We start from the raw sequence: 115,343 nt of genomic DNA, 5'->3' as shown, positions 1-115,343 counted from the left end.
GAGACAGACAGGTTTAAAATCGCTGTGTTGGAGTTTGACGAATAGCAATTGCCGTTGATTATACCGACCATTTGTGCTAAACTACAATCAGCCAGAACATTATAGGAGGTTGACAGAAAATATGGCAAAGGAAGCGAAAACAAATGCGATGCGGATGCTGGACCGTCAGAAGGTGAAATACGAGACACTTGTCTACGAATGTGATGAATTTGTTGATGGAATTCATAGTGCTGATCTCACTGGGGCGCCGTACGAACAGTCTTTTAAAACCCTTGTGATGGAAGGCAAAAGCGGCGGCTTTTACGTATTTGTAGTTCCGATTGAAAAAGAGGTAGACCGTAAGGCTGCGGCAAAGGCAGTGGGGGAAAAGGCTGTTGATATGATCCATGTAAAAGACATTACCAGGATTACCGGATACGTTCGGGGAGGGTGCAGTCCCATTGGCATGAAAAAAGCGTTTCCTACTGTTTTTGATGCGACTGCCGGGGATTTCCAGGAGATATACGTAAGCGGGGGACGAATTGGACTGACGCTTAAGGTTCCGGTACAGGACCTGCTTGCTGTGACGAAGGGCAAGCTTGCGGACATTACTGTAAATGAGAATTAAGGAGGCTGAGGAATATGAAAGAGAAGAAAAGATTAAGAAGGCTGGTCATGGTAATGCTGACAGCAGTCATGCTGCTGGCAAGTGCTGTGACAGTATTCGGCGCTACGACCCGTACAAAAAGGATAACAGCAAAGCTGAATGCAGGAAGCTGCTATCATCTGGTAAATACGAATACGAATGTAAATAAAATTACCCAGTATACATACCGCATTGTTCCTCAGACAAAGAATACCAGATATGATATCGTATTTTCTTATGATGGAGCAGCGCTTGCAACAGCGGATTGCCGTGAAGATTCCGGAAATGTAAAAAGCTCTACTTACTTAAAAACCTCGCAAAGCTCAAAATCCGGGCTTGTTGCCTGCATTTATGTAAAATCCGGAAGCATCAAGATGAATGTGAACTATAAAACAACGTCATCAGCGGCAAAACAGCTTACCTTCCAGAAGCAGTCAGCAAGCCATAAGCCTTTGAAAACCGTAAATATTACAAAAGGCAAAACCGTTTACTTTAATCGCACCCGGGGCAATGTATCCTATACGCCTGTGATTTTTGCTGCAAGAAAAGGAACTGTTGTAAAGAGAACCCTGAACAAAACATCCTATGAGACTTATAACTTCCGTGCAAATGACCTGGCCTTCAAGAGCCTGACAAATAAGAAGGTAACCAAGTCTCAGAGGTTGGATTATGATTCTGCAAACGGCAAGACAAAATATACATTAATGCTTCTTCCGGGAACCTATTCCGGTGTCATGACCCCTACCAAAGGAAGCTACGCATCTTTCCTGTATCCCACAGACTGTCTGAGTATCAAGGCAGTAGTAAAATAGCTAAGCAAAAAATAACAAAAGCTCCGGGCCGTATTGGTTCGGAGCTTTTTGCCGGAAAATTTTAACTTTTATCAGTTATCCTGTGCATCTGCCTCATTTACCTGGTAAACATGGCGTTTCTTTGCCATTTCATCGCTTGCCAGATATTCATCATAAGTAGTGATCTTGTCAACCAGCGTGCCGTTAGGAAGAATCTCCATAATACGGTTTGCAGTGGTCTGCACAAACTGATGGTCATGGCAGGTGAAAAGAATGACACCCGGAAATTTGATCAGTCCGTTGTTTAATGCTGTGATGGATTCCATGTCAAGATGGTTGGTAGGCTCATCCAGAAGAAGGATATTGGCGCCGGAGATCATCATCTTAGAAAGAAGACAACGCACCTTTTCACCTCCGGAGAGGACACGGACACGTTTTACGCCATCCTCGCCAGGGAACAGCATACGGCCCAAGAAACCTCGCACATAGGTGGCATCCTTAATCTCAGAATACTGGGTCAGCCAGTCGGTGATGGTCAGGTCATTGTCAAACTCCTGGGTACTGTCCTTAGGGAAATATGCCTGGGAGGTCGTGACACCCCATTTATAATTTCCTTCGTCCGGCTCCATCTCTCCCATAAGGATCCGGAACAGGGCAGTGGTAGCCTGCTCATTGGCACCGACAAAAGCAACCTTGTCGTTGTGACCAAGGGTGAAGGAAATATTGTCAAGTACCTTAACACCGTCAATGGTCTTGGAAAGATTTTCAACCATCAATACCTCATTGCCGATCTCGCGGTTCGGACGGAAATCAATGTAGGGATATTTACGGCTGGAGGGACGCATCTCATCCAACTGGATTTTTTCCAGAGCTCTTTTACGGGAGGTTGCCTGCTTGGATTTGGAAGCATTGGCGCTGAAACGGGAAATAAATTCCTGCAGCTCTTTGATCTTTTCTTCTTTTTTCTTATTGGCTTCCTTCATCTGTTTGATCAGGAGCTGGCTGGACTCATACCAGAAATCATAGTTGCCGGCATAGAGCTGGATCTTGCCGTAATCGATATCAGCGGTATGCGTACATACCTTATTTAAAAAGTAACGGTCATGGGAAACCACGATCACCGTATTGTCAAAGTTGATCAGGAACTCCTCCAGCCATTCAATAGCAGGAAGGTCAAGATGGTTAGTAGGCTCGTCAAGGAGAAGAATATCCGGATTTCCGAACAATGCCTGGGCAAGAAGAACCTTTACCTTCAGGCTTCCGGTCAGGTCTGCCATCTGTGTATAATGGAATTCCGTATCCACGCCAAGACCATTCAACAGGGTGGCAGCATCGGATTCTGCTTCCCATCCGTTCATCTCTGCAAATTCACCCTCCAGCTCGCTGGCGCGGATGCCGTCTTCGTCGGTGAAGTCCTCTTTTGCATAAATGGCCTCTTTTTCTTTCATTATTTCATACAGTCTGACATTTCCCATGATAACGGTATCCAGAACAGGGTAAGCGTCGTACTTGAAATGGTCCTGCTGCAGAAAGGAAAGACGCTGCCCAGGGGTGATCACAACATCGCCCTTTGTTGGCTCCAACTGACCGGAAAGAATTTTAAGGAATGTGGATTTTCCGGCGCCGTTGGCTCCGATAAGACCGTAGCAGTTGCCTTCTGTAAACTTAATGTTTACATCCTCAAAAAGCGCTTTTTTTCCAACGCGCAAAGTAATATTGTTTGCTGAAATCATAATTTACCTCTTCTTAGCTTTTCTGTAAAAAATCACTTCAATTATTTCTTTGTTTAGTATAGCCGATTTCCATTCTAACGTAAACTGGGAAATTTGCAAGAATTATTTTCATTTTCCCTTACTTTTTATGGCAGAAAGCTGCTATTTGCAGCTATTTCCGCCTGTTTGACTTGTTCTTTACAAAATAAATAAGAGCGTGTTATAATACGCGGAAGGATAGAGCCGGAGGGTTTTGTCCATAAAAGGGATTTAGTGTCAAGTACAGAAAAAGATTGGAAGAGGAAAATGAAGAACAGACAGATTTATCTTACAGGATTTATGGGAACAGGAAAAAGCACGGTTTCCCATTGTCTCCATGAAGCTTACGGGCTGGAGCAGATAGAAATGGACGAGGAGATCGTCAGGGAGGAAGGAATGAGCATTCCTGATATTTTCCGCGAAAAAGGGGAAGCGTATTTCAGAGAACTGGAAACAGCTTTTCTGGGACGGCTTTCCGGAAGGGCAAATATCGTGATCTCCTGCGGAGGAGGAACGGTGATGCGGCAGTGCAATGTGAATCTTATGAAAAAACACGGTAGGATCGTCCTTCTGACGGCTGCGCCGGAGACGGTATACGAGAGAATACGGGACTGCCATGACCGTCCGCTTTTGGAAGGGAATATGAATGTGGAATACATCCGGGAACTGATGGAAGTGCGGAGACCGAAATATGAGGCTGCGGCAGATTTCTCGGTGAAAACTGATGGACGCAGTGCGGATGCTATCTGCCGGGAAATCATGGAGAAAGCAGGAGAGTAGAACGATATTGTTATAGTTTGGAAAGAAAGAAGAGATTTTATGAGCGCAATACTGGACACATTAACAAAAATCATGTCTGAAAATCTGTGGGCGGCGCCGCTTTTAAGCCTGGCAGCAGGATTGATCACTTCCTTTACGCCGTGCTCACTGGCTACGGTGCCTATGGTTCTCACCTGTGTGGGCGCTACCGGGGCAAAGCCGGCAAAAGCTTTCAGACTCTCACTAACAATGGCACTTGGAATGGCTGTGACCTTCGGCGTCTTTGGTTCTGTGGCATCCGCCATCGGTCATTTCATGCACGAGGCCGGACATTGGTGGGCGATCCTGATGGGTATCCTGATGATTCTGATGGCGCTTCAGGTTTTCGGTGTCATAAACGTTATTCCGCATATCCATGTTTCCGAAAAGAACACCAAAAAAGGTTATGCCGGAGCTTTCCTCACAGGAGCGCTGGGAGGGGTATTCGCATCCCATTGTGCTATCCCTGTCATGGTTGCTTTGCTGGCGCTGGTGGCACAGCTTGGAAGAAACGCGTGGTGGGGTATTCTTCTTATGGTTCTTTATGCCCTGGGACACAGCATCCTTTTGCTGGCAGCGGGAACCGGATACAGCTATGTAAATAAAGCAATTGAGAATCCGCGTTTTGGAGCGGTGAGCAAATGGCTGCGGTATATTCTGGGGATTGTCATCCTGCTCGTAGGGCTTGTTCTGATATTTGGTGAGAAATAAAATAGTGGAACAGTCGTGGTTAAATATATTTGACCATTTAGTTGAAATTTATGTATAAAATTGATATAATTTCTGTAGTTGGGAGAGGAAATACAGTACACTAGAAGTTCTTAGACATTAGAAGAAAGGTACGGAATTATGTTTATTACGAGAGAGTGTGACTATGCGGTGAGGGTGCTTCGCGCCCTGGCTGGAGAGGCGAGGCTCAGTGTAAGCGAAATCTGTGAAAAGGAAGCCATAACAGCTCCTTTTGCATACAAGATTTTAAAGAAGCTGCAGAAATCGGGAATCGTAAAAGGATTTCGAGGGGTTCACGGCGGTTATGCACTGAACAGAGGATTGGATGAGATGACCCTGTATGATGTTTATTCTGCAATTGATCCGGAATTATTTATCATTGAGTGTATGGATCCGGGGATGGTGTGCGTCAGAGATGGGCAGGACGGATTGCCCTGTCTGGTACATAGGGAGCTGGCAGAGATCCAGAGAGAGCTTTGGTCAATGCTGCGAAGAAAATCCCTGCAGGATATTTTGGAAAGAAAAGAATAAAGGCTTTCAGAAAAGGCAGGAGCTTTCGGAGTTTCTGCTTTTTTGTATGTGATAATATACAAAAAAAAGGCAAACAAAATAGACATCTTTTAAAATATATGCTATAATTAAAACCGGAATTTTAGACACATTGTGGTCTAGAAATAATTTTTCATCATACCTTTAAGGAGGAATAACAAACTATGGCAAGAAAGATGAAAACCATGGATGGTAATCATGCAGCCGCTCATGCATCATATGCTTTTTCTGATGTAGCTGCTATTTACCCGATCACCCCTTCATCTGTTATGGCTGAGGCAACAGACGAGTGGGCTACCCAGGGAAGAAAGAACATCTTTGGACAGGAAGTTCAGGTTACAGAGATGCAGTCCGAGGCTGGTGCAGCAGGTGCAGTACACGGCTCTCTGGCAGCAGGTGCCCTGACCACTACCTACACAGCATCCCAGGGTCTGTTACTTATGATTCCGAACCTCTACAAAATCGCTGGTGAGCAGTTACCGGGCGTTATCAACGTATCCGCTCGTGCTCTTGCTTCCCATGCACTTTCTATCTTTGGTGATCATTCTGACGTTATGGCATGTCGTCAGACAGGATGCGCTATGCTGTGTGAGTCTTCCGTACAGGAAGTTATGGACTTAACTCCGGTTGCACATCTGGCAGCGATCAAAGGTAAAGTTCCTTTTATCAACTTCTTCGACGGATTCCGTACATCCCACGAGATCCAGAAAATCGAAACATGGGATTATGAAGACCTGAAGGATATGGCTGATATGGATGCCATCCAGGAGTTCCGCAACCATGCGCTGAACCCGAATCATCCGTGCCAGAGAGGTTCCGCTCAGAACCCGGATATCTTCTTCCAGGCAAGAGAAGCATGTAATCCATACTACGATGCTCTTCCGGCAATCGTACAGGAATACATGGACAAAGTAAATGAAAAGATCGGTACCGATTACAAACTGTTCAACTACTATGGTGCAGAAGATGCAGAGCATGTAGTAGTAGCTATGGGTTCCGTAAACGATACCATCGAGGAGACCATTGACTACTTAATGGCAGCAGGCAAAAAGGTTGGTGTTGTTAAGGTTCGTCTGTACAGACCATTCTGTGCACAGGCCCTGATCGACGCAATCCCTGCATCTGTAAAACAGATCACTGTTATGGACAGAACAAAAGAGCCAGGCGCACTTGGCGAGCCTCTGTACCTTGACGTTGTAGCTGCTCTGAAAGACAGCCAGTTCAAGGATGTACCGGTATTTACCGGACGTTACGGTTTAGGTTCCAAGGATACGACTCCGGCACAGATCGTAGCAGTATTCGAGAACACAACAAAAGCTAAATTCACTCTTGGTATTGTGGATGACGTTACAAACCTTTCTCTTGAGACAGGCGCAGCTCTCGTAACCACACCAGAAGGAACAACCAACTGTAAGTTCTGGGGTCTTGGCGCTGACGGAACTGTAGGTGCTAACAAGAACTCCATCAAGATCATTGGTGATAACACAGACATGTACGCTCAGGCTTACTTTGATTATGACTCCAAGAAGTCCGGCGGTGTTACCATGTCTCACTTACGTTTTGGTAAGAAACCGATCAAATCCACATATCTGATCCACAAAGCAGACTTCGTTGCCTGCCACAACCCGTCCTATGTAAACAAATACAACATGGTACAGGAGCTGGTAGACGGCGGTACATTCCTTCTGAACTGTGCATGGGATATGGAAGGTCTTGAGAAACACTTACCAGGACAGGTAAAAGCATTTATCGCAAACCACGGTATCAAATTCTACACCATCGATGGTGTTAAGATCGGTATCGAGACCGGCATGGGACCAACACGTATCAACACGATCCTTCAGTCCGCATTCTTCAAACTGACCGGTATCATTCCGGAAGAGCAGGCTATCGACCTGATGAAGGCTGCTGCAAAGGCTACTTACGGACGTAAAGGTGATGACGTTGTTCAGAAGAACTGGGCTGCAATCGACGCTGGTGCAAAACAGGTTGTTGAGGTTCAGGTTCCGGAAAGCTGGAAAGATGCTGCTGACGAAGGTCTGCACATGACCAATGCTACCGAGGGACGTCAGGAAGTTATCGACTTCGTTAATAACATCCAGGCAAAAGTAAATGCTCAGGAAGGAAACAGCCTGCCTGTATCTGCATTCAAGGATTACGTAGATGGTACCACACCGTCCGGCTCTGCTGCATACGAGAAACGTGGTATCGCTGTTAATATTCCTGTATGGAATCCGGAAAACTGTATCCAGTGTAACAGATGTGCTTATGTCTGCCCGCACGCAGTTATCCGTCCGGTAGCTCTTACAGAGGAAGAGGCTGCTGCAGCTCCGGAAGGAATCAAGACATTACCGATGACCGGTATGAAAGAATACAAGTTCACCATGACTGTTTCCGCACTTGACTGTACAGGATGTGGTTCCTGTGCAAATGTCTGCCCAGGCAAGAAAGGTGCAAAAGCCCTTGCTATGGAAAACCTGGAAGCAAATCTTGGCGAGCAGAAATACTTTGATTACGGCGTAAAACTTCCGGTTAAGGAAGATGTTATCGCTAAATTTAAAGAGACAACCGTTAAGGGAAGCCAGTTCAAACAGCCTCTGCTTGAGTTCTCCGGAGCTTGTGCAGGTTGTGGCGAGACACCTTACGCAAAACTGATCACCCAGTTGTTCGGCGACAGAATGTACATTGCAAATGCTACAGGCTGCTCCTCTATCTGGGGTAACTCTTCACCGTCCACACCATACACCGTAAATGCTAAGGGTCAGGGTCCTGCATGGGGCAACTCCTTATTCGAGGATAACGCTGAGTTCGGTTATGGTATGCTTCTCGCTCAGAAAGCAATCCGTGACGGTCTGAAAGCTAAGGTTGAAGATGTAGTAGCAAACGGTACAAACGAGGACGTAAAGGCTGCTGGTCAGGAATGGCTGGATACCTTTGCATGCGGAGCAACAAACGGCGCAGCTACCGATAAATTAGTAGCAGCTCTGGAAGCTTGCGGATGTGACAAGGCAAAAGAGATTCTTGCTCAGAAAGACTTCCTGGCTAAGAAATCCCAGTGGATCTTCGGTGGTGACGGATGGGCATACGATATCGGATTCGGCGGTGTTGACCATGTTCTCGCAAGCGGACGTGACATCAACGTTATGGTATTCGATACTGAGGTTTACTCCAACACAGGCGGACAGGCTTCCAAGTCTACACCTACCGGTGCAATCGCTCAGTTCGCAGCAGGCGGTAAAGAAGTGAAGAAGAAAGATATGGCTTCTATCGCTATGAGCTATGGTTATGTATATGTTGCTCAGATTTCCATGGGTGCTGACTTCAACCAGGCAATCAAAGCAATCGCAGAGGCAGAGGCTTATCCGGGACCATCCCTGATCATCGCTTATGCTCCATGTATCAACCATGGTATCAAGAAAGGTATGTCCAAGGCTCAGACCGAGGAAGAACTGGCTGTTAAGTGCGGATACTGGCACAACTTCAGATTCAATCCTGCAGCAGAAGGAAGCAAGTTCACACTTGATTCCAAGGCTCCGGATATGACCGATTACCGTGAGTTCTTAAACGGCGAGGTTCGTTATAACTCCTTACAGCGTCAGAATCCTGAGAAGGCTGAAAGACTGTTCACTAAGAACCAGGCTGAGGCTAAGGCAAGATTTGAATATCTGCAGAAGCTGGTTACTCTTCACACAGAAACAGAAGAATAATCATATAAAGACAGCTCTGATATCATAGAGCTTATGGCCTGCGGTGCATAGAAATATGTACCGCAGGTTTTTTACTTCGCTTCGCTTAAGAATCCTTAAGAACTTGTTTTTCGGTTGAATCGGATAGAAAATTGTAATATAATGTTAATGTTCGGCGGACAAATATAAAAAGATAAAAGGATGAGAATATGAGCAGATTATCAGTGGTTCTGCCAGCATATAACGAGGAATTGATGGTGGAAAAGGCATGCAGCGTGCTGAAGGAAACCTTAAGCGCTGCGGGCATTTCCTATGAGTTGGTAGTTGTGGACGATGGGTCCGCAGACAGCACATGGGACAGGATCGTAAAAGCAGGAGAGAGAGACAGCAATGTTCTGGGAGTCCATTTTTCCAGGAATTTTGGAAAGGAAGCGGCTGTTTACGCAGGGCTGGCGCAGGCGTCGGGAGATGTGGTGGCTGTGATGGACTGTGATCTGCAGCACCCACCGGAAACTTTGATAGAAATGTTCCATTTGTGGGAACAGGGCTATGAGGTCATCGAAGGAGTAAAATCCAGCAGAGGAAAAGAAAGCATCCTTCATAAAAAAAGCGCCGGACTGTTTTATGGAATTATGACCAAGGCAACAAAAGTGGATATGCAGAACGCATCCGATTTCAAAATGATGGACAGAAAGGCCGTAGACAGTATACTGTCTATGCCGGAGCGAAACATGTTTTTCCGTGCAACATCATCGTGGGTTGGATTTCGCAGTACCGCTGTGGAGTTTGAAGTGCGGGAGCGCGAGGCAGGGGAGTCGAAGTGGTCCGGTTGGTCACTGATCAAATATGCCTTTACCAATATCGTGGCATTTACCACAGTTCCGCTGCAGTTTGTGACCATTATCGGAGGAACCTGTTTTGGCTGTTCCCTGATACTGATCATCTATTCCCTGCTCCAGTTTTTTCGCGGGCACGCAGTGGAAGGCTATACCACCACACTGATCGTACTTTTGCTGATCGGAAGTGCCATTATGGTGAGTCTGGGGATTATCGGCTATTATATAGCGAAAATTTATGAGGAAGTGAAACGGCGTCCGCGGTACATTGTTTCAAAGATTGTCCGCGGCAATAAGGATGTGTACGATGAGGCGCATCAGGATAAAGTCTGACAGGAGATGACTATGGAAAAAAGGATCAGAGCACTATACGAAAATGACATGGTGCGCTATGTATTTTTTGGCGGCTGTACCACGCTGGTAAATCTGGTAAGCTTTTTTATTCTGCGCCATGCAGGCGTTGGGCTTACCATTGCCAACATTATTTCTGTAATATTAGCGATTATTTTCGCTTATTTGGTAAATTCTAAATATGTATTTCAGGATAAATGCGAAACCCTGAGAGATCATATCAGACCCTTCTGCAAATTTATAAGTGCGCGGCTGGTCACGATGGTGATAGAGGTGGGCGGCGTATGGCTCCTCGTGGAAGCGGCAGGTATGATGGATATGGCAGGGAAATTTATCATTCAATTTATCGTATTGATCCTGAATTACATATTCAGCAAATTTTTTGTATTTACAACCGGAAGGAAAAATTAACGAAGCTGAAAAAATGGAGGAAAGAACTATGACACTGGAAGAAGCAATCTCACAGGTAAAACCCTTGGATGAGGAGAAAATGAAAATTGCCAAAAAGCGCTGGGACAACATTGCCAAGCCGCTTCATTCACTTGGAAAAATGGAGGACATTATTACGCAGATCGTGGGAATTACAGGGCAGGAAAAAGCAGATATCAGCAAAAAAGTCCTGGTAGCCATGTGCGCAGATAATGGCGTGGTTGAGGAAGGCGTTACCCAGACCGGGCAGGAAGTTACCGCAATCGTGGCGGATAATTTTGTTAATGAGACGACAACAGCCTGTGTGATGTGCCATCAGTGCGGTGTGGATATTATGCCTGTAGATGTGGGAATGGTGACGGATACCACCGCCCGCAGGGATTTTAAGGTGGCCTATGGTACAAAAAACATGACCAAGGGTCCTGCCATGACAAGAGAAGAAGCAGTAAAAGCAATCGAGGCGGGAATTAATGTGGTCAAGGAGTTAAAAGAAAAAGGATACCAGATGCTTGCCACAGGTGAAATGGGAATTGGAAACACCACCACAAGCAGCGCCGTTGCTTCCGTTCTTTTAAAGCAGCCGGTGGAAGCCATGACAGGCAGAGGCGCAGGGCTTACGAGTGAGGGCCTGGTGCGCAAAATAAATGCCATCAAGAAGGCAATCGAGTTAAACCAGCCGGATCCCCAGGATGCCATCGATGTGCTGGCTAAGGTTGGCGGCTTTGATATTGGAGGAATGGCAGGTGTCTTTTTAGGAGGAGCGGCGTTTGGAATGCCGGTTCTTATGGATGGTTTCATTTCCTGTGTATCTGCCCTGATCGCAAAAATGATCTGCCCGATGGCGGGTGACTATATGATCGCAAGCCATGTGTCAAAGGAACCGGCAGCGCATCTGATCCTGGAACATATGGGCAAAGATCCGGTGCTTCATGCAGACATGTGTCTGGGAGAGGGTACGGGAGCTATCGCGCTTTGTCCGTTCATTGATATGGGAGCGACCCTCTACAATACATTAAGTACCTTTGAGGATATTAACGTAGACCAGTATGAGGAGTTAAAATAATATGATGATTTTGGTGACAGGCGGAAGCGGAAGCGGGAAATCTGCGTACGCGGAAGACCGGGTTGTTTCTCTGGGGGACGGACGCAGGATCTATATTGCCACCATGCACCCCTATGATGAAGAAAGCATGAGAAGGGTGAAACGTCACAGACTGCTGCGCTCAGGAAAGGGTTTTGAGACGGTGGAGCGTTATACGAATCTGGGAGGACTTCTCCTTCCGCAGGACAGTATTGTGCTTTTGGAGTGTATGTCAAATCTTGTTGCAAACGAAATGTATCAGGAGGATGGTGCCCATGAAAAAACTGTGAGCGAAGTTTTCCGTGGTGTGCGGGAGCTTTCGGAACAGGTCCGCCATCTGGTGATCGTGACGAATGAAATCTTTTCCGAGGCTGCCTGCTATCAGGGTGATACGGTCCGTTACCAGGAATATTTGGGAAAGATCAACCAGCTTTTGGCGCTTTTTGCGGATGAAGTGGTGGAAGTGGTTTATGGAATTCCTGTCTGGCATAAAGGAGGGCGGATATCATGAAAAGCCTTTGGAACAATTTCAAGGTAGCATTTGCCATGTATTCCAAGATTCCCATGCCAAGAGCCGACTGGACAAAGGAAAACATGAAGTATACCTTCTGCTTTTTCCCGTTTATCGGCACTGTCATCGGAGCGTTGACCCTTCTTGCAGGTTATGCGGGAATGCGCTTTTCTCTGGATCACAGCTTTGTGGCAGTGATTTTGGTGGTGATTCCTGTTTTTATCACAGGGGGAATCCATGTGGATGGGCTTCTGGACACCTCTGATGCCATGAGTTCCTGGCAGGAAAGGAGCAGGCGACTGGAGATCCTGAAGGATTCCAATGCAGGCGCCTTTGCTGTGATCACATCCTGCGTTTACTTTTTGTGCTGGTACGGCGCTTACAGCCAGATGTGGGAGAATAAAACGGCACTTTCTTTGATGGCCGTGGGATTTATGGTTTCCCGGTGCTTTTCCGGAATCAGTGTAGTGACCTTTCCAAAAGCGAGAAAGGATGGTACGGTAGCAGAGTTTTCCAAAAAGGCCCAGGATGTCATAGTGCGTAATGTTTTGATCATTTATCTGGTGCTGCTTTTGGCACTTATGATATGGATTCAGCCCTTGATGGGCATTCTCGCCTTTGGGGGAGCTGTGCTGGTATTTGTTTATTATCATCATATGGCAATGAAATATTTTGGCGGGATAACAGGGGATCTGGCTGGCTTTTTCCTTTGCTTATGCGAGGTTGGCATGGCGCTGATCCTGGCTGTTGCATCCGCGTTTATAGGAGTATAGTATGGAAATGATCATCGGAGGAGCCTTTCAGGGAAAAGGCGATTATGCAAAAACAGAACATCCGGATATTACCTGGCAGCAGGGAGAAGATCTGGACGAGGCAGGAGTTCTTCAGGCAGAGGGGATCATGAATTTCCAGGAGTTTATCCGCAGGGAATTAAAAGCCGGTCACGATATTACGGGGCTGGCAGAAAAAATCATGAAAGACAATCCGGAAGTAATTCTGGTATGCCAGGAGGTTGGATACGGTGTGGTACCTGTGGATGCTTTTGACAGGGCTTTTCGTGAAGCTGTGGGGCGTATCTGCACAAAGCTGGCAGCCGGCAGCAGGAAAGTGACCCGTGTTGTCTGCGGAATCGGGACGGTGATCAAGGGTGCTTAAGGTATGGCTGATCCGCCACGGACAGACGGAGGGAAATAAGGTATCACGTTACATAGGAAGGACAGACGAGCCTTTGTGCAGGGAAGGCAGGGAGGCATTGAAAAAGCTTTCCTATCCCGAACCGGAGGCTGTTTATGTAAGTCCACTCGTCCGGTGTACAGAGACGGCTCAGATCCTGTTTCCGGGTAAACGGCTCAATATTGTTGAGGAACTGTCGGAATGTGATTTCGGGGATTTTGAGAACAAAAATTATATGGAGCTTTCCGATAATCCGGATTATCAGGAATGGGTGGACTCCGGGGGAACACTGCCCTTTCCGGGAGGAGAGAGCAGGGAAGGGTTTAAAAAGCGCAGTCTTATGGGCTTTCAGAAGGCAGTATCGGGGTGCATAAGAAAAAGCAATTCCCGGGCAGCGCTTGTTGTCCATGGAGGAACGATCATGAACATTATGGAGGAGTATGCGGACACAAAACGCACCTTTTATGAATGGCATGTAAAAAACGGAGAGGGCTTTGAGGTGGAGATAGACGAGTATCTCTGGCAAAAAGGAAAGTGCGGATTTCGGGTAATCAGTACCCTGCCGGCAAAATAAGATATACTACAGGCTTTTGATCAAAGAAAGAAACTGAGAAAAGGAACGAAGCAGTTCATGGATACACAGACTGCGGCGTTCCTTTTTGGTTGCTTGCGTTTTCCAGGCAGAAACTTTTTTCAGTAATATACGACAAATACAGGAAGCCTTTTTTGTTAGGAATTTCAGGCAAAAAAAACTTGACTACAAAAATTTTGTAAATACCAAAATATTTTTTAGTTTTCTATTGAAATTACTTAGGACTTATGATACATTGATAGTATAAAATATCTAAAGGCGGGCTAGGTTTTTGCCCGAGATTCAGTTATTTTTAACAGGCAAAAGGAGGGAAACCATATGCTGATTATTGGAAACGGAAGAATGATTACAAGGGACGCATCCAACGCATTTCTGGAGAACGGAGCAGTTGCAATGGATGGTAACACCATAGTGATGGTGGGGGTAACTGATGAAATAAAGAAAGCATATCCGGATGCAGAGTTTGTGGATGCCAGGGGCGGGCTGATCATGCCTGCGTTTATCAACACCCATGAGCATATCTACAGCTCCTTTGCCAGAGGTTTAAGCATCAAAGGTTATAATCCTCAGGGCTTCCTGGATATCCTGGACGGACAGTGGTGGACTATTGACCGCCATCTGACACTGGAGCAGACAAAGCTTTCTGCATACGCAACCTACATTGATTCCATCCGCAACGGTGTAACTACTGTATTTGATCACCATGCAAGCTTTGGACATATCACAGGCTCCTTAAGCGCTATTGAAGAGGCTGCAAAGGACCTGGGAATCCGTACCTGCCTCTGCTATGAGATCTCTGACCGTGACGGAATGGATAAATCCAGGGAATCCGTAATGGAAAATGTGAACTTTATCAAACATGCCCTGGCAGATGACACCGGTATGATCGCGGCAATGATGGGTATGCACGCTTCCTTTACTATCTCAGATGAGACAATGGAGCTGTGCAATGAGTTAAAACCGGAGGGAGTAGGATATCATATTCATGTAGCGGAAGGAATTTATGACCTTCACCAGTGCCTAAAGGAGCATCATAAGCGCATTGTAGACCGTCTCTATGACTGGAATATCCTGGGACCGAAAACCCTTCTGGGACACTGCATCTATATCAACGAGCATGAGATGGACCTGATCAAAGAAACAGATACCATGGTGGTACATAATCCGGAATCCAATATGGGAAATGCCTGCGGATGTCCTCCAACCATGGCACTTGTCCATAAGGGTATTGTGACCGGACTTGGAACAGACGGCTATACCCACGATATGCTGGAATCCTGGAAGGTGGCAAACATCCTCCACAAGCACCACCTCTGCGATCCTAATGCAGCCTGGGGAGAGGTACCGCAGATGCTCTTTGAGAACAATGCCGTGATCGCAAACCGCTATTTTGACAAGCCGTTGGGCGTATTAAAGCCAGGTGCATCTGCGGATGTGATCGTAATGGACTATAATCCTCTTACACCTATGAGGGCGGACAATGTAAACGGTCATCTCCTGTTTGGCACTACCGGACGGGATGTAGTGACCACGGTGTGCAACGGAAAGGTTCTGATGAAGGACAGAGAGGTTCTTGTATGCGACGTTGACAAGATCATGGCAGACTGCCGTCAGTCCGCAAAAGAGTTGGCAGATGACATTAATCTGGGAAAATAAGAGATTTTGGGAGGTTAGTATTATGAGCGATATTATGACCTGTATGCCATTTGGTCAGTTGATGGATTGGGTCCTGGAGGAAAAAAGGACAAAGGGGACCCTGTTTGGTCTTCACAGAGCCTATGGCGCAGAAAACGACAAAGCGATGGAGATTTTCGGGCGGAAGCTGGAAACTCCTGTGGGACCGGCAGCAGGGCCCCATACGCAGCTTGCACAGAACATTATTGCATCCTACTATGCAGGCGCAAGATTTTTTGAACTGAAGACGGTACAGAAAATGGACGGAGCGGAGCTTTCCGCCTGTGTGAATAAGCCGTGTATTCTGGCAGAAGATGAAGCCTATAACTGCGAATGGTCCACAGAGCTTACGGTGCCGGATGCGATGGGCGAATATATTAAGGCATGGTTTGTGCTTCATGTGATTTCGAAGGAATTCGGTCTTGGCGCTGCTGACGGCTTCCAGTTCAACATTTCCGTGGGATATGATCTGGCGGGAATCAAAGAGGATAAGGTAAATAACTTCATCGACGGTATGATGGAGGCAAAGGATACAGAAGTTTTTAAAGAATGCAGACAGTGGCTGCTGGACAATGCCGATAAATTAGAGAAGGTAACCGCGGAGGATATTATGGCAATCCCGTCTGATATCTGTAATTCAGCGACCATTTCCACCCTGCACGGATGTCCGCCGAATGAGATCGAGAGCATTGCTACGTATCTGTATAAAGAAAAGCACCTGAACACTTTTATCAAGTGCAACCCAACGCTTCTGGGATATGAGTTTGCCAGAAAGACAATGGATGACATGGGATACAGTTATATGGTATTCGGTGATTTCCATTTCCGCGATGACCTGCAGTATGAGGATGCTATTCCCATGTTCCGCCGTCTGATGGCTTTGGCTGATGAGCTGGGCCTTGCCTTTGGTGTAAAGATCACCAATACCTTCCCGGTTGATGTGACGAGAAACGAGCTTCCAAGCGAAGAGATGTATATGTCAGGAAAAGCACTGTTCCCATTGTCCATTTCTATGGCTGCCAAGCTTTCCCGGGAATTTGACGGAAAGCTGCGTATCGCATATTCCGGCGGAGCGGATTATTACAATATTGACAGGATCGTAGGCTGCGGTGTATGGCCTGTGACCGTTGCTACCACGCTGTTAAAACCGGGTGGATACCAGAGATTTACCCAGATGGCAGAACGTGTAATGGCGGATGGTGTAAAGAAATGGGACGGCATTGATGTGGAGGCACTGGAAAAGCTGGCTGCTGATGCAAAAACAGATTCCCATCATGTGAAAAACATCAAACCGCTGCCAAACAGAAAGAGTGAAAAAGAGGTTCCGCTTCTGGACTGTTTCTATGCACCATGTATGGAGGGATGCCCTATTCACCAGGATATTCCCCAGTATGTGGCTTTGGCAGGAGATGGAAAATACGGGGATGCGCTCCGTGTAATCCTGGAAAAGAATGCGCTTCCCTTTATCACAGGAACCCTGTGTGCGCATAACTGTATGACAAAATGTACCCGTAATTTCTATGAGAAGCCTGTAAACATCAGAGGAACGAAATTAACGGCGGCTGAAAATGGTTATGATCAGGTGATCGGGGAAGTAAAGGCCGGTACCCAGATTGGAAAAAAGGTTGCTGTTATAGGCGGCGGCCCGGCAGGAATTGCTTCCGCTTATTTCCTGGCAAGAGCCGGAGCTTCTGTCACGATCTTTGAAAAAGAGGAAAGACTGGGCGGCGTGATCCGGTATGTGATCCCGGGCTTCCGTATTAAAGAGGATTCCATTGACAAAGATATTTCCTTTATTGAAAAAATGGGTGTGGAGATCTGTACCGGAATGGAGATCACCTCAGTTGCAGATGTAAAAGCACAGGGCTATGATGCCGTGATCGTGGCTGTGGGAGCAAACAAACCGGGAACCCTAAAGCTTGAGAAGGGAGAGACAGTCAATGCTCTGAAATTCCTGAGAGATTTCAAGGAGACAGACGGCAAGCTTGATCTTGGAAAGAACGTTGTTGTCATTGGCGGCGGAAACACTGCTATGGATACGGCAAGAGCTGCAAAGCGTACCCAGGGAGTGGAGCATGTATATCTGGTGTACAGAAGAACAAAACGTTACATGCCTGCAGCAGAGGATGAACTTCTGGAGGTTCTGGAGGATGGAGTGGAATTTACGGAGCTTCTTTCCCCGGTAAGCCTGGAAAACGGCAGCCTTCTATGCAGAAAAATGGAGCTTGGAGCGATGGATGCTTCCGGACGCGCAGGTGTTACGGAAACCTCTGAGACCGTGGAGGTTCCGGCAGATACCGTGATCGTAGCAGTAGGAGAAAAGGTTCCAACTGATTTCTATGAGGCAAACGGAATCGCAGTAAATGAGAGAGGCAAGGCAAAGCTCAACGATAAGACACTGGAAACAAGTGTGTCCGGCGTTTACCTGGCAGGAGACGGTGCAAGGGGAGCTGCCACCATTGTGGAAGCGATCCGGGATGCACAGCTTGCGGTAAAGGATATTCTGAAAGCGGAAATCGTAAAGGATCAGGCTGTCAGCGGCTCTGAAGAGGAGTGCTTTGCAAAGAAGGGAATCCTGGCAGAGAGCAGCGAGACTGAAACAGAAGCCGAAAGATGCCTGACCTGTAATGCTGTCTGTGAGAATTGTGTGGATGTCTGTCCGAACCGTGCCAACATTTCCATCAAGGTTCCGGGCATGGCAATGAACCAGATCATTCATGTGGATTATATGTGTAACGAGTGCGGCAACTGCAAGAGCTTCTGCCCATATGCAAGCGCACCTTACAAGGATAAATTCACTCTGTTTGCAAATGAAGCGGATATGGAAAACAGCAGCAATGACGGTTTTGCTGTAGTAAACAGGGAAACAAAGGAATGCAAAGTACGCTTCCTGGGAAAGATTACAGACTGTAAGGCGGATGACCCGGCGGATAAGCTTTATGAGGGACTTCGCCGTCTGATGTGTGCTGTGATCGATGATTACGGATATTTGATTCCTTAAAGCATTTTTGGAATGCCGCCTTGGATTATGGGGCGGCATTCCTGCAATAGACTTTGGAGGTGGCTATGTTCACTTTTTATGTAAATGGTAAAGAATATCAGGAAGAAAAAGACGGAAAGCTTCTGCCCTTTCTCCGTGATGTGTGCGGCCTGAAATCCGTTAAGGACGGCTGCAGCGAGGGAGCCTGCGGTACCTGTCATGTACTGATAGACGGAAAGGCGACCAAAGCCTGTGTACCGAAACTCTCCAAATTGGAGGGAAAGCATATCCTGACGGTGGAAGGACTGGACGAGAAAGAAAAAGAGATCTTTGTCCGTGCCTTCGGGGAGGCAGGAGCCGTACAGTGCGGCTTCTGCATTCCCGGCATGGTGATTTCTGCAAAGGGGCTTCTGGATAAAAATCCGGAGCCCACGAGAGCGGATGCCGCCGATGCCATTAAGAATAATATCTGCCGCTGTACAGGATACAAAAAAATCATAGACGGAATTCTTCTGGCAGCAAAATATAAAAGAGAAGGTCTGCCGGAAGAAAAGGAATACGGCTGGAAGGTGGGAGAGCGTGTCCCCAGAGTAGATGTAAGGGAAAAGGTACTTGGCACAGGGCAGTACCCGGATGACGTGGAAGTGGAGGGTATGATCTACGGAAGCGCATTGAGAGCCCAATATCCCCGCGCCAGGGTAAAAGCCATCCACACAGAAGCTGCAAAGGCACTACCGGGAGTGGTGGCGGTGTTCACGGCTGAGGATATCCCGGGCAGCGTAAAAACAGGTCATTTGAAGCAGGATTGGGATGCACTGGTTCCGGTGGGACACCTGGTACATTATCTGGGAGATTCTGTGGCTCTTGTAGCTGCGGAAACAAAGGAAATCCTGGAGGAGGCAAAGAAGTTGATCCAGGTGGAATACGAGGAGCTTCCCATGGTCCGCGATCCTTATGAAGCAATGGAGGAAAACGCGCCTAAGGTCCACGATTCCGAAAAGGATAACCTGTTGGCACACTGGCATGTACACAGAGGAAATGCAGACGAGGCTATCAAGAATTCGAAATATGTGATCAGCGACAAATTCCACACACCATGGACAGAACATGCCTTTCTGGAGCCGGAGTGCGCAGTTGCCATGCCGGACGGCGAGGACGGCGTGCTGGTGTATTCCACTGACCAGGGCGTGTATGACACCCAGCACGAATGTATGGCGCTTCTGGGGCTTCCTGCTGAGAAGGTAAAGGTGCGGAACAAACTTGTGGGCGGCGGCTTTGGCGGTAAGGAGGACGTGACAGTCCAGCATCATGCGGCCATGATCGCCTATCTGACAAAACGACCTGTAAAGGTAAAGCTTACGCGCGCGGAAAGTCTTCTCATTCATCCCAAACGTCACCCCATGGATATGGAGTTTACCCTGGGATGTGATGAAAACGGAATCATACAGGGCGTAAAAGCAACAGTCATTGCCGACACGGGGGCGTATGCTTCTCTGGGCGGTCCGGTGCTGCAGCGCGCCTGCACCCATGCTTCAGGTCCCTATAATTACCAGAATTTTGATATTGACGGAAAAGCTTATTACACAAATAATCCTCCGGCAGGAGCCTTCCGGGGCTTTGGGGTGACTCAGACCTGCTTTGCCATTGAAATGCTTCTCACGAAAATGGCAGGGATTGTGGGAATATCACCCTGGGAGATCCGTTACCGCAATGCCATCCGTCCCGGACAGGAGCTGCCTAATGGACAGCTTGTGGACGACTCTACAGGTCTTGCGGAAACGCTGGAGGCAGTGAAAGATATTTATGAGAGCAGTCCCTATGCGGGAATCGCCTGTGCCATGAAAAATGCCGGTGTGGGCGTAGGTCTGCCGGACTGGGGTCGCTGCCGCCTGTATGTAAAGGACGGCAGGGTGGAGATCCATTCCGGTGCATCCTGTATCGGGCAGGGGCTTGGCACGGTTCTGGTGCAGACCGTGGCACAGGAGCTTGGGCTTGCCAGAAGCCAGATCTTCTATGATGCCTCAAACACCTGGAACGCACCGGATTCCGGCACAACGTCCGGTTCCAGGCAGACGCTGGTAACAGGAGAAGCCTGCAGGAGAGCCTGTGAAAAGATGAAAGAGGACTTGGAAGGACATACCCTTTCGGAGCTGGAAGGAAGGGAGTACACTGGAGAATATCTGGCAAAGACGGATGCAATGGGATCTGAGGTGAAAAATCCGGTTTCCCATGTGGCTTACGGCTATGCCACCCAGGTGTGCATCCTGAATGAGGACGGCACAGTGGCAAAAATTGCAGCGGCTCACGATGTGGGAAAGGCGGTAAATCCGCTGTCCGTAGAGGGACAGATCGAGGGCGGAGTAGTCATGTCCTACGGTTTTGCCCTGACTGAAAAATATCCAATTAAAGATTGCAAACCAACCGCAAAATATGGTACACTGGGATTACCAAAAGCAAACAAAATTCCTGAAGTAGAGAGCATTATCGTGGAAAAGGAAGGACTGAAGGTAGCAGGCGGAGCCATTGGTATCGGAGAGATCACCTCCATTCCTACCGCACCTGCCATCGCAGGCGCTTATTACAGACTGGATGGAAATTTCCGGACATCACTTCCGCTTGAGAATACTCCCTATGAGAAAAAGAAATAAATTCTGCCCGGTGCCATCGGACAGATAGAAAGTAGCATGGTTCGGAGCCGGACGAAAGTTCTGAGGGGAACACGAGATTCCTTAGGATTCGTCCGGCCCTTTTTTATTATAAGGAATTTGAGGAGTCTTTGCTGTATAAAATATAAAAAATTTAATTAAAAGAAGGTGAAGCAGATGATTGGAAAGAGTGTTCCAAGAGTGGATGCTTATGAGAAGGTGACAGGCAGGGCAAAATTTACGGACGACCTCATTTTGAATAAGTGTCTTGTGGCAAAGGTGTTTCATGCGACCATCGGAAACGGTATCGTAAAATCGATTGACACCAGTGAAGCCGAAGCTTTGGACGGCGTAGTAAAAGTGGTGACTTTTAAGGACGTACCGAATCATTGCTATCCCACACCGGGGCATCCCTGGTCTGTGGAGCAGGCTCATCAGGATGTGGCGGACAGAAATCTCCTGACAGGAAGAGTCCGCTATTATGGAGACGACATTGCGGCAGTGGTAGCGGAGGATGAAGTGACAGCCTCAAGAGCGCTGCGGCTGATTAAGGTGGAATATGAAGAATATCCGGTGGAGATTCATCCCAGGAAATCTATGAGGGGAAGCGAACATCCCATCCATCTGGACAAAAAAGACAATGTGCTGGCGCGGTCCAATTTCTTTATCGGGGATGTTGACAAAGGGCTTGAGGAATCCTCCACTGTGGTAAAAAGAAGCTATAAGACATCCATTGTACAGCACTGCCATATTGAAAACAATATTTCCTATGCCTATATGGAAAAGGGCAGGATCGTGGTGGTATCCTCCACGCAGATTCCCCACATTGTAAGGCGTGTGGTTGGTCAGGCACTGGGAATCCCATGGGGACAGGTGCGGGTGATCAAGCCATACGTGGGTGGCGGCTTCGGAAACAAACAGGAGGTGCTCTATGAGCCTTTAAACGCCTTCCTTACTACTTTAGTAGGCGGGCGGCCTGTAAAGATCGAACTGACCCGCGAGGAAACCTTCTGCAATACGCGAACAAGACATTCCATAGAATATGATCTGACAGCAGGCGTGGATTCGGAAGGCCATCTGCTGGCAAAGGAAATGCGGGCATACTCAAATCAGGGTGCTTATGCCTCCCACGGTCATGCCATTGCTGCAAACGGACTGACCTCCTGGCGGCTGCAGTACGCCTGCCCCAATATCCGCGGGGAAGCATATACGGTGTATACAAACTGCCCCACAGCGGGAGCCATGCGCGCTTACGGCATTCCTCAGGCTGCCTTTGCAGGGGAATGTTTTATGGATGACGTTGCCGTGGAAATCGGCATGGACCCTCTGGAATTCCGCAGAAAAAATCTGATCCGGGGCTATTACCAGGATGCTTATTTAAAGCCTATTGCCGCCAATACAAACGGCATTTTCCAGTGCCTTGACAAAGGCGCGGAATACATTCGCTGGGAGGAAAAGCGAAAAGCCTATCAAAATCAATCAGGATACATCCGCCGCGGCGTGGGAATGGCTCTGTTTTCCTACAAGACAGGTGTCTGGCCCATTTCCCTGGAAATCGCCGGTGCAAGGCTCAGTCTGAATCAGGACGGCAGTGTGCAGCTTCAGGTGGGCGCTACGGAGATCGGTCAGGGGGCTGACACGGTATTTTCACAGATGGCAGCAGAAACGTTACATATGAATATTTCTGATGTTCACATCTGCTCCATGCAGGATACGGATGTTACACCTTTTGATACAGGTGCTTATGCGTCCCGCCAGTCCTTTGTCACCGGGACAGCGGTAAAGGAATGCGCTGAGCTTTTAAGACAAAAGATTCTGGATTACGCCAAAACCTTGATGCCGGAAGAGGAGAGGAAACTGGAGCTTGATCATGGATGGATCACCGCAGAGGGCAGACAGGTTATGTCCCTGGAGCAGCTTGCCATGGAAAGCTATTACAGCTTGAGCAATTCCTCCGTCCTTACGGCAGAGGTGTCAAAACAGGTGAAAAAAAATACCATTGCCACTGGATGCTGTTTCGCAGATGTAGAAGTTGATATGAAGCTTGGAAAGATTAAGGTTCTGGATATCATCAATGTCCACGACAGTGGAACACTTTTGAATCCCCAGCTTGCACAGATGCAGGTTCACGGAGGGATGTCCATGGGTATGGGATACGGGCTTTCGGAACAGCTTCTGCTGGATGAAAAGACAGGACGCCCCTTAAACGGAACCCTTCTGGATTACAAGCTGATGACCACCATGGACACGCCGGACCTGAATACAGATTTTGTGGAGCTGGATGATCCCATGGGACCTTATGGAAATAAGGCACTGGGTGAGCCCCCGGCTATTCCCGGGGCACCGGCAATCCGAAATGCGGTTTTGAATGCTACAGGTATTGCTTTTAGCGAGATTCCGCTGACGCCGCAAAGACTTGTGGCAGCCTTCAGCCAGGCGGGGCTGATTTAGAAAGGGGGGATTTCGTAATGTATGATATTGAAAATTATTATAATGCCGAAAATATTAAGGAAGCAGTCACGCTTTTAAAGGAGCATCCTGATGCAAGGATCATTTCAGGAGGAAGCGATGTGCTGATTAAGATCCGGGAAGGAAAAATGGCGGGAACCTCCCTTGTCTGCATCCGGGATATCAAAGAGATAAAGGGAGTAAATCTTATGGAGTCCGGAGATATTTATATCGGAGCGGGGACGACTTTTTCCAGTATCACAAATGACCCGGTAATAAAGGAGCATATTCCTGTTCTGGGTGAAGCGGTAGATCAGGTTGGCGGCCCCCAGGTTCGCAACATAGGAACCATCGGTGGAAACGTATGTAACGGCGCTGTCAGTGCAGACAGCGCGCCCGCGCTTTTTTCCCTGAATGCCATGCTGCGCATCGCAGACGGAACAGGAGGCAGAATGGTGCCCATCCAGGATTTTTACCTGGGCCCGGGCAGGGTGGACCTCCATCAGGGTGATGTGCTGACCCATATTGTGATTCCGGGAAAGGAGTATCAGGGTTATCAGGGACATTATATTAAATACGCCATGAGAAATGCCATGGATATTGCCACCTTAAGCTGCTGCGCTGTAAGCCGGATCGACAGGGAAAAGATGGTTCTGGAGGATGTGCGGATTACCTTTGGCGTTGCGGCTCCGGTTCCCTGCCGCTGTACGGAAACCGAGCAGGCATTGAAGGGAATGAAGGTAGGAGAAGAGCTGTACAGCAAGGCGGAAGAGCTTGTCCGTCAGGAGATTCATCCAAGAGATTCCTGGAGAGCATCCCGGGACTTCCGTATCCAGATAGGAGGAGAAATTGCAAAGAGGGCGCTGATGCGCAGTATTGAACTTGCAGGAGGTGCCGGAAAATGAAAAAGGACATGAGACTGGTACAATGTACCGTAAACGGGAAAGAAATTGCAGAGTATGTAGATGTGAGGGAATCCCTTCTTGATATGCTGAGAAACCGTCTGGGGCTTACTTCTGTGAAAAAAGGATGTGAGGTGGGAGAGTGCGGCGCCTGTACGGTGATCATAGATGGGGAGACCATTGATTCCTGTATTTACCTTGCGGTATGGGCAGAGGGGAAAAACATCCGGACTCTTGAAGGACTGGAAAAAAACGGAGAGCTTACAAGGATTCAGGAAGCTTTTATTGAGGAAGGAGCCATTCAGTGCGGCTTCTGTACGCCGGGCTTTGTCATGTCAGCTACTGTGCTTTTAGAGCGGGGAGAAAAGCTGACCCGCGATGCCATCCGTAAGCATATGGCAGGAAATCTGTGCCGCTGCACAGGATATGAGAACATAATCAATGCAGTGGAGAAGGTAAATAAGGAAAATGGATTCGGAGAATAACATGAAAGAGAACTTTGTGATCGTCCGGGGCGGCGGAGACCTTGCCAGTGCAGTGATCCACAGGCTGTATCGCTGCGGCTACCGGGTTCTGATCCTGGAGAGCGATGCCCCCAGTGCCATTCGGCGTATGGTTTCCTTCTGTGAGGCGGTGTATGATGGAGAAGCCTTTGTGGAAGGTGTGCTCTGTCAGAGAATCGAAAAGGCAGAAGACTGTGAGCAGGTTTGGAAGGCAAAGGAGATTCCTCTTTTGGTAGACCCGGAGGGCAAATGTCTTTCTGCATTGCGGGAAACAGGGAGGCTTTCTGCTCTTATTGATGCGATTATTGCAAAACGTAACATCGGAACATCGCGGGAGATGGCGCCCCTTACCATTGGACTTGGACCGGGCTTTCAGGCGGGGGAAGATGTAGACTTTGTGGTGGAAACCATGAGGGGACACGATCTTGGCAGGATCATTGAGGAAGGCTTTGCCATACCAAATACCGGAATTCCCGGTGTTGTAGGCGGGGTCAGTAAAGAACGGGTGATCCATTCCCCGGCAGCAGGTATCATCAAAAATAAGGCGAAGATTGCTGATTTGGTGGAGAAGGGACAGATTATAGCCTATGTAGGGGAAACACCTGTAGAAGCCACGATTACGGGCGTTCTGCGAGGGATTATCAGGGATGGATACTCTGTCTGGAAGGGAATGAAAATTGCGGATATCGACCCGCGTAAGGAAGAAAAAAAGAATTGCTTTACCATTTCCGACAAGGCGCGGTGTATTGCCGGAAGCGTAGTGGAAATTCTGATGAATCAGGGTGTCATGCCCTGAGTAAGGATAAAGGAGGGATGCCTTGTGAGACATCCGGAATACTTTTTGGATTTGTTGGAACTGGATATTGAGAAATACCCGGTAATTGCAGTAGTAGGGGGAGGCGGCAAAACAAGCCTGATCTATCGGCTGAATGAGGAACTGCTTTCCATGGGAAAAAGGGTGATCATCACCACTACCACTCATATGGTTTATGAACCGGAGAGGCCTTTTGCAAGAGGCGGAGAGGAAGGGGAAGTGAAGGAGCTTCTGGAGCGCTACGGATACGCTGCAGCAGCGGAGCTTGATGAAGAGCAGGGAAAGATCACATCTCTTTCCCAGGAGAAACTTCTGAGATTGAAAGAGCTTTGTGATGTAATGCTGATTGAGGCTGACGGATCCCGCCAGAAGCCGCTGAAGGTCCCGGCGGAGTGGGAGCCTGTGATTCCGTCCTTTGCCAATGTAGTGATCAGCGTGGTGGGTCTGGATTGTCTGGGAAAGCCTATCTGTGAAACGACACACAGAATGGAGAGAACCTCGGAGTTTTTGAAAAAGAGAATGGATGCGCCTGTGACAGAGGAAGATATTGTCAAGATCGCATCCTCAATCCACGGATTATTTAAAAATGTGGAAGGCAGGGTGTACCGCGTTTATCTGAACAAGTCGGATACTCTGAAAAGCAGGGAACCGGCAGAAAAAATCGTGGAGGAGCTTCTGGAGGAGGGAACTGTAGCTGCCTACGGAAGCCTGATACTTCCGTGATAGAGCAGGTATAGTATATGAAAATAGCAGTGATCATGCTGGCAGCTGGAAGCAGCAGCCGTTTTGGGAGCAACAAATTGTTATACGGAATCCAGGGGCAGCCGATGTATGCCCATACCCTGGAAATGCTGGCCGGACTTGAGGAAACAGAGCTTACCGTGGTTACCAGGCAGGAGTACAGACAGATTGCGGAGGCAGCAGAGAAAGCCGGAGCAAGGGTGTTGTATAATCCAAAGCCGGAAGAGGGAATCGCCTCCTCCATGAAGATTGGTCTGAAGGCCAATCTTCAGGCAGATGCCTGCCTTTTTGCCGTATCAGACCAGCCCTGGATGAAACGGGATACCGTGGAGCAGCTTATCCGGCTTTATCGAAGCTCGGGAAAAGGAATGGCATGTGTTTCCTTTCAGGGAAAGACAGGAAATCCCTGTATATTTTCCGGAAAATACTATGAGGAGCTTCTGGCTCTTGACGGAGACAAAGGTGGAAAGCGTGTGATGGATGCACACAGGGAGGATGCTGCATTTCTCAGTGTGGAAAATGAGCAGGAGCTGACCGATATAGACAGGCGTCAGGACGCTAAGCGACAGTGACATGAAAATATACGATTTTCCTTGTATTTTGGCGGAAAAACAGGTATACTGAAAGAAATAATGGCAGTAATGGTATCGTTACCATACAGGCTGATAAAAGCATGGAGGGTATTTATGGCTGAGAATTATGACGGCATGGCAGTAGGTGTTTTTGAACTGGACAACCTGGTTGCCTGCTTTGTAGCACTTGACGCTGCGTCTAAAGCAGCAAATGTAAAAATCCAGAGCGTAGAGCGTAACCGTCTGAAAAGCGGTGCCTGCGTTAAGATGCGCGGCTCTGTTTCCGATGTGAACGCTGCTATGGAGGTTGCATTGAATGCAGCGAAAACATTGGGCAAGGTCGTGTCCCATACTGTGATTGCGTCTCCGACTGCCGATACGGAAGTCGCATTGAAGATGACGATCAACAAATAGAAGGAGGGTACGGCGATGACATATGGAGCAGTGGGATTAGTAGAAGTTCTGGGAAGCAGCAATGCAGTTACGGTTGTTGATAAAATGCTGAAAACATCAGATGTGGAATTCAACACCTGGAATACAAAATGCGGCGGACATACGACCGTATTTTTAAGCGGGGATGTAGCGGCTGTAACAGCAGCAGTAGAGGCCGTAAAAGAGAATCCGCCATGCGAGGTGATTGCGGCTGCAGTGATTTCCAATCCATCTCAGGAAACAGCACGGCTGATCGAAGAGGATGCGGCAAAACATCATTTTGGTAAATAAAATTTAAAGGGATTTGTACAGGCAACATAGGCGGTCTGTACAAATCCCTTTTATCATAGGAGATATTACAAGTGAATCTTTGTTCCGGTCTTTCCCTGGATTCCATCCTTGGCTTTTTCCAGAAGGGTGATCATGGCAGTGCGCCCTGCACCGGAGCCGGCGAAATCAACGGCTGCCTGAACCTTGGGAAGCATGGAGCCTGGTGCGAACTGTCCTTCGGCAATATATTTCTTTGCATCGGAAACCGTCAGGTCATCCAGCCATTTCTCATTTTCTTTTCCAAAGTTTACCGCAACTTTTTCCACAGCAGTTAGGATGATCAGCATATCCGCGTCAAGCTGTTTTGCCAGCAGGCAGCTTGCAAAATCCTTATCAATGACAGCGGAAGCACCTTTCAGGTGATCGTTATCCAGGATAACGGGAATGCCGCCGCCTCCGCAGCAGATGACGATCTTATTGGCATCTACAAGGCTGTTAATGGCATCCTGCTCCACGATCTCCACGGGCTTGGGAGAAGCAACCACCCGGCGGTAACCGCGTCCTGCATCCTCCTTCATAATATGGCCATAAGCCTGTGCCTGATGGTCAGCCTCTTCTTTGGTGAGAAACTTTCCGATAGGCTTGCTGGGATTGGAAAAAGCCGGGTCGTCCGGGTCCACACGAACCTGAGTGACAACGGTAACAACAGGAGTTCTCATAAAGCCGCGTTTTCTCAGTTCCTCGCGAAGGGCATTCTGAAGGTCGTATCCGATATATGCCTGGCTCATAGCCACACAGACGGAGAGAGGGGTATTGGGCTGATTGGCATCCTCGCGGGAGAGAGCGGACATGGCATTGTTGATCATGCCCACCTGAGGTCCGTTTCCGTGAACGACCACGATCTGATGTCCCTCCTCAATGAGGTCGCAGAGAGCCCTGGCTGTGGTTTTGACGGCTGTCATCTGCTCGGGAAGCGTGTTGCCCAGAGCATTGCCGCCAAGTGCGATTACGATTCTTTTTCTCTTATACATAAAAACCTCCCAATAAACATTGCAGAAAAAGGTCGGGGCCGCATGGTGCAGCCCCGTTTGTTGATATTTTGCCTGAAAGAATCTGCTCCGGATTATGCTAAAATTCTGGGAGCTGCCTTAACCTCAAGCTTTTTCAGGATGTCCTGCGGATTTTCAAATTTGGAAAGCAGGATCATAGCTGCAATTACATATGGCTTGAAGCTGGCTTCTTTGTAAAGCGGGATTCTGTAACGGTCAAATACGCTTGCATCAACTTCACCTGTCTCACAGCTTACGCCGGAGATATCTGCCGGCAGGCAGTGAAGGTAAAGCGCTTTTCCGTCCTTTGTAGTCTTCATAAGCTCCTCAGTGCAAGCCCAGTCCTTGTGCTCTGCGTTCTGTGCGAGCAGCTCTTTTTCCAGTTTGTCGATGCCGTCGAAGTCGCCTTCTCCGTAGAGGTTGGTACGTTTTTCCATAGCAGCAAACGGAGCCCAGCTTTTTGGATAAACGATATCTGCGTCTTTGAAGGCTTCCTCCATGCTGTTTGTTTTTGTAAAGGAACCGCCGGTAGCTTCAGCGTTCTTTTTCGCAATCTCTTCGATCTCAGGCATTACATCGTAGCCTTCCGGATGAGCCAGCACAACGTCCATGCCGAAACGTGTCATCAGACCGATCACACCCTGGGGAACGGAAAGCGGTTTTCCGTAGGAAGGAGAGTATGCCCAGGTCATGGCAAGCTTTTTGCCCTTCAGGTTTTCTACTCCGCCGAATTCGTGGATAATATGCAGCATATCAGCCATACACTGGGTAGGATGATCTACGTCACACTGCAGGTTTACAAGAGTGGGGCGCTGCTCCAGAATGCCGTCTTTATTTCCCTCTGTTACGGCATCCATAAACTCCTTCTGGTAAGCATGGCCTTTGCCGATGTACATGTCATCACGGATACCGATCACGTCTGCCATAAAGGAAACCATGTTTGCAGTCTCACGAACCGTTTCGCCGTGTGCGATCTGGGATTTTTTCTCATCCAGGTCCTGGACCTCAAGACCAAGAAGGTTACAAGCGGAGGCGAAGGAGAAACGGGTACGGGTGGAGTTGTCACGGAAGATGGAAATGCCAAGGCCGCTTTCAAATACCTTTGTGGAGATATTGTTTTCTCTCATAAAGCGCAGTGCGTCTGCAACAGTAAAGACAGCTTCCAGCTCATCATCTGTTTTGTCCCAGGTCCAGAAGAAATCGTTGTTGTACATTTCCTTAAAGTTTAAGCTGTTCAGTTTGTCGATGTAATCCTGTAATGTTTTCATAATATATTCTCCTTATATTTAGTAGATTATTATTTACAGTAAGCAGTAGGAAGGGCTGCATAAACAGCGGCGCATCTTACCAGATCATCCTTCCAGGTCTTTTCATTTGGAGCGTGTGCCTGAGCCTCAGCTCCGGGACCAAAGCCGATGCAGGGGATATTGTTGCGGCCCATGATGGAAACGCCGTTTGTGGAGAAGGTCCACTTGTCGGTGAGCGGACGAGCCTTTCGCATAGCCTCTGTCTCAGCATTACCCATGCGCTCCTCGCCGTACAGTCCTTTGTATGCCTCCTCGAGAGCAGCAGTAACCTTGTGGTCCTTCGGGATTACCCATGTTGGGAAGTAGCACTCGATTGGATAAACCAGCTCAGTCCAGGAAGGACGGGAGTATTCATACATGGAAACCTTAACGTCATCGCCGTATTTCTTTACTGCAGGAAGGGCACGGATCTCGTCCAGGCAGCTTTCCCAGGTCTCACCTGCCGTCATGCGGCGGTCAAGAGATACGGAGCAGGAATCTGCTACAGCGCAGCGGCTCGGTGAGGTAAAGAAGATCTCGGAGGTAGTAACCGTACCGCGTCCAAGGAAGCGTGCCTCTTCCCATTCCGGATTATATTTCTCGTCCAGCATTTTAACAAGACCCTTGATTTCTGTATCATCGGCTGCGTCATTTTCATTTAATGCACGGACATCCTGAAGAATGTCAGCCATTTTATAGATGGCATTGTCACCGCGCTCCGGTGCGGAGCCGTGGCAGGAAACACCCTTTACGTCTATACGGATTTCCATACGTCCGCGCTGTCCGCGGTAGATTCCGCCGTCAGTGGGCTCTGTGGAAACAACGAACTCCGGACGAACCTTATCTTCGTTGATGATATACTGCCAGCACAGACCGTCACAGTCCTCCTCCTGAACGGTACCGGTAACAAGAACCTGATATTTGTCATTTAAAAGACCAAGGTCCTTCATGATCTTTGCACCGTATACAGCAGATACGATACCGCCCATCTGATCAGAGGTTCCGCGGCCGCCGATCTCTGTTTCTGTCTCAAAGCCCTCGTATGGATCAAAATTCCAGTTGTTGATATTGCCGATACCGACGGTATCAATGTGAGCATCAAAGCCGATCAGGGTTTTGCCGCTGCCCATGTAGCCAAGGACATTTCCCATTGGATCAATCTCCACCTTATCAAAGCCGACTTTTTCCATTTCTTCCTTGATGCGCATGATGTGTCCCTTTTCTGTGCAGCTTTCGCCCGGGATGCGTACCAGGTCACGCAGAAAGCTGGTCATAGCTGCTTCATAACCCTTTGCTGCCTCGTTGATTTTGTTATAATCCATAATAACTGTCCTCCTATATCATCATTGATCATGTATTATTTACTTGCTTAAAGATTCATTTGTTCCGTAAAGGCCATCCCAAAGAATTTCGCGGTAGCGTACCGGATCCGTATCTCCCTCAGTGGAGATCACAAGGATGGTAGAATTCTCATCCAGCTTCAGGGCTTCTTTTAAATCTGCGGCATCCTCATCGTGCAGAGCCGTATATGCGAGGCCAAGAGGTACGGAGCCTGATTCGCCGGATACGATATGCGGGTCGTCGCCAAGAGGATTGGCGTAAATCCTGGTTGCCTTTGCGCTCATCCAGTCGGGGCAGGATGCAAATACGGTTACGTGGTTTTTCAAAATATCCCAGCCAATGGTATTTCCCTCGCCGCAGGCAAGGCCAGCCATAATGGTCTGTAAATCCCCGGCAACATTTACAAGGCTTCCGGTTTTCTCTACAGCAGAGCGGTAGAGGCAGTCAGCAGCGCTTGCTTCGCAGACAACCATGACCGGAGGATTATCCTTATATTTATCAGCGAAATATCCCACAACAGCACCTGCCAGGGAGCCTACGCCTGCCTGAACAAATACATGGGTAGGACGGTCTACGCCGTCTTCCTTTAACTGCTTGTCAGCTTCCAGAACCAGAGTTCCGTAACCCTGCATGATCCAGGATGGAATCTCCTCATATCCGTCCCATGCAGTATCCTGTACGATAATGCCGTGTTCAGTCTGGGCGGCTTCTGCGGCAGCCATTCTCACACAATCATCGTAATTTACTTCTTCAATGGTAACCGTGGCGCCTTCTTTTGCAATATTGTCGAAGCGTGTTTTCGTAGTGCCCTTTGGCATTCTTACAACAGCCTTCTGTCCAAGACGGTTTGCAGCCCAGGCTACACCGCGTCCGTGGTTTCCGTCCGTTGCGGTAAAGAATGTTGCCTGACCGAATTCTTCTCTTAATTGCTCAGAGGAGAGAACATTATAAGGCAGCTCGCTTATATCACGGCCCAGCTCCTTGGCAATATAGCGTCCCATTGCATAGGAACCACCCAGAACCTTAAATGCGTTCAGACCGAAGCGGTAGGATTCATCCTTGCAGTAAATGTTTTTTACGCCCAGATACTCTGCCAGTGCGGAAAGCTTCTGCAGCGGTGTGATAGTGTACTGGGGGAAACTTTTGTGAAACTCATTTGCTTTTACTACGTTTTCTTCGGACATCAGGTCCAGATAGGCATCATCGGATTTGGGGACCTGGTTTACGGTCCATTTCAGCCCTTCTGTCATAATATAACCTCCCTTAATGCTGTGTTTGCAAGTACTCTTTTCTCTTATATTAGTATCATACCATAAATATACGAATTTGCAATAGAAAAATACAAAAATTTTTAGGTTTTTCAAAAAATATTTAGGCTGGTTGCCAGAGCACAGTTTCTATGATAAGATATAGTTGTTTTTGTGTGTAAAAATGAGAGAGGAGACAGATACCATGGCGGTATTTCGGACATTTAAAGCACTTCGCCCTGCTCCGGAGAAAGCGGCGCGTGTGGCTGCGCTTCCCTACGATGTGGTGAGCAGAGAGGAGGCAAAACTGATCGGAGATGAGAACAGCGATTCCTTTCTGCATGTGGACAGGGCAGAGATGGATCTGCCGCAGGAGACAGACTTATATGACTCAGTTGTCTATGAGAAGGCAAGGGAGAACCTTTTGCGAATGGAAGAGGACGGCACTTTTATCCAGGATAAGAAAAGCTGTTATTACATATATGAGCTGGTGAGAAAGGGAAAAACCCAAACTGGAATCGTGGGCTGTGCATCTATTGATGATTATCTGAACAATGTAGTGAAGAAGCATGAGCTGACACGGGAGGATAAGGAGCTGGACAGGATCCATCACGTGGATGTGTGCGATGCCAATACAGGCCCCATTTATCTGGCGTGCCGCTATACACAGGAGCTTACGGATGTGATCGGGCAGTGGAAAGCAGCTCATGCGCCGGTTTATGATTTTGCCAATGAGGATGAGATTATCCATCGTGTCTGGGTGATTGACGGTGAAGCTGAGATTTTGACCATTGGAGAAGAGTTTAGAAAGATTTCTTCGATATACATTGCAGACGGTCATCACAGAGCAGCTTCTGCGGTGAAGGTAGGCTTAAAGAGGCGACAGGAGAATCCGGGCTACACAGGTGAGGAAGAGTTCAATTATTTTTTATCAGTAGTATTTCCCTGTGAACAGTTGACGATCCTGCCTTACAACCGTGTGGTGCGGGATCTGAACGGTCTTACGGAGAAAGCCTTTTTAGGAAGCCTGAAGTTTAATTTTGAGCTGATGGCAATGCCCGGTTTTCCATGTAAGCCAGTTGAAAAGCATTGTATGGGAATGTATCTGGATGGCTGCTGGTATCATCTGAAAGCATGGCCGGATATTTATCAAAAGAAAGACATTGTGGGGCAGCTTGATGTGGAAATCCTTCAGGATCGGGTGCTGTCTCCGGTGCTTGGCATAAAGGATCCAAGAACCGATGACAGGATCCGGTTTGTAGGCGGCAGCCATAGGCTTTCAGAACTGGCAGATATGGCGGGGGAGGCAGGCGTGGCATTTGCAATGTATCCCACCTCCATGGAGGAGCTGATGGGGATTGCAGACGAGGGCAAGCTGATGCCTCCGAAGTCAACCTGGTTCGAACCGAAGCTGCGAAGCGGGTTATTCATTCATAAGCTTTCGGACTAAAATAAAGCGGCAGATTCCCGGAAAAAGGGGTCTGCCGCAATTTTTTAAAGCTCTACGATATGCCCTGTTTCCTGATCATAACGGCAATATTTACCGTTTCCTGAGATAAAGGGCTGATAGGAATTGTTTTTTACATCTTTGATATATACGATTCCGGTGGCGATCATGCGTACCAGTGAGAAGCGCTCACTTAAAGATGAGATCCACTCATAAGTCTTGTTCCGTGAGGAGTCAGCCATGATCAGATTATAGCCGTCCTCGCAGGCATTCAGAGTAAAATAGACCTTTTCCTTTTTGCCCGGGGCAGCAAATACCTGGCTCTCAATGTAGGAAGAAAAATTTTTCTTTACAAAATCATGAAAGGAAGCGGAGGTGTAAGTGACACCTGATACTTCATCCATGATTTTATCTCCGCGGTCCAGCCGCGTCTTAATGACCTTTAAAACCTCAACGGTCCAGTTAATAAATGAAATGCTGCTGTAGCTCATGCTCTCAAGAAGCTGGTCGATCAATTTCCTGGAAAGTACACTGGAACGTACTGCCTCGTCATATAATTCCTGATTCATAACATCCTCCCATGTTATTCATAAATTTCAGCACCAAACCATACGGATTCTGATATCCTTATTATAAGTCCGCCGGGATGGAAATACAATGAAAAAAATAGGATAAAAAGAAAACAGGGTGGAATATTGAGCTAAAATCCTGTAAAGTAAGGGAGAAAAACATAAATGAGTTAAGAAAACAGAAAGGGGAAGAGTGACATGGAAATCCAGGAGGAATTTATATCCGGTTTTTGCCGGACATGCAACGGAACACAGACCGTGTGCTGCGAATACGAGGAACAGGATGGGAAGAGAGTCCTGTCTTTTATGGACTGTGCACATAGTTCCTGCATTCATCATGGTGCATGCGAAATCTATAAGGAAGCCCATCGCCTTGAAATGCAGGAATAGAGCAGTATTTATCGCAGTCCGGACCAATTGTATAATTTACAGTACAATTCAACAACTGTCTTGTCACTTGTAATCACTTGCTGTATAATATGACAAAATTAAACACCCGCAGTAAATTGGCGGGGAATCAAGTGAATTTTCCAGAAGAATAAGGGAGGAAATACAAGTGAACCAGATTTATGAGGAGATCCAGGAATTGAAGCGTGAGCATAACGCGGTAATCCTGGCTCATTATTATGTACCGGAGGAAGTGCAGAAATGCGCAGATTATATAGGAGATTCTTTTTATTTAAGTAAAATAGCCACAACCCTGGACGCATCCACCATTGTATTTGCTGGTGTGACCTTTATGGGAGAAAGTGCAAAAATCCTCAATCCCGAAAAAAACGTTTTGCTGCCCATGCCGGAGGCCGATTGTTCCATGGCACATATGGCATCTGCTGCCAAAATAAAGGAAATGCGGGAAAAATATGAGGATCTGGCAGTTGTCTGTTATATCAATTCCACAGCAGAGCTGAAATCACTCTCTGATATCTGTGTAACCTCTGCAAATGCTGTGAAAATCGTAAAGAGCCTTCCAAATCATAATATCTATTTCATTCCTGACGGCAATCTGGGTTCCTATGTTGCAGAGCAAGTTCCGGAGAAAAATGTAATACCGGGAGAGGGCTACTGCTATGTACATAAAGAGGTTACAAAGGAGTCCATTGAAGCGGTAAAGAAGCTTCATCCCGAAGCGGAAGTTCTGGTACATCCGGAATGCAGGGCGGAAATCCTGGCAGTTTCCGATTTTATCGGAAGCACCTCTGCGATCATCAATTATGCAACGGAAAGTCCTAAAAAAGAGTTCATTATCGGAACAGAAAACGGCGTGTTCTATAAATTAAAAGAGGCAAACCCGGATAAAAGCTTCTACCCGGTTGCAGGTGGACAGACTTGTGCCAGCATGAAGGAAGTTACCCTGGAGAGAGTACGGGATTGTCTGAAAAATCATACCGGAGAAGTATTTGTGGACAGCAAAGTACAGGAAGCCTGCCTTATTCCGCTGGCAAGGATGCTGGAAGCAGGAAAGTAAAGAGATTGGTGGGCGTAATGAAAAAGATAAAGACGGATATTATGATCGTGGGAACCGGAGTGGCAGGGCTTTTTGCTGCGCTCCATCTGCCGGAAGACAAACAGATTCTCATGATAACAAAAGGAATGCTTACAGAAAGCGATTCCTATCTGGCACAAGGCGGAATCTGTGTCCAGCACGATGAGGAGGATTATGAGGCTTTTATGGAGGACACCATGAAAGCAGGGCATTATGAGAACCGCAGGGAATCCGTAGACATTATGATACGCTCTTCCAGAGCGGTCATAGAAGAGCTGATGGCCTGGGGCGTGGATTTTGCCAGACAGGACGGAGAGCTTTTGTATACCAGAGAAGGCGCTCATTCAAGGGCAAGGATCCTTTACCACGAGGATATTACAGGGGAAGAGATCACCGGCAAGCTTCTGGAACAGGTACAAAAGCTTCCCAATGTAACCCTTATGGAGCAGGAGACAATGGTTGAGATTTTGGAAAAAGAAAACCATTGTTATGGAATTATTATGCGGGATCCGCAGGAAAATCTGACTGCTGTTGAAGCCGCCTATACCATCTGGGCCTGCGGCGGAATCGGCGGACTTTATGAGCATTCCACAAATTTTCCACACCTTACCGGGGATGCCCTTGCCCTTGCTCTGAAGCACGGCGTAGAGCTGGAGCATCCGGAGTATGTGCAGATTCACCCCACAACTCTTTATTCCAAGGTTCCGGGACGGAGATTTTTGATTTCTGAGTCAGTGAGAGGAGAGGGTGCATATCTTTACAATAAAAATATGGAGCGTTTTGCAAGCGAGGTGCTGCCCAGAGACATCCTTTCACAGAAAATCCATGAACAGATGAAAAAAGACGGGATGCCTCACGTATGGCTTGACATGCGTCCGCTTGGCGAGGAAAAAATACGGACTCATTTTCCGCATATCTACCAGCATTGCCTGGAAGAAGGCTTTGATGTGACGAAGGAGTGTATTCCGGTAGTTCCTGCCCAGCATTATTTTATGGGCGGCGTAAAGGTTGACAAAAACAGCCGGACCACTATGGAACATCTCTACGCAGCAGGCGAGACAAGCTGCAACGGCGTTCACGGCGCAAACAGGCTGGCGAGCAATTCCCTGCTGGAAAGTCTGGTGTTTGCCAAGAGAGCTGCATTAGACATTTGCAAAAAATGGGAAAATGAGGTAGACTGGAAGAAAGCTTCGGATATAGCCGGGGTAATCATAGAAAAGCTGGATGAAAAAACATGCAGGCTGTTGGAAAATGAAAAAGAACTGAGAGAATGCTATGCACAGAAGGTGCGTGACGAAATCGAAAGGGCGGAACAAAAAAGATGAATGAGATTACCATGGGGTTAAATGTAGACCATCTGATCATGCAGGCACTGCAGGAGGATATTACAAGCGAGGATATTACCACAAATGCCGTCATGCGGGAAGCAAAGCAGGGTGAAGTGGATCTGATCTGCAAGGAGGACGGCGTGATTGCAGGACTTCCGGTTTTTGAGCGGGTCTTTCTGCTGCTGGATCCGGAAACAAGTGTGGAATTTTTTGTAAAGGATGGCGACAATGTGAAAAAGGGACAGCTTATGGGAAAGGTTTACGGAGATATCCGCGTCCTTCTGTCAGGAGAGCGTGTTGCCCTTAATTATCTGCAGCGAATGAGCGGCATCGCTACCTATACGAGACAGATCGCCTCTCTTTTGGAAGGAAGCAAAACAAAGCTTCTGGATACCAGAAAGACAACACCGAACATGCGTATTTTCGAGAAATATGCTGTCCGCGTAGGCGGCGGCTGCAACCACAGATATAATCTTTCCGATGGAATCCTGCTGAAAGACAACCATATCGGTGCGGCAGGAAGCGTACAGAAAGCCGTGGAAATGGCGAAGGAGTATGCTCCTTTTGTAAGGAAGATTGAAATTGAGGTAGAAAACCTTGAAATGGTGAAGGAAGCAGTGGAGGCTGGGGCAGATATCATTATGCTGGACAATATGTCTCCGGAAATGATGAAGGAGGCAATCGCCCTGATCGATGGCAGAGCGGAAACGGAATGCTCAGGAAATGTTACACGGGAAAATGTGGACAGACTTGTATCCGTAGGTGTTGATTATATCAGCAGCGGCGCGCTGACACATTCCTCACCGATTCTTGACATTTCCATGAAAAACCTTCATCCCATAGAAGCATAAGAAGGTTTAGTGATAGAAAGGATGCAACTGTTTCATGAGCGGAGAGGAACGGCGACAGGAAATTATCAACTATATCAGCAGCAGTAAAACACCGGCATCGGGGACAGCACTGGCGCAGCTTTATCATGTGAGCCGCCAGGTGATCGTGCAGGACATTGCTCTTTTGCGGGCAGAGGGCTATGAAATCCTCTCTACAAACAGGGGATATTTCCTCAATATGCCGAGAACTGTCAATAGAGTGTTTTATGTTTGCCACGAAGACAGCCGGATTCAGGAGGAACTGAACCTGATCGTGGACTGCGGCGGCAAAGTGCTGGATGTGTTTATCAGGCATGAAGTATATGGGGAGTTACGGGCAGATCTGTCCGTGGATTCCCGCAAAAAGGCAGATGCCTTTCTGAAAAACCTGCAGGGAGGTACCTGCAGTCCTTTGAAGAACATTACGTCCGGTTATCATTACCATACGGTATCTGCGGAATCGGAAGAGGTTTTGGACAGCATTGAGGAAGAATTGAAGGAAAAAGGATTTCTGATCAAAGAGGAAAAAGAGGTTCGATAAAATTCAGGGAGCAGTCTTAAGAACTGCTCCCCGCTTTTGGTTTTAAAAGAAAGTACTATTTGTTTACATCAATATAACTGTAAAGCGTGTATTTGGAAATACCAAAATAATTTGCCACCTTATCACCGGATTTTGTAATGAGGAAGGCTCCGGAATCATTTAAGAACTGGATGGCTGTAACCTTATCTTCTTTGTTCATGAGAGCCACAGGCTTTCCAACCAGAGCTACAGACTCTTCGATCAGACGGTTCAAAAGATCATTTACATTGTGAGTGATCTGTTTCGGTTTTTCTTCTTTATTCTGGGGTGTGACAAGGTTGTGAAGCGCGCTTTCGATCATGGTCAGCTTGGTAATATCATAATTGATCCCAAATACATAATGGAGGCTTCCGTCATCATCCCGAATGTAAGAGGTACTGCATTTCAGAATCTTGCCGTCCGAGGTTTTCATCAGATAACCGGGGTGATCTGCAGGTTCCCCGGATTTTTTGTTTTTTTGGCGGATAACATCAAAAACTGCATCGGAGGGGCCGTCACCTATGTTTCGGCCTGTGACATGTCCGTTTACAATATATACGATAGAATGCTCAGGGTCATTGGTCTTCAGATCATGAATGACAACTTCACAGTCCGGACCAAATTCAGAAGCAAGGTCCTGGGCGATTTGTTTTAGAACAGTAAGTCTTCCCATGTTATTTTCCTCCTTTTCTTCAATATAATTAGACCTATTCTGTTAATATCATATCACGGCTGGACAAAAATAGAAAGATGTTTTTACAAAAAAATTGTTCTACTCTTAAAAAAATTGTGAAAAATGCACAGAAATTATTGAAGGGACAAAAGAGATATGATAAAATATGCAAAAAGGAAGGAGGGATATGATGAAGTATCTTTTAAAAAACGGAACCGTTGTATCAGGAACAAAATCCGAAAAGCTTGATGTTTTGACTGAGGGAGAAAAAATTCTTCAGGTGGGAGCAGACCTTGAGGCTCCTGATGCACAGATCATAGATGTATCGGGTAAATTGCTTTTTCCAGGATTCATTGACGGCCATACCCATTTTGACCTGGAAGTGGCAGGAACAGTGACTGCGGATGATTTCGAAACCGGAACAAGAGCTGCCATTGCCGGAGGAACCACACTGGTGATCGATTTTGCATCCCAGGATAAGGGCGGTCATACCCTGAAGGAAGGGCTGGAGAAATGGCACCAAAAGGCAGACGGAAAATGCTCCTGTGATTACTCCTTCCATATGTCTATCGTGGAATGGAATGAGGAAACAGAGCGGGAAATCCAGGATATGATAGAGGCCGGGATTACCAGCTTCAAGCTTTATATGACATATCCGGCTATGATCGTAAACGACGGGGATCTGTACAGAATTATTAAAAAGCTGAATGAATCCGGCTGCTTTGCCGGTGTACACTGTGAGAATGCAGGTGTGATCGACGCATTGATCGCAGAAGCTAAAGCACAGGGACGTCTGGAACCGGAAAATCATCCACTTGTACGTCCGGATACCATGGAAGCAGAGGCTGTCCATAGGCTTCTGGTAATTGCAGAGGAAGCTGGTGCGCCGGTGATGGTGGTGCATCTTACCAACCAAAAGGCTTATGAGGAGATCATGAGTGCCAGGGCAAAAGGACAGACGGTTTATGCGGAGACCTGCCCGCAGTACCTTCTTCTGGAGGACAGTGTGTATTCCCGCCCTGATTTTGAGGGCGCAAAATTCGTCTGCGCGCCTCCTATCCGAAAAAAAGAGGATCAGGAATGTCTTTGGAAGGCTCTTGCAGCGGGTGATATCCAGACAGTGGCAACGGACCAGTGCAGCTTTACCTGGGAGCAGAAAGCACTTGGAAAAGATGACTTTACAAAGATTCCGGGCGGCCTGCCGGGAGTACAGACGAGAGGAACGCTTCTCTATACCTACGGTGTCAGAGAGGGAAAGATCACCCAGGAGCAGATGTGCAGCCTGCTGAGTGAAAATCCTGCGAAGCTCTATGGCGTTTACCCCAGAAAAGGCGTGATCGCAGAGGGAAGCGACGCGGATATTGTAGTATTTGATCCGGAAAAGGAGAGCGTGATCTCTGCAAAGACCCATCTATACAATACGGATAACAATCCCTTTGAGGGATTCGCACTTCACGGAGGAATCGATAAGGTATTTCTTCGGGGAAACCTGGCTGTTGAGGATGGAAATGTAGTGAAAGAGAAGCTTGGTACTTATATTTACAGAGGAAAAAAACAGATTTGATAAAAAGTGTGCACTTCCTTGGCGCACAGAGTAAACGGAGAGCTTTCCCGGAGACAAAAGGGGCGCTGCAGATTTCTGCAGCGCCTAATTTGCATTTGTTTTTATAAATCAATGCTGATATGCTGTTCTTTGATGTTATGCTTCTTTGCATATCCTGTAAGGATCAGAGTCAGGGCACCGTCGCCGGTTACGTTGCAGGCAGTTCCGAAGCTGTCCTGGAGAGCAAAGATGGTAAGCATCAGAGCGGTTCCTGCATCATCAAACTTCAGGACACCTGTGATGATGCCGAGGGAAGCCATAACGGTACCTCCGGGAACACCAGGTGCGCCGATGGCGAAAACGCCAAGGAGTACGCAGTACAGGATCATGGTTCCAAGGGACGGAACTGCGCCGTACAGGATCTTGGAGATTGTCATACAGAAGAATACCTCTGTAAGTACGGAGCCGCAGAGATGGATATTTGCAAAAAGCGGGATTCCGAAATCAACCATATCCTTGCGGAGCGGTTTACACTTGCCTGCACACTGAAGGGCAACTGCCAGGGTAGCTGCGGAGGACATGGTTCCCACTGCTGTCAGGTATGCCGGTCCGTAATGCTTTACGACCTCCATAGGATTCTCTTTGGAATAAGCTCCGGCAAGGCCGTAAAGGAGCGCCATCCAAATAAAGTGTCCGATCAGTACGATGATGATAACCTGTAAAAATACAGGAAGCTGTTTGGTGATAGAGCCTTCGTAAGCAAGGGCACAGAAGGTAAAGCCGATAAATACAGGCAGGATCGGGATGATGATCTTGGAAACCAGAGAAAGCACGATCTTCTGGAATTCATCCAGTACGCCTGTAATAAGCTTTGCCCTGTTCCAGGTAGCAGCAAGACCGATCATAACAGAGAATACAAGTGCGCTCATAACCGGCATGATCTGAGGAATGGCAAGCTCAAATACGATATCCGGCAGGGTCTTCAGACCTTCCACATTAGTTGCGATGGAAAGGTGCGGGATCAGCGCGTAGCCGGCTGCCATGGAAAACAGAGCTGCACCCAGAGAGGATGCGTAGGCGATAGCGATGGCAACGCCAAGCATTCTGGAAGCGCTGCTGCCAAGTTTTGTAATGGATGGCGCAATAAATCCGATGATAATCAGCGGTACGCAGAAGGTGATCACCTGTCCAAGAATATATTTTAAGGTAACGACCAGATTCAGGATCGCAGTGGTAATGCCGGATTCATCTGTGGCATTTAAAATAAGCCCCACCACAATACCAAGTACCACGCCTACCAGCAGTTTAAACGGCAGGCTGGAAAAAAAGCTGTTTTTCTTCATGTTACAAATCCCCCTTCATAAATTATATAAGATCAGCATTCCTGGTTTACATTTACACGGTCGATCATGACATTCAAAATCTCTGTGTCCGTCGCTCTCATGCCTACACGACCGATGTAGCCCATACTCTTGATGGTTTCCTCAACATCTCCCTTGATAAGTCCTTCGCCGGGAAGAAAGCTTTTGTTCTGGATGCTTAGCTGGAATGCGATAAGAGCAGCATCCACAGAAGATGCGATTTTTGCGGCGCAGGACGGCTTTGCGCCATCACATACAATACCGCCCACGTTTCCAAGGGTATTGATAATGGTAAGGGAAACCTGTTCGTAGCTTCCGCCGTACATATAGGTAATACCGGCTCCGGCTCCGCAGGCCGCGCTTACGGCACCGCAATATGCGGAAAGGCTTCCGATGTAATACTTCTGGTGAATTGCCACCAGATTGCTCACAACAAGCGCGCGGAACATTTTTTCGCGGGAAACCTCCCATTCCTGTGCGTAGACTACCACAGGCATACAGACGGTGATTCCCTGGTTGCCGCTGCCCGAATTGATCACAACGGGCATGGAACAGCCGCCCATACGTGCATCGCTTCCGGCTGCAGCTCTGGCACAGGCGCGGGTGGTAGCGCTTTTTCCCCACACGTGCATCAGTGTCTTGCCGATCTGGGCACCGTAATTGTTGTCCAGACCCTCCTGGGAAATGGCGGAATTCAGGCGTACCTGACGGTCAATGATCTCCTCAATATCCTCCATCCTTACCTGATCAGCAAAATCAAGGATATCCTTTACCGTCAAAGTGGCTTTATCCACTCCCGCATCATCGTCCTCTGCCTCCACCGGCTTGTTCAGTAGAACCTCACCGTTTTTCACGATCTTTGTAATATTGGTGTGGTGATTGACGATGGTTACCTGGGCAAAGCTGTCCCCCTTTACCACTTTTGCTGTGATATAAAGATTGGCTACGCCGTCTACAAGAGTACAGGAACAGATGCGCTGCTTAACCAGTTCCTTTGTCCGCTGAATGTGCTCCGGTGTGATCTCTTCCAGCACCTCAAGAGCGCGGTCCGCATTTCCGCCTACAGCACCAAGAACTGCTGCCACATCGATCCCTTTCATGCCGCCGGAATTGGGAACCGTGACGCCCTTTACGTTTTTGATGATGTTTCCGCTGCAGCTCATCTCAATGGAGTCAGGAAAAGCTCCAAGTATCTGGGTGGCCTTTGCGGAAGCATAGGCAATGGCAATCGGTTCCGTACAGCCCAGAGCAGGAACCAATTCGTGTTTTAAGATGTTTAGATAGTTTGCATATAATGCAGAATCCATCTTTTTATCCTCCCTCTTTTCTTTTTATCTGAGGCTGGGCCAGCCGGCAGATAATATAAAGCCATTATAATATAGCTGAGGTAAAAGCTCAATCAATATTTCTTGCTGCACATCAAAAATCATAATTATTTTTAGGGATTTACAAAAAAGTTATTATCTGTTAATCTGTAGGCAGTTAAATACCCCGCAGCATTCGCCAAATATCCGTGCAAGCACGGCTGCCTGGCTCATTGCTTCGCGGGAATAAAAAGGGAGGAGGACCGGAATGTACAGGGGAATTTACGAGGCATTGGAATTACAGGGAAAGGTAAAGTCAGCGGTTTTGCTGGATGGCACACATATGGGCAGCAGGTGCATGGTGAAGAATGGAAAATGTGTGGACCTGACCGGGAATGATACAGACTGGAAGCCCTTTGAAAAAGATATTCTGGAAGCAGAAGAAACAGGCACTTTCAGGGTAGGAGAGACAACGGTTTTCGTGGAGCTGTATCTGAAAAATCCTCACCTTGTGATATTAGGCGGAGGCCATGTGTCCAGACCATGCGCTCATTTGGGGAAAATGCTCGGCTTTCATGTTACCGTAATGGATGACAGAGAAGACTTTGTGACAAAAGAGAAATTTCCGGATGCTGACGAACTGATCACAGGAAGCTTCGAGGATCTGGATAAATTTATACCGCGGTATGAAAACGCTTATTATGTGATCGTAACAAGAGGCCATGCAGGTGATACCATGTGTGTGCGCCAGATTTTTGAAAGGCCGTATTCTTATCTGGGAATGATCGGAAGTAAAAATAAGGTGAGAGTGACAAGAGAAAAGCTTCTTGAAGAGGGATTCGGACAAAAGCTGCTGGATACCCTTCACGCGCCCATCGGACTGCCCATCGGAGGAAAGCTGCCGGAGGAGGTTGCAGTGAGCATTATGGCACAGATCATTCAGGTGAAAAACAGCCATGCCGGGGTATACTGTGATCAGAAGGTGGAGGATGCTGTACTGAGCGGTCGTGAGGGCGTGATGATGACTATTGTAAAACAGTCAGGCTCCTCACCAAGAGGTATAGGAAGTAAGATGTTTGTGGAAGCACCGGACAGAACGGCGGGCAGTATAGGCGGAGGCAGCGTGGAATTCCTTGCAATGCAGCACTGTGCAAATGTCTCCGTTACAGAGACGGCTGTTTATGAGCTTTCCCAGGAGAGCGCGGCGAGTATAGGGATGATCTGCGGCGGCAGAGTGGAAGTGCTCTTTGAGAAAACAGGAAATAGACTCTTGCATAATCTGTAATAATCATGTATATTTATTGTAACTATTTAAAGGAAAAACATGGGATTGCTTTAAATGGGCCAAAATGAATTATGTGAGAATGACATCAGAGCGGAAATGCTTTGAAAAGGAGGAATATTATTATGAAGAAAAAAGCAGGATTACTGATACTTTTGCTGGGAGCAGCTCTCTGTATCCCTGGCTGTGGCTTTGACGAGGGCGCAGGCGCTACTGTCACAGTAATTGAGGCAACTCCTACACCGATTCCTACCCCCACACCGGAGGTTACCCCTACACCGGAAGTAACACCTACACCGGAACCTGTGATCGTACAGACTGCCAGCGGTGTCAATGTGGAGAAAAAGGATGGCGTGTATGTGGCAAATACAGATATCAATCTGCGTGCAGACTGTAATGCAGAGGCTACCTTTATCGCAGGCGTTGCAGGCGGCACTCAGCTTACCAGCACAGGTGTATGCGAGAATGGATGGATTGAGGTCAACTACAACGGACAGACGGTTTACGCATCTGGCGATTATGTAAGTCCGGTTGCGGCAGATCCTGCAGCAGACCCAGCAGCGGCAGCTGATCCGGCAGCAGCAGATCCGGCGGCTGAGCAGCCCGCACAGTAAAATACGAAAAAAAGACCAGCCCGATCATCATGGAAAGGGCTGGTTTTTCATTGCTGGCTTCGCTCTACAGATCAGCTATTATTTAGTCCGGGTAGACAAGTCTGTCCGGGGTGATGTGATAGAGAACCTCATCCAGGTATTTTTTTGCAAGATATTTTGCCATACCCAGGTTCATGTCCAGGTAGTTTCCGCAGTCCTTCGGGGAAGCGCCGGGGACTTCGCCTTCATAGTCGCGGATGAATTCAAAGGTTTCCGTCATAAGGGAAACAATATCCTTTGATTCATAATCACCGATCAAAAGGAGATAGTTTCCTGTCCGGCAGCCCATCGGGCCCCAGTAGAGCATTTTGGGGCCAAATTCTTTGTGATTGCGCAGATAAGTAGCCGCAAGATGCTCGATGGTATGAAGTTCCGCAGTGTTCATCACAGGCTCCTCATTGGGAGAGGTCATGCGGATATCGAAGGTGGTGATCACGCTGTCCCCGGCTTTGTCCTTGCGGGAAACATAAATACCGGGCTGCAGCTTGATATGGTCTATGGTAAAGCTTGTTATTTTTTCCATGGGTTGATCCCTCGCTTTCGTTTTTAAAGGTATTTTAGCAGACAAACATCCCCGTGGCAAGCATGAGGGAGAAACCTGTTAAGTTTATGTGAATTTCCGTTTTTATTTTTGGAAGCATTTGACTTTATTGATATAGAATGCTAAACTGTAGCTTAGTTTATTGACAGGGAAATATTGTGGAGGACGAAATAATGATTGACGGAAAAAAAGTGTTATTCAGCGGTATGCAGGCTACCGGAAACCTGACTCTGGGAAATTATCTTGGCGCCCTGAAAAACTGGGTCAGCTTAAGTGATGAATATGAATGCTTTTACAGTGTGGTTGATATGCACTCCATTACGGTGAGACAGGATCCGGCAGTGCTGAGAAAACGCGCCAGAAACCTGCTTACCTTATATATTGCAGCAGGGATCGATCCTAAGAAAAACTGCATTTACTATCAGTCCCATGTATCGGGACATGCGGAACTGTCATGGATCTTAAGCTGCTTCACCTATATGGGAGAGCTGAACCGTATGACCCAGTTTAAGGATAAGGCAGCAAAACATGCGGATAATATTAATGCAGGACTGTTTACCTATCCGGTTCTGATGGCGGCAGATATCCTTTTGTATCAGGCGGATGTGGTTCCGGTGGGAATCGACCAGATGCAGCATCTGGAGCTGACCAGAAACATTGCGGAACGTTTCAACAACATTTACGGCGATGTATTTACGGTTCCGGAGGCATATATCGGAAAAGTGGGGGCAAAGATCATGAGTCTTCAGGATCCGTCCAAAAAGATGTCAAAATCCGATGAAAATCCCAACGGAAGTATTTATCTGATGGATGATCCGGATACCATTATGCGCAAATGCAAGCGCGCCGTGACTGATTCTGAGGGCTGTATCCAGTATCGTGATGAGCAGCCTGGCATTAAGAATCTCATTGACATTTACAGCGCTTGTACAGGAAAAACACCGGACGAAACAGTACAGGAATTCCAGGGAAAGGGATATGGAGAGTTCAAGCCGGCTGTGGGCGAGGCTGTCATCAGCGTGTTAAAGCCGCTGCAGGATGAGTTTGAGAGACTTTCCAAGGACAAAGCATATATTGACTCTATTATTAAAGAAAACGCAGAAAAGGCAAGCTATTACTCAACCAAAACACTGCGTAAGGTACAGAGAAAGATTGGTTTCCCTGACAGGATCCGTTAGGGAAAAGTTAGGAGGTAATCATGAGACGTAGATTTTTGACAGTACTTGGTGTAGCTGCATTATCCACAGGGCTTCTCCTTGGATGCGGCAGCAAGGAGACAGAGAAGCAGACAGCAGAGGAGACAACCGAAGGTACTGCCGACCAGGAAGTAGAGGATGATGAGGAGGTGGTATCCGGTTTTACAGACGGAGACACCGAGAGCGATGAGGAAGCGGGACCCAGCGCAGCATCTGAGGATGAGGCCGAAGGCGGGGATTCTGCAGCTTCCGAAGGTACAGGAGATGTGACAGAGGGAGAAACCCTGCTGCTCAATACGGACCAGCCTTTAAGCGGAACACATCATGCTGAGATCGAGGTTCAGGACTACGGAACCATTGCAATTGAACTGGATGCAGATACAGCGCCGATCACAGTGACCAACTTTGTCAAGCTGGCACAGGAGGACTTTTACGACGGACTGACCTTCCACCGTATCATGGACGGCTTTATGATACAGGGCGGCGATCCTCTTGGAAACGGACGGGGCGGATCGGATGAGACCATTAAGGGAGAGTTTAAAAACAATGGTGTGGAGAATGACATTTCCCATGTGAGAGGTGTGATCTCCATGGCAAGAAGCTCACAGCCGGACAGTGCAAGCTCCCAGTTCTTTATTGTCCAGACGGACAGCACCTTCCTTGACGGGGATTACGCTGCATTCGGAAAGGTGACAGAGGGAATGGAGATCGTGGATGCCATCTGCAAGGATGCAAAGCCCACCGACAATAACGGTACGATCACTGCAGAGGAGCAGCCTGTCATTACATCCGTTACCATAGTAGATTAAAGACGTTACAGATGAAACCGCAGGAGAAGGGAGAAACAAAGTATGTTAAAAGGAAAAACCATCCTTTTAGGAGTAACCGGGAGCATTGCTGCTTATAAAATTGCATATCTGGCAAGCGCATTGAAAAAGCTTCATGGAGATGTCCACGTTCTCATGACAGAGAACGCTACAAACTTTATCAATCCCATTACCTTTGAAACACTTACAGGAAACAAGTGCCTGGTGGATACCTTTGACCGCAATTTCCAGTTCCAGGTGGAGCATGTTTCCATTGCAAAACAGGCAGACGTGGTTATGATCGCTCCTGCCAGTGCCAATGTGATCGGGAAGCTGGCTCATGGTATTGCGGACGATATGCTGACCACCACGGTTATGGCATGTAAGTGCAAAAAGTTTATTTCCCCTGCCATGAACACCAATATGTTTGAAAATCCTGTTGTACAGGATAATCTGAAGATTCTGGAGCATTACGGATATGAAGTGATCTCTCCGGCAACGGGCTATCTGGCCTGCGGAGATACGGGAGCCGGAAAAATGCCGGAGCCGGAGACACTGTTATCTTATATTGTGAGGGAAGCAGCCTGTGAAAAGGATATGGCAGGGAAAAAGGTCCTTGTGACAGCAGGGCCTACTCAGGAGGCCATTGATCCTGTCCGCTATATCACAAACCATTCTTCCGGAAAAATGGGATATGCCATAGCAAAGGCCGCCATGCTGCGGGGAGCAGATGTCACGCTTGTAAGCGGGCGTACTGCCATCGAGCCGCCGCCCTTTGTAAAGGTAGTGCCTGTGGTGTCAGCCCGTGACATGTACGAGGCTGTGACAGCCGTAAGCCATGAGCAGGATATCATCATTAAGGCTGCTGCGGTGGCGGACTACCGGCCCAGTATGGTAAGTGACCAGAAGCTTAAGAAAAAGGACGATGAGATGTCAATCTCCCTGGAGCGTACCGATGACATTTTAAAATACCTGGGCGAACACAAAAGTCCCGGACAATTTTTGTGCGGTTTCTCCATGGAAACGCAGAATATGATAGAAAATTCCAGGGCAAAGCTGGCTAAGAAAAATCTGGATATGGTTGCCGCCAACAATCTTAAGGTAGAAGGCGCCGGATTCCAGGGAGACACCAATGTTTTGACCCTGATCACAAAGGATGAGGAAGTGTCACTCCCGCTGATGAGCAAGGAGGATGCAGCCGCAAAAATCCTGGATAAAATTCTTTCCCTTCAAATGAGGGGAGAGGAGCAGTAACTTATTGACCAAGGACCGCGGGCAAATACATAGAAGAGAAAAAACGCCCGCCAATCCAACACCGTATTGTATCCGCAGACGGAACGATAACAAGGAGGATAAAAAATGAATAAACAACTGAAAACGTCACAAATCACCATGCTGGGCCTGATGATCGCTGTTCTTCTTCTGATGGCCTACACACCTCTCGGTTACCTGAATATAGGGCCTCTTGCCATCAGTTTTAATGTGATTCCGGTTGCCATCAGTGCCATTACGTTAGGGCCTGTAGGCGGAGCGATCGCAGGCGCTGTATTCGGTATCACAAGTTTCTTACAGTGCATCGGCGTAGGCGGCACCAGTGCCATGGGCGCTATGCTGTTCAGCATTAATCCGGTTTTGGCATTTATCCAGAGATTTATCCCAAGATTATTGGATGGATTGCTTCTGGGCTACATTTTCCAGGGAATGCGTAAAAAATCCAAGAATATTTATTTATCCTGTGCAGTGACAGGATTCTTTTCTGCGTTTTTAAACACCCTGTTTTTTATGACACTGCTGGTGGTTCTGTTTGGAAACACAGAGTATATGCAGGGACTGATGGGCGGTAAAAATGTGATCGTGTTTATCTGTACCTTTGTAGGAGTCAACGCAGTATGCGAGATGTTTTCCGCTACCATCGTGAGCGGAGCTGTGGGCGCCGCTTTATATAAGGCGCGTCTCCTTCCGGGAGCAGAGAAAAAGAATACAGCAAAGGCAGGGGCCTGAAGCCTTTCTTAAATCATAGGAAAGGGTACATATGGCTCTGCAGGAGGAAACAAATGATCTTAGCAATTGATATTGGAAACACAAACATTGTAGTAGGCTGCATCGACAGGGAGAAAACCTATTTTATTGAGCGGCTGTCAACGGTCAGCACAAAAACAGAGCTGGAATATGCTGTTGACTTGAAAACAGTAGTGGACATTTACGGGATCAAGGAGACAGAGATTGAGGGCTGCATCATTTCTTCCGTAGTGCCTCAGATTACGAATGCAGTAAAGCTTGCAACCGAAAAGATCATGAAGAAAGAGGTTATGGTCCTTGGGCCAGGCGTAAAAACGGGACTGAATATCATGATGGATAATCCAGGACAGCTTGGCGCTGACCTGGTGGCAAATGCGGTTGCTGGAATCGCCGAATATCCGGTTCCCCTTGCTGTTATTGATATGGGAACTGCAAGCACGGTAAGTGTGGTAGACGAGAAAAAGCATTACATCGGAGGAATGATCTATCCGGGAATGGGAATTTCGCTAAATGCTCTTACGGCTAATGCCTCCCAGCTAAGCGGGATCAGCCTGGATGCACCGAAGCGCATTATCGGAAAGAACACTATTGAATGTATGAAAAGCGGTATGATCTACAGCAATGCCGCTGCGATTGACGGTATTATAGACAGGATCGAGGAGGAGATGGGGCAAAAGCTTACGGTCATTGCCACTGGCGGTCTTGCGAAAAAAATCGTTCCCCATTGTAAGCGGGAGATCATTCTGGATGAGGTTCTGCTGTTAAAGGGGCTTCTGGTCATTTACGAAAAGAACAAGTAAAAGCACGCACAAAATCTTCCGGCACCGGGGCAGTGAAAAGCATGTCTTTTTCTGTCACTGGGTGCCGGAATTCTATTTGGTAGGAATGAAGGGGCTGGCGGCCTATGATCCTATAGTCGGGATGATAGAGGTAATCCCCGGGAAGCGGATAGCCAAGATATTTCATATGCACCCGTATCTGGTGTGTACGTCCTGTTTCCAGGTGCAGCTCAAGCAGGGAATACGCCTGTGGGTCATCCGCTGCGGCGGAGCTGCCGCCACGTAACCCGCGGCAGCAGGCGTCCCGGGATGTGGCAAGCCTCTCGAAATGTGTCACAGCTCTTTCGCCATTTTCAAAATCAACCTGCCGCTCAATGGTAGAACCGTCTTTTCTGCCAATGGGAGCGGAGATGGTTCCGCTCTGGGGCGGGATTCCCTCCACGAGCGCCAGATAGGTTCGGCGGATCTCGTGGCGTTTCATTTGCTGGGAGAGAACGGCTGCGCTGTATGGGTTTTTTGCCAAAATGAGTGCACCTGTGGTATCACGGTCCAGGCGGTTGATACAGCGGTATACAAACGGCTCCCCCTTTTGGGCAAAATAGTATGCAGCGGCGTTTGCCAGAGTGTTTTCATAATTTCCAATAGACGGATGTATGGGGACATCCGCATCTTTATTCAAAACAAGAATATCTTCGTCCTCATAGAGGATCTTTAAATCCATTTTTACAGGAATGATCTTTTCCTCAGCTTCCGTTTCAGGAACAAGAATACGCAGAATATCCCCGCTTTTCAGGACAGAGTGGCCATAGCCCCGTTCTCCGTTTTGGAGGATGGAATGCTTATCTGCCTTCATGGAGGAGAGAATATGGCGGGAAAAGCCTTTTTTTCGTAGAAAAGCCAGTATCTCCATTCCTTCATGTTCTTCTGTTATCTGATAAGTAAGTGTTCTCTGCATCGTGTTATTCCCTTCTGGTAGCATATAGAACCAGTATAGCCGCGTTGGCTGGAATTGACAAGAACAGATTAAAGAATAAAAAAGGACTGGCAATCTGCGGCAAGAGGAGTATAATAGCATCGAAATCAACAGATAGAGGTGTATTATGGAACAACAGCATCTTTTTACCAACAAAATGTTAAAGGCTTTACTTGTTCCCGTTATTATGGAGCAGCTTTTAAATGCACTGATGGGAACAGTGGATACCATGATGGTCAGCAATGTAGGCTCTGCAGCTATTTCCGCTGTATCGCTGGTGGATTCCATCAACGTACTTGTGATTCAGGCGTTTTCCGCCTTAGCAGCAGGCGGCGCCATTATATGTTCGCAGTATATGGGACAGAAAAACTATGAACAGGCGAACAGATCTGCTAGGCAGATACTGTTTATCATCACCGCCATTTCTTTGGGCGTGACGGTGATCTGTATGGTGGGTCGGGGACCGTTGTTGCGGTTTATTTTCGGTGAGGTTGAGAAGGATGTCATGCAGGCATCCCGGACTTATTTCTTCTATACTGTGTTGTCTTATCCTTTTATTGCACTGTACGATGCAGGTGCCTCCATCTTCCGGGCACAGGAAAATACAAAAGGGCCAATGGTCATTTCTGTGATATCAAATGTTATGAACATCGGCGGAAACGCTATTTTGATCTGGGGCTTTGGCATGGGTGTGGCAGGAGCTGCCATTGCGACACTGCTGTCACGTATATTCTGCGCCATTGTGGTGCTGTGGCAGTTACATAAGGACAAACAGCCGATCGTGGTAAATCAGTATCTGAAAATACGTCCGGACGGCAGAATGATAAAACGGATACTGGGACTTGGAATCCCGTCAGGCGTGGAAAACAGCATGTTCCAGCTTGGGAAGCTTGCCATTCAGTCCAGCGTTTCCACACTGGGGACAGTAGCCATTGCAGCGCAGGCCATGACAAATATTCTGGAAAACTTAAGCGGCATCGCTGCTATCGGTGTTGGAATCGGTCTTATGACAGTCGTAGGTGAGTGCCTTGGAGCAGGCAGAAAGGACGAAGCTGTTTATTATATCAAAAAGCTTTCCGTCGTTTCCGAGGTGGTTCTTCTGACTGGATGCCTTATTGTGTTTGCGCTGACGAAGCCAGTCACCATCCTTGGGGGAATGGAGGCGGAAAGTGCCAGGATGTGCTTTGAGATGATCGCCTGGATCACTCTTGTGAAGCCGATCGTATGGATGTGGGCGTTCATCCCGGCTTACGGAATGCGTGCAGCCGGAGATGTGAAATTTTCCATGCTTACCTCCGGGATATCCATGTGGCTGTTCCGTTACTGTCTCTGCGTATTCCTCATCCGCAGGATGGGAATGGGTCCTATGGCAGTATGGATCGGTATGTTTACAGACTGGACAGTGAGAGGATTCATTTTCCTGATCCGTTTCCACAGCAGGAAGTGGCTGGATCACAAGGTGATTGGGTGAGAATGCTCTAATGCAGATTGACTTTTCACCAATAAAATTATATAATTGGTAGCGGAAAAAGAACAGAAAGAGCAAATTCAGGAAGCAGGTGGAATTCCTGCACAAGTCCGTTACTGTATAGCCAGATACTGATTGCTTTTTCGGGAACAGAATTGACTGCGGCAACTGGAAGATTCTGGTTTTATAAAGGGGAAGTTCTGTTGTCAGAGACAGAGCTTCTTTTTTGATATATGGAAAGAAAGGAAAGGTCATGGAACACAAAACCGGGCTGGAAGATTACTATGTGATCCGGGGACAGAAAAAAATGCGTTTCGGATACACCACAGGCTCCTGCGCAGCAGCTGCCTGCAAGGGTGCGGTGAATATGCTTTTGGGGGATGAGGAGCTTCCCTATGTGTCTTTGATGACGCCAAAAGGGATTGAACTGTGCCTGGAGCTTCATGACATCAAAAAAGAGGATAACAAGGTAACCTGTGCCGTGAAAAAGGACGCAGGGGATGATCCTGATACCACAAACGGCATTTTGGTGTACGCCACAGCGGAGCGGACAAAAGAACCGGGAGTGATGGTGGACGGCGGAATTGGTGTGGGACGTGTGACAAAGCCGGGGCTTTCCCAGAAGATCGGGGAGGCAGCCATCAATCCTGTGCCAAAGGCCATGATCCTGCGTGAGGCGAGAGAGGCGGCGGATTCCCACGACTATGAAGGAGGCTTGAAAATTACCATTTCCGTCCCACAGGGGGTGGAAATCGGAAAGAAAACCTTTAACCCAAGACTGGGCATCGTGGGAGGTATTTCCATCCTTGGAACCACGGGAATCGTGGAGCCGATGAGCGAAAAAGCGCTGGTGGAAAGCATCCATGTTGAGATGAAGCAGCATTTCACCCAGGGTGAGGAGTATCTGTTGGTAACCCCGGGAAATTATGGAGCGGATTATCTGCGGGAGCATATGGACCTGCCTTTTGAGAGAAATATCAAGTGCAGCAACTATGTGGGCGAAACCATTGATATGGCGATCGACATGGGCGTGAAGGGGATCCTTTTTGTTTCCCATATCGGTAAATTTGCAAAAGTTGCCGGAGGGATTATGAATACTCATTCCCACAGTGCAGACAGCCGTGTGGAGATACTGGCTTCAAATGCCATACGTGCAGGGGGCAGTCTGGAATGTGCAAAAGCTGTTTTGAACAGCGGCACCACTGATGAAGCCCTTGACATTATCCATGAGAATGGCATACTGGAGGACACCATGAAAGAAATCATGACGAGGATCCAGTTTTATCTGAATCACCGCTCCTATGAGCAGATCCTGCTGGGGGCCGTGGTTTTTAATAATACTTACGGTTACCTGGGGCAGACGGAGGATGCCGCAGAGCTGATAAAGAAAATCCAAGCACAAAAATAGAGATGGAGGAAGAAAAAATGAGCGGAAAATTATTTGGAATCGGTGTAGGACCGGGAGATCCGGAACTGATCACCCTGAAGGCGCTTCGCCTTACAAAAGAGGCGGATGTGATCGCGCTGCCGGGTAAGATCCCGCAGGAAACAGTAGCTTATAAAATTATGAAAGGCGCCTATCCGGAAATTGATGAAAAACGTCTGATCCCTGTTGTGTTTCCTATGACAAAGGATAAGGAGCAGTTGGAGCGCTATCACGCCCAGGGTGCTGAAGTAATCAAAAAAGAGCTTGATGCAGGAAACAATGTGGTTTTTCTCACTCTGGGAGATCCTACGGTTTATTCCACTTATATTTACGTACATAAACGGATCCAGGAGCTTGGCTATGAAACCGAGATCGTATGCGGAATCACATCCTTCTGCGCTGTTTCAGCCAGATTTAATGAAGGTCTTGTGGAGAAAGCAGAGCCCCTTCATGTGATCCCGGCTTCCTATCAGATTGAGGAGGCTTTAAAGCTTCCGGGAACTAAGGTCCTGATGAAAGCAGGAAAGAAAATGAAGACCGTAAAGGAGCAGATCAAGGCTCTGGGTGAGAACGGTATGATGATCGAAAACTGCGGAATGCCGGATGAAAAAATATACAGAACTGTTGACGAGATTCCCGATGATGCAGGCTATTATTCCCTGATCATTGTAAAGGATAAAGGAGAAGAGTAAAGGATGATTCATTTTGTAGGAGCTGGTTCGGGCGCACCGGACCTGATCACAGTGAGAGGAAAGAAATATCTTGAAGAAGCAGATGTGGTGATTTATGCAGGCTCTCTGGTAAATCCGCAGCTTTTGGAATACACAAAGGATATCTGCACCATTTATAATAGTGCCAAAATGACCCTGGAGGAAGTGCTGTCTGTTATGGAAAAAGCGGAAGCGCTTGGAAAAACAACAGTGCGTCTCCACACAGGCGATCCATGTATCTACGGGGCCATCCGCGAGCAGATGGATGTGCTGGACGAAAAAGGTATCCCATACGATTACTGCCCTGGTGTCAGTGCATTCTGCGGTGCTGCAAGCGCACTGAATCTGGAATATACCCTTCCGGATATTTCCCAGAGTGTGATCATTACCAGAATGGAAGGCAGGACACCTGTTCCGGCAAAGGAGAGTATTCAGTCCTTTGCTGCACATCAGGCTACTATGGTGGTATTTTTAAGTACAGGAATGCTGGAGGAATTAAGCCGCAGACTGATCGAGGGCGGCTACCGCGAGGATACTCCGGCAGCCATTGTATACAAGGCAACCTGGGATGACGAAAAGAAATTTGTCTGCACCGTGGGAACCCTGGCGCAGACGGCAAAAGAGAACAATATTACGAAGACAGCGCTGATGATCATCGGCGACTGCGTAAATACGGCCCACTATGAGCGTTCCAAGCTCTATGACCCGGGCTTTACAACAGAATTCCGTGAGGCAACAGAATAAAAGTATGAAAATATCCATGATTTGTTACAGCCTGACCGGATGGGAGACAGGGGAAAAGCTGAAAGAGGGACTTGAGAAGAATGGATATGAAGTGTCCCTTTCCGGAAAGAGCAAATATCTGCCGGATTCTATTCCGGTATCCTGCAAAAGCTGGGCAGAGGAACAGTTTGAGCAGGCGGATGGGATCATTTTTATCGGAGCCTGCGGCATTGCCGTGAGAAGCATTGCCCCTTTTGTGGCGTCAAAAAAGACGGACCCTGCCGTGCTGGTGGCAGATGAGTGCGGAAAATTTGTGATTTCCCTGCTGTCAGGTCATCTGGGAGGAGCCAATGACCTTGCGCTGGCGGCGGCTGAGATCCTGAAAGCAGTTCCCGTGGTGACAACAGCCACAGACCTGCACAGCCGGTTTGCAGTGGATGTGTTTGCGAAGAAAAACGGCTGCGCCATTTTCAACATGAAGGCGGCAAAGGAAGTCTCCGCCGCACTGCTTGCAGGAAAAAAGGTGGGATTTTACAGCGAGTTTCCCTGGGAAGGGGAGCTGCCGGAAGGACTGACAGATGCTCATGATGAGGTGCCGGAAATCGGGATCGCGGTAACGATCCATAAAGACTGCAACCCCTTTTCATCCACCGTCCATGTAGTCCCTTCTGTGGTAAGCCTTGGCATGGGCTGCCGGAGAGGAAAGGATGGAGAGGGCACCATGCGTGCCGCAGAACGGTGCCTGGAAAGCGCCGCGGTTTACAGGGAAGCACTGAAGGGCTTGTACAGCATTGACCTGAAAAAAGACGAGGAAGGGCTTTTGGCCCTTTCCGAAAAATGGAAGCTTCCGTTCCAGACCTTTTCGGAAGAGGAGCTTCTGGCGCTGCAGGGAGACTTTACCCCTTCTGCCTTTGTGAAAAAAACAGTGGGTGTTGATAACGTCTGTGAGAGAAGCGCAGTTCTCGGGGCTTGCGGGGGAAATCTGATAGAGAAGAAACAGGCGGCAGACGGCGTGACGGCCGCTCTTGCCATAGAAGATTGGAGGATACGTTTTGAGTAAAGAAAAAAAGATTTATGTGGTAGGAATCGGACCAGGCGCCTATGAGGAGATGACAGGTGCTGCTGTCCGTGCGCTGGAAGAAAGCGATATCATTGTGGGATATACGGTTTATGTGGATCTTGTAAAGGATCATTTTCCTGGAAAAGGCTTTCTCACCACGCCTATGCGTAAAGAAGTGGATCGCTGCGTCCTTGCCTTTGACGAGGCGGAAAAAGGACAGACCGTTTCCATGATCTGCAGCGGTGATGCAGGTGTATATGGAATGGCAGGTCTGATGTATGAAATCGGGGAGAGATACCCGGAGGTTGAGCTTGAGGTGGTGCCGGGTGTGACCGCCGCTCTTGGAGGAGCCTCTGTTCTGGGTGCTCCGCTGATCCATGATTTCTGTCTGATCAGCTTAAGTGACCTTCTCACTCCATGGGAAAAGATTGAAAAACGCCTTTTGGGCGCTTCCCAGGCGGATTTTGTGATCTGCCTTTACAATCCGTCCAGTCACAAACGCCATGACTATCTCCAGAAGGCATGTGATCTGATGATGCAGTATAAGTCACCGGATACCGTGTGCGGAACGGTTGCAAATATTGCCCGTGAGGGTGAGACAGCCCAGGTTATGACACTGAAAGAGCTTCGCGATACAAAGGTAGACATGTTTACCACCGTATTTGTGGGAAATTCCCAGACAAAAAATATCAACGGAAAAATGGTAACACCGAGAGGATACAGAGATGTATGATGTGGTCGTATTTGCAGGCACAACGGAGGGTTATGAGATCTGCCGCTTTCTGGCAGAAAAAAAGATTCCTGTCTATGCCTGTGTTGCTACCGAATACGGCAGCAAATCGCTGACAGAAGGAGAGTATCTGAAGGTCAGCTCTAAAAGACTGACCCAGGAAGAGATGGAACAGCTTTTTGGGGAGATGTCGCCCCGCCTTATCCTGGATGCCACGCACCCCTATGCAGCGGAGGTGACTGCCAATATCCGGTGCGCCTGTGAAAATGCAGGGGTATCCTATCAGAGAGTGCTCCGGGAGGAAGGAAATCACGCAGACAGCGCTGTCTATGTGGCAGACACGGAAGCAGCCATCGAGTATCTGAAGGGCACAAAAGGCAATATCCTTCTCACTACCGGAAGCAAGGAGCTGCAGAAATATACGGCGCTCCCTGATTTCGGAGAACGGCTGTACGCAAGGGTGCTCTCTCTGCCGTCTGTGATGGAAGCCTGCAAAAGCTATGGATTTGAGGGAAAGCATCTTATCGGGATGCAGGGGCCCTTTTCCATGGAGCTGAATGCCGCTATGCTGCGGCAGTATGAGTGCCGCTATCTTGTGACAAAGGATACCGGAAAAGCAGGCGGCTTTCAGGAAAAAATCGATGCCGCCCTTTTGTGCGGTGCGGTGCCTGTGATCATAGGCCGTCCCCTGAAGGAGGAGGGCATGTCAGTTCCGGAATGCAAAAAAATGCTTGCCGGGCAATTTGGATTTGAATTGAAATCCCATGTGACCCTTTTGGGAATCGGAATGGGCGACCGCTCCACCCTGACACTTGCCGGAGAAAAGGCAGTGCGGGAAGCAGACCTGATCATCGGGGCAAAGCGGATGGCAGATGCGGTGCGGGAGCCTCATCAGCCTGTTTTATATGAATATAACAGTGAAAAAATCGGAGAATACATCAAAAATCACCCGGAATATGAGAAGATTGTGATAGCTCTTTCGGGTGATGTGGGCTTTTACAGCGGAGCGAAAAAGCTTCTGGATTGGTTGGGAGAGGACGTGGAGGTCATCTGCGGTATTTCCTCCGTGGTTTATTTTATGTCCAGGATCGGATTGTCCTGGGATGATGCAAGGCTTGTGAGCGCCCACGGCAGAAGCTGTAATCTGGTTTCTGAGATCCGCTGCAGCCAAAAGGTTTTTGCCATTCTCGGTACAAAGGACGGGGTGGCAAAGCTTGCACGTAAGCTTGTGTATTACGGAATGGGCGGCGTGCGTCTCTATGTGGGAGAAAACCTGTCCTATGAAAATGAAACGATCTTTGTGAAAAAAGCAGAGGAACTGACAGAGTATGAGGGAGATGCACTGAGCGTTGTCTGTGCGTACAACGAAAAGGCAGTACCCTGCAATGCCACACACGGAATTCCGGACAATGCCTTTATCCGGGGCAAAGCGCCTATGACAAAAGAAGAGGTGCGTGCTGTGTCGCTGGCAAAGCTCCGTCTTTCGGCGGATTCCATCTGCTATGATGTTGGTGCGGGAACAGGCTCCGTCTCTGTGGAAATGGCTTTGAGGGCTTCTCAGGGAATGGTCTACGCCATAGAGAAAAAAGAGGAGGCCGCCGGACTTCTGGAGGAGAATAAGCGGAAGTTTGCAGCGGACAATCTGGTGATCATAAAAGGAGAAGCACCTGGCGCCATGGAGGAGCTGCCGTCTCCTACACATGCCTTTATCGGAGGCTCCTCAGGCAATCTGAGAGAGATCGTGTCTCTTTTGCTGGACAAAAATCCCGGGGTGCGGATCGTGATCAACTGCATTACTCTGGAAACCGTTACAGAGGCGCTGCAGGTCATGCAGGAGTTTGCCTTTGAAGAAACAGAAATCGTACAGCTTGGGGCTGCGCGCTCCAAAAATGTGGGAAGATATCACATGATGATGGGCGAAAACCCTATTTATATTATCACCTGTTCAGGTGGGAAAGGAAGGTAAGGTATGAGGATTCCAAGGATCCTTCTTGCGGCGGGAGCCAGCGGAAGCGGAAAAACGCTGATCACCTGCGGCTTTTTACAGGTGTTGGTGAACAGGGGAATCAAAACCGCTTCCTTTAAGTGCGGGCCGGATTATATTGACCCCATGTTCCACAGCCGTGTCATTGGTACGAAATCCCGGAATCTGGATACTTTTTTCATTTCCGAAGAACGGACACGCTATCTTTTGGGGCAGAACGCCGGGGATTGTGAGATTGCCGTAATGGAGGGCGTGATGGGATACTATGACGGCGTGGGCGGAATCAGCACCAGGGCCAGTGCCTATGACCTGGCCGCAGCCACGGACACGCCGGTTATTCTGATCGTGAACAGTAAAGGAATGAGTGTTTCTCTTGCCGCCTACATAAAGGGATTTCTGGAATACAGGGAAAACAGCCGGATCAAAGGTGTGATCTTCAACAAGATGTCACCTATGCTGTATCCAAGGATGAAAAAGCTGGTTGAGGAGGAACTTGGGGTGAAGGCGCTGGGCTATGTCCCTGAGGTTTCAGATTGTGTGATCGAAAGCCGTCATCTTGGTCTGGTGCTTCCTGAGGAAATCCCGGAGCTTAAGGAGAGGCTTTTCAGGCTTTCCGAGATTCTGGAAAAAAGTCTTGATGTGGATGGTATTTTAAAGCTTGCAGAGGATGCGCCGGAGCTTACCATACCGGAGGAGCTTACGGACGATGAAGCATTTGACTGGAATATTTCCGATGAAAAGGAAACGGTCAGCAGCCCCGTTACGGAGACAGGTGAAAAATTGCGGATCGGGCTGGCAAAGGACGAAGCCTTCTGCTTTTTTTACGAGGACAATTTCCGGCTCCTGGAAAAAATGGGCGCAGAGCTTGTGACCTTTTCACCTGTGCATGACAAGAGCCTTCCGGAAAATCTGGACGGCCTGCTGCTGTATGGCGGCTATCCCGAGCTGAACGGGGAAGCGCTGGAAAAAAACAGCGGGATGCGCCGGGACATTGCCCATGCCCTCAAAAACGGAATGCCCTGCCTTGCGGAATGCGGAGGTTTTATGTATCTCCATGAGGAGATGGAGGGAATGGATGGAAAATTCTATAAGACAGCAGGCGTGATCCCGGGAAGGGTTTTCCGTACCCCGAAGCTTACCCGATTCGGATATATTACTCTGAACCAGAAAAAAGAGGTACTTGGGGAGGAAGGTTTTGGCTCAATACCTGCCCATGAATTCCATTATTTTGATTCGGAGAACTGCGGAACAGATTTCTGTGCAGAAAAACCCATGAGCAGCCGGGGATGGGAGTGCATCCACGGAAGTGACAGGCTTCTGGCAGGATTTCCACATTTGTATTATTACGCGAATCCGCGAATTCCAAAGGCATTTCTTAAAAAGTGCCTGGAATACAGAAAGGAACGGGAGCAAGGAGAAGTATGATGTTAAGGATACTGGCCCTGCCTGCAGGGTTTGTTTTAGATTTGATTTTCGGGGATCCCAGGTGGCTGTACCATCCGGTATGCCTGATTGGAAAGCTGATCGAGGTGCTGGAGAAGGGGATTCGCCGTGTTTTTCCGAAATCAAAGGGAGGAGAGCTGGCAGGAGGCTTCCTGGAGGTTTTGTGTATCTGCGCCTTAAGCTTTGGCATTCCCTTTGGAATCCTGTATCTCCTGTACAGATGGATGCCGATTTTGGGGTTTGTATTGGAAACCTTCTGGTGTTATCAGCTTCTGGCTACCAAATCCCTGAAGGGAGAGAGCATGAAGGTGTACGACCGTCTTGTAAACGGCACACTGGACGAGGCGCGGTACGCGGTTTCCATGATCGTGGGACGCGATACAAATAGTCTGACCTATGAGGGCGTCACAAAAGCGGCAGTGGAGACGATCGCGGAGAATTCCTCAGACGGGATCATTGCTCCCATGATCTATATGGCGATTGGGGGTGCGCCTCTTATGTTTTTATATAAGGGGATCAACACTATGGATTCCATGCTGGGTTATAAAAATGACAAATACCTTTATTACGGGCGCTGCGCGGCAAAGCTGGATGACGCGGCAAACTATATCCCTGCCAGGATCTCCGGCTGGCTGATGGTGGCAGCAACTGTGTTTGCAGGTCTGGATATAAAAAATGCGGCAAGGATCTACCGCCGCGACAGGAGAAACCACGCAAGTCCAAATTCCGCCCAGACAGAGGCGGCAATGGCGGGGGCGCTGAACGTCCAGCTTGCGGGAAATGCGTATTATTTCGGAAAATTATATGAAAAGCCTACCATTGGGGACGACATCCGTAGGATCGAGGCGGAGGACATAAAAAGAGCTAACCGTCTTCTGTACTGTACGGCAGTCCTTGGAATGGCAGTATTCTTGGCTGCCAGAGAAGCGGTAAGGCTGATGTGCGGTGTTTGAAACGGCGCGGGTAGCCGTGGGAGGGCGCAGCAGAAACAAAAGATTGGAATGGAGACAGCAATGAAGAAGCATATTCATGGAGGAGACGTTTATCATTATGCAGACTGTGTGGATTTTTCCGCAAACTGTAATCCGCTGGGTACGCCGGACAGCGTAAAGCAGGCGATCATAGACAGCCTGGAATGTCTGGGGGATTATCCCCGTGTAGGCTGCGAGCCTTTGCGTGAGGCTCTTGGGGTATATGAAGGGGTGGATGCCTCGCAGGTAATCTGCGGCAACGGGGCAGCAGAACTGATTTTTTCTCTTTGTCGGGCAAGAAAGCCGAGGAAAGCTCTTGTGCCGGGACCAAGCTTTGCGGAATACGAACAGGCGCTGGAAAGCGTGGACTGTGCGGTGGAGCACTTCTGGCTGACAGAAGAGGAAGGCTTTGAGATTGGAAAAAGCCTTCTGGAAGCCATCCATCCGGAGTTGGATATGGTCTTTCTCTGCAATCCAAACAATCCAACAGGACTTCTCATAGAAAGAGAGCTGCTTCTGGAGCTTCTGGAAAAATGCAGGAGGCTTGGCATTTTTCTGGTGATCGATGAATGCTTTCTCGATTTCGTAAAAGAACCGGAAAATTATACCCTGAAATCCCGGCTGGAAGAATATAAAAACCTGTTTCTGTTAAAGGCTTTTACAAAGCGCTATGCCATGGCAGGCGTGCGGCTGGGCTACGGACTCTGTTCAGACAGGTCGGTACTGGAAAAAATGGGAGAAATGACACAGCCCTGGAATGTATCCGCCATGGCACACGCCGCAGGACTTGCGGCACTGAAAGAATGTGAGTACGTGGAAGCAGGAAGGCAGCTTGTCTTTCAGGAGGCGGAATATCTGAAAGATGAAATGAAAAGCCTTGGTTTACAGGTTTTTCCTTCCCAGGCAAACTATATCTTTTTCAAAGGCCCGGAAAGCCTGTTTACATCCTGTGTAGAGAAAGGCTTTCTTATCAGGGACTGCAGCAATTACCCGGGACTTTGCAAAGGATATTACCGGATCGCGGTAAAGAATCACGAAGACAACAGGCGGCTTATGAGAGCATTCAGGGAAATACTGGCCTGACAGAGAAAAGAGGATATCAATATGGCAAAAGCAATTATGGTGCAGGGTACCATGTCAAATGCGGGTAAAAGCCTGCTGGCAGCCGGACTTTGCCGGATTTTCAAGCAGGACGGCTACCGGGTGGCACCCTTTAAGTCCCAGAATATGGCGCTGAACTCCTTTATCACAGAGGAGGGACTGGAGATGGGCAGGGCACAGGTGATGCAGGCGGAGGCGGCAGGGATCGCGCCGTCGGTTCTCATGAACCCGATCCTTTTAAAGCCCACAAACGATACAGGCTCCCAAGTGATTGTAAACGGCGAGGTTCTGGGAACCATGAGCGCCAGGGATTACTTTAAATATAAAAAGAAGCTGATCCCGGACATTATGAAGGCGTACAACACCCTTGCGGAACAAAATGATATTATTGTGATAGAAGGAGCCGGAAGCCCAGCGGAGATCAATCTGAAATCTGACGATATTGTGAACATGGGAATGGCAAAGATGGCAAAAGCCCCTGTACTCCTTGTTGGTGACATTGACCGCGGAGGAGTATTTGCCCAGCTTATCGGTACCGTCATGCTCCTTGAGGATGATGAGAAAGCTATGGTAAAGGGTCTGGTGATCAACAAGTTCCGCGGCGATAAGACGATCCTTGACCCTGGCGTGGAAATGCTGGAAGAAAAAAGCGGTATTCCTGTTGTGGGAGTGGCCCCCTACCTGAACATCCAGGTGGAGGACGAGGACAGCCTGACCGAGCGTTTTGAGAGAAAGCAGGAGGTGGGCCTGATCGACATTGCCGTGATCAGAGTCCCCAGAATTTCCAACTTTACGGACTTTAACCCACTGGAAAGCATTCCAGGAGTATCTTTACGATATGTAAAGCATGTAAGTGAGCTTGGAAACCCGGATATGATCATTCTCCCCGGCACTAAAAACACCATGGAGGATCTTCTTTGGATGCGGGAAAGCGGCATGGAGACTGCTGTTCTGAAGGAAGCCTCCCACGGTAAGGTGATCTTCGGAATCTGCGGCGGCTACCAAATGCTGGGTGAGACGTTAAGCGACCCCTTCGGCGTGGAAGCAGGAGGAACCATAGCCGGAATGGGACTTCTTCCCATGGATACCGTTTTTGCAGAAAATAAAACAAGAACCCGTGTCACCGGAAGCTTCCAGGAGCTTTCCGGCATTCTCGCACCATTGAGCGGAGCAGTCCTGGAAGGCTATGAGATCCACATGGGCGAAACAACATTAAAGGGAAATGCCGCACCGTCCACAACCATCCGCGACAGCGTCAGCGGAACCCAGAAGGCCGACGGCGCTTATTTTGAAAACATATGCGGAACTTACGTACACGGCGTATTTGACAGAGAAGAGGTTGCAGAGGCACTGGTGCGTGCCCTGGGAGAAAAAAAAGGAATCGACGTCTCCCAGATGACCGGAGTAGACTTCCAGGCATTCAAGGAAACCCAGTACGATATCCTGGCATCAGAGCTTCGGAAGCACCTGGACATGAATGCAATCTACAAAATCTTAGAAGCAGGAATCTGAAAAAAATAAAGAAAAGCGTATCTATGCGATACGGAGATATACCCTAATCAGGAAAGGCGGTAAAATATGAAAATCGAACTGGAAAACGTAAAACCCATGGACATCGAAAAGCGAAGCTTTGAGATCATTACAGAGGAATTAGGCGACACCCCTCTGATCCCCGGCACAGAGCTAATCGTAAAACGCTGCATCCACACAAGCGCAGACTTTGACTATGCTAAAAATCTCTGCTTTTCCGAAAATGCAGTAGAAAAAGCAATCTCTGCCATAAAAGAAGGCGCCTGGATCGTCACCGACACCCAGATGGCAAAAGCAGGGATCAACAAGCGCGCCCTTGCACGCTACGGCGGAGAAGTCTGCTGCTTCATGTCCGACGAGGATGTAGCCCGCATCGCCAAAGAAAACGGCTCCACCCGCGCCACAGCCAGCATGGACAAAGCCGCCTCCCTGAACAAAAAACTAATATTTGCCATCGGCAACGCCCCCACAGCCCTGGTACGCCTCTACGAACTCATCCAGGAAGGCAAGCTATCCCCCGAACTGATCATCGGCGTCCCCGTAGGCTTCGTAAACGTAGTCCAATCAAAAGAACTAATCATGAAAACCACCACCCCCTACATCATAGCCCGCGGCCGAAAAGGCGGCTCCAACATCGCCGCCTGCATTTGCAACGCCCTCCTCTACATGATAAACAACACTAGAGACTAATCAAATCTCTCACAAAACCTCTACCGTACGTCCATCCTCCGCCCCCATAACCCTACGCTCTCAAGCGGGCCAAAAGGGGGAGCGCGAGGGGGAATGCGGCCTTCGCTCTCCGAGCTTTCCCCCTCGCTTATTCTACCACTTCCCGAAGCACCCTACACCCCGCCACAAAATCTCCAGCATTCATAGCAGAGCAAGAAAGAATAACCGTCACATCCTCCCCTTCTACCCGAAGAACCTCCACCATCACCCCATGCTCCCGCGCCCTCCGCATCAGCCACTCCCCCGGTGAGCCACCGTAACTTCTTTCATTCGATATGGAATCCTCAACCCGCAAAGTAAGCGCAAGACTCGTCCCCGCCGCTCCGATCCGCACACGGCAATCCTCCCCAAAAACCTCCCGCACAGCCCCCAGAAGCAGCTTCAGCTTCTGCGAATAAAGCCGTTTCAGCTTTCTCGTCTGAGCCGCCAGATGACCATCCCGTATAAACTGGCAAAGCGCAATCTGCTCCGCTTTTGAAGCGGTCTGGTTATAGCATCCCGCCTTTTTCTTATAAGCCTCCAGAAGCGGAGCCGGAAGCACCATAAAACTAATACGGATAGAAGGCAGCAAAAGCCTGGAAAAAGACCCGATATAGACCACCCCCTGCCCTCCGGAAAGCCCGAAAAGAGAAGGCGTAGGCTTTTGCAGATAAACAAACTCATTTTCAAAATCATCCTCAATGACAAGACTATCATGTTCCGCCGCATACCGCAGCAGCTCCAGCCGCCTGGAAACCGGCATGATCTCCCCCCATTTTGTCATGTGCGCTGGCGAAACGTAGATCACATCACTGTCCTTATTCCGGTACCGCACCTGGTATCCAAAATCCTCAAATACAGTACTTCCCTGGATAAAAGACGGTGTAGGAAAGGATACAGTGGGCGCATCCTCCTTCTGTGGACGATGAAAAGGATAGAGAGATTTTATGAGGGGACACAAGATCTGCAGCAGGCTTTGCACACTGGCCCCCACCACAATATCATCCGGAGAACAGATGACATTTCTCCGTTCCCGGATATAAGCCGCAAGAGTCTCCCGAAAATCACGCTCCCCCTGGGCTTCCCCATAAGTCAGCATCCGTTCATCCTGACGCAGAGCACTTTTTATATAGCGGCTCCACAGGTCAAAACGGAAGCTCTCCCTGTCAACACCAGAGGAAGCAAAATCATAGCGGCAGCGGGGAGCACTATCCAATGCCGCCTCCTTTGTCTGCTGCTTGTGAAGCGCAATAGACGTAACATAATAGCCGCTTTGCGCCTTGGAAATAATATATCCGTCAGCCGCAAGCTGCAGGTAAGCATTTTCAATGGTAGTCCTGGAAAGCTTCAGTTCCTGGGCACTCTTTCTGAGAGACGGCATTTTACTGCCAGGCAAAAGCTTTTTTTCCAGGATCAGATCTTTATAGTATTGATACACCTCCAGATAGAGAGTCCCTTTCTTTCCCTTTTTTTCAATATCTAGCATAAAACTGTCCCCTAAAAAATAGTTAATTTTGGATATTTATAAAGATACACTTTGGTGCTATTCTATATCAAAATCTTTAAGAAAACAAGAGTGGAGTGACATAATTGAAAAAAATAGCAGTGATCAATGATCTGTCCGGTCTGGGAAAATGCTCGCTGACGGCAGCAATCCCTGTGATTTCTGCCATGGGTGTTCAGGCAGTACCCCTTCCAACGGCAGTCCTGAGCAACCAGACAGGCTACGCCTCCTATTTCTGCGATGACTATACATTAAAAATGGATGCCATTATGGAGGAATGGGAAAAGCGAGGCTTTCAGCCAGACGGGATCTATACAGGTTTTCTGGCAGGAGAGGCTCAGGCAGAAAAAATCCTTTCTTTTTTTGAGCGCTTTTGCGGGGATGATACCCTGGTACTGGTAGACCCTGTTATGGGCGACCAGGGAAAAGTATACGACATTTTTTCGGATGGACTGTGCAGTCAGATGAGAAGCCTTGCAAAGCAGGCACAGGTGATCACACCCAATCTTACAGAGGCGCTTCTGCTTCTGTATGGCAGGTCCGGAATGGAAACACATTACAAAGTACTTTCCGGCAGTCAGGGAAACGAATACCTGGGCAATATTGAGGAGCTTGGACAAAAGCTTTGCCAGACCTTTGAACTGGATTCAGCGGTGATCACCGGAATCGATCAGCAGGAGGAGGGAAGACCTCTCCGGATCGGAAATCTGGTAAGTCAAAGGGAAAAAGCATCCTGGTTCTTTGCAGAAAAGACAGGGGGCAGCTATTCCGGTACAGGGGATTTATTTGCATCCATTCTCAGCGCAGGTCTGGTAAAAGGCGTTCCCATGGAGAGATGCGTGGAAAAGGCAGTGGAGTTTTTGTCAAAAGCCATACAGGACGCAGTAGAAGAAGGGACAGACCGGAATGATGGCGTGTGCTTTGAAACATACCTGCACGAGCTGTGGGAGATAGGAAAATAAAAGGAGGAGATTCTCATGACAGATTACACAGCAGTAAACAAAACAACAAGCGTGAAGGTGCGGCGCATCACTGTCACCGCCATCTTTGCGGCGCTCACGACCCTGATGACAGCATATATTCTCCATATTCCATTTGGAATGAACGGCGGGTATGTCCATCTTGGAGACACGATGATCTATCTGGCAGCAGCCATTCTGCCCATGCCCTATGCGTTTGCGGCAGGTGCCATAGGCGGCGGGCTTGCAGATCTTCTCACCTCTCCTGTATGGGCGCCAGCCACGATCATCATTAAGATGCTCATCTGTCTTCCGTTTTCCTCAAAAGGAAATAAGATCGTGACGAAGAGGAATGTGCTTGCTACCATTATTGCATTTTGGATTTCTGCAGTGGGATATTATGTGGCGGAAGGAATCATGTTTGGCTTTACCGCAGCTTTCTTCACATCTATCAGCGGAAGCATTATCCAGTCCGGCGGAAGCGCGATCGCCTTTCTTATCGTTGGTGCTGCACTTGACCGACTGGGATTCAAACAAAATATGGCGAAAGGAATTTAATAGTATGACAGATATTGTATACCGTTACAAAGACCAGATTTATTTTAACATCACAAACAAATGTCCCTGCCGATGCACTTTCTGCATCCGCAATAATGGGAATTCCGTGGGAGAGGCAAATAATCTGTGGTTTGAGCATGAACCTTCTCTGGAGGAAATCTATAAAGCTATTGACGCGTTTGACTTTAGCGGCTGTAAGGAGGCTGTATTTTGCGGCTACGGCGAGCCTACTATGGCGCTGGATAAAATGCTTGCTGTCAGCAGGTACGTAAGGGAACGGTATGATTTACGGCTCAGGTTAAACACAAACGGACTTGGTGACCTGATCCATAAGCGTTCCATTGCAGAGGAGGTCTGTAAAGCAGTGGATTGTGTTTCCGTCAGCCTGAACATGCCGGATGCAAAATCCTATTGTGAGGTAGTAAACCCTGCTTACGGCGAAAAATCCTTTGACGCCATGCTCCGGTTTGCCCAGGACTGCAGAAAGTATCTTGAAGATGTACGCTTCACTGTGGTAGACTGTATCGGAGAGGAAAACGTACGGAAAAGCCAGGAACTTGCCGATTCTCTGGGAATACCGCTGAGAGTTCGGGTCTACTCTGCTGCATAGCAGTACAGGCTTCAGTCAGGTTTCCTCATGAAAAAAGGAATGAGGTACACGAAGAATGCTTACGGAAACACAGAAAAATAGAGTTTTAGAGCTGGTAAAGCAGACAAAGCCTTTAATTTACCGTGAAATGTCACAGGAAAAGGTGACCGTAAAGGGCGCAGCCGATTATGTGACAAATGTGGATTTTGCAGTCCAGGAGTTTTTAAAAAACAGTTTATGTGAGGAGTTTCCACAGGTTTCCATGATCGCGGAGGAGAAGGAAAACCGGGATCTTTCGGAAAAAGAATCCTATTGGATCCTGGATCCTATTGACGGAACGACAAATCTGATCCAGGATTATCATTTAAGCGCCGTGTCACTGGGTCTATATGAGAAAGGCGAAATTACCTTCGGCGCAGTCTATAATCCTTTTACCGACGAGCTGTTCCACGCCGCAAAGGGAGAAGGAGCCTTTTTAAACGGGAAGAAGATAAAAGTCTCCACGCTCCAGGACTTTAAAGATGCAGTAGTATCTTTTGGCTCTTCTCCATACGAGAAGAACAGAGCAAAGGATCTGTTTCCGGTATTTTACAGGGTATTTATGAACTGCGCAGATTTCCGGCGCACAGGCTCCGCAGCTCTTGACTTATGCTATATTGCCTGTGGGCGGCAGCACGGTTATATTGAACAGAATTTAAAGCCCTGGGATTATTCAGCGGGAAGTCTGATCCTTGCCGAGGCGAGAGGCATTGCAGTCACCTGGGAGGGAGAGACACTTCCTTATCTGAAAAATTCAGATGTACTTGGCTGTGCCCCGCAATTTCTGGAAACCCTTAAGGAATTGGTAAAGACAAAGTAATTAAGGAAAAAGCCGCCTGTAATTTTCTGCTGCCTGTTCCCAGTTTGCCAGGTGAAACCAGTCCCCAATGTATGCGGCCCGATCGTTGTAATGTTTCAGATAGTAGGCATGCTCCCACACATCCAGATTGAGAAGGGGAAAAAGGTTCTGGGAAAAGGGGGTGTCCTGATTGGACGTGGTCATAATGTGCAGATGACCAAAGGCATCCGCCGCGAGCCAGGCATAGCCGGAGCCGAATACGGATAAGGCAGCCTTTGTGAAAGCCGCCCGGAATCCTTCAAAATCCTGAAAATATTTTGGAATCAACTGTTCCAGAGGACCTGGAAGGATGTCAGCGGAGGGATTTTTCAGGCATGAAAAATATAGAATATGGTTGTAAACACCGCCTGCGTTATTCTGAATCCCTGTCTGGATGTTTTCCGGCAGGGATTTTACGTATAGCAGAAGTTCTTCCAGAGACAATCTGTGATAGGCGGGATAGTCTTTTAAAAGCTTGTTCAGATTATCCACATATGTCTGGAGATGACGGTTATGATGGAGCTCCATGGTCAGGGCGTCGATATATGGTTCCATTGCATCGTAAGGATAGGGAAGGGGAGAATTGACGAAAGGATAATGGTTATTCATAGGATATTTTCCTTTGCTGAACTTCCTTTAAAGATATGAAGAATACAGACTGGATATGCAGACGGAGAGCAGGAAGGAAACCGGCTCTCCGTTTGGAATTTTAAAAAGCCATGGCATCTTTTACATGACTGACAAAAAGGTTCCGGATACCTTCATATTCACCCAGACCCTTCAGTACAGGACGTACATGAAAGCCTGCGTTTTCAAACTGGTTGAGCCAGGAATCCGGGGAATCGCCTGCCATGTCATTGTTTGCGTGATCGCCCGCTACGATCATAAAGGGAGCCAGCGTCACCTGCACAGGATCATATGCCTTCACCATTTTCAGAAGCTGTTCCATACCGGGATAAGCTTCCACGGTGCCGAGAAAAATATGGGGGGCGCCCATATCCTTAAAGCGGTAATCAAGAGCCGCGTAAACGGAGTTGGCATAGTGGCTGGTTCCGTGTCCCATGAGCACAAGAGCTTCTTTTGCATCCAGATCATGGAATTCCTGCATAACAGCCTCCACAGCCGCAGCGTGGTCTTCTTCGCTGGTGAGAAGAGGAGTACCGAACCGGATAGACTGGAAACTGCCTGCAAAAGAAAGGACGTCCTTTTTCATACGGTCATTTTCAATACCGTTGATCACATGTGTGGGCTGAACCACCACATCTGTAATACCGTCAGAAGCCATCCGCTCCATAGCCTCCGCAACATTGTCAATATGAAGTCCGTCTCTTTTTTTCAACTTGGCAAGAATCATTTTGCTGGTCCAGGCCCGATAGATCCCACATTCAGGAAAGGCATTTCTGATGGAATCCTCAATGGAATCTATACAGGCTTTTTTTGTTTCCGGGTAGCTGGTACCGAAGCTTACGACAAGAATGGCTGTCTTTTTTGCTAAAATCATGAAATCTTTCCTCCAAAAGTGATAGATGCTCCGCGTAATGATTTCTACCGTAGATTATTATAAGCTTGATGCTGTTTTTTTGTCAATAAATAGGGCGGAAATGGATGCCGAAAAAGCCTGTTTCCAATTGACAATCCCGGGTTGAATGTTTATGATGTTAAGGTGATCATATACACAAAGGAGAAGGAACGGTAATGAGTATTTCCATGATAGGAATTGACCATAACATGGCACCGATAGACATCCGCGCCCTGTTTGCTTTTACAAAGAAAAACGCAGGGGAGGCCATGGAGCGGCTGAAAGAGATGAAGGGGATTTATGGATGCGTGATTCTTTCCACCTGCAACCGTCTGGAGATCTGGGCAAGCGTCGATGATGAGGTCTGTCCGTCTCTGTATGAGGACCTTTGCAGTCTGAAAGGCATTGAGGATGATAAATACAGAAAGTATTTTGTGGCGCGGCAGGACCGTGAGGCCGTGGAGCATCTGTTTTACCTGACCAGCGGACTGAAATCCCAGATTTTGGGGGAGGATCAGATCCTGACCCAGGTAAAGGAGGCGTTAAGCCTGGCAAGAGAGCATTATACGGCTGACGGGGTACTGGAGGTCCTTTTCAGAATGGCTGTTACAGCGGGGAAAAAGATCAAGACAGAGGTGCCCTTTTCCCATGGAAATCCTTCTGTCATTCATCAGGCGATCCATACCCTGGAAAAAGAGGGATATGTCGTGCAGGGAAAACGCTGCATGGTGATCGGAAACGGTGAAATGGGAAAGGTGGCAGCACAGACCCTGCAGGAAGCAGGAGCTGATGTAACGGTTACCGTGCGCCAGTACAGAAGCGGAGTGGTGAATATTCCTTTTGGATGTAAGCGAATTAATTACGGAGAACGTACAGATTATCTGCCGGAATGCGATCTGGCAGTCAGCGCCACCGCCAGCCCTAACTTTACCTTAACGCAGGAGCTTTTTGAGAGCCTTAACCTGACAAAGCCATTGATTTTGATCGATCTGGCTGTTCCGAGAGATATTGAGCCAACGATCGGAGCTTTGGAAGGGATCACTCTTTACGATATGGACAGCTTTCACATGGATGAAACGCCTGAGGAGCTTCAGAAGAATCTGGAGGCGGCGGGTTCCATAGTGAGCAGTCAGATGGACGAATTTTACCAGTGGCTGGACGGAAGAGATATCATTCCAAGGATTCAGGAGATAAAAGCCGAGGCGGTCAATGATCTGAACCTGAGAATTGCAAAAATACTGAAGAGCACGCCGATGGAGGAAAGCCACAGGAAGAAGCTTCTGGAAACAGTGGACACGGCAGCAGGAAAGGTGATCAACAAGCTGATCTTTGGTCTGAGAGACAGTCTGAACCAGGAAGCCTTTCTGGAGTGCGTGGAAGGACTGGAGAAAATATATGAGGAATAAACCATTTTTTCCCATGTTTGTGGATTTATCGGATAAAAATATTGTAGTGGCAGGCGGTGGGAGCATTGCCACAAGAAGAGTCAAAACTTTGCTGATGTTTACAAGGAATATTACGGTTATCGCACCGCGGATGACTGCAGAGCTGCTGGAGATGGGAAAGGCAGGAAAAATCCGGATCCATGCGCGCCCGGTAAAGCGTTCGGACTTTGATATGGCATATATGGTTCTGGCTGTGACAAATGATTGGAAATTAAATGATGAGATTTACCATATCTGCAAGGAAGAGGGAATTTACGTAAACGTAGCCAGCGACAGGGAGCTGTGTGATTTCTATTTTCCCGGGATCTGCATGAAGGATGAAACCGTAGTAGGCGTAACGGCCAGCGGTGTGAACCATAAAAAAGCAAAAGCTGTCAGAGAGAAGATTCAGGCGCTTTTGGAAGAGATGTCGAAGGGTGAGGATGACTATGAGTAGAAAAATTGTTATAGGCAGCAGGGAGAGCGCACTTGCTGTTTTGCAGAGCGAGATGGTGCGGGATTATATTGTGGGGGCGAACCCGGACACAAAGGTTGAGATTCTCACAATGAAGACCACAGGAGATAAAATCCTGGACCGCACTCTCGATAAAATAGGCGGAAAAGGCCTTTTCGTAAAGGAACTGGACAAAGCCCTTATGGACGGAAGAAGCCAGTTATCTGTTCACAGTATGAAGGACATGCCCATGGAGCTGCCTGATGAGCTGCCGCTGCTTGCTTTTTCAAAAAGAGAGGACCCGAGAGATGTGCTCGTGCTTCCGGAAGGGGCGACAGAGCTCGACAAAACAAAACCTCTCGGCTGCTCCAGCCTGAGAAGGACGCTGCAATTAAAAGCACTTTATCCGGATATGAAGGTAAAGAGCGTGCGGGGAAATCTGCAGACCAGATTAAAAAAGCTGGAAAGCGGTGAGTATTCCGCATTGATCCTGGCGGCAGCCGGACTAAAGCGGCTGGGTCTGGAAAGCAGGATCAGCCGTTATTTTTCACAGGATGAGATGCTTCCTGCAGCCGGTCAGGGCATTCTGGCTGTTCAGGGAAAAGAAGGGCTTGATTATGATTTTATAAAGGGCTACGATGACAGGGAGTCCCGGTTTGCAGCAGTTGCAGAGCGGGCATTTGTGCGGTATCTGGACGGGGGCTGTACATCGCCCATCGCAGCTTACGCAGAGGTGTCCGGGGAAGAGATTTTCCTGCGGGGACTCTATTTTGATCCGGAGACGGGCAGATATTTGAAAGGAAGCATCAGAGGAAGGGCAAATGACGGGGAGAAACTCGGTATTGCCCTTGCTGAAGATTTAAGAGAGAGATGCAGGAAAGGAGAGGGCACATGTCAGTAGGAAAAGTATGGTTGGTGGGAGCCGGTCCGGGAGATGTGGGGCTTTTTACCATGAAAGGCATGGAGGTCTTGCAGCAGGCAGAGGTGGTAGTCTATGACAGCCTGGTTGGTCAGGGCGTTTTATCAAAGATTCCTGCAAAGGCACAGTTGATCAATGTGGGAAAAAGGGCAAATCATCACACTATGCCACAGGAGGAAATCAACAAGGTCCTTTTGGATGAGGCGCAGAAGGGAAAACGGGTGGTGCGTTTAAAGGGCGGCGATCCCTTCCTTTTCGGCAGAGGAGGAGAGGAGCTGGAGCTTCTCACGGAATATGGGATTCCCTACGAGGTGGTGCCGGGAGTGACCTCTCCCTTATCGGTGCCTGCCTATAACGGCATTCCGGTAACTCACAGGGATTTCACTTCCTCCCTGCATATCATCACAGGACATAAGCGCGCCGGAAAAGAATACGACATTGATTTTGAAGCTCTGGTACGGACAAAGGGAACGCTGGTGTTTCTCATGGGCGTAGCGGCGCTTTCAGATATCTGCAGTGGATTGCTAAAGGGCGGAATGGAGCCGGATATGCCGGCTGCTATTTTGCAGAAAGGCACCACGGCGGGACAGAAACGGATCATCGCCACAGTTTCCACTCTCAAAGAAGAGGTGGACAGACAGGGAATTGAAACGCCTGCCATCATTGTAGTGGGAAGGGTATGCACCCTGGCAGATGACTTTGCCTGGTATGAAAGGCTGCCGCTGGCGGGTTGGAAGGTGCTGGTTACACGTCCAAGAAATATGATTTCCAGGACTGCGGCAAAGCTTCGGGAAAAGGGCGCGGAGGTGCTGGAGCTTCCCGCGATCCGCACGGAGGCTCTTGCAGACCAGACGCGTCTCCACGAAGCCTTCCGCAAAATGGAGAGCTATCAGTGGATGGTGTTTACAAGCCCTACAGGGGTGGATATCTTTTTCGGAGAAGTAAAGAAGCAGGGACTTGATATCCGCTGCCTTGGCAATATAAAGATTGCAGCCATCGGAGAGGGCACTCAGAAGAAATTAAAGGAATACTGCCTGAAAGCAGATTTTATCCCAACTGTTTATGACGGCGATACGCTGGGAAAAGAACTGGCTGAAAAGCTTTCAGCCGGAGACCATATTCTCATACCAAGGGCGGAGAAGGGAAATGAAAATCTGGTAAAATATCTGGAACAGGCAGGAGCGCTGGTGGATGATGTGCCCACATACGCCACTGTTTATGAGTGCAGCCCTCTGATTGATGAGAAAAAGGAGTTTGAGGACGGAAATATTGATTGCGTGGTGTTTACCAGCGCATCTACCGTAAAAGGATTTGTGGAAGGCACAAAGGGCCTTGACTATACAAAGGTAAAAGCCGCATGTATCGGAAAACAGACGAAAGCGGCAGCAGACCAATACGGAATGGAAACCTATATGTCAGAAAAAGCGACCATTGACAGCCTGATCTGTCTGGTGGAGCAATTAAAAAGGAGCGAATAAAAATGGAACTGATTCAAAGACCAAGAAGATTAAGAGGCAGTGAAACGCTGCGTAAAATGGTGAGAGAGACAAGAATGGACAAATCCTCTCTCATGTACCCTCTGTTTGTAATGGAAGGGGAAAATATCCAGGAGGAGATCCCCTCCATGGAAGGGCAGTACCGTTACAGCCTTGACAGGCTTCCTTATAAGCTGGAGGAGCTGACCCGGGCTGGGGTATCCAGCGTAATGCTGTTTGGAATCCCGGACCATAAGGATGAGGTGGGAAGCGGTGCCTACGCACAGGATGGAATCGTTCAGAAAGCCCTTCGGGAGGCAAAAAAGCAATTTCCGGACCTTTACTATGTGACAGATGTCTGCATGTGTGAATATACATCCCACGGACATTGCGGAGTGCTTTGCGGTCATGATGTGGACAATGACAAGACACTGGAGCTGCTGGCAGAAACAGCTCTTTCACATGCGGAAGCGGGAGCGGATATGGTGGCTCCCTCTGATATGATGGACGGGCGTGTGGGTGCCATCCGGGAAAAGCTGGATGCAAATGGTTTTAACAGAATCCCCATCATGTCCTATGCGGTAAAATATGCCTCTGCCTTCTACGGGCCCTTCCGTGATGCTGCGGGAAGTGCACCTGCGTTTGGTGACCGCAGAAGCTATCAGATGGATTTCCATAACAGAAGAGAGGGAATGAAGGAAGCGCTGACCGATATTGAGGAAGGTGCTGACATTATCATGGTAAAGCCTGCCCTTTCCTATCTTGATATGGTTTCTGAAATTTCGAAGGCTGTGAATGTTCCGGTGGCAGCCTACAGCGTAAGCGGTGAGTATGCTATGGTAAAGGCTGCGGCAAAGATGGGATGGATCGATGAGGAAAGGATCGTTGGCGAGATGGCAGTGGGAGCTTACCGTGCCGGCGCACAGATCTATATCACTTACTATGCAGAAATGATCGCAAAACTCATGGATGAAGGGAGGATCGGCTGATGACAAGATCAGAGGAATTATTTGAAAGAGCGGTAAAGAGAATCCCGGGAGGGGTAAACAGCCCGGTCCGTGCTTACGGCGCCATCGGGGAGGCTCCCAGATTCATTGACTGTGCGGACGGATGTTACATCTATGATGTGGATGGAAATAAATATATCGACTACATTGATTCCTGGGGTCCGATGATTCTTGGACACAATTTCCCGGCTATCCGGGAGAGTGTGGTGAAGGCTTGTGAAAAGGGCTTAAGCTTCGGCTGCGCTACAGAAATAGAGGTGGAGATGGCGGAGTTTATCTGCTCGCATATTCCACATGTGGATATGATCCGTATGGTAAATTCCGGCACAGAAGCTGTCATGAGCGCCATCCGTGCTGCAAGAGGCTTTACCGGAAGAAATAAGATCATTAAATTTGCCGGCTGTTATCACGGTCATTGTGATGCCATGCTGGTGAGCGCAGGCTCCGGTGTTATGACAAGCGGCGTACCGGACAGCGCAGGTGTACCAAAGGGCTGCACCGAAGATACTATGCTGGCAGTATACAATGATCTGGAAAGCGTAAAAGCTTTATTTGACCAGGCCAAAGGCCAGGTAGCGGCAGTGATCGTGGAAGCTGTAGGGGCAAATATGGGCGTTGTTACGCCAAAGGAAGGATTTCTGGAAGGGCTGCGCAGCCTTTGTGACGAAAACGGCGCCCTTCTGATCTTTGACGAGGTCATTACAGGCTTCCGTCTGGCCTTCGGAGGCGCTGCGGAATATTTCGGAATCAAGCCGGATCTGGTTACCTACGGAAAGATCATCGGCGCGGGAATGCCGGTAGGCGCATACGGCGGACGTCTTGATGTGATGGAGATGGTAGCGCCTGTGGGAAAGGTTTACCAGGCAGGAACCTTAAGCGGCAATCCAATTGCCATGGCAGCAGGTCTGACGCAGCTTAAGTATCTGTATCAGCATCCGGAGATCTACACAGGTCTGGAAAGAAAAGGCAGCAGGCTCTACGGCGGCATGGAGGCAATTCTGAAAGAAAAGGGTCTTCATTACCGTTTAAACCATATCTCCTCACTTGGAAGCCTGTTTTTCACAGAGGAAGAGGTGGTGGATTACACTACGGCAAAAACTTCCGATACACAGGCCTTTGCAGAATATTTCAAGAAAATGCTGAATCTGGGAATCCATCTTGCGCCTTCCCAGTTTGAAGCAATGTTCCTGTCTGACGCTCACACAGATGAGGTGATTGACCGGACTCTTGAGGCTGTTGGAAAAAGTTTGATATAAATACGCAGAATCTTGTCCTTGGAATAAGATTGTGATATAATATGGACACCGAATGAAAATGTTGGCAGTAGGAGGCAAGAGCTATGGGGAACAAAAAATACGTTGCCTATGTGGGAACATATACACATGGTACAAGTAAGGGAATACAGGTCTATGACGTGAATGTGGAAGAGGGTACCCTGACAGAACGCAGTGAAGTAGAGGTAAGCAATGCGTCCTATACAGCAGTATCAAAAAACGGAAAATTCCTGTATTCCATAGAAGATGAAGGCGTCGCTGTGTTTGAGCGTGATGAAAACGGCGATCTGAGACGTATCAACAGCGTTGATATTGATGGTATGAGAGGTTGTTTTCTGGCAACGGACGTTGATGGAAAATATCTTTATGTGGCAGGCTACCATGACGGAAAAGTAACGGTTGTACATACCCATCAGGACGGACGGCTGGGAAGCCTGATGGACGGTGTTTTTCACAGAGGACTTGGAAGCGTTGCGGAGCGAAACTTCCGTCCCCATGTAAATTGTGTCAGACCCACACCGGATAATAAGTATCTGTGTGCAGTGGATAATGGCATTGACCAGGTTAAGGTATATAAGATCAACAAGCGTACCAATAAGCTGGAGCTTGCAGATGTTATCAGATGCCCGAGAGAAAGCGGTCCGCGTATTATCCGTTTCAGCGCAGACGGACGTTTTGCATATCTGCTTTTTGAGCTGAGCAATGAGATCAAGGTGTACAGCTACGACGGAAGCGGAAAAAATCCTGAATTTGAACTCCTTCAGAGCATTACCACCCTGGAAAAAGAAAACGATGTAGATGCGGCCCATAACGCAGCCTCCGGTCTTGCGCTGGCTCCGGACGGAAAGCATTTATTCTGCACCACTGCAGGAGAAAATACGGTTTCCATGTATGAGATCGATCAGGAGACAGGACTTCTCACCAAGAAGTTTACACTCCCGATCAGCGGAGATTATCCTAAGGATCTTGTGATCTTCCCGGACAATCAGCACATTGCGGTAGCAAATCATTCCAGCAACAGCATCACTACCTTTAAGGTGGATTATGAGAAAAACATCCTGATGATGAAGGGAAAACCGAGAAAGATTGAGACTCCGAACTGTATCACTATCTGGCCGGTACCGGACGGAGAGGACATTGAAAATCATTTGGATCATTAAGCAAAACGCCCTGTTCTGTGGAGATTCCCACAGGCAGGGCGCTTTTATGCGTAATTTTGAGAATTACTTCTTTTTATAAAACTCTGTGATCCTGTCCATTCTGGCTGTCATGTTGCAGAAAAGGGCATCCACAAGTGCCAGGGCAGCCATGGATTCCACTACCACTACAGCTCTGGGAACAATAACAGGGTCATGTCTGCCTTTGATGTTAATGGTAACGTTTTCTCCATCCTTTGTGATGGTCTGCTGTGCCTGCGCAATGGAAGCGGTCGGCTTTATATGGGCGCGGAGAATGATCTCGCCGCCGTCGCTGATGCCGCCCAGAATACCTCCTGCATGGTTGGAGAGCTTGGAAATGACTCCATTTTCGATATGAAAACCGTCGTTATCCGTAGAACCATTAAGCTTAGAGACTTTTACACCGTCTCCGACCTCCACTGCCTTGACTGCTCCAATGGACATCAGGGCCTGGGCAAACATGGCGTCAAGCTTTCCGAAAACAGGATCGCCCAGTCCGGCAGGTACACCGTTTATGCGGCATTCGATCACACCGCCCGAACTGTCCATATCCTTCATACACTGCTCCAGATAATGGCTGGCTTTTTCTGCCGCTACCATATTCGGCATATAAAAAGAGTTTTCTTTGATCACTTCAGGATGGAAGGTCTGGATCTCCACCGGACCGATGGATTTTGCATAGGCGCAGAAGGTGATGCCAAGCTGTCCAAGGATTTTCTGGGCAATGGCTCCTGCGGCAACTCGTCCGATAGTTTCACGACCGGAGGAACGTCCGCCTCCTCTGTAATCCCGGAAGCCGTATTTCTGGTCAAAACCGAAATCAGCATGGCCTGGACGGTAGGTATAGGCAATATTTCCATAATCACGGGAACGCTGATCCTTATTATAGACGATCATGGAAATAGGGGCGCCTGTCGTTTTGCCTTCAAAGACACCGGATAGAATCTCCACTTCATCACCTTCCTTACGGGAAGTGGTGTAACGGTTCTGTCCCGGCCTTCTGCGGTCCAGAAAAATCTGGATATCTGCTTCTGTGAGAGGCAGACCGGCAGGACAGCCGTCTACTACAACACCCAGTGCCTTTCCGTGGGATTCGCCCCAGGTGGTGACAACAAATTTTTTTCCAAAAGATGACTGGCTCATATGATGTATATCCTTTCTTTGTTCTATGGTCAAAGGCTGCATGTATGATGCAGATTACTGTTACTATCTGAAAATATTATATCGAAGTATAAAAAGTTTGTAAACCGAAACCATTAGAATTGACAAAATTTCGTGTAGAAACTATAATGTAAACTGTATTTTTTTCGAAATATAATGAGTGTGTCGGGTACGATGCACCGGAAGGGAAGTGGAAATCGTGGTAAGGATTTTTAAGACAATGGACGGCTCTATTCATCAGATTCAGGAGCCCCAGGATGATTGCTGGATTGCCTTGACAAATCCGACGGCAACGGAAATATTCGAAATTTCTGAGCAGTTTGATATAGAGGTAGACGATTTGCGAGCCCCTCTGGATGAGGAAGAGCGTTCCCGTATTGAGGTGGAGGATAATTACACCATGATCCTTGTAGATGTTCCTATGATTGAGGAGCGTAACGATAAGGACTGGTACGGAACCATTCCACTTGGCATCATTGTGACAAATAAGATCATTTTTACCATCTGTCTGGAGGACACCCAGGTTCTGACACGTTTTATGGAAGGCCGGGTGCGTAACTTTTTTACCTATATGAAGACCAGATTTATTCTGCAGATTTTGTACCGGAATGCCAGTATGTATCTGCGTTATCTGCGTATTATAGATAAAAAGAGCGAACAGGTGGAGGAAAAGCTGCATATGTCAACCAGAAACCAGGAGCTGATGGAGCTTTTGGAGCTGGAAAAGTCTCTGGTCTATTTTACTACATCCTTGCGTTCAAACGAGGTGGTGCTGGAAAAGCTGCTGAAGGTGGAGAGCATTAAACAGTATCCGGAAGATACGGAACTTCTGGAGGATGTTATCATTGAGAATAAGCAGGCGATCGAGATGGCGAATATTTACAGTGGTATTTTGAGCAGCATGATGGGAACCTTTGCGTCCGTTATTTCCAATAACCTGAACGTGGTTATGAAGGTACTGTCGGTTATCACCATTGTTATGAGTATTCCCACTATTATATTCAGCGCCTATGGTATGAACCTGAATCCGTCGGGTATGCCCTTTTCGTCAACGCAGTGGGGCTTTCTGATCATCATTCTGGTATCAGTGGCTGTCAGCATTGTAGCGGCTGTGATCTTGTCAAAAAAGAAAATGTTTTAATTTAAAAATTATAAAGAAAAGAGGATTTGATGCGGTTTATTGATAAGTTAGAGAGAAAATATGGAAGACATGGAATTCCAAATTTAACCATGTATATTTGCGCCTGCTATGTGATCGGATATTTGCTGAAAATGTTTAATCCCAGTATTATGTCCATGCTGAGCCTGGATATGACCATGGTTTTTAAGGGACAGATATGGAGACTTGTTACCTGGGTGTTGAATCCGCCGTCCAGCGGAAGCCTGTTCTTTTTTATTATTGCGATCTTTTTCTTTTATTATCCCATCGGAACTTCACTGGAGCGGACCTGGGGAACATTCCGGTATACGCTGTACATTTTTTCTGGAGTTCTTTTTACCGTGATCGCGGCGCTCATCGTCCATCTGATCACGGGAGGTTTTGTGACCATAAATGGAATGGTTTATGTCCTGGGCGGAAGCATTTATACGACCTACTACATCAGTATGTCTATTTTCCTTGCATATGCGGTGTCATACCCGGATATGAAGGTACTTTTAATGTTTGTGATTCCCATTAAGATGAGCTGGATGGCTATTTTTTACGGTGTGCTGATCTTATATGATGTGGTCAGCTACCTCAGAATGGGTTACTGGTTTATGGTGGTGCCGATCGTGGCGTCCCTTCTGAATTTTGTTATTTTCTTTTTCGGCACAAGGGACATGAGCCGTTATAATCCAAAGGAAATCCGCAGAAAGCAGGAATTCAGAAAAGCAATGGAGCCGCAGGGCCGTGTAAAAAATGCTTCAGGCACGATCACAAAGCACAAATGTGCGATCTGCGGACGTACGGAACTGGATGATCCAAATCTGGACTTCCGTTTTTGTTCAAAATGTAACGGAAACTATGAGTATTGCCAGGATCACCTGTTTACGCATCAACATGTCAAATAAGGTGGTAAATCAACGTTTTCCACATTATTGAGGAATAAGCTGCGAGGAGAAACTATTATGAAGAAAAAACCATTTGTTACTTTGGAAAAGCTGCAGGAGATCACAGCGAAATATCCCACGCCTTTCCATCTTTACGATGAAAAAGGAATTCGTGAGAATGCAAAGGCTTTAAAAGAGGCTTTTGCGTGGAATAAAGGGTTTAAGGAATTTTTTGCAGTAAAGGCTACGCCAAACCCCTATCTGATCCAGATCCTTCAGGAGTATGGCTGCGGCTGCGACTGTTCTTCCATGACGGAACTGATGCTTTCCAAAGCCATTGGCTGCAAAGAGGGGGACATTATGTTTTCCTCCAATGATACACCTGAGAGTGAGTTCAAATACTGTTATGATATAGGGGGAATCATCAATCTGGATGATATCACTCATATCGAGAGCGTAGAGAGGGCAGTAGGGAAAATCCCGGAAACCATAAGCTGCCGCTATAATCCGGGCGGTGTCTTTAAAATCAGCAATGACATTATGGACAATCCGGGGGATGCCAAATACGGTATGACAACGGAGCAGATTTTTGACGCCTTCCGTATCCTGAAAGGCAAGGGGGCTAAGGAATTCGGTATCCACGCATTTCTTGCCAGCAATACTGTGACTAACGAGTATTATCCGATGCTTGCAAAGGTAATGTTTGAGCTTGCTGTGAAGCTTCATAAGGAGACTGGCGCGCATATTAAGTTTATCAATCTTTCTGGCGGAGTGGGAATTCCTTACCGTCCTGAGCAGACGCCCAATGATATCCGTGCCATCGGAGAGGGCGTACGTCAGGTGTACGAGGAAGTTCTTGTTCCGGAGGGAATGGGAGATGTTGCCATTTACACGGAGCTGGGACGTTTCATGATGGGACCATACGGCTGTCTTGTAACAAAGGCGATTCACGAAAAACACACCCATAAGGAATACATAGGCGTGGATGCCTGTGCAGTAAACCTTATGCGCCCGGCTATGTACGGCGCTTATCACCATATTACAGTGATGGGCAAAGAGGACCAGGTGTGTGACCATCTGTATGATGTGACAGGTTCCTTATGTGAAAACAACGACAAATTTGCTATTGACCGTTATCTTCCAAAGGTAGATATGGGAGATCTTCTTGTGATTCACGATACCGGCGCTCACGGCTTTGCCATGGGCTACAATTATAACGGCAAGCTGAAATCAGCGGAGATCCTTCTGCATGAAGACGGAAGCTTTGACCTGATCCGCCGCGCGGAAACCCCAAGAGACTATTTCTCAACCTTTGACTGCTTCCCTATTTATGAGAAGCTTCTGGAGGATGAGATAAAATAAAGATAAAATAAATAACTGAGCCGAAAAAATAAGAAAACCTCTTGCAAAGCGAGGATTTTTATGGTAATATATTTTTCGGTTCAAACGCCGGCATGTCGGAATGGCAGACGAGGCAGACTCAAAATCTGTTGTAGGCAACTACGTGTGGGTTCAAGTCCCACTGCCGGCATTTATTAAACCCTGTAAAGTGTTGATTTACAGGGTTTTTTGTTGTCCTGAACTTGATGGTAAGCAAAATGGTAAGCATTCAAAACGTAAGAAGGGAGAGCTGATTTAGCGGGGATGGAGCAACTCTGTCCCTGTAATTTTTTCTATTAAGATTGTTTAAATTGGGGAGGGATGATATAATCATATTGGCACAAACAATTTTGAAAAAGAATTTGTTGGATAATGGGAGATATTATAAATCACATTAAAATCGTGGAAAGTAATAGGATGAGAGGGGAATGATTATGCCGGTATTGCAGGACGATTATAGAAGGACAGAAATAATTAAAGGAGTCATTTACAATATGTCTCCTTCTGGCGGATTTATGCACAGTCAGATAAACGGAAATATCTATCATATTCTTCGCAAACAATTAAAAAGTAGTGTATGTGCTGTTTCTGTAGAAAATTTGGATTTATATTTGTCTGATGATGAATATGTAATACCAGATATTATGTTGATCTGTGACAGGAATCAAATTAAAAAGGATAAATACAGAGGTGTCCCCAGATTTGTTGCGGAAACGTTAAGTCCGGCGACTTCATTAAAAGATAAAACCGTCAAGAAAGAAAGGTATGCGGAATTAGGAATTGATGAGTATTGGATTATATCCCCCAAAGAACGCTCTGTTGAGGTATACTATTTGGAAGGGAAGAGTTATGATCTTGTAGGTTCTTATATTCTTGTGGATGATGAACAGGACGAAAATTATAATGCAGAGACAGTTCTGACTTTGAGGGCCATGCCAACAGTTTCTATTGTCTTAAAGGAAATTTTTGAGGATATAGATTAAAGGTATTAGGGGGATACAAGACAGAACATGTTGCCTGCAGGAGTATGATACAATAAAAAGAAAAGGAGTGAATTGCCCTATGAAAAAGAAGATTAGAAAATGTTTGCTGCTGTTTACGGCAACTTTTAGTTGGCTTGTATCAATTTTTCCGGCTAAGGCGGAAACAAAAGCTGCGGATGCCTACACGGTAAAAGTAGAAAAAGGGTATCTTGCTTTGCGTTCGGCGCCGTCTTATGATTCAAAAAATGAGTTGGAATCATTATATACGGGAGATACCTTTTATGTCATGAGTGACTATGATTCTACGTATGTTTATGGTTATTCCGATTCGGGAAAAGAAGGTTATGTAAATAAAAATTATCTGGTGGAAGCTTACAATATAGCAAATGGGATCCAGACACGTGCAAGTCAGGGAGCATCTTATCTTGAAACGGATTATTTTAGTATGTATCTTCCGGGAGATATTGCCTGGGACTATGAGGTTGTAGATAATGAGACCATCAGCATTTTCTATACGCCAGCGAAAGAGGATGATTTCGGCGGACATGTTGTTACGATTAAAGCTTATGACTGGGGAGATAATGAATATGCTGAGTTTCCAGCCTGGTCTGTTGCAGGGGTAAGCAGCGAAAAGAAATTTGTGGCAATCTATCCGACAGATGTACAATTTGATCCAAATGATCCTGCTCAAGGCGAGGAATATGGGCGTTTATTAACAGTTGCCGAGCGTATGAATTGTGAAGATGAAGAATTGGCTAAAGACAATCCTTTTGAGGTGTTGGAATAATTAATAGTGTATATGTAAATTACTAAAGAATTTTGATGATTACAAACGTACTATATGGAGCGCAATGAATACGGATGAACAGAAGTAGTACAAGTACCTTTACAATTTAACATTGAGCTTGTGAGAGAAACTACTGATGTGCAATTGCACGGAGGTAGTTTTTTATTTTGTTAAAGGAAAGTCCTCCGTTTGGAGGAACCTTAAATTAGAAATGTCCAAGTAATGCATATCCCTATGTTGGTATTAAAAACAAATAAATAAAAATACACAAAAAAAGAAAGAAAAATTTGTGCGTATTAGTGCATATGTTTAAGTTGACGCATGAAAGCGCGCATGCTATAATAAGTTTAACGTAAAACTTACAAAAACTAATAACATAAAAGGAGGATTAAGTAATATGAAAAAAAAGCTTGTTAGTGCGGTTCTGTGTATGTCCATGGCTATGGCAATGTTCGCTGGCAGCGTAACCAGCGTGGCAGCAAGCGATGATGCTGATGGCGAGAAAATCACAGTTACACTGGGTATCTGGCCGGAGGATACTTTGGAAGATCAGATTGAGATGCACGAGGGTTTTGTTGAGAGAATGAAGGAAATTGACCCGAATGTGGAATTTGTTCCTGCATATTATAAATATGCAACCGAGACTTTCATGCCTATGGTAGAGGCTGGCAACTGCCCGACAATCTTTGAGTCTTGGTTTACAGAGACACAGAAGCTGATCAGAGAAGGCGCTGTTGCAGACATCACAGATGAGCTGGAAGAAAGAGGCTGGTTGGATAAGATGAACCCGATTATCCGTGAGCAGTTCTCCGATGAAAACGGAAGAGTATACGGTATCCCGCGAGATGCTTATGCACTTGGTTTAATGTGCAACGTAGAAGTATTTGAAGAGGCAGGCCTTGTAAATGATGACGGAACTATCCAGTATCCGAAGACATGGGATGAGCTTGCTGAAACAGCAAAGACGATTAAAGACACAACTGGTTCCGCAGGTCTTTGCCTTCTTGCAAAAGACAACGCAGGCGGCTGGCACTGGTCCAACATCGCTTGGGCATTCGGTGCAAAACTGGTAGATGAAAACGAAGACGGCACCTATACTGCACATCTTGATTCCGAAGAAGCTATCGCAGCTATGGATTATGTCAAATCCCTGAAATGGGACTACGACGTATTGACAGCAGACCCCACCAGTGAAGACTGGGGCACAGGCTTTACACAGCTTGGAACAGGCGGAGCAGCTATGTATATCGCAGCGAACGATGCCATCAACCAGCCGACAGAAGTAAATGGTCTGCCTGTTGACAAGGTTGCGTTGGTTCCGATCCCTGCAGGTCCTGGAGGACAGTATCTGCTTCAGGGCGGTACTCCTTACATGTTCTCTAAAGATGCTACACCAGAAGAAATCAACGCAGCACTGGATTACCTGGAAGTATTCGGAAAAGCTCCATCCGCTTCTGAAGATGCAATTGCAGGCTGGGAAGCAGATTACTCCCAGAAAGAAGAAGTTGGAACACCGGTTATCCCTCGTTTCCCATGCTGGACAGATCAGGAGATTCTGGATGCTGAACAGAAAGTGATCGATGAACACAGCAACGTAGACATGGCTCTCTTCTAGGATTACTTCGATCTGGTAGATACTGAAGCTCTTCGTACTGAGGAACCGGGACTTACCCAGGATATGTATGCTGAGATCACTAAGGTTTTACAGGAAGTTCTTGTTAATGAGGACGCTGATACTGCAGCTCTGATGGCTACTGCAAACGAGAACTATCAGCAGATTCTGGATGACAAGTTCAAAGCAAACTAATTAAAAAACGGATTCTTTAAAAGGTGAAATGCAATGGTCTGGGGTTCTTGGAATCCCAGACCATTTCAAAATAATAGAAAAGGAGGCGCCTGGCAATGAAAACAAAAAGAAAATTTAAACGCAGCGATATGATGGGCTGGCTGATTATGCTGCCTTCTTTAATCCTGTTTGCTTTCTTTGTGTGGGAACCATTATTGGAAAATATCCGGTTGTCGCTGTACTCTGCCAAGAGATTTGAACTGATAGAATTTGTAGGGCTTTCAAACTACATCAAGGTGCTGAGAAGTCCTGATTTTATGGATGCGTTTGTCAATACATTTAAATACACCTTTTGGTCATTGGTGATTGGATATCTGATCCCAATCTTTCTGGGAATTCTGATTTCTGAAACCGTACATTTCCGCGGACTATTCCGTGTGGGAATTTATTTTCCCAATATTATTCCCGGACTGGCAACTATCTGGATCTGGAGCTATTTCTTTATGCCCGGTAAAAACGGCGTGCTGAATATCTTTCTGTCAAAGATCGGTATTTCTCCCCAGGTATGGCTCAACAATCCGAAGCTGACCATACCTCTGATCATCGTAACAATGACGTGGAAAGCAGCCGGGTCTACAGCATTGATCTACATGGCGAAGATCAGTGATATCAGCCCGGATCTATATGAAGCAGCGACCATTGACGGAGCTGGAATCTGGAAAAGGATCTGGCACATTACCATTCCGTCCATCAAGCCTCTGGCAAGTACCCTTCTGATCATGCAGTTTATCTCTGTATTCCAGATCCTGTACGAGCCAATGGTACTGAAAAACGGCGGTCCGAATAACGCAAGTATTTCCTTGCTGATGCTGATGTACCGTTACGGTTTCCGAGACTTTGACTTCCCGGCTGCGGCTGCGCTGTCTGTAATGGTTTGCGTTATTCTTGTTATTTTGAGCGGTATTTATATGAAAGCAACTGCAAAGAAAGATGATTATGCGTAAAGGAGGGGATAAGCTATGGCATGGAAGAATAAAATGAAAAGCAAAAAAGACGGCGCGATCCGTGATTATGACATGCGTTCCCCAAGGGTGCGCGTCATGTATACACTGGTCATTGTGCTTTGCTTTATCATTGTTTTGGTATGTGTTTTCCCGGCTATCTGGGTACTCCTGGCCGGATTTAAGGATATTAAGGAATTTAACAGGAATGCAACGATCTTTCCAACATCCTTTGATATTGAAAAATTGAAAAAAACCTGGGAACTTCTGAAGTTTGCAAAATACTACAGAAACTCTGCGATTCTCGTTGCAGGCTGTACCGTCTGCGCGGTAATCTTCAATGGACTTCTGGCATATGGTTTTGCCGTGCTGAGACCGAAGGGCTATAAGATTGCCTATGGTCTTGTTATGTGGAGCCTGATGATTCCGGCGACTACCAGTATGGTATCCCTGTTCCGAAATATTAACCTGTTGGGATTAAACCAGAGCTTTCTGCCGCTGTGGCTGATGTACGGGGCGAATGCTTTCTGGGTGGTCTTGTTCAAGGAATTCTTTGAAGGGATACCAAAAGATCTGCTGGAAGCAGCGAAGCTGGATGGCTGTGGTCCGCTGCAGGTATTTACAAAGATCATGCTGCCTATGTCAAAATCGGTCATTATGGTAGTAGCAATTTTTGCTGTGACAGCAGCATGGTCTGATTTCTTGCTGCCGTACCTGGTATTGAACGGCTCCGGAAAAGAGACGGTAATGGTGAAACTGTTTACATTCAAGGATACGCCGACGGATGCAGTCAGTGTGTTAAGGGCAGTGCTCTTCTCTATTATCCCGCCTACGATTATCTTTGCTATTTTCCAGAGGCAGATTACAGACAGTGCTGCGGCTGGTGCAGTGAAGGGGTAAATTATGGCAAAATGTGCGGACAAATATTTTGAGGGAGATTCCTTTCGAATCGTGGAAAACGGCTTTCAGCCGGAATACGCCAGAGTTGCGGAATCCGTCTTTTCTCTTGCCAACGGGTATATGGGAAGCAGAGGCTGCTTTGAAGAAGGTTATTCCGGTGAAAAGCTGGTAGGTAATTATTTTAACGGAATTTATGAAAGAAACAGACAGGACGGTCCCCACTATAAAGGGGTAACCGATGTGACCGAGTTCATGGTAAATGCTGTGGATTGGTTATTTGTCAGAATCGAGGCAGATGGCGAAAGGCTTGATCTGGCAACACGTACATACCGTGATTTTCAGCGTGTGCTGGATTTAAAGAACGGTGTTCTGACACGATCTTTTATCTGGGTTACCCGTTCTGGAAAAGAAATTGCTCTTAGCTTTGAGCGTTTTCTTTCCATGGAAAAGACAGACATGGGTGCACAGAAAATTACCATGAAATCCCTGAAAAGTGATGTTAAGCTGAAGGTTCTTGCGGGCATGGATTTCTCGATAATCCATCAGTCCAGCGGCAAAAATTACTGGAACTGCAGCGACAGGATCCAGGAGCAGGATTTCCTGGCTATCCAGGGTACAACGGTTGAGACAGATCAGAGCATTTATTCGGGATGCGTGTTTGAAGGAGATTACCATAGTTGGGAATACGGGGCGGAAGAGGAGAAAAAGGTTTCTCTGGTCTTCAACTTTGAGCTGGCAGAGGGAGAGGAAAAGTCTCTTATCAGGATCGCCAGGAATATCATAAGAAAAGAGCAGGGAGAGGAAGCTGAAAAAGCTTTTGCCGAAAAAAAGGCCTGCGGAAAAAAAGAACTTTCTACGATTAAATATGATACGTTGAAAGAGGAGAACAGCAAATGGTGGGAAAAGGCCTGGGAGCAGTCTGATATTGTGATCCAGGGTGATGAAGATAACCAGCAGGGAATCCGTTTCTGTATCTTCCAGATGTACCAGACCTACCATAAAGAGGTAAAGGGCGGCAATATCGGTGCCAAGGGCCTGACAGGAGAGGCATATAACGGAAATGCTTTTTGGGATACGGAGACCTACTGCCTTCCATTTTACATTTTCAATGACCTGGAGGCAGCAAAAAATCTTCTGATGTTCCGCTATGAGACATTGGAGGAGGCAAAGAAACGGGCACGTGATCTGGACTGTGACGGAGCTTTTTATCCCATTGCCACCATAAGCGGTAAGGAGTGCTGCAATCTGTGGCAGCATGCAAGTTTACAGCTTCAGGCCTCTACCGCAGTGGCTTATGGAATCTGGATGTATGAAAAAATAACAAAGGACATTTCCTTTGTGTATGAGTATGGTATGGAGATGCTCATTGAGGTAAGCCGGATGCTTGCCACAAGAGGGGCATACAATGCAGATGGAACACGTTACGGCTATTATTGTGTAATGGGGCCGGATGAGTTCCAGATGATGGTAAACAACAACTGCTATACCAATCTGATGGCAAAGTTTACTTTCCACTATACGGAAAGCATGCTGAAAAAGATGGAGCAGGAACAGCCGGAGGCTTACCAAGCCCTTGCCTCAAAGTTGAAGCTTAAGGAGGAAGAACGCAGCACCTGGGCAAAAATGGAAAGGCTTATGTATATTCCATATGATGAAAAGACAATGCTTTACGAGCAGCATGAGGGATATTACCAGCTTCCACATGTGGATGTGGACGCCATACCGGTGGAGGATTTTCCGCTGTACGATCATTGGTCCTACGACAGGATTTACAGAAATGATATGATCAAGCAGCCGGATGTACTGATGTTCCAGCTTTTGTTTAATTCCAGCTTTACAGAAGAACAGCTTCGGGCAAACTATGATTACTATGAGCCGCGGTGTATCCATGAAAGCTCTCTGTCTCCATCGGTTCATTCCATTTTGGCATCCCAGCTAAAGAAGAAGGGCGAAGCATATGGCTTTTTTGGCTTTGCTACGAGGATGGATCTGGATAATTATAACAGAAACAGCGGGGATGGACTGCATACGACCTCCATCGCAGCTGCGTGGATGAATATTGTTTATGGCTTCGGTGGGATGCGCTCTGATGGGGATATGCTGGCGTTCAGCCCCACCATACCAAAACAATGGGAGGGTTATTCGTTCCGTATCCGGTACCAGGATGCGGTGATTCTTGTGGAGGTAAACCAGAACAAAGTTGCTATCCATACGTTGGAGGAGTCGGAGATACAGGTTCTTTTGTATGGGGAAACCATTACGCTTGGAAAAGAGGGTGTGCAAGTAGAGATACCTAAAAACTGGAGGTGATACATGTATGGAATGGCTGATTGAAGAAACATGTTTTCAGGAAGACAAAATTGTATCAAATGGCAACAAGTTTCTGATGGGAAACGGTTATGCCGGAGTAAGAGGAACCCTTGAGGAGTTTGAAAAGGAGTACCTTCCGGCTGTAAATCTGGCTGGTATTTATGACCGGGTGGGGGATGGCTGGAGGGAGCCCCTGAATGCACCCAACCCGTTCTACGCATTTCTGATCGTGGATGGCGAAGCATACAGGCTTCCGGAGAAACCGGCAGAATCCCATACTATGGGGCTTGATTTCCGTCATGGGATTTTTTCTCGGGAGACCACATGGAAAACATTGAGAGGAAAGATCACATTGAGGACAGAACGGTTTGCCAGTTTGTCTCAGGTGCACCTTTTTGCCATGAGGTTTTGGGTGGAAGCGGATTTCCATGCTGACGTGGAGCTGGTGACAGGAATTGATGGTGATGTGTGGGATATTTATGGTCCTCACTATGACGAACTGCATTTTTCACAGAGCCAGAGCCGTATCCGTACCGTTGCCGTAACGCACGAAAACAAGGACAAGGTATGTGTGGCGTCAGTGAGCAGACCGGAGTTTGCTGCAGAACACCATGTGACAGAGAAAAATAAAAAAATCTGCCAGAGGTTTTCCTTTATCACAGAAAAGGGAACGGTTTTCAGCGTTACAAAAGGTTCTGCCGTTTATACAAGCAAGGATACCGAGGATTATGAGTCAATGGCTGAAAAGGTGCTGGACACCTTTGAGACAGGGGGATACCAGAAGGCAAAAGAGGAGCATATTGCTAAATGGGAAGAGAAATGGAAAACATCCGAGATCTATATTGAAGGCGACCAGGAGGCTATGCGGGCAGTGAACTATTCCCTGTATCATCTGCACTGTATTGCACCCCGGCATACGGATCATTTGTCCATTGCAGCCAGGGGACTTTCAGGACAGACATACAAAGGGGCTGTGTTCTGGGATACGGAAATGTTTATGCTGGACTTTTTCATGAATACGGAGCCTTCCGTTGCAAAAACGCTGCTAAAATACCGGGTGGAGACACTTCCGGGCGCGCTGAAGAAAGCAAAAGAGTACGGATATGACGGCGCTTTCTATGCCTGGGAGAGTCAGGAGGGTGGATATGATGCCTGCACGGATTACAATGTGACAGACGTGTTTACAGGAAGGCCCATGCGTACCTTCTTCCGGGATAAGCAGGTACATATCTCATCAGCAGTTGTTTACGGGATCAGACGGTATATGGATCGTACAGGAGATACCAGCCTTCTCGCAGAGGGTGGAGCAAAGACGGTGGTAGAGTGTGCAAAGTTTTACTACAGCCTGCTTCTGAAAAAAGTTTCCGGCGACAAATACGAAATCCACGATGTGATCGGGCCGGATGAATACCATGAGAGGGTCAACAACAATGGATATACAAACCGCATGGCAAAGCTTGTTTTTGATACGGCAGTGGAGGTTTTGGAAACACAGAAATATCTGAAGGAGGAGTATGACGTAGATTCACTCATTTCCAGATTCCAGGATGCGTCTCAGCATCTCTATATTCCGGAGAAGAATGAGGATGGCGTGATACCACAGTTTGACGGTTATTTCCAGCTTGAGGATGTCTCCATCGAAACGGTGCGCAGCAGAAAGCTCAATGACAAGGAATACTGGGGAGGCGCTTATGGGATCGCAAGCCACACGCAGGTGATCAAACAGGCAGATGTTGTGACCTGGCTGAATCTTTTCAGCGGTGAATTTGACCAGGAGACGCTGCTTAAAAACTGGAATTTCTATGAACCAAGGACAGAGCACGGCTCATCTCTCAGTGCATGTATGTATGCAATTCTGGCTTGTAAATGTAAAATGAGTGATAAGGCATATCCCCTCTTTATGAAGTCCGCAAAGGCTGATCTTGTGGGCGGGGGAAAAGAGTGGGCAGGACTTGTCTATATTGGCGGCACCCACCCGGCTGCGGCTGGGGGAGCCTATATGACAGTGGTAAACGGTTTTGCCGGACTGAGCTGTGAGAAAGGCGAAATAAAAATTAACCCCAGCCTTCCAGAGGACTGGAAAAAACTGAGGTTTTTCGTGAAATATCAAAATAAACTCTATCAGGTGGAGATTACCCCTGAGGAGTCAGAGATTACTCTTTGTGATTAAGAGATCGTACGGACGCTTGCTCTCTCTACCAGTCTGGTGGGGAGAGTGATTTCCGTTTGTGTGACAGGTGTTCCCTCGAGAAGCTTCAGCATAGTTTCCACGGCAAGACGGCTCTTGGTGTACATATCCTGGTGGATGGTGGTAAGAGGCGGGCTTGTCAACTGGGAAATACTGATATCATCGAATCCGATTACGGATATATCCTCTGGCACACGGATACCTCTTTCTCTCAGCACGGCGATGATTCCGGCTGCCATATAGTCGGCGGTAACAATCAGCCCGGTGACGTCCGGCATCTGGAAGAGACGGTCCCCGGAGAGACTACAGGATTCAAGATCCATCTCGTGCTCTATGATGAGATTTTGGTCAAAGGGAATGGAAGCGTCATTAAGGGCAGCCTTATATCCCAGGAAACGCTCCTGGAGCACGCCACCGTCTTTGATGTTGGGCGATGCAAATGCGATCCTGCGGTGTCCGTGGTCGATCAGGTAGCGCGTTGCGTTGTAGCTTCCCTTAAAATCCTCCAGACCGATGTTGCATACGTTGGGCTGGCGGACATAGGAGTCGATCAGCACAATAGGGATGGACAGGGTTGACAGTGCATCGTAAAAGCTGTCCTTGAAAATACCTGTGATGAACAGGCCGTCAATGCTCCAGTTCTGCAGAAAGGCCATAAGGTCTTCAGGTGTTTTGACTGTGCGGAGCATTAAATAGTAACCGCTTTCACGGAGATTATACTCGATGGAACTGATAATGGAAGAATGGAAAGGGTCTTCCATGAAATGGGTATCAGGTCTGACAATGACATGATTAATGAAGCCGATTACTTTGGAGGAGTTGGATACCAGTGAGCGGGCGGACATATTGGGAACATACCCTAATGTCTGTATGGCTTCTCTGATTCGGTTGACTGTCTCTGCGGATACCCTTTTTTCGCGGCCATGAATGACGTTCGATACCGTGGTGCAGCTTACGCCTGTAGCCTGGGCTATATCTTTGATCGTTACCATGCCTTTTCCTTTCCTGCAGGATTGCATTTATAGTATATTAAATTTTATCATCTTCGGTATTATTTTACAATGATATATTTCGGGAATTTAGCGGGAATACAAGTATTTTCTGTACTACCGCAGACAAGAGAGGCATAGGAGGAGTTTATGATAAAAAGTGTGATTTTTGACCTGGATGGTGTGCTGGTATCTACAGACGAGCTGCACTACCAGGCGTGGAAAAAGCTGGCTGCTGAGCTTGGGATTACCGGGTTTAACAGAGAGGACAATGAAAAGCAAAGAGGTGTCAGCCGCATGGCATCCCTGGAAGTGGTACTTGCAAAGGGAGACAGGCAGTATACGAATGAGGAGAAGGCGGCTCTTGCAGAGAAAAAGAACAACTATTATAAAGAGATGCTGAAAGATCTTGACGAGCGCGCAGCGCTTCCCGGCGCAGCAAACACTCTGAAGCTTCTGCGTGAAAGGGGAATCCTGGTGGGAATCGGCTCTGCCAGCAAAAACACACCGGTCATCCTGGAAAAGACAGGGATGCTTCCCTACATAGATAAGGTGAGCTGTGGACTTGACACCATGAAATCAAAGCCAGACCCGGAGGTGTTCTTGATCGCGGCGAAAAAGCTGGGTACTCCGGCGGGAGAATGTCTCGTTGTAGAAGATTCTGCGGCAGGCATTCAGGCTGCAAAGGCAGGAGGCATGAAATCTCTGGGAGTGGGTCCCTATTATAATACACTGGGTGCAGATGTATGTGCAGCATCCCTGGCTGCGGAAATCGACTGGGATAAGCTTCTTGCAATGTGACAAGACCATGCTGCGGTCCGCTGTTTTCTCTTTACTATTGCGACCAAAATTATTATAATAAGTGCGTTCTGGTATTTTAAGGATAAAATTGGTAGATAGGAAAGAGAAAAATGAAAAAGACAAACGAATTACTGACAAAAAACAGCATGGTGTGCCTGTTGGCGCTGATCTGCTGTCTGTTGTGGGGAAGTGCATTTCCCTGCATTAAAATCGGCTACAAAATGTTTCAGATTGCATCAAACGATACGGCTTCGCAGATACTATTTGCGGGCGCCAGATTTACTTTGGCGGGAATACTGACAATTATCATTGGAAGTATCCTGGGGAAAAAGGCTCTTGTACCGCAAAAGGGCTCCTGGCATATGGTTCTTGCACTTTGTATGCTTCAGACTGTGATCCAGTACCTGTTCTTTTATGTGGGACTTGCCCACACAACAGGGGTGAAATCCTCTATTATCGAGGCAGTAAACGTATTTATCGCCATTCTCGTTTCCAGTCTTATTTTTCACTACGAAAAGCTGGGAAAAGAAAAAATAATTGGCTGCATGATCGGCTTTGCGGGGGTGGTTCTCATTAACCTGAACGGTTCCGGTATGGAGGGCGGTATGAGTCTGCTGGGAGAGGGATTTATCGTGCTGTCCACAGTCTCTTATGCCTTTTCATCCGTGTTGATCAAAAAGTTCTCACAAAAGGAAAATCCGGTCACCCTGAGCGGATATCAGTTTGTGGCAGGCGGCTTGATCATGGCGGCAGTGGGGCTTGGAATGGGAGGACACCTCAGCGGGTTTACGCCTGCTTCGGCAGCGCTGCTTGTCTACATGGCAATGATTTCCGCGGTTGCCTACTCTTTATGGGGAATCCTGCTGAAATACAATCCGGTGGGAAAGGTTGCGGTCTACGGATTTATGAATCCTGTCTTTGGAGTGATCCTCAGCGCACTGCTTCTGGGGGAACAGAATCAGGCGTTTACGGCAAAAGGACTGCTTTCCCTGATATTGGTCTGCCTTGGGATATATATGGTAAATAAAACCCCGCGCTGCAGCCAGCGTTGAGAACACAACTGAGATTGTGAAATGTTTATAAAATCTGTGGCTGCAATCTTGATGTTTCTGACAAAAGATGCTACAGTATCTTAAAAGTTCGTACTTGAACTTTGATTATCAGATATGGAGGAATTTTGAATGAGCATTAACGATAAGAAGCCGGAAAAAAAGCCGCTGTATGTTCTTGGTCTGGTTGCGGTTGTGATAATCCTGCTTCTCAATATGTTTTTACTTCCAGCCGTGCAGGAAAGAGCTGTGGAGAAAACGGATTACAGCACCTTCCTGAGCAATGTGGAGAGAGGCAACGTATCCAAGGCGGAAATCCAGGATGATTACATTTATTTTATTGTAAGAAAAAATGGTATGGATACGCTGTGCAAAACTGTCAGGATGGACGATCCGGACCTGGTTAACCGTCTGTATCAGGCGGGAACCAGCATGGAGGCAGTGGAGCCGCAGAAGCAGTCCATCTTATTTAGCCTGATCGCAGGATATGTGATCCCGATCGTGATATTTGTTTTGCTTGGAAGATGGCTGAGCAAAAAGATGATGGGGTCTATGGGCGGCGGTCCCGGAGGAATGATGTCTTTCGGAAAGAGCAATGCAAAGATTTATGTAAAATCCTCCACCGGAATCAAATTTACTGATGTAGCGGGCGAGGATGAGGCGAAAGAACTGCTGACAGAGATTGTGGATTATCTGCACAACCCGGGAAAATATACAGAAATCGGCGCATCTATGCCGAAGGGCGCCCTGTTGGTAGGACCTCCTGGTACAGGTAAGACCTTGCTGGCAAAGGCAGTAGCTGGCGAAGCAGAGGTTCCATTCTTCTCTATTTCCGGTTCGGAGTTTGTGGAGATGTTTGTTGGTATGGGCGCAGCAAAGGTCCGTGACCTTTTCCAGCAGGCAAATGAAAAAGCACCTTGTATCGTGTTTATTGATGAGATTGATACCATTGGAAAGAAGCGTGACAATGGCAGCTTTACAGGAGGCAACGACGAGCGTGAGCAGACCCTGAACCAGCTTCTCACAGAGATGGATGGTTTTGACGGCTCCAAAGGCGTAGTGATCCTGGCTGCCACCAACAGACCGGATTCTCTGGACCCGGCACTTCTTCGTCCGGGACGTTTTGACAGACGTATTCCTGTTGAGCTTCCTGATCTGAAGGGCAGAGAGGAAATCCTGAAGGTCCATGCAAAGAAGATTAAAATTGCAGATTCTGTCCGGTTTGATGAGATTGCCAAGGCAGCGGCTGGCGCTTCCGGCGCTGAGCTGGCTAATGTGGTAAACGAGGCTGCATTGCGGGCTGTGCGGGATGGCAGAAGATTTGCTACCCAGGCGGACTTTGAGGAGAGTATTGAGGTGGTAATAGCCGGTTATCAGAAAAAGAACCGGGTGCTTTCCAATAAGGAGAAGCTGATCGTTTCTTATCATGAGATCGGTCATGCGCTTGTGGCGGCAAAGCAGACTGATTCTGCGCCTGTCCATAAGATTACCATTATTCCGCGTACATCAGGGGCATTGGGATATACCATGCAGGTGGATGAGCAGGAGCATTTCCTCATGTCAAAGGAAGAACTGGAGAATAAGATCGCTACCTTTACAGGCGGGCGTGCTGCTGAGGAACTGATCTTCCACAGCATTACAACAGGTGCATCCAATGATATTGAACAGGCTACCAAGATCGCCCGCGCCATGATCTCCAGATACGGCATGAGCGAAGATTTTGATATGGTGGCTATGGAAAGCATGAGCAACCAGTATCTTGGCGGAGATGCCAGCTTAAGCTGTTCCTTTGAGACGCAGACACTTCTTGATAAAAAAGTGGTTGAGTTGGTGCGCATGCAGCATGAGAAGGCTTATCAGATTTTGAAGGATAATATTGATAAGCTTCATGAGCTGGCGAAATATCTGTTCGAGCATGAAACGATCACGGGTGAGGAGTTTATGAAGATTCTCAACGCTCCGGCACCTGCTCTGGAGACATCTGCTGAAGGCGGCGACGCAGAGGAATAAAACAGAAGAAACAGCACATCATATGGAGGCTTATAAGCGTGAAATGCAGAAACCGCCATATGGTGTGCTTTTTGTTTGTGTATCCTCTCTTGTGTTTTAAGGGGAATTCAGATATAATGAGCCGTAGAGAAAATAGCAGAATATCCGGCTGCTGTGCAGCGGGAAAAGGAGGTACCATATGAATTGTCAGACTGCAGAGGGTATGGTGAGCCGTTATATTGAGCATACTCTTTCACTGGATGAGGAAGAGGAATTTTTGGATCATGTGGAGAGCTGTTCCTCCTGTTATGATGAGTTGGAAACCTATTTTATCGTCCATAGAGCAATGCAGCAGTTAGACGAAGAAAACGAGGATTCAGTCCTTGATTTCCGTGAGCTTCTGGAGGAAGATATCCGGAGATCGAAACGGTATATCCTGAGAAGAAAATTCCGCAGGGCTGTTACAGGACTGGGATTTTGCGGTCTGATAGCAGGACTTGGAGGCTTTTTGATTTATGTGATCATACAGATTGTGTAAAAGCACGCTTTTGGAGGCAGAAAGATGAGTGAAAAGATATTACTGATAGACGGGCACAGTATTCTGAACAGAGCCTTTTACGGTCTGCCCGACCTGACGAATTCCGAGGGAAAGCATACAGGTGCTGTATATGGCTTTCTGAATATGCTTTTTAAAGTGCTTGAGGAGGAGAAGCCGGAGTATCTGACTGTGGCATTCGACCTTCATGCACCAACCTTCCGGCACAAGCTTTATGACGGATATAAAGGTACCAGAAAGGCAATGCCGGAGGAGCTGAGAGAGCAGGTACCTCTGATAAAAGAAATGCTGGGAGCAATGGGAGTCAATATAGTAACCCTGGAAGGCTATGAAGCGGATGACCTTCTTGGAACCCTTGCCAGAAAAAGTGAGGAAAGGGGCATGGATGTGACCATCCTTTCGGGGGATCGTGATCTGCTGCAGCTTGCCACTGAGAAGGTGCTTCTCCGCCTGCCGAAAACGGTAAAAGGAAAAACAACGGTGGAGGATTACCATGCAGCGGATGTCCTTTCCAGATACCAGGTGACACCGCCGCAGATCATTGAGCTGAAGGCTTTGATGGGAGATACATCCGACAATATTCCCGGCATTCCCGGGGTGGGAGAGAAGACGGCTACGAAACTGATCGTAGAATTCGGAACCATTGAGAATGCCTATGCGCATCTTGAGGAGATCAAGCCGAACAAGGCGAAGGAATCCCTGCGTGAGCATTACGATATGGCACAGCTCAGCAAGACACTGGCTACTATCAATACAGACAGTCCTGTGGAATTCTCCTACGAAGCGGCAAAGCTGGAAAATCTGTATACACGGGAGGCATATGAGCTGTGCAAGCGGCTGGATTTCAAAAATCTGCTGGGACGGTTCGATACATGTGCTGTAGCAGAAGAGTCCATGGCGATGGAGTTTTTTACCTGCCGGGATTTATCCGGCTGTGAGGCTCTGTTTGAAAAAGCGGCAGAAAAAGGAACGGCGGGAATCGCGCTGATGGCAGATAAGGAAAATGTCTACGGTCTGGGCATTTCCATGGGCAGCACCGAAAAAGAAGAAGTTTATTATATTCCTGTTGAAGGACTGATCACTGGGGAGTATCTCTGTGGTAAACTCCAAAAGCTTGGTGAAACGGCTGTGATCTGCTCTCTTGATATAAAATCCATGTTGAAGCATGTGGAGCTTGGATTCAGTGACAGGGTATTTGACAGCCAGGTTGCGGCCTATCTTCTGAATCCTTTGAAATCATCTTACACATTTGATGATCTGGCAAAAGAATATCTGGGAGGAAAGCTTCTCCCTTCCAGGGAAGATCTTTTGGGAAAAGCGTCCGTGAAAAAAGCATGGGAGGAGAGTATGGAGGGGCTTGAAAATCTTGCCTGTTACCAGGCTTACGCAGCGCTCGCCACTATGCTGCCGATGACGGATGCTTTGAAAAAGGAAGGAATGTGGGAGGTTTACAGGGATATTGAACTGCCCCTTGTATTTACTCTGGATTCCATGGAAAAATGGGGAATTGCCGTGAGAGGCGAGGAACTGAAAATCTATGGCGACAAGCTAATGGTCCGTATTCAGGAACTGGAGAAGATTATTTATGAACAGGCTGGGGAAGAGTTCAATATCAACTCGCCCAAGCAGCTTGGGGTGATCTTATTTGAAAAAATGGGTATTCCGGGTGGGAAAAAGACGAAAACAGGCTATTCCACAGCCGCTGATATTTTGGAAAAGCTTGCTCCTGAGCAGCCCATTGTCAGCAACATTCTGGAATACAGACAGCTTACCAAGCTGAAATCCACGTATGCGGACGGTCTTGGAAATGTGATCGAGCCGGACGGCAGAATCCATTCCACCTTTAACCAAACCATTACGGCAACAGGGCGTATCAGCAGTACTGAGCCAAACCTGCAGAATATTCCGGTGAGGATGGAGCTTGGCAGACTGATCCGCAAGGTATTTGTGCCGGAGGAGGGATTTGTTTTTCTCGATGCGGATTACTCCCAGATCGAGCTGAGGGTTCTGGCACATATGTCGGGAGATGAAAAACTGATCCAGGCATATAAGGAAGCACAGGATATTCACAGACTTACGGCGTCCCAGGTTTTCCATATTCCATTTGAGGAAGTAACGCCGCTTCAGAGAAGGAATGCAAAGGCTGTAAACTTTGGGATCGTGTATGGCATCAGCTCCTTTGGACTGAGCCAGGATCTGAGCATTACCAGAAAGGAAGCTGCTGATTATATAGAAAAATATTTTGAAACCTATCCGAAGATCAAAGGATTTCTGGATGGAATGGTAGCGCAGGGTAAGGAGAATGGTTATGTGTCCACCATGTTCGGGCGCAGACGGCCTATTCCGGAGCTGAAGTCCAGCAATTTCATGCAGCGTTCCTTTGGGGAGCGTGTCGCCATGAATTCCCCCATCCAGGGAACAGCGGCAGATATCATCAAGATCGCTATGAACCGTGTGCATCGGAGACTGAAGGAGGAAGGGCTGAAATCCCGCCTTGTTCTGCAGGTACACGATGAGCTTTTGATAGAAACATGGAAAGAGGAAGTACCGGTTGTTTCAAAGATCCTTGAGGAAGAAATGAAGGGAGCTGCCCATCTTTCAGTGGAGCTGGAGGTGGATATGCACCAGGGAAGCAATTGGTATGAGGCAAAATAAAATGAGAACGATTGGAATCACAGGAGGAGTGGGCGCCGGCAAAAGTACGGTGCTCGCTTTTCTGGAAAAAGAGTGCGGCGCATTTGTCATTCAGGCTGATAAAGTAGGCCACCTTGTTATGGAGCCGGGAGAAGAATGCTATGAGCCTGTCATCCGGTTATTTGGAAAAGAAATCATAAAAAACGATAAAACTATTGACCGGAAGATGGTTTCCGATGTAGTATTTGTTCAGCCGGAAAAACTGGAAAAGTTAAATGCCATTATCCACCCGGCTGTCAAAAGGTACATACGGAGAAGTCTGGAGGAACAGCGGGAGAGAAGGCGGAATCTGTGCATTGTGGAAGCGGCTCTTTTGTTGGAGGACAATTACCAGGATTTCTGCGATGAAGTCTGGTATGTACATACAGACAGGGAGATCCGTATCGCCAGGCTGATGGAAAGCCGGGGCTATACAAGAGAAAAGGCAGAGAACATTATTGCAAGCCAGGCATCGGAGAAATTTTTCCGTGCCCATGCAGATTATGTGATTGAAAATAACGGCAATCTTGGGGAAACCTTTGACTGCATTTTAAAAGGGGTAAAAAGGAATGAGACTTTGTAGTATTGCCAGCGGAAGCAGCGGAAACTGCATTTATGTGGGATCTGAGGAAACTCACTTGCTGGTGGATGTGGGAATAAGCGGCAAGCGTATTGAGCAGGGGCTGAACAATATGGAGCTGACTGGCAGGGACATTGACGGGATCCTGATCACCCATGAGCATTCGGATCATATCAGCGGACTGGGTGTGATCGCCAGACGGTACCATATTCCTGTTTATACAACAGGAGGCACGGCAGATGCCATAAGCCGGATGAAAACCATGAAAAATCTTCCGGATGATATTTTCCATGAGATCCGTGAGGATGAGCCATTTCAGATCAAGGATCTGACCATTCATCCCTTTACCATTCCGCACGACGCGGCTCAGCCAGTGGGTTACCGCCTGGAATGCGGACAGCAGTCTGTGGGGATTGCAACGGACCTTGGGAAATATAATGATTATATTGTAGATAATCTGCAGAATCTGGACGCGCTTTTGCTGGAGGCAAACCATGATATCCGGATGCTCCAGGTTGGAAAATATCCCTATTATCTGAAACAGAGGATTTTGGGCGACAGAGGTCATTTGTCCAACGAGAATGCAGGGCGTCTTCTCTGCAGACTTTTGCATGACAATCTGAAAGCCGTTTTTCTGGGACATCTGAGCAAAGAGAATAATTACGAAGCGCTTGCCTATGAGACGGTGTGCTCTGAGGTGACGCTGGGGGATAATCCGTACCAGTCCCGGGATTTCAGGATCCAGGTGGCAAAAAGAGACTGTGTTTCAGAGGTTGTTACGATTTAGGAGTTTACATACAAATCTTTACAAAATATGACCGCTCAGGTCAAATACAGGAGGAAAAGACTCATGAAAAAAACGATCATTACCGTAGTAGGAAACGACACCGTAGGAATCATTGCAAAGGTATGTACTTACCTTGCTGACAATCAGGTAAATGTTCTGGATATTTCACAGACTATCGTTCAGGGGTATTTTAATATGATGATGGTGGCAGATACCAGCAAGTCAGATAAGGATATCGCAACTCTGGCAAAAGAGCTTGCAGAGGTAGGAGACAAGATCGGCGTTGTTATCCGCTGCCAGCACGAAGACATTTTCAATAAAATGCACAGGATATGACATACAAGCGAATGCAGATTTCAGGAGAAATTCGTTGACCGCTGGCGGTCAAAAGAATTTCGCAGGAAATCTATGTGAGCGCAGCGAACATCGAGTATGCGAAGCATACGAGATAGCATTCGCAGAAAATGGAAGATTTCAGGAGAATAATATGGGAGCGTGACCTATGATTAACATTTTTGAGGTAAATGAGACAAATAAAATGATCGAGCAGGAAAATCTGGATGTGCGTACCATTACCATGGGTATCAGCCTTCTTGACTGCGTCGACAGCGACATTATGAAGCTGAACGAAAAAATCTATAATAAAATCACAGAAAAAGCCAAAGACCTGGTATCCACCGGAGACAAGATCGCCATGGAATACGGAATTCCCATTGTAAATAAGCGGATATCCGTAACGCCCATTGCTCTGGTGGGCAGTGCTGCCTGCAAAAGCACAGAGGATTTTGTATCTATAGCAAAAACTTTGGATAAAGCGGCAAAAACCGTAGGAGTAAACTTTATCGGCGGCTTTTCAGCCCTGGTAAGTAAGGGGATGACTCCGGCAGAGGAAATGCTCATCCGCTCCATTCCGCAGGCATTATCCTGTACGGACCGCGTGTGCAGCTCTGTAAACGTAGGCTCCACAAAAACAGGCATCAATATGGACGCAGTAAAGCTTATGGGAGAGATCGTGCTGGAAACTGCAAAGGCGACCAAGGATCAGGATTCTCTGGGGTGCGCCAAGCTGGTGGTATTCTGCAATGCGCCTGACGACAATCCCTTTATGGCCGGCGCTTTCCACGGTGTGACAGAGGCTGACTGCATCATCAATGTGGGCGTCAGCGGTCCCGGAGTAGTAAAAACCGCACTGAAAAAGGTTCGCGGAAAGGATTTCGAGACCCTCTGCGAAACCATTAAGAAAACGGCGTTTAAGGTTACCCGTGTTGGACAGCTTGTTGCGCAGGAGGCATCGAAAAGACTTGGGGTGCCATTCGGCATTGTGGACCTGTCACTTGCACCGACTCCGGCTATTGGAGACAGTGTGGCTGAGATCCTGGAAGAAATCGGTCTGGAGAGGGCAGGAGCACCGGGAACGACGGCAGCCCTGGCACTGTTAAATGACCAGGTGAAAAAAGGCGGCGTGATGGCATCTACAGCCGTAGGCGGCTTAAGCGGTGCCTTCATTCCGGTCAGCGAGGATCAGGGAATGATCGATGCGGTAAACGAAGGAGCGCTTTCCCTGGAGAAACTGGAAGCCATGACCTGTGTTTGCTCCGTGGGACTTGACATGATCGCGGTTCCGGGTGATACAAAGGCTTCTACCATATCCGGCATTATTGCGGATGAGGCCGCTATTGGTATGGTAAACCAGAAGACAACAGCCGTGCGTCTCATTCCGGTAATCAGAAAGGGAGTGGGAGAAACCGTGGAATTCGGAGGCCTTTTAGGCTATGCACCGATCATGCCGGTAAACCAGTTCTCCTGTGAAGCTTTCGTGGAAAGAGGAGGCCGCATCCCTGCACCGATCCACAGCTTCAAAAATTAACACTTGACATTCTTGCGGCACTGTGCTAAAGTAAAAGGCAGTTAAACCGATGAGAAAGAATAGTAATTCTTCAAGTGACATCCCAGAGAGCGGGTAGTGGTGGAAGCCCGTATGAAGCTGATGAATGAATGGCCTTTCGAGGGCGGCCCGAAATTTTTATCAGGAGAGTAGGAGCCGACGGGAACCGAACCCGTTACCAATCAGGAGTGTATGTTTGTACATGAGAAAGTGGACGTTTCGTCAATTTGAGTGGTACCGCGATAATAAGATTCTTATTACCGTCTCAAGCATAGCTTGGGGCGGTTTTTGTATTATAAGAAAAATATAAAACTCTTTTATAGCTGGTCACTCACTCTTTCTCACAGACAAAGGAGACTGGGAAAATATCCCCCCCATGACAAAATTTTTATGAAGAGAGAGGAGAAACTACTATGAAAAGAAAATTAATGACATGCTTATCTGCAACAGCTATCGCATCCGTAATGATGACAGCACCGGTTATGGCAGAGGAATTTAAAATCGGTATCTGCAATTACGTGGATGACGCATCCCTGAACCAGATCGTAGACAATATTCAGACACGTCTGGCAGAGATCGGTGAGGAGAAGGACGTGACCTTTGATATTGCCTATGACAACTGTAATGCGGATGCAAATGTTATGGAGCAGATCATCACAGATTTCCAGGCTGACGGCGTGGATCTGATGGTAGGCGTTGCCACTCCTGTAGCTATGCGTATGCAGGCAGCTACAGAGGGAACCGATACCCCGGTAGTATTTTCAGCCGTATCAGATCCGGAAGGAGCAGGTCTTGTGGAATCCAACGAGGCACCGGGTGCGAACCTGACAGGAACCTCCGATTATCTTGACACGGCATCCGTGATGAAGCTGATCTTCGCAGCAAACCCGGAAGCAAAAAAGATCGGTCTTCTGTATGATGTTGGACAGGATTCCTCCGCAACTCCCATTGAGGCTGCAAAGGAATATCTGGACGCAGAAGGAATAGAATATGTAGAGCGTACCGGAACCACCACAGATGAGGTACAGCTTGCTGCAGAGGCACTTGTGGCAGACGGTGTTGACGCTGTATTTACCCCAACCGATAATACCATTATGACTGCAGAGCTTTCCATTTATGAAACCTTTATTGAGGCAGGAATCCCGCATTACACAGGAGCAGATTCCTTTGCCCTGAACGGTGCTTTCCTTGGATACGGCGTGGATTACGCTAATCTGGGTGTAGAGACAGCCAATATGATCGCAGACATCCTGTTAGACGGCGCAGTTCCGGCAGAAACACCTGTCATGACCTTTGATAACGGTACTGCAACAGTAAACACAGAAACCTGCGAGGCACTGGGACTTGATTTTGCAGCGATTAAAGAAGCATTTGAGCCTCTCTGCACACAGGTAAACGAGATTACAACTGCTGAAAGCTTCGATGAGTTAGAAGAAGAATAGTCAAAGACCCCGCGTAACAGCGGGGCATTTGACACTTACGGAAATATGAGGATTAGGAGGAAGACATTGTGACACTCACTACTGCACTTGCACTTGGAGAGACAGCCCTGAAGCTGGGACTGATCTGTTCCCTTACGGTACTGGCTTTATTTTTAAGCTACTCCATGCTGAATGTATGTGATTTATCTACGGATGGCTGTTTTACACTGGGGGCAGCCGTGGGGGCAGCCGTAGCCATATCGGGACATCCCTTTTTATCCATTGCGGCTGCTATGCTGGCTGGAGTATGCTCCGGCTTTGTGACCGCATTTTTGCAGACAAAGCTTGGGGTGGAAAGCCTGCTTGCAGGTATTATTGTAAATACAGGTCTGTATTCCATCAACATTGCAGTGATGGGTGGTTCCTCCCTGATGAATATGAACAGGACCACAACCGTTTTTACCATGATGAAGGATGCTCTTGACGGAACGCCTCTCAAGGGCCGCACCGAGATTATCGTAGCAGCTATCGCAGTAGTCCTGGTTGTGGCATTTCTGGTATTTTTTCTGAAGACCCGCCTGGGGCTTGCGATCCGTGCAACAGGAAATAATGCGGATATGGTAAAATCCTCATCTATCAACCCGGTATTTACTACGATTGTAGGTCTTTGCATCGCAAACTCCTTCACGGCACTATCCGGCTGTCTTCTGGCACAGTCACAGAAATCTGTAGATATCAACATCGGACAGGGAATGGTGACAATAGCACTTGCCTCCCTGCTGATCGGCGGCACTGTCATGGGGAAAGGCGGCATTTTATTAAGAGCGGTGGGAATGGTTCTCGGTTCCTTTATTTTCCGCCTTGTATATACGGTTGCCCTGAGATTCAACATGCCGGCATTTATGCTGAAGCTTGTTTCCTCCGTGATCGTTGTACTGGCTATTTCCGGTCCATATCTGAAACGGCAGTGGCCGCAGATACGGCGCAGGATGACGCACAGAAAGGGAGGAATCTGACAGATGCTGAAGCTGAACCATATTTCAAAAACCTTTAATGCAGGCACAGTCAACGAAAAGACTGCCATAAAGGACCTGACTCTCCATCTGAAAAAAGGAGATTTTGCCACTATCATCGGTTCCAACGGGGCAGGTAAATCCACACTGTTCAACGCGATATGCGGAGATTTTCTCACAGATTCCGGTTCTGTGGTGCTTGACGGCGAAGATATTACCTTTTGGCCGCAGTATGTCCGTGCAAAAACCATCGGGCGGCTATATCAGGACCCCATGAGGGGAACAGCGCCGGGAATGACTATTTTGGAAAATCTGGCGCTTGCAGCAGGGCACGGCGGATGGCTTTCCAGTATTTCCAGAGCTGACAAAAAGCGTTTCCGTGAGCAGCTTTCCCTGTTAAATATGGGACTTGAGGACAGAATGTCCCAACCTGTGGGCCTTCTTTCCGGAGGGCAGAGGCAGGCTTTGAGTCTTTTGATGGCAACCATGAATCCACCAAAGCTGCTGCTCCTTGATGAGCATACAGCAGCTCTGGATCCCGGTACGGCTGAGATCGTACTGAATCTGACAAAGAGGGTTGTAGAAGAAAATAACCTGACCTGTCTGATGATCACGCACAACATGAGCTCTGCATTGGAGCTTGGAAACAGAGTTCTGATGATGGATTCCGGAAATATTGTTCTGGATATCAGTGGAGAAGAGCGGGATGGTATGACTGTGAACAGTCTTTTGGAGAGATTTAATGCGGGAGCCGGAAAAGCTCTGGATAATGACAGGATCCTCCTTTCAGGAAAATAAAGAGAAGACAAAGCCCATCGTTATACGATCACGATGGGCTTTTGATATTCATGGAGAAATGGCTTCCCTGTTTTGGCTGTGAGCAGGCACTGATATATATTTGAGGCAGCGGCTGTCTGCTGGAATTCATCCAATGCCGAATCTTCCAGAATAAGGGAGACATCTGCGGATTTTGTAATAAGGGGCAGAGTCCCTTCTTTTTTTATAGCGGAAAGAAGTGTGGCTGCGTCCCGGCGGAATCCCAGAATGCGCGCATAACCTATAGAGGCGGGAGCTTTCTCAATGTGCAGAAGAACATGGAGAAGTGCGCGGCGGATTCGGGCAAGGGTCAGTTCCTTTGTTTTCAGAAGCATACAAAACTGCGTGAAGGTGCAATACTGGTTTCGTTTTTGGACGATACGGCGTGCCAGATCCGGGGACATATCCTGATAACGGCACAGGCTTTCAGCATCTTCTCCCAGAAGACGGTAATGCAAAAGAACACTGATCTGATCTTCACACAAAAAGGTTCCTTCCTCCAAAGCTTGCTGCAATAAGCGGTATGCAGGAGCAGGAAGCTGACATGCCAGTTGATCTGCCGGATCGTCATTGTCTGAGACAGGAGGAACACCTCCGGCGCCTGTGTGGAAAGGCATAGTCCCGCTTACATGGCTGTCATCAAAAATCTTTTGTCGGATAGCAGAAGCGGAGGAAAAGGTATTTGCCGGAAGGCTTGTATCGTGATAAGCGTTTCCCCGGCGTTTGATGTTTACAGGTTCTATCGTACTGTCAAGGCTTACCAGCGCTTTTACGTATTCGATTCCAAGTATGTTGTTTGGGGAAGAGAGGATTTCATCCGCATTGGGAATAAACTCACTTAAGGCATGGCTTCTGGCTGCAGGATAAGCCAGCCCTTCCTTAAGCCCTTTGCGAAGCGCCTCCTGATAGGCAGGCGGTTCTTCCAGCAAAACTCCGGCAAGGTCAGCCAGTGCCTGGAAATCCTCTGTTTCCGTCCCGAAACAAAGCTGATCGATAACGCCAAGCCCATCCATAAGCTCCACACCGCCTCTGGCGAAATATTCCGCACTGCCCGTGCTCACGGAAACGGGAAGCTCCAGAACAAGGTCAACACCGCACCGGAGTGCCATCTCTGTCCGCACATGTTTGGGAAGCAGTGCAGGAGTTCCTCTCTGGACAAAATCGCCGCTCATGGCTGCGACCACAAAATCTGCCCCAAGTTTTTCTTTGATATAGTTTATCTGGTATTCGTGTCCTTTGTGAAATGGATTGTATTCGGCAATAATACCCGCGGTTTTCATGGAATTGCACCTCAAAAAATACTTTTCTGAGGCATATTCTACCATTGAAATGCTTGAAATACAAGGCAGAGGGGGTTATAATAAATCTAACTATGAAAAACGAAAGGAGCCATTTAATCATGGGATTTATTGATGTAATCAAAGACAGAGCAAAATCAAATGTAAAGACGATCGTACTGCCAGAGACTGAAGACAAGAGAACTTTGGAAGCTGCTGACAAAATCTTAAAAGAAGGCATTGCAAAGCTTGTTCTCGTAGGTAACGAGGAGACTGTTAAGAAAAGCGCAGCAGAGAGCGGATATGATATCTCCGGTGCAGAGATCGTGGACCCGGCAACTTCTGAGAAGACCCAGGGCTATATTGACAAATTAGTTGAATTAAGACAGAAAAAAGGCATGACACCTGAGCAGGCAAAAGAGATCCTTCTGAATCAGTACCTGTACTACGGCGTTATGATGGTAAAAATGGGCGATGCAGACGGTATGGTTTCCGGCGCATGCCATTCTACAGCCGATACCTTAAGACCATGCTTACAGATCCTGAAAACAAAACCAGGCACAAAGCTGGTATCCGCTTTCTTCCTGATCGTTGTTCCGGATTGTGAGTACGGCGCAAACGGCGCATTTGTATTTGGAGATTCCGGTCTTGTTCAGAACCCGAACCCGGAAGAACTGGCAGCTATTGCAGCATCCTCCGCAGAATCCTTCAAGCTTCTTGTTCAGGAAGAGCCGGTTGTTGCTATGCTTTCCCATTCCACCAAGGGCAGCGCAAAGCATGCTGACGTTGACAAGGTTGTGGAAGCTACCAGAATCGCAAAAGAGCAGAATCCGGACCTTGCACTGGATGGAGAGTTCCAGCTTGACGCAGCTATCGTACCAAGCGTAGGCGCATCCAAAGCTCCGGGAAGCCCTGTTGCGGGAAAAGCTAACGTCCTGATCTTCCCAGACCTTGATGCAGGAAACATCGGCTACAAGCTGGCACAGCGTCTTGCAAAAGCAGAAGCTTACGGACCTGTAACCCAGGGTATTGCAAAACCTGTAAACGACCTGTCCCGTGGATGCTCTGCTGATGATATCGTTGGTGTTGTTGCCATTACAGCAGTACAGTGCCAGGCTGAGGACTAATTTGTACATACAAAAAATGAGCTGCGGTCCGCATTGCGGATTGCAGCAGTTTCCGCAGCTCAGTGAAGCGGAAAGCGATAGAAATAAAAATAGGAGAGTAGAAAAACATGAATGTATTGGTTATTAACTGCGGTAGTTCTTCTTTAAAATATCAGTTGATCGATTCTGAAACAGAAGCAGTTCTGGCAAAAGGACTTTGCGAGAGAATCGGAATTGACGGAAGACTGGTTTACCAGAAAACAGGCTGTGACAAAGAGATTACAGAGGCTGCTATGCCGACACACAAAGAGGCGATCCAGATGGTTCTGGACGCTCTGACAAACGAGAAAACAGGCGCTATCGGAAGCCTGAAGGAAGTTGACGCTATCGGTCATCGTGTCGTACACGGCGGCGAGAAATTTGCTTCCTCCGCGATCATCACAGACGAAATGATCCAGGCTGTTGAAGAGTGCAACGACCTTGCACCGCTTCACAATCCGGCAAACCTGATCGGTATCCGCGTTTGCTCCGAGCTGATGCCGGGTGTACCGCAGGTTGGCGTATTTGATACCGCTTTCCATCAGACAATGCCTGCGAAAGCATATCTGTACGGTCTGCCTATCGAATACTACAAGAACTACAAAGTAAGAAGATACGGCTTCCACGGAACATCTCACAGCTTTGTTTCCAAACGTGCTGTAGAATTCCTTGGACTTGACAAGGACAACTCCAAAGTAATCGTATGCCACCTTGGAAATGGTTCCTCCATCAGTGCTGTTGTAAACGGCAAATGTGTGGACACCACCATGGGTCTGACTCCTCTTGAAGGCGTTGTTATGGGAACACGTTCCGGTAATATCGACCCGGCTATCATGGAGTACATTGCAAAGAAAGAAAACCTGGATATCGCAGGTATCATGAATGTTCTGAATAAAAAATCCGGTCTGCAGGGTATGTCCGGTGTTTCCAGCGATATGCGTGACCTTGACGCAGCAGCAGAGGCAGGAAACGAAGATGCAAAGAATGCAATCGAGGTTCTCTGCTATGGTATCGCAAAATTTGTAGGCGGCTATGTAGCAGCTATGAACGGTGTGGATGCAATCGTATTTACAGCAGGTATCGGTGAGAACGCAGGCAACGTTCGCGAAAAAGTCTGCTCCTATCTCGGATATCTGGGAATTACCCTGGATGCAGAAGCAAACGGCAAACGTGGTGAGGAAATGGTAATTTCCACTGCAGACTCCAAGGTTAAGGTTGCTGTGATCCCAACCAACGAAGAGCTGGCTATCTGCCGTGATACTGTTGCGCTTGTAAAATAAAAAAATCCAAAAGAGCGTTGACAAATACTGGATTGGTATGTATAATTGTCTAGGTGTGGATAGGAGATAATTATGCAGATACATTTATCAGATATTTCATCCAGCGAAGGGAAATGTGTACAGAAATCAGTACCGTTTGAGATGGATTCCATCACCTTCCAGTTAGGTACTTTCCCAGTTCTTGACAGAGAACCGGTAGAGCTTACTATCACGAATACAGGAAAAAGGGTTCTGGAGCTGACAGGAACCGGGCGGATCACCGTCGGGATTCCATGTGACAGATGTCTGGAGCAGGTTTCCGTAGATATTCCTTTGCAGTTTCAGAGGAAGCTCGACTTAAAGCTCACGGATGAAGAGCGTGTAAATGATCTGGATGAGAGCAGCTATCTCACCGGTATGGACCTGGATGTAGACCAACTGGTCTGTCTCGAGGTGCTGATGAGCTGGCCTTTGAAGGTTTTATGCAAAGAAGACTGCAAAGGAATCTGTAGCCAGTGTGGGAAAAACCTCAATGACGGTCCCTGCGGATGCGTTGATGAGCCGAAAGACCCCCGCATGGCAGCTATCAGTGATATATTCAGTAAATTTAAGGAGGTGTAACTGACAATGTCCATCTGCCCAAAGAATAAATCTTCCAAAGCAAGACGCGATAAGAGAAGAGCAAACTGGAAAATGAGCGCTCCGAACTTAGTAAAATGCAGCAAATGCGGCGCACTTATGATGCCTCACAGAGTCTGCAAGGCATGCGGAAGCTACAACAAAAAAGAGATTATCAAAGTTGAGGACTAATTAAAGTTCTTACGATCAGGGGATTCAGGGATTCTTGATTCCCCTGATTTTTTTTGCGGACCACCGGGATAAACGCTGGGTGGTCTTTTTTTGTGCGCTAATAAAACTGTTATAGTATAAAAAAAGCCGCTTATCTCTTCCATAAGCGACATGATAGAAAATTAAAGACGTTTTCCGGCTAAGAAAATACAACTATGATCCTTTTGCCCCCTTATCACTACCATTTACATTATTGGTCATTGACTTATCTGGTATGAGCGCGGAAGAAATAAATGATATGGCAAATTTGTCAAAAAAGAGAATATAAGGAAAATTTCAGAGAAAATATAGGCAGTATTGAAACTTGACAGAGTTGTAGTGTCATGATATTATTGATTAAGGTTTGTAGGGAACAAGAATCACCTACACGAATCAGGTCATGTCGCTTATGGAAGAGATAAGCGACAGAAATAATAATAAATAGATAAGTTATAATATAATTTATTTTTGGACATATGACGGAAAAGAAGAGGTGAGACACATTTTTATGAGCGGAAAAACATGTTTCAGCATCACTACATATTGTCTCCGCCTTTGCTGCCGTCATCCGGAATGGCTTTCGCAGACTCAGGAGCTATATAACCAGGTTGAACAGTTTTACTATAATATGCTTCTGAAATATCCACAGCTTAGGGAGTTAGATAGCCAGCATACCCTGCGTGAACTGGAAATCCTGAGTCTTCCCGGCAGAAACGGCAGGACCCCGGAAATGCCGCTTCCATGGGAAAAAGTCCCCGTTTATTTTCGGCGTTCTGCAGCTAATGCAGGTATAGCCGCCGCCAAAAGCTATTTTTCCAGAAATGATGAAAAATCGGAAAAGGCGGCTGCGGAACTAAATTCTACAGTCAATTACTACAAGGGTATGTACAGGGATTTCTCTTCTTCAGAGATTACATTAAAAGTATTCGATGGAAGTAAATGGAAATGGATGCGATGTCGTCTTTATGGAAGGTCTCTCCCGTCTGAAGGACAGATTTTATCTCCGTCTGTAGTAATAGAACGCAAATTTGTTATGCTTCATGTTCCGGTCAAGGAATATGGAGGAGACGGAAGAACCATAGGGCAGCGAATCAGCGAAAACCAGAATATCTGTGCTATCCAGTTTGCCAACAGCGATATCTTTGCGGTGGGCTCGGTGCTGGACACAAGCGGAAAGGAGCTCGCTGTGAAATTCTGGGGCGGTGGAAGAGAATATATCCATCAATGTAACGAGCTTCAGAAAAAAATTGAGAAATCAAAGGTATCATCCGGCCCGGATAAAGTTGAACTGGCAGGCAGGAAATACAGGATAAAACAGGAACATGTACTTGACACTAAAGCGCACCAAATCAGCGCGGATATTGTACGGTTCTGCAGAGACCATGATGTCTCAACGATTGTTTTTCCAAAATACAATGATGATCATCTCTTAAAAGAGTCGAACATCCCTGCCGGATGGAACTCTTTGCATTTAAATGGGCGCATACGCCGCTTCATTACTTACAAGGCCTGGAGCGAAGGAATTGCAACTCTTGATGTAAAAACCAAAGCCTTCCGCTCTATCTGTTCCAAATGTGAGGGAAAGGTCATTTCCATAGACAGAAAAACAAATGAATTCAAATGCGAAAACGGACATCAGGGAAATTCCGACTTAAACGCAGCAAGAAATCTTGGAAAAAAATGTCTCTCTAAATTTGGTGTACAAATTGGGTGATAATCCGTTTCATTACGATTATTCATATGCGTGAGCAAAACACAGGAATGGTCAATGGCTGTTCCTGTGGGGTTGAGCACCGCCTGCCGTGTCTCGGCAAGAGAGATGGCAAAGACTGGCGAAAGCCGAGAGTGTTCAAAGTTATTTAATAAAAATAAGAATGACCTCCAAATTTATAACTTCTCGGGGTTAGCCTAGATCATCCAACTCCCGTTGGATTTTAGGATAAATTACAACTGAATATAGACTTGT

Annotated in this window: 107 protein-coding genes, 1 tRNA gene and 1 other annotated feature (1 of these 109 running past the window's edge); of the genes, 91 read left to right on the top strand and 17 right to left on the bottom strand. The window is 47.5% G+C overall.

Annotation, left to right across the window (positions count from 1 at the left end):
• The 3 genes from ACESZH_RS07485 to ACESZH_RS07475 all read left to right on the top strand — a co-directional run.
• On the top strand, positions 1 to 45 hold the 3' end of the coding sequence (locus ACESZH_RS07485) for a hypothetical protein (protein WP_373213921.1). Its footprint begins 186 nt before the window's first position; 45 of the gene's 231 nt are visible here — the last part of the coding sequence; its start codon lies off the left edge, out of view; the stop codon is at positions 43 to 45.
• Positions 46 to 121: 76 nt separating this feature from the next.
• Positions 122 to 607, top strand: a complete 486-nt coding sequence (gene ybaK / locus ACESZH_RS07480) for a Cys-tRNA(Pro) deacylase (RefSeq protein ID WP_373213920.1) — start codon at positions 122 to 124, stop codon at positions 605 to 607.
• 14 nt (positions 608 to 621) lie between these two features.
• A complete protein-coding gene (locus tag ACESZH_RS07475; RefSeq protein ID WP_373213919.1) occupies positions 622 to 1,437 on the top strand; it encodes a hypothetical protein in 816 nt (271 codons plus the stop codon).
• A 71-nt stretch (positions 1,438 to 1,508) separates the two neighbouring features.
• On the opposite strand, the gene ACESZH_RS07470 is transcribed toward ACESZH_RS07475, so the two are convergent.
• Positions 1,509 to 3,149, bottom strand: a complete 1,641-nt coding sequence (locus ACESZH_RS07470) for an ABC-F family ATP-binding cassette domain-containing protein (RefSeq protein ID WP_373213918.1) — start codon at positions 3,147 to 3,149, stop codon at positions 1,509 to 1,511.
• Between the two features lie 285 nt (positions 3,150 to 3,434).
• On the opposite strand from ACESZH_RS07470, the gene ACESZH_RS07465 reads away from it, so the two are divergent.
• The 22 genes from ACESZH_RS07465 (at position 3,435) to ACESZH_RS07360 (ending at position 27,904) form a co-directional block, all read left to right on the top strand.
• Positions 3,435 to 3,947 carry a shikimate kinase gene (locus tag ACESZH_RS07465; protein WP_373213917.1) on the top strand — a complete coding sequence of 171 codons (513 nt, stop codon included), beginning with the start codon at positions 3,435 to 3,437 and terminating at the stop codon, positions 3,945 to 3,947.
• Positions 3,948 to 3,986: 39 nt separating this feature from the next.
• Positions 3,987 to 4,676, top strand: coding sequence for a cytochrome c biogenesis CcdA family protein (locus ACESZH_RS07460; RefSeq protein WP_373213916.1), 690 nt, complete (start codon positions 3,987 to 3,989; stop codon positions 4,674 to 4,676).
• Between the two features lie 138 nt (positions 4,677 to 4,814).
• Positions 4,815 to 5,225 carry an Rrf2 family transcriptional regulator gene (locus ACESZH_RS07455; RefSeq protein ID WP_373213915.1) on the top strand — a complete coding sequence of 137 codons (411 nt, stop codon included), beginning with the start codon at positions 4,815 to 4,817 and terminating at the stop codon, positions 5,223 to 5,225.
• 182 nt (positions 5,226 to 5,407) lie between these two features.
• Complete coding sequence (gene nifJ, locus ACESZH_RS07450; RefSeq protein ID WP_373213913.1) at positions 5,408 to 8,950, top strand: pyruvate:ferredoxin (flavodoxin) oxidoreductase; 3,543 nt, start codon at positions 5,408 to 5,410, stop codon at positions 8,948 to 8,950.
• Between the two features lie 188 nt (positions 8,951 to 9,138).
• Positions 9,139 to 10,098: a glycosyltransferase gene (locus ACESZH_RS07445; protein ID WP_373213912.1), complete on the top strand. Its 960-nt coding sequence runs from the start codon at positions 9,139 to 9,141 to the stop codon at positions 10,096 to 10,098.
• 12 nt (positions 10,099 to 10,110) lie between these two features.
• Positions 10,111 to 10,527, top strand: coding sequence for a GtrA family protein (locus ACESZH_RS07440; protein ID WP_373213911.1), 417 nt, complete (start codon positions 10,111 to 10,113; stop codon positions 10,525 to 10,527).
• Positions 10,528 to 10,555: 28 nt separating this feature from the next.
• A complete protein-coding gene (gene cobT, locus ACESZH_RS07435) occupies positions 10,556 to 11,608 on the top strand; it encodes a nicotinate-nucleotide--dimethylbenzimidazole phosphoribosyltransferase (RefSeq protein ID WP_373213909.1) in 1,053 nt (350 codons plus the stop codon).
• A gap of 1 nt (position 11,609) precedes the next feature.
• Positions 11,610 to 12,137: a bifunctional adenosylcobinamide kinase/adenosylcobinamide-phosphate guanylyltransferase gene (locus ACESZH_RS07430; RefSeq protein WP_373213906.1), complete on the top strand. Its 528-nt coding sequence runs from the start codon at positions 11,610 to 11,612 to the stop codon at positions 12,135 to 12,137.
• Complete coding sequence (gene cobS / locus ACESZH_RS07425) at positions 12,134 to 12,910, top strand: adenosylcobinamide-GDP ribazoletransferase (protein ID WP_373213905.1); 777 nt, start codon at positions 12,134 to 12,136, stop codon at positions 12,908 to 12,910. Before ACESZH_RS07430 ends, cobS begins: the two co-directional genes overlap by 4 nt.
• A 1-nt stretch (position 12,911) precedes the next feature.
• Positions 12,912 to 13,292 (top strand): bifunctional adenosylcobinamide kinase/adenosylcobinamide-phosphate guanylyltransferase, encoded by a 381-nt coding sequence (locus ACESZH_RS07420; RefSeq protein WP_373213904.1) that lies wholly within the window; start codon positions 12,912 to 12,914, stop codon positions 13,290 to 13,292.
• The gene (locus ACESZH_RS07415; RefSeq protein WP_373213902.1) at positions 13,285 to 13,884 is read left to right on the top strand and encodes a histidine phosphatase family protein; all 600 of its coding nucleotides are present in this window, start codon (positions 13,285 to 13,287) and stop codon (positions 13,882 to 13,884) included. The genes ACESZH_RS07420 and ACESZH_RS07415 overlap by 8 nt, the downstream gene beginning before the upstream one ends.
• Before the next feature lie 336 nt (positions 13,885 to 14,220).
• A complete protein-coding gene (gene ssnA / locus ACESZH_RS07410) occupies positions 14,221 to 15,558 on the top strand; it encodes a putative aminohydrolase SsnA (RefSeq protein WP_373213900.1) in 1,338 nt (445 codons plus the stop codon).
• Positions 15,559 to 15,580: 22 nt separating this feature from the next.
• Positions 15,581 to 18,577 (top strand): putative selenate reductase subunit YgfK, encoded by a 2,997-nt coding sequence (gene ygfK / locus ACESZH_RS07405; protein WP_373213898.1) that lies wholly within the window; start codon positions 15,581 to 15,583, stop codon positions 18,575 to 18,577.
• Positions 18,578 to 18,642: 65 nt separating this feature from the next.
• Positions 18,643 to 21,204 (top strand): selenium-dependent xanthine dehydrogenase, encoded by a 2,562-nt coding sequence (gene xdh / locus ACESZH_RS07400; RefSeq protein WP_373213896.1) that lies wholly within the window; start codon positions 18,643 to 18,645, stop codon positions 21,202 to 21,204.
• A gap of 174 nt (positions 21,205 to 21,378) precedes the next feature.
• Entirely contained in the window at positions 21,379 to 23,652 is a 2,274-nt protein-coding gene (xdhA, locus tag ACESZH_RS07395) for a xanthine dehydrogenase subunit XdhA (RefSeq protein WP_373213893.1), read from the top strand.
• 17 nt (positions 23,653 to 23,669) lie between these two features.
• A complete protein-coding gene (xdhB, locus tag ACESZH_RS07390) occupies positions 23,670 to 24,554 on the top strand; it encodes a xanthine dehydrogenase subunit XdhB (protein ID WP_373213891.1) in 885 nt (294 codons plus the stop codon).
• Positions 24,551 to 25,036, top strand: coding sequence for a xanthine dehydrogenase subunit XdhC (gene xdhC / locus ACESZH_RS07385; protein WP_373213889.1), 486 nt, complete (start codon positions 24,551 to 24,553; stop codon positions 25,034 to 25,036). The genes xdhB and xdhC overlap by 4 nt, the downstream gene beginning before the upstream one ends.
• Before the next feature lies 1 nt (position 25,037).
• The gene (gene yqeB, locus ACESZH_RS07380; protein ID WP_373213887.1) at positions 25,038 to 25,850 is read left to right on the top strand and encodes a selenium-dependent molybdenum cofactor biosynthesis protein YqeB; all 813 of its coding nucleotides are present in this window, start codon (positions 25,038 to 25,040) and stop codon (positions 25,848 to 25,850) included.
• A gap of 24 nt (positions 25,851 to 25,874) precedes the next feature.
• On the top strand, positions 25,875 to 26,591 hold the full coding sequence (yqeC, locus tag ACESZH_RS07375; protein WP_373213886.1) for a selenium cofactor biosynthesis protein YqeC: 717 nt from the start codon (positions 25,875 to 25,877) through the stop codon (positions 26,589 to 26,591).
• A 17-nt stretch (positions 26,592 to 26,608) separates the two neighbouring features.
• Positions 26,609 to 27,181, top strand: a complete 573-nt coding sequence (locus ACESZH_RS07370; RefSeq protein WP_373213884.1) for an NTP transferase domain-containing protein — start codon at positions 26,609 to 26,611, stop codon at positions 27,179 to 27,181.
• Between the two features lie 114 nt (positions 27,182 to 27,295).
• Positions 27,296 to 27,595, top strand: a complete 300-nt coding sequence (locus ACESZH_RS07365; protein ID WP_373213882.1) for a BMC domain-containing protein — start codon at positions 27,296 to 27,298, stop codon at positions 27,593 to 27,595.
• Positions 27,596 to 27,610: 15 nt separating this feature from the next.
• Positions 27,611 to 27,904, top strand: a complete 294-nt coding sequence (locus ACESZH_RS07360; RefSeq protein ID WP_373213880.1) for a BMC domain-containing protein — start codon at positions 27,611 to 27,613, stop codon at positions 27,902 to 27,904.
• Positions 27,905 to 27,969: 65 nt separating this feature from the next.
• Here the strand turns inward: ACESZH_RS07360 and arcC are convergent, their stop codons facing one another.
• The 4 genes from arcC to dpaL form a co-directional block, all read right to left on the bottom strand.
• Positions 27,970 to 28,914, bottom strand: coding sequence for a carbamate kinase (gene arcC / locus ACESZH_RS07355; protein ID WP_373213878.1), 945 nt, complete (start codon positions 28,912 to 28,914; stop codon positions 27,970 to 27,972).
• Between the two features lie 92 nt (positions 28,915 to 29,006).
• Complete coding sequence (ygeW, locus tag ACESZH_RS07350) at positions 29,007 to 30,200, bottom strand: knotted carbamoyltransferase YgeW (protein ID WP_373213875.1); 1,194 nt, start codon at positions 30,198 to 30,200, stop codon at positions 29,007 to 29,009.
• Between the two features lie 29 nt (positions 30,201 to 30,229).
• Positions 30,230 to 31,540 (bottom strand): YgeY family selenium metabolism-linked hydrolase, encoded by a 1,311-nt coding sequence (locus ACESZH_RS07345; RefSeq protein WP_373213873.1) that lies wholly within the window; start codon positions 31,538 to 31,540, stop codon positions 30,230 to 30,232.
• A 39-nt stretch (positions 31,541 to 31,579) separates the two neighbouring features.
• A complete protein-coding gene (gene dpaL / locus ACESZH_RS07340) occupies positions 31,580 to 32,809 on the bottom strand; it encodes a diaminopropionate ammonia-lyase (protein ID WP_373213871.1) in 1,230 nt (409 codons plus the stop codon).
• 202 nt (positions 32,810 to 33,011) lie between these two features.
• Here dpaL and ACESZH_RS07335 point away from each other — a divergent pair, with 202 nt between their 5' ends.
• Positions 33,012 to 34,256 carry a DUF1015 domain-containing protein gene (locus ACESZH_RS07335; RefSeq protein WP_373213869.1) on the top strand — a complete coding sequence of 415 codons (1,245 nt, stop codon included), beginning with the start codon at positions 33,012 to 33,014 and terminating at the stop codon, positions 34,254 to 34,256.
• Between the two features lie 44 nt (positions 34,257 to 34,300).
• Here ACESZH_RS07335 and ACESZH_RS07330 read toward each other — a convergent pair whose 3' ends face one another.
• Entirely contained in the window at positions 34,301 to 34,822 is a 522-nt protein-coding gene (locus ACESZH_RS07330; protein ID WP_373213867.1) for a hypothetical protein, read from the bottom strand.
• Positions 34,823 to 35,020: 198 nt separating this feature from the next.
• Here ACESZH_RS07330 and ACESZH_RS07325 point away from each other — a divergent pair, with 198 nt between their 5' ends.
• From ACESZH_RS07325 to ACESZH_RS07305, 5 genes are all read left to right on the top strand, one after another.
• Positions 35,021 to 35,212: a hypothetical protein gene (locus ACESZH_RS07325; RefSeq protein ID WP_373213864.1), complete on the top strand. Its 192-nt coding sequence runs from the start codon at positions 35,021 to 35,023 to the stop codon at positions 35,210 to 35,212.
• A gap of 166 nt (positions 35,213 to 35,378) precedes the next feature.
• Positions 35,379 to 36,287 (top strand): quinolinate synthase NadA, encoded by a 909-nt coding sequence (nadA, locus tag ACESZH_RS07320; protein WP_373219875.1) that lies wholly within the window; start codon positions 35,379 to 35,381, stop codon positions 36,285 to 36,287.
• Between the two features lie 17 nt (positions 36,288 to 36,304).
• Positions 36,305 to 37,630: an L-aspartate oxidase gene (locus ACESZH_RS07315; protein WP_373213858.1), complete on the top strand. Its 1,326-nt coding sequence runs from the start codon at positions 36,305 to 36,307 to the stop codon at positions 37,628 to 37,630.
• Entirely contained in the window at positions 37,627 to 38,484 is an 858-nt protein-coding gene (nadC, locus tag ACESZH_RS07310) for a carboxylating nicotinate-nucleotide diphosphorylase (protein WP_373213857.1), read from the top strand. The genes ACESZH_RS07315 and nadC overlap by 4 nt, the downstream gene beginning before the upstream one ends.
• A gap of 34 nt (positions 38,485 to 38,518) precedes the next feature.
• Entirely contained in the window at positions 38,519 to 39,043 is a 525-nt protein-coding gene (locus tag ACESZH_RS07305; RefSeq protein ID WP_373213855.1) for a transcription repressor NadR, read from the top strand.
• 55 nt (positions 39,044 to 39,098) lie between these two features.
• Here ACESZH_RS07305 and ACESZH_RS07300 read toward each other — a convergent pair whose 3' ends face one another.
• Positions 39,099 to 39,734 carry a transcriptional regulator gene (locus ACESZH_RS07300; protein ID WP_373213853.1) on the bottom strand — a complete coding sequence of 212 codons (636 nt, stop codon included), beginning with the start codon at positions 39,732 to 39,734 and terminating at the stop codon, positions 39,099 to 39,101.
• Positions 39,735 to 39,921: 187 nt separating this feature from the next.
• Between ACESZH_RS07300 and hydA the strand changes: the two genes are divergently transcribed.
• Positions 39,922 to 41,298, top strand: a complete 1,377-nt coding sequence (hydA, locus tag ACESZH_RS07295) for a dihydropyrimidinase (RefSeq protein WP_373213852.1) — start codon at positions 39,922 to 39,924, stop codon at positions 41,296 to 41,298.
• Positions 41,299 to 41,399: 101 nt separating this feature from the next.
• On the opposite strand, the gene ACESZH_RS07290 is transcribed toward hydA, so the two are convergent.
• Both ACESZH_RS07290 and ACESZH_RS07285 read right to left on the bottom strand, forming a co-directional pair.
• Positions 41,400 to 42,620 carry a dicarboxylate/amino acid:cation symporter gene (locus ACESZH_RS07290; protein WP_373213850.1) on the bottom strand — a complete coding sequence of 407 codons (1,221 nt, stop codon included), beginning with the start codon at positions 42,618 to 42,620 and terminating at the stop codon, positions 41,400 to 41,402.
• Between the two features lie 32 nt (positions 42,621 to 42,652).
• Complete coding sequence (locus ACESZH_RS07285) at positions 42,653 to 43,945, bottom strand: serine dehydratase subunit alpha family protein (RefSeq protein WP_373213848.1); 1,293 nt, start codon at positions 43,943 to 43,945, stop codon at positions 42,653 to 42,655.
• Positions 43,946 to 44,210: 265 nt separating this feature from the next.
• Between ACESZH_RS07285 and ACESZH_RS07280 the strand changes: the two genes are divergently transcribed.
• Positions 44,211 to 45,227, top strand: a complete 1,017-nt coding sequence (locus tag ACESZH_RS07280) for an XdhC family protein (RefSeq protein WP_373213845.1) — start codon at positions 44,211 to 44,213, stop codon at positions 45,225 to 45,227.
• Between the two features lie 122 nt (positions 45,228 to 45,349).
• Positions 45,350 to 45,838, top strand: a complete 489-nt coding sequence (locus ACESZH_RS07275; RefSeq protein ID WP_373213843.1) for an SH3 domain-containing protein — start codon at positions 45,350 to 45,352, stop codon at positions 45,836 to 45,838.
• Between the two features lie 82 nt (positions 45,839 to 45,920).
• On the opposite strand, the gene ACESZH_RS07270 is transcribed toward ACESZH_RS07275, so the two are convergent.
• On the bottom strand, positions 45,921 to 46,400 hold the full coding sequence (locus ACESZH_RS07270) for an S-ribosylhomocysteine lyase (protein WP_373213840.1): 480 nt from the start codon (positions 46,398 to 46,400) through the stop codon (positions 45,921 to 45,923).
• A 191-nt stretch (positions 46,401 to 46,591) separates the two neighbouring features.
• Here ACESZH_RS07270 and trpS point away from each other — a divergent pair, with 191 nt between their 5' ends.
• From trpS to ACESZH_RS07245, 5 genes are all read left to right on the top strand, one after another.
• Complete coding sequence (trpS, locus tag ACESZH_RS07265; protein WP_373213838.1) at positions 46,592 to 47,596, top strand: tryptophan--tRNA ligase; 1,005 nt, start codon at positions 46,592 to 46,594, stop codon at positions 47,594 to 47,596.
• Between the two features lie 20 nt (positions 47,597 to 47,616).
• Positions 47,617 to 48,423 (top strand): peptidylprolyl isomerase, encoded by an 807-nt coding sequence (locus ACESZH_RS07260; RefSeq protein ID WP_373213837.1) that lies wholly within the window; start codon positions 47,617 to 47,619, stop codon positions 48,421 to 48,423.
• A gap of 42 nt (positions 48,424 to 48,465) precedes the next feature.
• Positions 48,466 to 49,674, top strand: a complete 1,209-nt coding sequence (gene coaBC / locus ACESZH_RS07255; protein ID WP_373213835.1) for a bifunctional phosphopantothenoylcysteine decarboxylase/phosphopantothenate--cysteine ligase CoaBC — start codon at positions 48,466 to 48,468, stop codon at positions 49,672 to 49,674.
• Between the two features lie 105 nt (positions 49,675 to 49,779).
• On the top strand, positions 49,780 to 50,421 hold the full coding sequence (locus ACESZH_RS07250) for an ECF transporter S component (RefSeq protein WP_373213832.1): 642 nt from the start codon (positions 49,780 to 49,782) through the stop codon (positions 50,419 to 50,421).
• 53 nt (positions 50,422 to 50,474) lie between these two features.
• On the top strand, positions 50,475 to 51,239 hold the full coding sequence (locus ACESZH_RS07245; RefSeq protein WP_373213829.1) for a type III pantothenate kinase: 765 nt from the start codon (positions 50,475 to 50,477) through the stop codon (positions 51,237 to 51,239).
• On the opposite strand, the gene ACESZH_RS07240 is transcribed toward ACESZH_RS07245, so the two are convergent.
• Complete coding sequence (locus ACESZH_RS07240) at positions 51,217 to 52,173, bottom strand: RluA family pseudouridine synthase (protein WP_373213826.1); 957 nt, start codon at positions 52,171 to 52,173, stop codon at positions 51,217 to 51,219. The genes ACESZH_RS07245 and ACESZH_RS07240 overlap by 23 nt on opposite strands.
• 145 nt (positions 52,174 to 52,318) lie before the next feature.
• Between ACESZH_RS07240 and ACESZH_RS07235 the strand changes: the two genes are divergently transcribed.
• The 12 genes from ACESZH_RS07235 (at position 52,319) to ACESZH_RS07180 (ending at position 66,027) form a co-directional block, all read left to right on the top strand.
• Positions 52,319 to 53,662: an MATE family efflux transporter gene (locus ACESZH_RS07235; protein WP_373213825.1), complete on the top strand. Its 1,344-nt coding sequence runs from the start codon at positions 52,319 to 52,321 to the stop codon at positions 53,660 to 53,662.
• A gap of 250 nt (positions 53,663 to 53,912) precedes the next feature.
• Positions 53,913 to 55,067 carry a cobalt-precorrin-5B (C(1))-methyltransferase CbiD gene (gene cbiD / locus ACESZH_RS07230; protein ID WP_373213823.1) on the top strand — a complete coding sequence of 385 codons (1,155 nt, stop codon included), beginning with the start codon at positions 53,913 to 53,915 and terminating at the stop codon, positions 55,065 to 55,067.
• Between the two features lie 17 nt (positions 55,068 to 55,084).
• The gene (cobI, locus tag ACESZH_RS07225) at positions 55,085 to 55,777 is read left to right on the top strand and encodes a precorrin-2 C(20)-methyltransferase (protein ID WP_373213821.1); all 693 of its coding nucleotides are present in this window, start codon (positions 55,085 to 55,087) and stop codon (positions 55,775 to 55,777) included.
• 3 nt (positions 55,778 to 55,780) lie between these two features.
• Positions 55,781 to 56,539, top strand: coding sequence for a precorrin-4 C(11)-methyltransferase (cobM, locus tag ACESZH_RS07220; RefSeq protein WP_373213818.1), 759 nt, complete (start codon positions 55,781 to 55,783; stop codon positions 56,537 to 56,539).
• A gap of 4 nt (positions 56,540 to 56,543) precedes the next feature.
• Entirely contained in the window at positions 56,544 to 57,578 is a 1,035-nt protein-coding gene (locus ACESZH_RS07215) for a cobalt-precorrin 5A hydrolase (protein ID WP_373213816.1), read from the top strand.
• Entirely contained in the window at positions 57,571 to 58,311 is a 741-nt protein-coding gene (gene cobJ / locus ACESZH_RS07210; RefSeq protein ID WP_373213814.1) for a precorrin-3B C(17)-methyltransferase, read from the top strand. The genes ACESZH_RS07215 and cobJ overlap by 8 nt, the downstream gene beginning before the upstream one ends.
• Entirely contained in the window at positions 58,304 to 60,274 is a 1,971-nt protein-coding gene (gene cobK, locus ACESZH_RS07205; RefSeq protein WP_373213812.1) for a precorrin-6A reductase, read from the top strand. Before cobJ ends, cobK begins: the two co-directional genes overlap by 8 nt.
• Positions 60,275 to 60,277: 3 nt before the next feature.
• Positions 60,278 to 61,717 carry a cobyrinate a,c-diamide synthase gene (locus ACESZH_RS07200; RefSeq protein WP_373213810.1) on the top strand — a complete coding sequence of 480 codons (1,440 nt, stop codon included), beginning with the start codon at positions 60,278 to 60,280 and terminating at the stop codon, positions 61,715 to 61,717.
• Positions 61,717 to 62,688, top strand: a complete 972-nt coding sequence (cbiB, locus tag ACESZH_RS07195; RefSeq protein ID WP_373213807.1) for an adenosylcobinamide-phosphate synthase CbiB — start codon at positions 61,717 to 61,719, stop codon at positions 62,686 to 62,688. Before ACESZH_RS07200 ends, cbiB begins: the two co-directional genes overlap by 1 nt.
• Before the next feature lie 60 nt (positions 62,689 to 62,748).
• Positions 62,749 to 63,789 (top strand): histidinol-phosphate transaminase, encoded by a 1,041-nt coding sequence (locus tag ACESZH_RS07190; RefSeq protein WP_373213804.1) that lies wholly within the window; start codon positions 62,749 to 62,751, stop codon positions 63,787 to 63,789.
• 21 nt (positions 63,790 to 63,810) lie between these two features.
• Complete coding sequence (locus ACESZH_RS07185) at positions 63,811 to 65,319, top strand: cobyric acid synthase (protein ID WP_373213802.1); 1,509 nt, start codon at positions 63,811 to 63,813, stop codon at positions 65,317 to 65,319.
• Between the two features lie 66 nt (positions 65,320 to 65,385).
• Entirely contained in the window at positions 65,386 to 66,027 is a 642-nt protein-coding gene (locus ACESZH_RS07180) for a precorrin-8X methylmutase (RefSeq protein WP_373213800.1), read from the top strand.
• Between the two features lie 127 nt (positions 66,028 to 66,154).
• On the opposite strand, the gene ACESZH_RS07175 is transcribed toward ACESZH_RS07180, so the two are convergent.
• Positions 66,155 to 67,531 (bottom strand): PLP-dependent aminotransferase family protein, encoded by a 1,377-nt coding sequence (locus ACESZH_RS07175; protein ID WP_373213798.1) that lies wholly within the window; start codon positions 67,529 to 67,531, stop codon positions 66,155 to 66,157.
• 104 nt (positions 67,532 to 67,635) lie between these two features.
• Here ACESZH_RS07175 and ACESZH_RS07170 point away from each other — a divergent pair, with 104 nt between their 5' ends.
• The 4 genes from ACESZH_RS07170 to ACESZH_RS07155 are packed head-to-tail and all read left to right on the top strand — an operon-like array spanning position 67,636 to position 70,514.
• Positions 67,636 to 68,511 carry a pyridoxamine kinase gene (locus ACESZH_RS07170; RefSeq protein WP_373213795.1) on the top strand — a complete coding sequence of 292 codons (876 nt, stop codon included), beginning with the start codon at positions 67,636 to 67,638 and terminating at the stop codon, positions 68,509 to 68,511.
• Positions 68,512 to 68,526: 15 nt separating this feature from the next.
• Positions 68,527 to 69,066 (top strand): TIGR04002 family protein, encoded by a 540-nt coding sequence (locus ACESZH_RS07165; protein WP_373213792.1) that lies wholly within the window; start codon positions 68,527 to 68,529, stop codon positions 69,064 to 69,066.
• A 4-nt stretch (positions 69,067 to 69,070) separates the two neighbouring features.
• Positions 69,071 to 69,676, top strand: coding sequence for a TIGR04100 family radical SAM protein (locus tag ACESZH_RS07160; RefSeq protein ID WP_373213789.1), 606 nt, complete (start codon positions 69,071 to 69,073; stop codon positions 69,674 to 69,676).
• 55 nt (positions 69,677 to 69,731) lie between these two features.
• Positions 69,732 to 70,514 carry an inositol monophosphatase gene (locus ACESZH_RS07155; RefSeq protein WP_373213787.1) on the top strand — a complete coding sequence of 261 codons (783 nt, stop codon included), beginning with the start codon at positions 69,732 to 69,734 and terminating at the stop codon, positions 70,512 to 70,514.
• On the opposite strand, the gene ACESZH_RS07150 is transcribed toward ACESZH_RS07155, so the two are convergent.
• Positions 70,515 to 71,141, bottom strand: coding sequence for a superoxide dismutase (locus ACESZH_RS07150; protein ID WP_373213784.1), 627 nt, complete (start codon positions 71,139 to 71,141; stop codon positions 70,515 to 70,517).
• Positions 71,142 to 71,241: 100 nt separating this feature from the next.
• Positions 71,242 to 72,033 carry a sirohydrochlorin cobaltochelatase gene (locus ACESZH_RS07145; RefSeq protein ID WP_373213781.1) on the bottom strand — a complete coding sequence of 264 codons (792 nt, stop codon included), beginning with the start codon at positions 72,031 to 72,033 and terminating at the stop codon, positions 71,242 to 71,244.
• 194 nt (positions 72,034 to 72,227) lie between these two features.
• Here ACESZH_RS07145 and hemA point away from each other — a divergent pair, with 194 nt between their 5' ends.
• From hemA to ACESZH_RS07110, 7 genes are all read left to right on the top strand, one after another.
• The gene (hemA, locus tag ACESZH_RS07140) at positions 72,228 to 73,457 is read left to right on the top strand and encodes a glutamyl-tRNA reductase (RefSeq protein ID WP_373213779.1); all 1,230 of its coding nucleotides are present in this window, start codon (positions 72,228 to 72,230) and stop codon (positions 73,455 to 73,457) included.
• Entirely contained in the window at positions 73,447 to 73,932 is a 486-nt protein-coding gene (locus ACESZH_RS07135; protein WP_373213777.1) for a bifunctional precorrin-2 dehydrogenase/sirohydrochlorin ferrochelatase, read from the top strand. Before hemA ends, ACESZH_RS07135 begins: the two co-directional genes overlap by 11 nt.
• On the top strand, positions 73,925 to 74,830 hold the full coding sequence (hemC, locus tag ACESZH_RS07130) for a hydroxymethylbilane synthase (protein ID WP_373213775.1): 906 nt from the start codon (positions 73,925 to 73,927) through the stop codon (positions 74,828 to 74,830). The genes ACESZH_RS07135 and hemC overlap by 8 nt, the downstream gene beginning before the upstream one ends.
• The gene (gene cobA, locus ACESZH_RS07125; protein ID WP_373213773.1) at positions 74,821 to 76,326 is read left to right on the top strand and encodes a uroporphyrinogen-III C-methyltransferase; all 1,506 of its coding nucleotides are present in this window, start codon (positions 74,821 to 74,823) and stop codon (positions 76,324 to 76,326) included. The genes hemC and cobA overlap by 10 nt, the downstream gene beginning before the upstream one ends.
• A 2-nt stretch (positions 76,327 to 76,328) precedes the next feature.
• Positions 76,329 to 77,312: a porphobilinogen synthase gene (gene hemB, locus ACESZH_RS07120; protein ID WP_373213770.1), complete on the top strand. Its 984-nt coding sequence runs from the start codon at positions 76,329 to 76,331 to the stop codon at positions 77,310 to 77,312.
• Positions 77,312 to 78,586, top strand: coding sequence for a glutamate-1-semialdehyde 2,1-aminomutase (gene hemL, locus ACESZH_RS07115; protein ID WP_373213767.1), 1,275 nt, complete (start codon positions 77,312 to 77,314; stop codon positions 78,584 to 78,586). Before hemB ends, hemL begins: the two co-directional genes overlap by 1 nt.
• Positions 78,587 to 78,669: 83 nt before the next feature.
• On the top strand, positions 78,670 to 79,764 hold the full coding sequence (locus ACESZH_RS07110) for a lactonase family protein (protein WP_373213765.1): 1,095 nt from the start codon (positions 78,670 to 78,672) through the stop codon (positions 79,762 to 79,764).
• A 63-nt stretch (positions 79,765 to 79,827) separates the two neighbouring features.
• On the opposite strand, the gene aroC is transcribed toward ACESZH_RS07110, so the two are convergent.
• Positions 79,828 to 80,925, bottom strand: a complete 1,098-nt coding sequence (gene aroC, locus ACESZH_RS07105) for a chorismate synthase (RefSeq protein WP_373213762.1) — start codon at positions 80,923 to 80,925, stop codon at positions 79,828 to 79,830.
• A gap of 217 nt (positions 80,926 to 81,142) precedes the next feature.
• Between aroC and ACESZH_RS07100 the strand changes: the two genes are divergently transcribed.
• From ACESZH_RS07100 to ACESZH_RS07045, 12 genes are all read left to right on the top strand, one after another.
• Positions 81,143 to 82,084, top strand: a complete 942-nt coding sequence (locus ACESZH_RS07100; protein WP_373213760.1) for a magnesium transporter CorA family protein — start codon at positions 81,143 to 81,145, stop codon at positions 82,082 to 82,084.
• 29 nt (positions 82,085 to 82,113) lie between these two features.
• Positions 82,114 to 82,995: a hypothetical protein gene (locus tag ACESZH_RS07095; RefSeq protein ID WP_373213757.1), complete on the top strand. Its 882-nt coding sequence runs from the start codon at positions 82,114 to 82,116 to the stop codon at positions 82,993 to 82,995.
• Positions 82,996 to 83,052: 57 nt separating this feature from the next.
• The gene (locus ACESZH_RS07090; protein WP_373213755.1) at positions 83,053 to 84,336 is read left to right on the top strand and encodes a diaminopimelate decarboxylase; all 1,284 of its coding nucleotides are present in this window, start codon (positions 83,053 to 83,055) and stop codon (positions 84,334 to 84,336) included.
• Between the two features lie 86 nt (positions 84,337 to 84,422).
• A tRNA-Leu gene (locus ACESZH_RS07085) sits at positions 84,423 to 84,505 on the top strand.
• Positions 84,506 to 84,788: 283 nt separating this feature from the next.
• A complete protein-coding gene (locus ACESZH_RS07080) occupies positions 84,789 to 85,337 on the top strand; it encodes a Uma2 family endonuclease (RefSeq protein WP_373213752.1) in 549 nt (182 codons plus the stop codon).
• 79 nt (positions 85,338 to 85,416) lie between these two features.
• Positions 85,417 to 86,124 carry an SH3 domain-containing protein gene (locus ACESZH_RS07075; protein WP_373213751.1) on the top strand — a complete coding sequence of 236 codons (708 nt, stop codon included), beginning with the start codon at positions 85,417 to 85,419 and terminating at the stop codon, positions 86,122 to 86,124.
• A gap of 397 nt (positions 86,125 to 86,521) precedes the next feature.
• A complete protein-coding gene (locus tag ACESZH_RS07070; RefSeq protein WP_373213749.1) occupies positions 86,522 to 87,739 on the top strand; it encodes an ABC transporter substrate-binding protein in 1,218 nt (405 codons plus the stop codon).
• A gap of 63 nt (positions 87,740 to 87,802) precedes the next feature.
• Entirely contained in the window at positions 87,803 to 87,931 is a 129-nt protein-coding gene (locus ACESZH_RS07065) for a hypothetical protein (RefSeq protein WP_373213747.1), read from the top strand.
• 95 nt (positions 87,932 to 88,026) lie between these two features.
• Complete coding sequence (locus ACESZH_RS07060; RefSeq protein ID WP_373213745.1) at positions 88,027 to 88,914, top strand: carbohydrate ABC transporter permease; 888 nt, start codon at positions 88,027 to 88,029, stop codon at positions 88,912 to 88,914.
• 15 nt (positions 88,915 to 88,929) lie between these two features.
• Positions 88,930 to 89,811, top strand: a complete 882-nt coding sequence (locus tag ACESZH_RS07055; protein WP_373213742.1) for a carbohydrate ABC transporter permease — start codon at positions 88,930 to 88,932, stop codon at positions 89,809 to 89,811.
• A 3-nt stretch (positions 89,812 to 89,814) separates the two neighbouring features.
• Complete coding sequence (locus ACESZH_RS07050; protein WP_373213741.1) at positions 89,815 to 92,121, top strand: glycoside hydrolase family 65 protein; 2,307 nt, start codon at positions 89,815 to 89,817, stop codon at positions 92,119 to 92,121.
• Between the two features lie 7 nt (positions 92,122 to 92,128).
• Complete coding sequence (locus ACESZH_RS07045; protein WP_373213739.1) at positions 92,129 to 94,291, top strand: glycosyl hydrolase family 65 protein; 2,163 nt, start codon at positions 92,129 to 92,131, stop codon at positions 94,289 to 94,291.
• On the opposite strand, the gene ACESZH_RS07040 is transcribed toward ACESZH_RS07045, so the two are convergent.
• A complete protein-coding gene (locus ACESZH_RS07040) occupies positions 94,288 to 95,301 on the bottom strand; it encodes a LacI family DNA-binding transcriptional regulator (protein WP_373213737.1) in 1,014 nt (337 codons plus the stop codon). The two genes, ACESZH_RS07045 and ACESZH_RS07040, sit on opposite strands and share 4 nt — an antisense overlap.
• 147 nt (positions 95,302 to 95,448) lie before the next feature.
• Here ACESZH_RS07040 and pgmB point away from each other — a divergent pair, with 147 nt between their 5' ends.
• The 12 genes from pgmB (at position 95,449) to ACESZH_RS06980 (ending at position 108,850) form a co-directional block, all read left to right on the top strand.
• The gene (gene pgmB / locus ACESZH_RS07035) at positions 95,449 to 96,099 is read left to right on the top strand and encodes a beta-phosphoglucomutase (RefSeq protein ID WP_373213734.1); all 651 of its coding nucleotides are present in this window, start codon (positions 95,449 to 95,451) and stop codon (positions 96,097 to 96,099) included.
• Positions 96,100 to 96,209: 110 nt separating this feature from the next.
• Positions 96,210 to 97,151, top strand: a complete 942-nt coding sequence (locus ACESZH_RS07030) for a DMT family transporter (protein ID WP_373213732.1) — start codon at positions 96,210 to 96,212, stop codon at positions 97,149 to 97,151.
• 129 nt (positions 97,152 to 97,280) lie between these two features.
• Entirely contained in the window at positions 97,281 to 99,158 is a 1,878-nt protein-coding gene (gene ftsH / locus ACESZH_RS07025) for an ATP-dependent zinc metalloprotease FtsH (protein ID WP_373213730.1), read from the top strand.
• Positions 99,159 to 99,336: 178 nt separating this feature from the next.
• Positions 99,337 to 99,675, top strand: a complete 339-nt coding sequence (locus tag ACESZH_RS07020; protein WP_373213727.1) for an anti-sigma factor — start codon at positions 99,337 to 99,339, stop codon at positions 99,673 to 99,675.
• 24 nt (positions 99,676 to 99,699) lie between these two features.
• Positions 99,700 to 102,348 (top strand): DNA polymerase I, encoded by a 2,649-nt coding sequence (gene polA, locus ACESZH_RS07015; RefSeq protein ID WP_373213724.1) that lies wholly within the window; start codon positions 99,700 to 99,702, stop codon positions 102,346 to 102,348.
• A 1-nt stretch (position 102,349) separates the two neighbouring features.
• On the top strand, positions 102,350 to 102,949 hold the full coding sequence (gene coaE / locus ACESZH_RS07010; protein WP_373213721.1) for a dephospho-CoA kinase: 600 nt from the start codon (positions 102,350 to 102,352) through the stop codon (positions 102,947 to 102,949).
• Positions 102,936 to 103,733: an MBL fold metallo-hydrolase gene (locus ACESZH_RS07005; RefSeq protein ID WP_373213717.1), complete on the top strand. Its 798-nt coding sequence runs from the start codon at positions 102,936 to 102,938 to the stop codon at positions 103,731 to 103,733. Before coaE ends, ACESZH_RS07005 begins: the two co-directional genes overlap by 14 nt.
• Before the next feature lie 63 nt (positions 103,734 to 103,796).
• Entirely contained in the window at positions 103,797 to 104,069 is a 273-nt protein-coding gene (locus tag ACESZH_RS07000) for an ACT domain-containing protein (RefSeq protein WP_373213714.1), read from the top strand.
• Between the two features lie 166 nt (positions 104,070 to 104,235).
• Positions 104,236 to 105,600: a PFL family protein gene (locus ACESZH_RS06995; RefSeq protein WP_373213711.1), complete on the top strand. Its 1,365-nt coding sequence runs from the start codon at positions 104,236 to 104,238 to the stop codon at positions 105,598 to 105,600.
• A 40-nt stretch (positions 105,601 to 105,640) separates the two neighbouring features.
• Positions 105,641 to 105,889: a binding site (T-box leader), on the top strand.
• A gap of 142 nt (positions 105,890 to 106,031) precedes the next feature.
• The gene (locus ACESZH_RS06990; RefSeq protein ID WP_373213708.1) at positions 106,032 to 107,060 is read left to right on the top strand and encodes an ABC transporter substrate-binding protein; all 1,029 of its coding nucleotides are present in this window, start codon (positions 106,032 to 106,034) and stop codon (positions 107,058 to 107,060) included.
• 65 nt (positions 107,061 to 107,125) lie between these two features.
• On the top strand, positions 107,126 to 108,055 hold the full coding sequence (locus ACESZH_RS06985) for an ABC transporter permease (RefSeq protein ID WP_373214222.1): 930 nt from the start codon (positions 107,126 to 107,128) through the stop codon (positions 108,053 to 108,055).
• Positions 108,056 to 108,058: 3 nt separating this feature from the next.
• The gene (locus ACESZH_RS06980; protein ID WP_373213706.1) at positions 108,059 to 108,850 is read left to right on the top strand and encodes an ABC transporter ATP-binding protein; all 792 of its coding nucleotides are present in this window, start codon (positions 108,059 to 108,061) and stop codon (positions 108,848 to 108,850) included.
• A gap of 20 nt (positions 108,851 to 108,870) precedes the next feature.
• Here the strand turns inward: ACESZH_RS06980 and ACESZH_RS06975 are convergent, their stop codons facing one another.
• Positions 108,871 to 110,148 carry a nucleotidyltransferase family protein gene (locus tag ACESZH_RS06975; RefSeq protein WP_373213703.1) on the bottom strand — a complete coding sequence of 426 codons (1,278 nt, stop codon included), beginning with the start codon at positions 110,146 to 110,148 and terminating at the stop codon, positions 108,871 to 108,873.
• Positions 110,149 to 110,267: 119 nt separating this feature from the next.
• Here ACESZH_RS06975 and pta point away from each other — a divergent pair, with 119 nt between their 5' ends.
• The 5 genes from pta (at position 110,268) to ACESZH_RS06950 (ending at position 115,091) form a co-directional block, all read left to right on the top strand.
• Positions 110,268 to 111,272 (top strand): phosphate acetyltransferase, encoded by a 1,005-nt coding sequence (pta, locus tag ACESZH_RS06970; RefSeq protein ID WP_373213701.1) that lies wholly within the window; start codon positions 110,268 to 110,270, stop codon positions 111,270 to 111,272.
• A gap of 107 nt (positions 111,273 to 111,379) precedes the next feature.
• Positions 111,380 to 112,570, top strand: a complete 1,191-nt coding sequence (locus ACESZH_RS06965; protein WP_373213697.1) for an acetate/propionate family kinase — start codon at positions 111,380 to 111,382, stop codon at positions 112,568 to 112,570.
• Between the two features lie 72 nt (positions 112,571 to 112,642).
• Positions 112,643 to 113,170: a DUF177 domain-containing protein gene (locus ACESZH_RS06960; RefSeq protein ID WP_373213694.1), complete on the top strand. Its 528-nt coding sequence runs from the start codon at positions 112,643 to 112,645 to the stop codon at positions 113,168 to 113,170.
• A 6-nt stretch (positions 113,171 to 113,176) separates the two neighbouring features.
• Positions 113,177 to 113,359 carry a 50S ribosomal protein L32 gene (gene rpmF, locus ACESZH_RS06955; RefSeq protein WP_118509587.1) on the top strand — a complete coding sequence of 61 codons (183 nt, stop codon included), beginning with the start codon at positions 113,177 to 113,179 and terminating at the stop codon, positions 113,357 to 113,359.
• A 526-nt stretch (positions 113,360 to 113,885) separates the two neighbouring features.
• Positions 113,886 to 115,091, top strand: a complete 1,206-nt coding sequence (locus tag ACESZH_RS06950; protein WP_373213691.1) for a zinc ribbon domain-containing protein — start codon at positions 113,886 to 113,888, stop codon at positions 115,089 to 115,091.
• Positions 115,092 to 115,343 lie beyond the last annotated feature (252 nt).

It is taken from the genome of Ruminococcus sp. 5_1_39BFAA (genome assembly GCF_964240875.1).
Taxonomy (GTDB): domain Bacteria; phylum Bacillota; class Clostridia; order Lachnospirales; family Lachnospiraceae; genus Blautia_A.
Note: the sequence above shows the minus strand (reverse complement) of the source record. Positions and strands in the feature narration are given on the sequence as shown.

Excerpts from the sequence above, each read along its gene's own strand:
- cobK (WP_373213812.1), top strand. The coding sequence starts at position 58,304 with ATGTATGATGTGGTCGTATTTGCAGGCACAACGGAGGGTTATGAGATC.
- ACESZH_RS07190 (WP_373213804.1), top strand. The coding sequence starts at position 62,749 with ATGAAGAAGCATATTCATGGAGGAGACGTTTATCATTATGCAGACTGT.
- cobI (WP_373213821.1), top strand. The coding sequence starts at position 55,085 with ATGAGCGGAAAATTATTTGGAATCGGTGTAGGACCGGGAGATCCGGAA.
- ygfK (WP_373213898.1), top strand. The coding sequence starts at position 15,581 with ATGAGCGATATTATGACCTGTATGCCATTTGGTCAGTTGATGGATTGG.
- ftsH (WP_373213730.1), top strand. The coding sequence starts at position 97,281 with ATGAGCATTAACGATAAGAAGCCGGAAAAAAAGCCGCTGTATGTTCTT.
- ybaK (WP_373213920.1), top strand. The coding sequence starts at position 122 with ATGGCAAAGGAAGCGAAAACAAATGCGATGCGGATGCTGGACCGTCAG.
- ACESZH_RS07440 (WP_373213911.1), top strand. The coding sequence starts at position 10,111 with ATGGAAAAAAGGATCAGAGCACTATACGAAAATGACATGGTGCGCTAT.
- ACESZH_RS07360 (WP_373213880.1), top strand. The coding sequence starts at position 27,611 with ATGACATATGGAGCAGTGGGATTAGTAGAAGTTCTGGGAAGCAGCAAT.
- ACESZH_RS07305 (WP_373213855.1), top strand. The coding sequence starts at position 38,519 with ATGAGCGGAGAGGAACGGCGACAGGAAATTATCAACTATATCAGCAGC.
- ACESZH_RS07465 (WP_373213917.1), top strand. The coding sequence starts at position 3,435 with ATGAAGAACAGACAGATTTATCTTACAGGATTTATGGGAACAGGAAAA.
- ACESZH_RS07455 (WP_373213915.1), top strand. The coding sequence starts at position 4,815 with ATGTTTATTACGAGAGAGTGTGACTATGCGGTGAGGGTGCTTCGCGCC.
- ACESZH_RS07175 (WP_373213798.1), bottom strand. The coding sequence starts at position 67,531 with ATGCTAGATATTGAAAAAAAGGGAAAGAAAGGGACTCTCTATCTGGAG.
- hemA (WP_373213779.1), top strand. The coding sequence starts at position 72,228 with ATGAGTATTTCCATGATAGGAATTGACCATAACATGGCACCGATAGAC.
- trpS (WP_373213838.1), top strand. The coding sequence starts at position 46,592 with ATGATTGACGGAAAAAAAGTGTTATTCAGCGGTATGCAGGCTACCGGA.
- ACESZH_RS07460 (WP_373213916.1), top strand. The coding sequence starts at position 3,987 with ATGAGCGCAATACTGGACACATTAACAAAAATCATGTCTGAAAATCTG.
- pgmB (WP_373213734.1), top strand. The coding sequence starts at position 95,449 with ATGATAAAAAGTGTGATTTTTGACCTGGATGGTGTGCTGGTATCTACA.
- nifJ (WP_373213913.1), top strand. The coding sequence starts at position 5,408 with ATGGCAAGAAAGATGAAAACCATGGATGGTAATCATGCAGCCGCTCAT.
- ACESZH_RS07065 (WP_373213747.1), top strand. The coding sequence starts at position 87,803 with ATGTATGCTGAGATCACTAAGGTTTTACAGGAAGTTCTTGTTAATGAG.
- ACESZH_RS07300 (WP_373213853.1), bottom strand. The coding sequence starts at position 39,734 with ATGGGAAGACTTACTGTTCTAAAACAAATCGCCCAGGACCTTGCTTCT.
- ACESZH_RS07030 (WP_373213732.1), top strand. The coding sequence starts at position 96,210 with ATGAAAAAGACAAACGAATTACTGACAAAAAACAGCATGGTGTGCCTG.
- ACESZH_RS06980 (WP_373213706.1), top strand. The coding sequence starts at position 108,059 with ATGCTGAAGCTGAACCATATTTCAAAAACCTTTAATGCAGGCACAGTC.
- cbiB (WP_373213807.1), top strand. The coding sequence starts at position 61,717 with ATGTTAAGGATACTGGCCCTGCCTGCAGGGTTTGTTTTAGATTTGATT.
- ACESZH_RS07245 (WP_373213829.1), top strand. The coding sequence starts at position 50,475 with ATGATCTTAGCAATTGATATTGGAAACACAAACATTGTAGTAGGCTGC.
- ACESZH_RS07050 (WP_373213741.1), top strand. The coding sequence starts at position 89,815 with ATGGCAAAATGTGCGGACAAATATTTTGAGGGAGATTCCTTTCGAATC.
- nadC (WP_373213857.1), top strand. The coding sequence starts at position 37,627 with ATGAATGAGATTACCATGGGGTTAAATGTAGACCATCTGATCATGCAG.
- ACESZH_RS07090 (WP_373213755.1), top strand. The coding sequence starts at position 83,053 with ATGAAGAAAAAACCATTTGTTACTTTGGAAAAGCTGCAGGAGATCACA.
- hemB (WP_373213770.1), top strand. The coding sequence starts at position 76,329 with ATGGAACTGATTCAAAGACCAAGAAGATTAAGAGGCAGTGAAACGCTG.
- ACESZH_RS06965 (WP_373213697.1), top strand. The coding sequence starts at position 111,380 with ATGAATGTATTGGTTATTAACTGCGGTAGTTCTTCTTTAAAATATCAG.
- ACESZH_RS06990 (WP_373213708.1), top strand. The coding sequence starts at position 106,032 with ATGAAAAGAAAATTAATGACATGCTTATCTGCAACAGCTATCGCATCC.
- ACESZH_RS07135 (WP_373213777.1), top strand. The coding sequence starts at position 73,447 with ATGAGGAATAAACCATTTTTTCCCATGTTTGTGGATTTATCGGATAAA.
- ACESZH_RS07475 (WP_373213919.1), top strand. The coding sequence starts at position 622 with ATGAAAGAGAAGAAAAGATTAAGAAGGCTGGTCATGGTAATGCTGACA.
- ACESZH_RS07280 (WP_373213845.1), top strand. The coding sequence starts at position 44,211 with ATGTACAGGGGAATTTACGAGGCATTGGAATTACAGGGAAAGGTAAAG.
- coaE (WP_373213721.1), top strand. The coding sequence starts at position 102,350 with ATGAGAACGATTGGAATCACAGGAGGAGTGGGCGCCGGCAAAAGTACG.
- ACESZH_RS07335 (WP_373213869.1), top strand. The coding sequence starts at position 33,012 with ATGGCGGTATTTCGGACATTTAAAGCACTTCGCCCTGCTCCGGAGAAA.
- ACESZH_RS07330 (WP_373213867.1), bottom strand. The coding sequence starts at position 34,822 with ATGAATCAGGAATTATATGACGAGGCAGTACGTTCCAGTGTACTTTCC.
- ygeW (WP_373213875.1), bottom strand. The coding sequence starts at position 30,200 with ATGAAAACATTACAGGATTACATCGACAAACTGAACAGCTTAAACTTT.
- ACESZH_RS07365 (WP_373213882.1), top strand. The coding sequence starts at position 27,296 with ATGGCTGAGAATTATGACGGCATGGCAGTAGGTGTTTTTGAACTGGAC.
- ACESZH_RS07160 (WP_373213789.1), top strand. The coding sequence starts at position 69,071 with ATGACAGATATTGTATACCGTTACAAAGACCAGATTTATTTTAACATC.
- pta (WP_373213701.1), top strand. The coding sequence starts at position 110,268 with ATGGGATTTATTGATGTAATCAAAGACAGAGCAAAATCAAATGTAAAG.
- ACESZH_RS07315 (WP_373213858.1), top strand. The coding sequence starts at position 36,305 with ATGAAAAAGATAAAGACGGATATTATGATCGTGGGAACCGGAGTGGCA.
- xdhB (WP_373213891.1), top strand. The coding sequence starts at position 23,670 with ATGTATGATATTGAAAATTATTATAATGCCGAAAATATTAAGGAAGCA.
- hydA (WP_373213852.1), top strand. The coding sequence starts at position 39,922 with ATGATGAAGTATCTTTTAAAAAACGGAACCGTTGTATCAGGAACAAAA.
- ACESZH_RS07150 (WP_373213784.1), bottom strand. The coding sequence starts at position 71,141 with ATGAATAACCATTATCCTTTCGTCAATTCTCCCCTTCCCTATCCTTAC.
- rpmF (WP_118509587.1), top strand. The coding sequence starts at position 113,177 with ATGTCCATCTGCCCAAAGAATAAATCTTCCAAAGCAAGACGCGATAAG.
- ACESZH_RS07260 (WP_373213837.1), top strand. The coding sequence starts at position 47,617 with ATGAGACGTAGATTTTTGACAGTACTTGGTGTAGCTGCATTATCCACA.
- cobT (WP_373213909.1), top strand. The coding sequence starts at position 10,556 with ATGACACTGGAAGAAGCAATCTCACAGGTAAAACCCTTGGATGAGGAG.
- ACESZH_RS07040 (WP_373213737.1), bottom strand. The coding sequence starts at position 95,301 with ATGGTAACGATCAAAGATATAGCCCAGGCTACAGGCGTAAGCTGCACC.
- coaBC (WP_373213835.1), top strand. The coding sequence starts at position 48,466 with ATGTTAAAAGGAAAAACCATCCTTTTAGGAGTAACCGGGAGCATTGCT.
- xdhA (WP_373213893.1), top strand. The coding sequence starts at position 21,379 with ATGATTGGAAAGAGTGTTCCAAGAGTGGATGCTTATGAGAAGGTGACA.
- ACESZH_RS07045 (WP_373213739.1), top strand. The coding sequence starts at position 92,129 with ATGGAATGGCTGATTGAAGAAACATGTTTTCAGGAAGACAAAATTGTA.
- ACESZH_RS07095 (WP_373213757.1), top strand. The coding sequence starts at position 82,114 with ATGCGGTTTATTGATAAGTTAGAGAGAAAATATGGAAGACATGGAATT.
- ACESZH_RS07325 (WP_373213864.1), top strand. The coding sequence starts at position 35,021 with ATGGAAATCCAGGAGGAATTTATATCCGGTTTTTGCCGGACATGCAAC.
- xdhC (WP_373213889.1), top strand. The coding sequence starts at position 24,551 with ATGAAAAAGGACATGAGACTGGTACAATGTACCGTAAACGGGAAAGAA.
- cobS (WP_373213905.1), top strand. The coding sequence starts at position 12,134 with ATGAAAAGCCTTTGGAACAATTTCAAGGTAGCATTTGCCATGTATTCC.
- ACESZH_RS07430 (WP_373213906.1), top strand. The coding sequence starts at position 11,610 with ATGATGATTTTGGTGACAGGCGGAAGCGGAAGCGGGAAATCTGCGTAC.
- ACESZH_RS07145 (WP_373213781.1), bottom strand. The coding sequence starts at position 72,033 with ATGATTTTAGCAAAAAAGACAGCCATTCTTGTCGTAAGCTTCGGTACC.
- ACESZH_RS06960 (WP_373213694.1), top strand. The coding sequence starts at position 112,643 with ATGCAGATACATTTATCAGATATTTCATCCAGCGAAGGGAAATGTGTA.
- ACESZH_RS07200 (WP_373213810.1), top strand. The coding sequence starts at position 60,278 with ATGAGGATTCCAAGGATCCTTCTTGCGGCGGGAGCCAGCGGAAGCGGA.
- ACESZH_RS06995 (WP_373213711.1), top strand. The coding sequence starts at position 104,236 with ATGATTAACATTTTTGAGGTAAATGAGACAAATAAAATGATCGAGCAG.
- ACESZH_RS07005 (WP_373213717.1), top strand. The coding sequence starts at position 102,936 with ATGAGACTTTGTAGTATTGCCAGCGGAAGCAGCGGAAACTGCATTTAT.
- ACESZH_RS07445 (WP_373213912.1), top strand. The coding sequence starts at position 9,139 with ATGAGCAGATTATCAGTGGTTCTGCCAGCATATAACGAGGAATTGATG.
- ACESZH_RS07070 (WP_373213749.1), top strand. The coding sequence starts at position 86,522 with ATGAAAAAAAAGCTTGTTAGTGCGGTTCTGTGTATGTCCATGGCTATG.
- ACESZH_RS07285 (WP_373213848.1), bottom strand. The coding sequence starts at position 43,945 with ATGGATTCTGCATTATATGCAAACTATCTAAACATCTTAAAACACGAA.
- ACESZH_RS07290 (WP_373213850.1), bottom strand. The coding sequence starts at position 42,620 with ATGAAGAAAAACAGCTTTTTTTCCAGCCTGCCGTTTAAACTGCTGGTA.
- ACESZH_RS07075 (WP_373213751.1), top strand. The coding sequence starts at position 85,417 with ATGAAAAAGAAGATTAGAAAATGTTTGCTGCTGTTTACGGCAACTTTT.
- ACESZH_RS07000 (WP_373213714.1), top strand. The coding sequence starts at position 103,797 with ATGAAAAAAACGATCATTACCGTAGTAGGAAACGACACCGTAGGAATC.
- ACESZH_RS06950 (WP_373213691.1), top strand. The coding sequence starts at position 113,886 with ATGAGCGGAAAAACATGTTTCAGCATCACTACATATTGTCTCCGCCTT.
- polA (WP_373213724.1), top strand. The coding sequence starts at position 99,700 with ATGAGTGAAAAGATATTACTGATAGACGGGCACAGTATTCTGAACAGA.
- ACESZH_RS07240 (WP_373213826.1), bottom strand. The coding sequence starts at position 52,173 with ATGCAGAGAACACTTACTTATCAGATAACAGAAGAACATGAAGGAATG.
- ACESZH_RS07080 (WP_373213752.1), top strand. The coding sequence starts at position 84,789 with ATGCCGGTATTGCAGGACGATTATAGAAGGACAGAAATAATTAAAGGA.
- ACESZH_RS07165 (WP_373213792.1), top strand. The coding sequence starts at position 68,527 with ATGACAGATTACACAGCAGTAAACAAAACAACAAGCGTGAAGGTGCGG.
- ACESZH_RS07155 (WP_373213787.1), top strand. The coding sequence starts at position 69,732 with ATGCTTACGGAAACACAGAAAAATAGAGTTTTAGAGCTGGTAAAGCAG.
- hemC (WP_373213775.1), top strand. The coding sequence starts at position 73,925 with ATGAGTAGAAAAATTGTTATAGGCAGCAGGGAGAGCGCACTTGCTGTT.
- ACESZH_RS07020 (WP_373213727.1), top strand. The coding sequence starts at position 99,337 with ATGAATTGTCAGACTGCAGAGGGTATGGTGAGCCGTTATATTGAGCAT.
- ACESZH_RS07275 (WP_373213843.1), top strand. The coding sequence starts at position 45,350 with ATGAAGAAAAAAGCAGGATTACTGATACTTTTGCTGGGAGCAGCTCTC.
- ssnA (WP_373213900.1), top strand. The coding sequence starts at position 14,221 with ATGCTGATTATTGGAAACGGAAGAATGATTACAAGGGACGCATCCAAC.
- xdh (WP_373213896.1), top strand. The coding sequence starts at position 18,643 with ATGTTCACTTTTTATGTAAATGGTAAAGAATATCAGGAAGAAAAAGAC.
- ACESZH_RS07420 (WP_373213904.1), top strand. The coding sequence starts at position 12,912 with ATGGAAATGATCATCGGAGGAGCCTTTCAGGGAAAAGGCGATTATGCA.
- ACESZH_RS06975 (WP_373213703.1), bottom strand. The coding sequence starts at position 110,148 with ATGAAAACCGCGGGTATTATTGCCGAATACAATCCATTTCACAAAGGA.
- hemL (WP_373213767.1), top strand. The coding sequence starts at position 77,312 with ATGACAAGATCAGAGGAATTATTTGAAAGAGCGGTAAAGAGAATCCCG.
- ACESZH_RS07110 (WP_373213765.1), top strand. The coding sequence starts at position 78,670 with ATGGGGAACAAAAAATACGTTGCCTATGTGGGAACATATACACATGGT.
- ACESZH_RS07215 (WP_373213816.1), top strand. The coding sequence starts at position 56,544 with ATGAAAATATCCATGATTTGTTACAGCCTGACCGGATGGGAGACAGGG.
- cobA (WP_373213773.1), top strand. The coding sequence starts at position 74,821 with ATGTCAGTAGGAAAAGTATGGTTGGTGGGAGCCGGTCCGGGAGATGTG.
- ACESZH_RS07345 (WP_373213873.1), bottom strand. The coding sequence starts at position 31,540 with ATGGATTATAACAAAATCAACGAGGCAGCAAAGGGTTATGAAGCAGCT.
- ACESZH_RS07060 (WP_373213745.1), top strand. The coding sequence starts at position 88,027 with ATGAAAACAAAAAGAAAATTTAAACGCAGCGATATGATGGGCTGGCTG.
- ACESZH_RS07235 (WP_373213825.1), top strand. The coding sequence starts at position 52,319 with ATGGAACAACAGCATCTTTTTACCAACAAAATGTTAAAGGCTTTACTT.
- ACESZH_RS07370 (WP_373213884.1), top strand. The coding sequence starts at position 26,609 with ATGAAAATAGCAGTGATCATGCTGGCAGCTGGAAGCAGCAGCCGTTTT.
- cbiD (WP_373213823.1), top strand. The coding sequence starts at position 53,913 with ATGGAACACAAAACCGGGCTGGAAGATTACTATGTGATCCGGGGACAG.
- dpaL (WP_373213871.1), bottom strand. The coding sequence starts at position 32,809 with ATGACAGAAGGGCTGAAATGGACCGTAAACCAGGTCCCCAAATCCGAT.
- ACESZH_RS07185 (WP_373213802.1), top strand. The coding sequence starts at position 63,811 with ATGGCAAAAGCAATTATGGTGCAGGGTACCATGTCAAATGCGGGTAAA.
- ACESZH_RS07055 (WP_373213742.1), top strand. The coding sequence starts at position 88,930 with ATGGCATGGAAGAATAAAATGAAAAGCAAAAAAGACGGCGCGATCCGT.
- ACESZH_RS07470 (WP_373213918.1), bottom strand. The coding sequence starts at position 3,149 with ATGATTTCAGCAAACAATATTACTTTGCGCGTTGGAAAAAAAGCGCTT.
- cobM (WP_373213818.1), top strand. The coding sequence starts at position 55,781 with ATGATTCATTTTGTAGGAGCTGGTTCGGGCGCACCGGACCTGATCACA.
- aroC (WP_373213762.1), bottom strand. The coding sequence starts at position 80,925 with ATGAGCCAGTCATCTTTTGGAAAAAAATTTGTTGTCACCACCTGGGGC.
- ACESZH_RS07250 (WP_373213832.1), top strand. The coding sequence starts at position 49,780 with ATGAATAAACAACTGAAAACGTCACAAATCACCATGCTGGGCCTGATG.
- ACESZH_RS07270 (WP_373213840.1), bottom strand. The coding sequence starts at position 46,400 with ATGGAAAAAATAACAAGCTTTACCATAGACCATATCAAGCTGCAGCCC.
- arcC (WP_373213878.1), bottom strand. The coding sequence starts at position 28,914 with ATGTATAAGAGAAAAAGAATCGTAATCGCACTTGGCGGCAATGCTCTG.
- ACESZH_RS07180 (WP_373213800.1), top strand. The coding sequence starts at position 65,386 with ATGAAAATCGAACTGGAAAACGTAAAACCCATGGACATCGAAAAGCGA.
- yqeB (WP_373213887.1), top strand. The coding sequence starts at position 25,038 with ATGAAAGAGAACTTTGTGATCGTCCGGGGCGGCGGAGACCTTGCCAGT.